This is a genomic window from Clostridium sp. MT-14, assembly GCF_042436595.1.
GTDB classification, from domain to species: domain Bacteria; phylum Bacillota; class Clostridia; order Clostridiales; family Clostridiaceae; genus Clostridium_B; species Clostridium_B aromativorans.
In genome coordinates this window covers 1-115,343 of sequence record NZ_JBHMIY010000006.1, presented here as the reverse complement: position 1 = coordinate 115,343, position 115,343 = coordinate 1, and the positions used below count along the sequence as shown (strand labels likewise).

The window sequence follows — 115,343 nt, the reverse complement described above, 5'->3', positions numbered from 1 at the left end:
ATGAGTTTTTCTTTCCTGCATAGGTTGTTTTTATGCAGTACTTGAGGGATAAACAGAGTGGAACCGTAGAAGTAAAACCTTCTGCCTCTGTAAGGGGCGGAAGGTTTTTTGTTTTTCATAATTCCGGAATTTGAAAAATATTAAACAACAGCTTCAACAGCAAAAATTTGTAATTTAAAGGAGATTGTTATATTATGGAAGTTTTTAATGATATTAAGGAAATGATAGGAAAAACACCTATACTGAAAATAAACAAATTTGATCTAAAAGATGGAGTTAATATATATGCCAAACTTGAAAATTTTAATCCAGGAGGCAGTGTAAAAGATAGAATTGGCGATTATATGATAAGAAAAGCAGAGGAAAGCGGTAGATTGAAGAAAGGCTACACTATAGTTGAAGCTACTGCAGGCAATACTGGTCTTGGAATTGCGCTGGGGGCTTTAAACAGGGGATACAGGGTTATATTTGCAGTGCCGGAGAAATTTTCCATAGAAAAACAGGTGTTGATGAGGGCGCTTGGAGCGGAGATAATTCATACTCCAGAGGAAGATGGAATGAGAGGTGCTATTGAAAAATCCAAGGAGATTTTAAATCAGATACCAAATTCCATAGCTTTGGGACAATTTGAAAACAATGATAATCCCGAGGCACATTATGCTACTACAGGTCCTGAAATATATGAACAGTTAGGCGGGAAAATAGATTATTTTGTGGCTGGAGCAGGTACCGGCGGAACTTTTACAGGTGTGGCAAAGTATTTAAAGGAAAAGGACAGCAGCATAAAGGCCATACTGGCGGATCCGGAAGGCTCTACCCTTGGCGGTGGCACTGAAGAGCACGGTTATGCTATTGAAGGCATAGGAAATGATTTCCTGCCGGACACTATGGATATAAAATTGGTTGATAAAGTTATAAAGGTAAATGATGATGAAGCTTTTAGATTGGTGAGAGAGCTGGCAAAAAAGGAAGGCTTGATAGTTGGATCATCCTCTGGTGCAGCTCTTGCAGCAGCGTTGAAATTGGCAGATACCATAGATGGAGGAAATATAGTAACTATATTTCCAGATAGGGGAGACAGATATTTCAGTAAAAATTTGTATGAATAAAAAGATTCCTATTGACAAAAAGAATAAAGAATTGTATATTGGATATAAATTAAATATAAGTGATTTGCAATATTTGTAGACTTTCTTATCGAGAGAGGCGGAGGGACTGGCCCTGTGATGCCCGGCAACCGATTGTAATTTTTACAGTAAATGGTGCCAATTCCAGCAGGTAAAACCTGAAAGATGAGAGATAATGGGATTTATGCTTCCTGTGGTTTCTCACAGGAAGTTTTTTAATGTAATTGTATAAAATCAAATATTATAATTCTTATCAAGAGTGGTTAAGGGACTGGCCCTATGATACCCGGCAACCAGATATACATTTAGTTCGTATATCTAGGTGCTAATTCCAGCAGGTATATCCTGAAAGATGAGAGACAATGGAATCTATCTATATGTCTTCTCACATATAGATTTTTTACTTGGAGGCATAAATAAGATGTACGATAATGCAGGTAATAAATTACTGAAAAAAGATCTTAAAAATAGGCATATTCAGATGATAGCTATTGGAGGTGCCATAGGTGTGGGATTGTTCTATGGCTCTGCAGATGCTATTAAGACAGGCGGACCTGCTATTATTCTGGCATATTTAATAGGAGGACTGTTCATTTTTTTCATTATGAGGGCCTTGGGTGAGCTGGCTGTAGATGAGCCAAATTCGGGTTCCTTCAGTGCTTATGCTACCCGTTACCTGGGAAATTTTGCAGGCTTTTTTTCAGGCTGGACATATTGGTTTCAGGCTACAGCTACTGTTATGGCAGAACTCACTGCCATGGGGGTATATGTTCAATTTTGGCTTCCACAGTTTCCAAAATGGATTACTGCACTTATATTTTTGATCATACTCATTGCAGTCAATTTAGTTGGAGTTAAAGCTTACGGTGAATTTGAATTTTGGTTTGCCCTTGTGAAAGTGGTTGCCATAGTATGCATGATTATTTTTGGAATGCTTATTATATTATTTGGATTTAATAATGGAGGGCATTCTATTGGATTTTCTAATATATGGAGTAATGGAGGATTTTTCGCCAATGGATTTAAAGGGTTTGTGCTTTCTTTTGTTTTTGTCAGTTTTGCATTTGGAGGGGTGGAACTTATTGGCATAACGGCGGGAGAGGCAAGGGATCCACAAAAATCTATTCCAAAAGCTATCAACGATGTATTTTGGCGTATACTTATCTTCTATGTGGGTTCTGTGCTGGTGATGCTGGCACTTTATCCCTGGAATAAAATTGGAGTTGCAGGAAGTCCCTTTGTATTGGTGTTCTCTAAAGTAGGTATTCCTGCAGCTGCTTCAGTCATAAATTTTGTAATTTTGACAGCTGCCCTTTCCGGCATGAACAGTGCCCTGTATATAAATGGCAGAATGCTTTACAGTCTGGCACTAAACGGTAATGCTCCCAGGGTATTTGGAAAGTTGAATAAATCCGGATCACCCTATGTAGGAACACTCTTCAGTACGGCTGTGGCATTGATTGCTGTAGTTTTAAATTATTTCATGCCGGAAAAATTTTTTACATATATTTCTTCAACAACAACTATAGCCATTCTGACTGCCTGGGGTACGATTCTTATAACACAATTGAAGTTCCGCAGAAAAAAAACTATGGAGGGGCAGAAAATTGCTTTTAAAATGCCTTTTTACCCTTTTTCCTCATACATTACAATAATTTATCTGCTGGCTATTGTTGTTACAATGGCATTTTTGCCAGCTACCCGCATTGCCCTTTATGTTGCGCCTGTATGGGTATTGGCCATGGTGGGAATATATAAATTACTTCATTATAGTGAACAATCAAAATTATCATATATAAATGGTAAATAGAAAAGTTAAATAAATTGGAGGGATAAAGATGAGTAGATTATTTACATCAGAATCAGTTACAGAGGGACATCCTGATAAAATTTGCGATCAAATATCGGATGCAGTCCTGGATGCTGTTATTGAACAGGACAAATATGGAAGAGTGGCTTGCGAAACAGTCGTAAATACGGGGCTTGTGCTTCTAGTTGGAGAGATATCCACTAAGGCCTATGTGGATATACCCAAGATAGTGAGAAAAACTATTGAAGAAATAGGGTATACAGGTTCAAAATTTGGATTCGATGCCAGCAATTGCGCGGTTATAACATCCATAGATGAGCAATCTTCAGATATTGCCCTGGGAGTAAATGAATCACTGGAGGCAAAACTGGGAGAAAAAGATGATATAGAGGCAATAGGTGCAGGGGATCAGGGGATGGTTTTTGGATTTGCCACAAATGAGACACCTGAATATATGCCTCTTCCAATAGCGTTGGCTCACAGACTTTCGAGAAGATTGGCCGATGTCAGGAAAAATGGCATTATTCCATATTTAGGACCAGATGGTAAAACCCAGGTTACAGTAGAATATGAAGGAGAAAAACCTGTGAGAGTAGATACAATTTTGATATCCTCACAACATGAAGAAAATGTGGGACATGACCAGATTGAAAAAGATATAATAGATAATGTCATAAAAACGGTAATACCTGAGAAATTTATAGATTCCAATACCAAATATATTGTGAATCCTACAGGAAGGTTTGTAAAAGGAGGTCCGGAGGCTGATTCAGGGCTTACTGGAAGAAAGATAATAGTTGATACCTACGGTGGATATGGAAGACATGGAGGAGGAGCTTTTTCGGGAAAAGACCCTACGAAAGTCGATAGATCCGGGGCTTATGCGGCAAGGTGGATAGCAAAGAATTTAGTGGCAGCAGGTGCTGCAGATAAAATAGAAGTGGAGGTTGCCTATGCTATAGGAGTGGCAAGACCTGTGTCCATAAGTGTGGATACTTTTGGAACGGGTAAAATATCTGATGAGAAAATAGTGGATATTGTAAAAAAGCTTTTTGACCTGAGGCCGGCAGCTATTATAAGGGATTTGGATCTTAGAAGGCCAATATACAAAAAGACAGCTGCTTATGGGCATTTCGGGAGAACCGACATAGATCTGCCCTGGGAAAGCCTTGATAAAGTGGATAAAATAAAAGAAGAATTAAATAAGGTGGTTGTATATTCTTAAGCCATAAATACTGTGAATTTTTATGAAAGGTTGACCAGAAATACTGGAGACCAGGCAAACTAAATTTTTAAGTTTGCCTGGCCTTTTTTATATTTTAATTATGCAAAAAAGGAGATAATAAGATATGCCTATAAATTTTGCAAGGGAGATTGAAAAAAAGACATTTCAACATCCCTGCTATAACTGTATTGCACATAAGTATGCTAGAATGCACATACCTGTAGCTCCAAAATGCAATGTAAGCTGTAATTTCTGCAATAGAAAATATGATTGTGTAAATGAATCCAGACCTGGAGTTACAAGTGGAATTCTATCCCCAGAAGAAGCAAGGGATAAATTCAAGGTAGTAAAAAATAAAATAAAAAATTTGACGGTGGTTGGGATAGCTGGCCCAGGAGATCCACTTGCAAATTTTGAAGAAACCAAAAAATCCATAGAACTTATAAAAGAAGAATGCCCGGATATTACATTTTGCCTTTCCACCAATGGATTGATGCTTCCTGCTTATGCGGAGGAACTGATAAAATTGGGAGTCACACACGTTACAATAACCATAAATGCTGTAGACCCTGAAATAGACGCACAGATCTATAAATATATAAACTATAGGGGAAGCACTTTTGTAGGGCCGCAGGCAGGAAAAATTCTACTTGACAATCAGCTTACAGGTCTTAGATATCTTACAGAAAAAGGTATTGTGTGCAAAGTAAATATTGTGATGATAAAGGGAATCAATGATGCTCACATTCCTGAAATAGTAAAAAAAGTTAAGGAATGTGGTGCCTATATGACAAATATAATGCCTCTTATACCTGTAAAGGGAAGTGTATTTGAAAACAGGGATACTGTAGATGAATCTGAATTGAAAAGCATGAGGAAAAAATGTGAGCCCTATTTAAAACAGATGTATCACTGCAGGCAGTGCAGGGCAGATGCCATAGGGAGTTTGAATGAGGATGTATCGGCTCAATTTAGGAATTATAAGAAAAATGTAATTTCTATTGACAAATCTGAGAAAATATATAAAGATGACAATAAAACAGGTAAGGTGAACAGAGGTTATAGATTTGCAGTGGCCAGCAGTTCCGGAGATTATGTAGATGAACATTTTGGGCATGTATCTCAGTTTTATATATATGATGTATTAGATGAGAATATTAAATTTTATGAGAAAAGGGATGTGGAGAGGTATTGTAATGGCCAACAAGAATGTACTGGACATGATGATAGGATATCGGGTATTATAAAGTGCATAGAGGACTGTAATGGAGTGCTTGTACTGCGTATTGGCTTCGAACCTGTAATTAGGCTTCATGAGAAGGGGATAAAGGTATTTCAGATGTACAGTACTATAGAAGAGGGCATAGAAAAGGCAGTAAAATTGATGAGTCAGGTTGATAAATCAAGCGATTCTTAGATTCAGATGGAGGTTATGATTTAATGAAGGGAAAAATTTTGGTGAGTGCGTGTTTACTTGGAGAGAAGGTACGTTATGACAATGGAGATGTAGCCTGTCATGATCCGCGATTTTTAAGGTGGGCTAAAGAGGGGCTGCTTATAGGAATTTGTCCAGAAGTATCTGGAGGACTTCCTGTGCCGAGGCCGGATTCCCAAAGAAAAGGAGATAGGGTAGTCACTGGCAAGGGTGTTGATGTGACTTATGAATATAAAAGTGGAGCACAGAAAGCTCTTTCTCTTGCAAAAGAAAATGATGTTTCCGTTGCTATTTTAAAACAAGACAGCCCTTCTTGCGGGAGCTTGTATATATTTGATGGTACATTTAAGGGTGTTAAAAAGTCAGGCCAAGGTGTTACTGCTGAATTGCTGAGAAGGAACGGTATTAAAGTGTTTGGCGAAGATCAGCTGGATGAAGCTGAAAGAGAAATTAAAAAAATTACCTCAAATTCTTGACAATATGTGTATTAGATTATATAATTAGCCTTATATAGAAAAATAAACAAAATTCTTATCAAGAGAGATTGAGGGACTGGCCCTATGACGTCCGGCAACCTAAATTTATTTAACGGTGCTAATTCCAGCAGATTATATGTCTGAAAGATGAGAGAACAAGTACTTTCTTGTATTTTATCTTTGCAGGAAAGTTTTTTATTTGCAGGAGAAATTAGTGTGTATGTATTTTGTAAAAATTGAGATTTGATAATAATATTGAAAAGAGTTGACTAGAAACACTAGAGACTTATTTCTTGTTAGATGTAAGCTTCTGGTGTTTTTTGTATTTTGAAATATTTAGATAAAAAGGAGGATGATAATGAATGGATATAGATAGTAAAACTTATCTGGAAAATAAAAGTCATGAAAAAAATGCAGGGAAAATACTGAGCAAAATTTTTAGAAAAAGTATAGCTGTAGTGCTGTTTCTGGTTTTCTGGCAGGTTGCACCTATACTCGGGATAGTTGATCATCAATTTATACCTACTTTTACAGAAACAGTGGGTACTATTGTGAGTCTTACGCTCAAAAATGAAATGCTTGTTCATGTAAAAGTAAGTCTTTTAAGAGCTGGAGTGGGATTTTTGTTGGCCGGAATTATAGCCGTGCCTCTGGGATTTTTACTTGCAGGAGGATTTAGAAAGCTGGAGGAAATACTGGATCCGTTGCTGCAGATTCTGGCGCAGGTAAATCCTTTCTCATTGTTCCCGGTTTTTATACTTCTTTTTGGAATAGGAGAAGTCGCCAAGATCTCTATAATATTCTGGGTGTCCATATGGCCTATATTATTTAGTACTATAACGGGAGTGAAAACTATAGATCCGCTGTTGGTTAAGGCAGCTCAGGCCATGGGCACATCGAAAATAAAACTTTTTTGGAAAGTAGTTTTGCCGGGAGCTGCTCCAAGTATATTTTCAGGACTCAGGATGAGTGCAGGTAATGCATTTTTGATGCTCATAGCTGCGGAAATGATAGGAGCAAGCGCAGGACTTGGATGGATGGTGCTCAATTCAGAAGTTAATTTCCAAATTAACAGGCTGTTTGCAGCAGCGCTTACAATTGCCCTGTTGGGTATATTTATAAATAAAGCCATAGGTTTTGCAGAAAAAAAGTTGTAGTGTGGAAACAGGATTCTTTTGTATCTTAAAAATTTAATTATTTTGGGGGGATTTTCAATTGAAAAGTAAAAGGTTAATTTCAACAGTGGTTTCAATAGTTTTGGCAGCATCGTTTTTTTCCGGCTGTGGAGGAGAGAAGCAGGCTTCAACGAAAAAAAGCGGAGAACTTCAAGTTCTTAAGACCTGGAGCAGGAAGGATTGTACAGCTGCACCTATTATAGTGGCAGATAAGCTGGGATATTTTAAAGAACAGGGATTAAAAATACAGTACACAGGAGATACTCAACCGGCACAGCGTCTTCCTTCAATATTAAATGGAAATAATGATTTTGGAGATGCTCATCCTAACAATCTGGCAATTGCAGCTGAAGGAGGTGCAAAGGTGAAAGGGGTGGCCAGATCTATTGTGGAACCTCCGGACAGCGTAACTGACACCCATCTTCAGCATATGTGGTGGATAAGTAATAAAAACGGGCCTATAAAAACATTGGCAGATATCAATAAGTATCCAGGGAAAGTAAAAGTAGGTGCCAATTCAAGAAATTCCTGCGTAGATTTCCTGTCAGATATATTATTTGCTAAAAACAACATCTCCCTGGATAAAATTGAGTGGATTCAGATGCCGGATATAGAACAGGTATTGTCTTTAAAAAAGGGACTTATTCAAATTGCAGTAGTTCATCCGCCTTTTTATAAATCCATCGAGGAAAGCGGCATAGGGAATATATTGACTACAAGCAGACCTATAGCTGGTGAAAACGGAGGAACTTATCTCTACTATTTTTCTGATAAATTTATAAAACAGCATCCAGATGAAGTTGCCAAATTTATAGTGGCGGTTAAAAAGGCAGAAAGGTATATAAACAAAAGCATACCTGTTCCAAAGGAACGTGCTAAAGTCAACCAATGGGTATCAGATGCCATAGGAGTACCTGTAAGTGCCAACCACTATTATGCAGATGACGGGGTTATAAAGGACAAGGATATACAGCAGTGGATAGATGGAAGTAAGACAAGCGGTGCACTTCCTAAAAATGCAAAGGTGAAAGTCAGTGATATAGTTACTCATGAGTTTGACAAGTATGGAAATTTAGGGTCACAGCCAAATTATGTAGTTAAAGAATAATGTAATCATACTCAAATTTATAGAAGGGGAGTTTTAAATGAGTAAGATAATTGAAAAGTCAAAACAGGAAAGTGTAAATCTGAAGGATAAGCAGTATAAAATTGTTGTAGATAATATAAGAAAAGTCTACGATGTAAGGTCACAAAATGGACAGGGCAATGAAAAGTTTATAGCAGTGGATAATTTTAATTTAAAGGTGAGAAAAGGCGAATTCATTACAGTGGTGGGACCCAGCGGCTGCGGGAAATCAACCTTTCTGGACATACTGGCAGGATTGTCAAAACCTACTTCTGGAAATGTATATATAGATGGAAAATTGATCACAGGACCTGCACTGGATAGAGGAATCATTTTGCAGGGGTATGCACTGTTTCCATGGAGGACTGTAGAAAAAAATATTGAATTTGGCCTTGAGATAAAAAAGATACCTAAAGAAGAGAGAAAAAAGATAAGTGAAAAATTCATAGATTTAGTGGGACTAAAGGGATTCGAAAACAGGTATCCACATGAACTTTCAGGAGGAATGAAGCAGAGAGTTGCTATTGCCAGAGCACTGGCCTATGATCCTGAAGTGCTGCTTATGGATGAGCCTTTTGCTGCGGTGGATGCACAGACAAGGGAATCACTTCAGGAAGAGTTGTTGAATATATGGGAGAAGACCAATAAAACCATTGTATTTATTACCCACAGTATAGAGGAGGCTGTTTTTCTTGCAGACAGGGTGGTTGTTATGGCAACTAATCCGGGAAGAATCAAGGAAATCATAAATGTAAAACTTCCTAGACCAAGAATCAATTCTCAAATCAGAACTTCCCAGGAATTCAATTCCAATAGGAATAGGATATGGGAACTGCTTCACGGAGATGCTGATAAAAGACAGGCAGAAGTTTCTGTATGATGATTTTAAATTGAGGGGAGTAATATAAGACCGTGCATGAGGAAATATATGAAATTAAAAATGGCCTTCATTATTATATTTTGAAATATTTTGGAGTAATAGTGATTTTGATTCTGTGGCAGGTTCTTCCTGAAATTGGCATACTAGACTCCCAATTTATTCCCTCATTGTCAGAAGTACTGGTTCAATTATACGAGATGTGTCTAGAAAGTGAATTGCTAGTACATGTTGCTGTAAGTCTTTGGAGGGTACTTATAGGACTTATTATAGCAGCTGTCATTGCAATACCTCTTGGATTTCTACTGGGAGGATGGCTGACTCGGGCAGCGGATATACTGGATCCACTTTTTAGAATATTTTCTCAGGTGAACCCATTTTCACTGATGCCTGTATTTATATTGTTTTTTGGCATAGGGGAAGCGGCAAAATTAGCAGTGGTGGCGTGGGTGTGTCTGTGGCCTGTTTTGTACAATACCATATCGGGAGTAAGGAGAGTGGATCCTATTCTCATTAAAACTGCATTGTCCATGAATGTGTCCAAATCCGAGATGCTTAAAAAGGTGATTGTGCCGGGAGCAGCGCCTTCCATATTTTTAGGACTTAGAATAGGAGTTGAAATGTCGTTTTTTATGCTTATAGCAGCGGAGATGATAGGTGCTACTGCAGGAGTGGGATGGCTTTTCCATAATTCTGCCATGAACAATCAAATACCAAGAATGTATGCAGCAGGTGTTTGCATTATAGTTCTGGGAATTATTTTAAATAGATTTTTGATATACATCCAGAATAAATTGTTTTTCTGGAAGGATTCAACACATGTCTTTAGTTTTGCCAGATGGAAGAAAAGCGTAACTAGATTTAACAAAATGCAGGTGGTATCCATAGTTTCAATTGTTGTTGTAGTTATAGGTATTGGAAGTTATGCCGCCCATATTTCCAAAGTTACGGACATTGACAGTGATACCCAGATGAATCATATGAAGATGGATGAGGATAAGCACATGAATATGAAAACAGATGACAATATGAAGATGGATGAGGATAAGCATACAGACATGAAGACAGATGATCATATGAATATGGACAAATAAGTTATATAGGTGGAGATTTAAGTGAAATATAACAGAGATATTTTTTATAAGCTGTTGGTGATATTTGCATTTATTGCAGTATGGGAAATTGCAAGTAGACTGGAAATAGTAAATCCTCTTTTTATTCCGCCATTTTCAAGTGTGATTTTAACTTTGAGGAATATGTTTATATCTGGAAATCTTGCTGCAAATATAGGCATAAGCGTGGAAAGGGCACTAGTGGGTTTTATTATATCCATTATAATTGGAATACCGCTTGGATGCCTGCTTGGAGGATGGTTCTCAAAAGTTGATTTGATGGCAGAGCCTGTTATAGAAATATTTTCACAGGTAAATCCGTTTATATTGTTTCATGTACTTATCTTGTTTTCAGGTATTGGTGAAATTCCCAAGATCGTCATAATTGCATGGACATGTACTTGGCCTATAATGTTCAACACAATATACGGAATCAGACATATGGATTTTTCCATAATAAAAACTGGAAGGGGATTTGGACTTGAAAGGTGGAAACTTTTTTGGAAAGTAGGTATGCCTTCAATTTTACCTTCAGTGTTTGTGGGAATCAGAATAAGCGGCGGGTATTCATTTTTTATGCTCATAGCAGCAGAAATGATGGGAGCAAGTTCAGGACTTGGATGGCTGATTTTAAACAATCAGGAGAATTATGCCATAAAAAACATATTTGCAATTGCCATTATAATAGCCTTCCTTGGGTTGCTTATGGATACTGTAATAAAATTTGTTGAAAATAAATTGTTGGGGTATAAAAGCGAAAAAATGTCCAATGGTATCAATTTGAATGGAGGGTATAATTTATGAAATTTGATTTAAATACTTCTGTAGTGAAAACAAGGGAAGAACGACTGGGCACTATTATAGGATGGAAAACTGGAAAAGCTTCAGAGCTTTCCAGGGATTCTGCATATACTTGTTCGAGATGTAGGGATAATGGAGGAAAGAGACTCTGTGAAAATATAGGACCTTTTACACAGGGATCCAGCTGTAGTGAAAGAATGGTGGAATGTCAGGCTGGCGAGGTAAGAAATGCAATTCTCATTCAGCATGCTCCTATAGGATGCGGCACAAGCCAGATTGCATGTAATTCCATATATAGAAATGGCCTCAGAAATAGAAAATTGCCTATACAGAATATGAAGGTCATAAATACCAATATAAAGGAAACAGATATGGTATTTGGAGCTTCCAAAAAATTGGAACAGTCCATAGAGGATGCCTGGGACAGACATCACCCTAAAGCAATTTTTATTGCCACATCCTGTGCCACTGGAATTATAGGAGAGGACATAGATAGTGTAGCTTCCAAAATGCAGGAGAAATTTAAAATACCTGTTATTCCAATGTACTGTGAAGGGTTCAGATCCAAGCACTGGAGTACGGGTTTTGATGCAGCACAGCATGGAATACTCAGACAACTGGTGCGAAAAAATCCTAAGAAGCAGGAGGATCTGGTGAATGTAATAAATCTGTGGGGCAGTGATGTCTTTACACCAATATTGTCTAGACTCGGGCTAAGAGTCAATTATGTAGTGGATATGGCTACAGTGGAGGATCTGGAGCAGATGTCAGAAGCTGCAGCTACGGTTTCATTTTGTAATACGCTGTCTTCTTATCTGGCAGCAGGCCTGGAACAGCAGTTTGGAGTTCCAGAAGTAAAGGCGCCTCAGCCCTATGGAATAGCTGGAACTGATGCATGGATAAGGGAAATCGGAAGGGTTACTCACAGAGAAAAGAGTGCAGAGATATATATAGAAGAAGAACACAGGAGAATAACCCCTAAAATTGAAGAGCTCAAAAAATCTTTAAAGGGCAAAAAAGGTTATGCAGCTACAGGTTCAGCCTATTCCCATGGACTTATTGCAGTGCTTAAGGAATTGGGAATTGAGGTTGATGGTTCATTGGTATTTCACCATGATCCATCTTATGATGACAATGATCCTAAAAAAGATTCTCTGAAATTTGTAGTAGATAATTATGGTGATGTACCAAATTTTAGTGTTAGCAATAGACAGCAGTATCAATTTTATGGACTGCTTAAGAATATAAATCCTGATTTTATTATAATAAGACACGGTGGACTTGCACCACTGGCTGCAAAGATGGGAATTCCAGCAGTCCCTCTGGGAGATGAACATTTTGCAGTAGGCTATCAGGGTATTATAAATTTGGGAGAAACTATATCGGATATACTTGCCCGTAAAAAATTCAATGAAGATCTTAGACTGCATGTGAAGCTGCCTTATACGAAATGGTGGCTTCAGCAGAAGGATCCTTATATACTTCAAAAACAACATTGATATTTGTAGAATAGGAGTGAATAAATTGCCAGATATAAAACTGAAATGCGAAGATAAAGGTTCTAATAGAGCTGTGAAAAAATCAAATTCCATTGAACAGATAAGATATGGCTGTGCTCTTGGAGCCATGCATACTGCTTTTGCAATTCCAAGGGTTATACCAATTGCCCATTGCGGTCCTGGCTGTGTTGACAAACAGACGGCCAATATAGCTTTTTATAATGGCTTCCAAGGCGGCGGCTACGGCGGGGCTTCTGTTGTACCCAGCAGCAATATCTATGAAAAGGAAGTGGTGTTCGGAGGAGAGGACAGACTTCGTGAGCTTATAGATGCCACTTTTAAGGTACTGGATGCAGATTTGTTTGTAGTGATGACAGGTTGTATACCAGACACTGTAGGAGATGATGTGGGGTCTGTGGTAGGAGAGTTTCAGGCAAAAGGTCTTCCTATAGTTTATGCGGAAACAGGAGGATTCAAGGGGAATAATTTTATAGGACATGAGTTGGTTACAGAAGCTATTATAGATCAATATGTTGGGGATTATAGTGGTCCTCTTGAAAAAGGGCTTGTAAATGTATGGTCTCTTCTGCCTTTTCACAATACTTTTTGGAGGGGTGATCTGGTGGAAATAAAGAGGATATTGGAAGGTGTTGGGCTTAAAGTAAATATTTTATTTGGCCACGAATCCCAGGGGGTATCGGAGTGGAAAAATATAAAAAAGGCCCAATTTAATCTGGTCTTATCTCCATGGCTGGGACTTAAAACTGCGGAACACTTAAAAGAGAAATATGGTCAGCCATATCTGCATATCCCCACGATTCCAATAGGAGCGAAGGAAACCAGCAGTTTTTTGAGAAAAGTAGTTGATTTTGCAGGTATTGATAAAAGCAAAGCAGAAAAATTCATAGAAAATGAGGAGAAAAAATACTATGAATATCTTGAAGATTTTTCTGATTTTTATGCTGAATACTGGTGGGGACTTCCGGCGAAATTTTCCGTTATAGGTGACAGTGCGTATAATCTGGCACTTACAAAATTTTTGGTAAATCAGCTTGGGCTCATACCTGCCAGGCAGATTATCACTGAAAATCCACCTGAGAAATACAGAGAAGCCATTAAAAATGAATACAAGCATATAGCAGATGATGTTTCTACAGATGTGGAATTTGATGAAGACAGCTATGTTATTCATGAAAAGATAAGAAACACTGATTTTGGACATAAGCCCCCTATTATTTTTGGAACCACCTGGGAAAGGGATCTGGCCAAAGAATTAAAAGGATTTATAGTGGAAGTCGGATTTCCTGCATCCTATGAAGTTGTACTATCTAAATCCTATATAGGATACAGGGGAGCACTTACTTTAATTGAAAAGATATATACAACCATAGTCAGTGCCAGTGCGTAATTTGTTATTTTGCAGTTTATTAAAAAATTTAAAATAAAAAAGATAGAGATATGGAGGAATAATATATGAGACAAATAGCTATTTATGGAAAGGGCGGCATAGGAAAATCTACAACTACACAAAATCTCACAGCAGGATTGTCTGAAATCGGCAAGAATGTCATGGTAGTGGGCTGCGATCCAAAGGCAGATTCCACGAGGCTGCTTTTAGGAGGAGGGCTGGCACAGAGAACAGTTTTGGATACTCTGAGAGAAGAGGGTGAAGATGTAGATTTAGATTATATAATGAAAAGAGGCTTCAATGGTATAAGGTGCGTTGAATCCGGAGGACCTGAGCCGGGAGTTGGCTGTGCAGGAAGGGGAATTATAACTTCTATAAATATGCTGGAAAGACTGGGTGCATATACGGAAGATCTTGATTATGTTTTCTATGATGTGCTGGGTGATGTGGTGTGCGGAGGTTTTGCTATGCCTATTCGTGAAGGAAAGGCCAAGGAAATATACATTGTGGCCAGCGGTGAGATGATGGCACTATATGCAGCCAACAATATATCGAAGGGTATAAAGAGATATGCCAACAAAGGCGGAGTGAGACTGGGAGGAATAATATGTAACAGCAGAAAGGTAGATAATGAAAAGGAACTGCTGAAGGCATTTGCTGAAGAACTTGGTACACAACTTATTTATTTTATTCCCAGGGACAACGTGGTGCAGAGAGCTGAAATTCATAAGCAGACTGTAATACAGTTCGATCCTGATTCGAATCAGGCGGAGGAGTACAGATCTCTTGCGAAAGCAATAGAGGGAAACAAGAAATTTGCGATACCGAAACCTATGTCGCAGCAGAGGCTGGAGGAAATATTTCTGGAACATGGACTTATAGACAAAAATCTAAGTGCTGTCTAATTTCCATATGAGATAGGTGATAATAGTATATTGATAGAGATGAGCTTGATTAACGTTAAAATTAAAAAATTATTTTGTCATCAAGTAATTATGACGCCTATGGTAATCTATTTTTTAGCACAACGAACTAAACTAAATATTTTATAAAGTTGACTAGAAATGCTAGAGACTGTTCTTATTTTAAATAATGAGGTCTCTAGCATTTTTATTAGGTGAGTTATTTACAAAGAATAATGATGATATATGGGTATAGATTCCGAGAAATTATGGTTCAGCTTTTGGACTACAAATTTTGAGGGAACTATTCCCTAATTTTTATGCATTATTAAAAAAGAAGGAATAATCCTTGGAAATAACTCCTGAATAGATATTCCTACTTCCTGAGAAGGAAGATTGCAGAATAAATAATTTATTTGCGGCAGCTCCTTTTTCTTTATGCCTGAAAAGTAGTTGGAATTTGAAGGATTAGTTACCAAAACTAGTTTGCCGGTTGCAAAATGATTGCACTGATACTCTATTTTTGTTAATGGAATAAATGAATAAACTATATCTAAAATTTCATCTTTCAACATCTGAAGTAAATCAAGAGAGTGAGCAATTGTTATTTTTATGGATATGTCATTGGTGCTTTTTAGAAAACAGCTAATTTAACAATTCTTTTTGCATTATACAGATGATCTCAAATATATATATAATATTGGAGTGAAATAAAGGAGTGATTCAAATTGGAATCAAATATTATTCTATTGGTAATATTGGCAGCTTCAATATTAGGAAAAGCTAATTCTGTGGCAATTGCAGCCTGTATACTATTAATTATTAAACTCTTAAATATAGATAAGTATACTTTCCCGTATATAGAGAATCATGGAATGTTTATAGGACTAGTATTGCTTATAGCTGCTATTTTAATTCCAATTGCAAATGGAAAGGTTACATCTACAAATATAAAAAATGTATTTACTTCCTGGGTTGGTATCGCAGCATTATTGGTTTCTCTATTTACTACCTATTTAAGTGGACTTGGACTACAGTATCTTACTGTTCAAGGTCATGGTGATGTAATGCCAGCCCTAATATTAGGTGCAGTAATAGCTGCTGCTTTTCTGGGTGGAGTACCAGTAGGACCTTTGATTACTTCTGGTATACTTGCATTGGGACTCAAGTTATTTCATAGATAATATGAACTCATGGAGGTTATAAAAAATTGTTTTGTTGGCAATCCAACACTTAAGGTGACATTATCACAAGTTAATAACACATATATTAATTAAATTAATCTGTTTTTTAAACAAATTTGACATAATTAAAAAGGCAAGAAATGCGCTATCACTGATAGAAGCCTTTCCTGCCTAAAATTTTACATTCCCTCCAGCTTGACAGCTGTTTCAGTATTAATTTCTGATATACTCAATCTTGCCGTCAATCATGGTCATATCAACATCTAGGTTGTAAATATCCATTGGATCAATGGATAGGATGTCCCTAGATAAAATAATCATATCTGCTAATTTACCTACTTCAATGCTGCCCTTAATTTTCTCCTCAAAAGAAGCATAAGCTGCATTATAAGTAGAGCATCTGATGGCCTCCGGAACGCTGACAGACTGTGTTCTGTCACACTGAACATTTTTATTTCTGTCATAACGGTTTACCGCACCGTCAATTGCCTTCAGTCCATAAGGACCTGAAGGTGCATCACTGTGTAAAGAGCACGTAATCCCCGCATCCAGCATACTCCTAAGGGCTCCGAAATATTTCATTCTTTTTTTCCCATAGAATTTTTCATAATTTGCACCAAATGCTGCCACTAATCCGGCATTTACACTGGGACAAATGTTCATTTTTGCCATACGGTCAATCAAATCTTGATCAGTTAATGTGCAGTGTTCTATTCTATGCCTTAAGTCAGGGCGTGGATTAGTTTTAAATGCTTTTTCATATCCTTCCACCATAAATTCTACGGCCATATCTCCGATGGCATGAGCAGAAGCTTGACATTCGGCATCATTTATTTTTTTGATATACTCTGCAACTTCTTCCCTCTCCCAGCCTCTTTCACCTTTTAATTCAGGATCATGGCTGTATGGTTCTCTGGTAGCACATGACGGTGCTCCGCTGCCTCCGTCAATCATGAATTTGCAGGTACCGATCTTAAAATGTTCATCTCCTAAACCCGACATAAGCCCCAGATCCATCCAGTGTGCATTTTGTTCAAGAGAATACGGCTTTCCGAAAATGCTGTGAAGCATCATGTATGAACGTACTCTAAAGATTTTATTCCGGCAGAGCTTCTGCATGGTGTGATAAGATGAGGGCCCGCATTCCCCACAATCATGAATTGAAGTGATACCGGCTTCTAAAAGCTGCTTGTGGGAAATCATTGCTGCCCTGATTTGTGCTTCTTCAGTATAATCCACCTGACCCCACAGCCAAAAATGTGTATGTCCACGAACCAGTCCGGTTAATTTTCCATCTGCAACTTCCACTTCACCATCAGGATACTTTTTTGCATCCTCCGGTTTGTATACGTTTAGATAAGCCAATGCCTTGCTATTATACATGCAAATATGTCCGCCAACATGCATGCAGTGAACAGGATTGTCCGGAGCCGCTGAATCCAATTCCTCTAAAGACGGAGGACGCTTCTCCTTCAAAAGCAGCGGTTCATATCCCATCATAGATATCCACTGTCCCGGCTTTTTCAGTTTCACAGCTTGACGAATTATATCCAGTATTTCTGAGACTGATCTGCGATTACGAGTATCGATCATTGCCGCATCTATTTTTGCTTCCAGCAAACCATTAAGGATAGGATGGTAATGAGAATCAATAATTCCAGGCATCAAGGTACGTCCTTTCAGGTCTATGACCTTTGTGCCTTGGTCTATTATTTTCTCCAATCCTTCGTCGGTTCCTGTATAAACTATCTTATTACCTTTCACTGCCACGGCCTCAACTATTTCATCTTTTTCATTAACTGTGATTACCTTTCCATTTTTGAAAGCGTAGTCAGCATAGGAATAATCAAATTTCATTTAGCTCCCTCCAATTTTAATGTGCTTTAGTAATTTCTACGTTGTTCAGTTCTATCTGTTTTTTGCCCTTTTTAAATGCTTTAGACGGGAATGCATACATCATGATGACCATTATTATAAGTGAAAGAATGATTCCAGTTGTCTGTGCATTCAATATCTTGAATAATTTAAATGCAGGAAATATATAAGTGATTATAAGTGTAAGGGCAACACCTGCTACTGCCGATACCGAAGCCGCAGCTGCAGTTGGCCTTGTTGAAAAAATACCGAAGAGCAGTGGTGCCGTTAGTGATACTGACATCAATGTATAAAATATTGTAAGTGCCGTTATTATATTAGGAAGAAATAGCGCAAGTATTACTCCGATAACTCCACTTGCAAATGTAACGCCTCTGCTCATTTTAAGTACTCCTTGATCCGACAGGTCTGGGTTTACAAAAGTCTTATAGATATCATTTGTAAATGAACCATTGAGCATATAAAGTACTGTATCTGCAGTACTGATTTCTGCAGCAAATACTGCTGCAAGAGCTATAGCTGATATTCCTGTAGGCAGCAGCTTCATCATGGCAGTAGGCAATGCTGAGTCCTGTGAAGCCAGATGAGGGAACATTGCAAATGAACACATACCTATTATTGCCGGTATGAATGCGAATAAAAACTGTACTACTGCATTGTACATCGTTCCTTTTCTTATAGTTGATTTGTCTTTTGCACCATAAACTATGCCTACCAGACCCGGGGATACAAAGAATGAAGGCGTCAGCATAAAGAAATATCCTAGTATCACAGTGGCTCCTAACCCGAAGAAACTGAAATATTTTGTGGTACTAACTGCGTTATTTAGATTAGCTGCAACTAAAGTCTCAAGTCCGCTAAAACCTCCCACGTGAGACAGCGCAAAGGGCACAGCAATGATAAATCCGGTTAATACTACTACTAATTTCAACACTCCAACATAAGCTGAAGATACAAGCCCTCCGAAGGCAAAGTATACGGTTACAACTATGGCACCTACGATAATTCCGGTTGTTTTAGGAATGCCGACGGTTACATTTAATATCCACGAAACACCCATTAATTGTGCTGCAAACAAAGCCAGGGTTCCTACAAACATCATAGTAGAAAATACACCTTTGAAATATTTTGAATATCTTTTATCCAGGAAGTCACCGCAAGTCATCAAATTATATTTGGTGGACAGCTCCCAGATTTTAGGCCCTACAAAATAAGCCAGAACCACACTGCCAATAGCAGAAGTTATCATCCACCATACGGCAGAAATACCTGATGTATAAGCAAGACCGGTGATACCAACTGTAGAACCGGCACCGATGTTCCCACCGATAAGCGTTGCAAACAGCAACCCGGGACCAAGCTTTCTTCCAGCTACCATAAAATCGTTTCCGCCCTTGACCCTTTTGGAAGCAACATAACTTATTAAAATAAGCGCCGCAATGTACAATACGATGGCTAAAACATAAATATTCATTAACTAATTTCCTCCTTTCAATTCATAATCCAGAATAAATATGAATTGAATATTAGTTTTTAAATTTAATATCCTTCTACCTTAGCATTAAAGCTGTATTCAGGTGAAGGAAAAGTTCCGTCCAAGGTTTCCTTATGAAACTGATTCAAACCCTCTACCATACTCTTCCTGATCTGCGCAAATCGTTTAACAAATTTTGGTTTGAAATCTCTATACATCCCCAGAAGATCCTGGGTAACCAGTACTTGGCAGTCAACATAAGGGCCAGCACCTATTCCAAGTACAGGAACTTTTATTGCTTTACTTAAAGCTTTTGTAACACAACTTGGAACACATTCAACCACCATAGAAAATGCACCGGCTTTTTCTATTACCTTTGCATCTTCAATCAGCTGTGCGGCACTCTCAGGAGTTCCTCCCTGAATTCTGAAGCCACCAAGCTGACTGGAAGTTTGGGGAGTGAGACCTATATGGCCCATAACAGGTATTCCCGCTTTTACAATAGCTCCAATTTTATCTGCCATTTCCACTCCGCCTTCAAGCTTTATACAGTCACAGCCTGTTTCTTTCATAAGCCTGTTTGCATTCATAATAGCCTGCTCACAGCTTACATTATATGACCCAAAAGGCATGTCACCTACAACAAAAGTATTCGGGGCACCTTTTACAACTGGTTTTATATGATGAACCATATCATCCATTGTAACACCTGCAGTTTCCGAATAACCAAGCATAACCATACCAAGAGAATCTCCTACAAGAATAACTTCAGACTCGCTATCGTTTACAATAGATGCTGTAGTGTAATCATATGCCGTAACATAAGTAAACTTTTTTCCCTCATCTTTATACTTTTGAAAATCCAATACAGTCATTTTTTTTTTCATTTTTTATCTCTCCTCATCTTATAATAATTTAGGCCTGACCTCATAATATAATTAAATTTACCGACAATAATTTAGTTATACATGAGGGACATTTTGGTTCTGTATAATAGAACTAAGTTCTATTTTATCTCATAATAGATTATATTCTACACAAAACTCATTATTCCTTCTTGAAAAATAAAAATTTTTTAAATATTTCAATACTTATTTTTAAGAATATTCATAAAATACTTGGTAAAATAAAAGAACCGACACCATTAAAATAGTGCCGGCTATTATGAACAATACTATTCTTTTATTATACCTATCTTGTACACTATTTCCTGAAGCAGTTTTATAAACTGTTTTTTCCTCTCATCGTTCATTCTTATGGTAGGCGTTGCAATACTAATTGCCGCAACTGATTGATTAAACTGATTTTTTATTGGAACTGCTATGCATATAAGACCCTCTATATATTCTTCATATTCAATCGCGTACCCATTTTGCTTGACAGCCTTTATTTGTTCCATTAATTTTTCGGGTGAGTTCACTGTATTATCAGTTATTTTTTCAAAGTTCAATTTTGTTATATCCACGTCCCCGGAAAAAGCAAGAATTGCCTTACCCAAAGCGCAGCAATAGACAGGAACCCTCTTTCCGATCTCCAGTTCAATTCTTAAAGGCTCTGCCGTTACTATTTTATCTATGAATACCACTTCATCTTTATCCAAAATAGCGAAATTTACTGTCTCATGGGATTTTCTATAAATTTCCTCCAAATAAGGCCTTATAATTTTCTTTAGTGGAATTCTGTTTGCTACCTTTGTTCCCAACTCAAATATTTTTAAAGTTGGATAATACTTGTTGTTATCCTTATTTTGATCTACATAGCCCATCGTCTTAAAGGTGCCCAGTATCCTGTGAACCGTGCTTTTTCCAAGCCCCAAGTTACTAGACAGCTCAATTATACTAATTTCACCATGCTCTATGAGATCTTCTAATACATTTAATGATTTTAGTAATGAATTAATGTTATAATCGTTTTTTCGAGCCATTATTTGCCTCCCTTGGATATATTAAGAATATTTTATTTGCTTTTCTCCAAAGCTTTAACAAGATTAGTCAATATTAAATTAACAGGGGTATCAATTGAAAATTTTTCTCCTTCATTGACAATAGCTCCATTAATTGTATCTATTTCAGTTTTTCTTCCATTTAGAATATCCTGCAGCATGGAAGATTTGTTTTCACTGGTAGCAAAGGCCACATCCATTACCTTTTTTACCATGTCGCTGCCATTGAATTCTGTCCCTTTGGCTTTAGCCACTTTTACAGCTTCATTTACGGACATTCTCATTAAATCCTTCGTTTCATTTCCAGCCAAAAGATCTCCATTTTTAAGCTTTAATATGGCTGTAAGAGCGTTGATTCCTACATTGATAATCAATTTTGACCATATAAGCTCCATAACATTATCCGAAACAACTGTTTTAAAACCTGCACTATTCAATACCTCTGATATTTCATATATTCTTTTATCATTTTTACTTTTGGCCCATCCAATATTAGTCTCGCCACAGCCTGCGTGCTTAATATGTGCCGGCTCTATCATAGTTGCTCCATGTGCAGTAGTGCCGGCTATTATATTATTGATATCTGCATACTTCGCTATTTTTTCAATGTTACCATATCCGTTCTGTAAGCTAAGTATTAAGGTATTTGGTCCAAAAATGACTGCATTCTTTTCCATAGCCGCTGGCGTATTGATGGATTTTACAAATATTATTGCCAAATCCACAGGACCAACAGACGCTGCATCATTCACAGCCTCAGGTTTAACGATTACAGCATGGTCTTTTTCATCAATTTTTAAGCCTTCTTCATTTATAGCATCTACATGCTGCTGCCACACATCTACCAGATAGACTTTCGAAGAAACCCTTGAAAGATATCCACCATAAAGACTCCCCATGGCACCTGCTCCTATTATTGCTATTTTCATTTAAATCCCTCCACATATTATTATGTATGCTCTCGAAAGCTCAGAGAGCTTGATTCTTATATATTACAAGGTTTAGCATTTCTGCTTCACCTATAATATTCTAATAAATATCCACCAACTTAGTTGGTGGTTTTTCCTAAGCCCTATAAGGGCATATTACTAGCATTATGCCTTAGGGCAAAAAATCCCGCTAGCCGCAAATTATATTACTTGATGTATTCTTTTATACTTAATTTCCAGCTACCTTTTGATTATCTTCTATTCTGCATAGAGAAACTATATTCTATTATATATAATATTCTGCATAACTCGAACAATTCCTTTAAGAATGGGAACTAAAATTTATATATGAGTAAAATAAATATCCCAGTCAAGCTCAACAGTATAAACTCAAGAAAATTTGATTAACATTTTTGTTTATTTTGGGTAAATTTAAAACAATCAACTCATTTATGACTCAATAATTCAATATTGGGTTATAGAAATAATTCAATATTGAATTATAGAATCAAGATGACAATGGCTTTTTAATAGCTCTTATTTTTGAAAATGGTTGCGATTGCTGGTTTCATGTATAAAAAGCTATATTTGAACTGATGAATATTATAATTGGTACGGAAGTTGCTCTTATTTGTCAATGAGCATAAAATAAAAAAATTTAGAAGGGAGTGCTTTTAATGAATTTTGAGTTAACTGATCAACAAAAGCAGATCGTTGATACAGCGAAGAGACTTACCGAAGATCGTTTACTTCCAGGTGTTTTAGAAAGAGATGAAAATAGCGAATATCCTATAGAAGTATATAGAGAAATGGGTAGAATTGGATTAATTGGTTTGCCATATGCTAAAGAATATGGCGGATCAGGAGCAGGATATATGGAATATGTGCTTGCTGTTGAGGAAATATCCAAAGTTGATGGATCAATGGGAATTTCTTACTCTGTAGCTACATCCCTATATGGTGGACCTATAAATAATTTTGGGTCGGAGGAACAAAAGAAAAAGTATTTACCGCCAGTTTTATCTGGAAGATCATTGGGAGCTTTTGGATTGACAGAACCAAATGCAGGTTCAGATGCGGCAGGGGTTATAACGAGAGCAAAAAAAGAAAATGACTACTACATTTTAAATGGATCAAAATGTTTCACCACAAATGGACCATTGGCAGATTACTATGTTGTGTTTGCTTCTACGAATCCGGAAGCTAAAACTAGGGGCTTATCTGCATTTATTGTTGAAATGGATACACCAGGAATAAGAATTGGAAGAATAGAAAATAAAATGGGTATACGTTCTGCACAAGTTTCGGAGGTTTTCTTTGAAAACGTAAAAGTACCTGAAGAAAATTTAATAGCAGAAGAAGGTAAAGGATTTAAAATTGCCATGAATACATTAGATGGAGGTAGAATGGGTGTTGCTGCCCAGGGAATAGGAATTGCAGAAGGAGCGTTTGAAATTGCAAGAAAATATTTAATGGAAAGAGAACAATTTGGCAGGCCTTTATATAAAAATCAATACCTGGCATTTAAAATGGCAGAATTAAAAATAAAGATTGAACAAGCAAGACTGATTTTATATAAAGCAGCTTATGAGAAAGATGCAGGAAGATCATATACTATTCCGGCTGCCATGGCAAAGTATGCTTGTACAAATACCGCAATGGAAGTTACAACTGAAGCGGTACAGATGCTTGGCGGAAATGGATATATGAAGGGTTACAACGTGGAGAGAATGATGAGGGATGCAAAAATAACTCAAATTTATGAAGGGACTAATGAAATTCAAAAACTTGTTGTAAGTGGAAGTATTTTTAAATAAAAATTAGATTAGAAGGAGAGGATTTAAAATGATAGGTAAAAAGGTAAGTTTAAAAGTGAGAATGTCTGCAGGAGAAGCGCATTATGCGGGTGAGCTAGTAAATGGATCGCACATAGTGGATTTCTGGGGGGATGTAGGAACAGAATTGATGATAAGAAGTGACGGAGATGAAAGTTTGTTTGCAGGGTACAAGGATATTAAATTTACAGCACCTGTGTATGCAGGCGATTTCATGGAATATGTAGGCTGGATAGAAAAGGAAGGGAAAACTTCAAGAACATGCAAATTTGAGGCATATAAATATATTGAGCTTACAAGAGATAAAAACGACGCTATTTCAGCAGCAAGGGTGCTGGAAAAACCACTTCTTTGTGGCAGGGCAACAGGGACCCTAGTGGTTAAGAAGGAATTCCAGAGAGGAGTTCAAGATGAGGCATTTAAAGTAGAAAAGTAATATTTAATGTGTGTAAAAGATTTGCCTTTGTTTAGGCAAATCTTGAATTTATAAAGTTTAAATTATTTTAAGAGGAAGGATAAAAATGACTAAGGCTTTAGATGGAGTTAAAGTGCTGGAGTTATGCCATGCCTATAATGGACCTTTCTGTGGAATGATACTGGCGGACCATGGGGCACAGGTTTTAAAAGTTGAATCTCCAAAGGGAGATCAATGTAGGACTTGGGGACCTTTTGATAAAAAAAGTGGTGAAAGTGGTTTTTTTGCTTTTTTAAATAGAAATAAAAAAGGAATAACTCTGAATTTGAAAAATGAAAAAGCTCTCGAAATGTTTTATGAATTGGTAAAAGATGCAGATGTGGTTATTGAAAATTATAGAACTGGAGTGGCAAAAAAATTGAAAGTGGATTATGCCGCGCTTAAAAAAATAAATCCAAGGATCATATATGGTTCCAGTTCAGGATTTGGGCAGACAGGACCACTCTCAAACAGACCCTGTTATGATATAGTGGCCCAATCCATGGGTGGAATGGTAAATATGACGGGATTTCCGGATGGACCCCCTACCAAAGTGGGGCCTTCAATTGCGGATAACGTTACAGGAGTGTTTCTGTGTGTAGGAGTTTTGATGGCACTTTATTCAAGAGAAAAGACAGGCGTGGGACAGCAAATTGACGTTGCTATGCTTGATACTATTTTCAGCTTGCTTGAAAATGGAATAGTGAACTATACCGTTGCAGGTAAAATATCTCAAAGACAGGGGAATATAGATCCTTCTATTGCACCTTTTGATATTTTTAAGGCCGAGGATGGATATATAGCTATTGGAGTGGGTAATGATAAGCTGTTTAAAATATTTTGTGAAACCATAGGACATGAGGAACTTTTAGAAAATCCAAAATTCAGAACCAATGATCTGAGATGCAAAAATTATGTGGGAAATTTGCAAAATATTATACAAGAATGGGTATCTGCTAAAAAGAGAAACTATATAGAAAAACTTTTTGATATTGTTGGACTTCCCTGTGGTCCTGTGCTGGATATAAAAGAGGCCATTGAGCAGTCTCAGATAAAAGCGAGGAATATGATGGTTGAGGTTGATCATCCAACTATGGGTAAAACAAAATTCCAAGGAGTAACTATTAAGCTGTCAGAAACTCCGGGAAGCGTGGATTTTGCAGCTCCTCTGCTGGGACAACACAATAGAGAGATATTTAATTTAAGTAAAAAGAAATATAAAAATATGAAGGAAAAGGGTATATTTTAGGTTTTTGAGATAATTTATGAAAAAAATAGATATTGGACAAGAAAAAACTTAATCGGAGTTTAAATATACATTAAGTTAAATGATATTTAGAATATATTATAATCTATTGTGCTCGTTGTTAGAAAGATGTAGTATGAATTTAAGATATTAAATTGATTTGAGAATCATGGATATTTATGAAGGAGTGGTATCTGTTGGTGTTAAATATTTATTCTTCAGGGCTAATTATAACAGATTTAAATGGAGTGATTCTAGACTTTAATCCTTTAGCTGAAAGCGTTTTTAAAAATTCACAGCTTCAGGGAAAAAACATTGAAGATTATCTTAAAAGCGTAGATAAGGAAAATTTATATATAACTGAATGTGTAAATTGTAAGATTTATGTTATCAAATCAGAGGAAAAAACAAATGGATTTCTTGAATATATACTGGAAAACTCCTTTGATGAAATATTTGTTACAGATGGAAAAGGAATTGCGATTTATTGCAACGCGGCTTTTGAGGAGCATTATGGTGTTAATAAAAAAGATATTCTGGGAAAAGATACAAGCTTTCTGGAAAAACAGGGATTAGTCGACAGGGTGCTTGTCCATAGAGTCATTGAATCGAAAGAAACTATAAGTTTTGAACAACATACTGCAACGGGAAAGACTATATTAAATACTCTTAAACCCATATTGGATGAAAACCATGATGTTATATATGTAGTTGAAAATTGCAGAGATATAAGTGAAGCAACCCAGCTTAAAAATACAATTCAATCGATAAATCGTAAGATCAGAAAGTATAAAAAGAAGGATAAATATTTTAATACCATGGATACTGGAGATTCTGTGAGATTTAAAAGTCAAAAAATGAAAAAAATATTAGTTTCTATAGAGAAACTCTCTATTAGGAACGTGAATTTACTGTTGGTTGGAGAATCAGGTACGGGAAAAACATTTTTGGCAAATAAGATACATGACTTGAGCTTAAGGAAAGAGAGACCTTTTGTGACTATAAATTGTACTACTATACCAGAGGAATTAATAGAATCAGAACTATTTGGATATGAAAGAGGAAGTTTTACAGGAGCGTCTTCAAGCGGGAAGGAAGGTCTTGTAGAGCAAGCTAATTCAGGTACACTTTTTTTGGATGAAATAGGTGAACTTCCTCTTACAGTACAGGTAAAATTGTTGCAGCTTGTTCAAGAAAAGACTTATATTCCCGTAGGAGCAGTCTACCCTAAAAAAATAGATGTTAGAATAATTGCAGCCACAAATCGAGATCTACTTCAGTTAGTAAGACAAGGCAAGTTCAGAGAGGATCTTTATTATAGATTGGCTTTGGGAGTAATAAGAATTCCACCTCTCAGAGAGAGAAAAGAGGATATAGATGTACTGTTGGGCTATTATTTAAATTTATTTAATAACAAATATGATACCAAGATTAAATTATCTGAATATTCGAGAATAGTACTTAATAATTATTACTGGCCTGGGAATATAAGAGAACTTGAGCATTTTTTAGAGATACTGGTAATAAGTTCACCTTTTCCCGATTATATAATTTCTAGAGAAGACTTAGAAGATTTACCGGGGAATATTATGGAGTCGTCAAAAATTAAGATGGAAAATACTAATTCACATATTATAAAACTAGCTAATTCTATACCAAATGAGATGTATGATTTGAGTGAAATTGTGGAGAATTATAAAGCGGAGATTGTAAGAAGAGCAAAAAAAATATATAAAAGTTCCTATAAAGTAGCCAAGTATTTAAATATTTCACAAAGTACCGCTTCCAGATTGATATCGAAGTACTGTAAGTGAATGTATAATTAAGTAATTTTTAAAGGAACTTATTTTTACAAAGTAATAGTATATACGTATCATTTTGTAAAATTAAGTGTACTGCCGAAAATTTGAAGTAAATTAATTCCCTATGAAACTGTAAAAGGAGGTGTCAAAAGGAGTAAAGATCTAGGCTCTGGCTGCTTCTTACACCATTTCACAGTAATACTAGAGTACATTTCAGGGAAAATAAGGCATATCTCATATATAAATGCTGCAAAGGCATTTTTTAAAAAATTCTTGCAAGAGAATTTTGGAAAGAGATGGGTTCATGCTTTTTCCGTGAGGTATGATCAAAAATGTATTGACAGTATTTAATATTATTGATATACTATGTAATATAATTTCAAATGATAAATGAACTTATTAAGAGAGACGGAGGGAAAGGCCCTATGAAGTCCGGCAACCAGTATTGATCAATACAATGGTGCTAATTCCTACAGCATGTAGCTGAAAAATGAGGGAATTCATTGAGAAAAACTCAGGAACTTTCCCTGGGTTTATTTTATTAGTTAAATTAAAATAATTTTTAAAAGTTGACCAGAAAAACTGGAGACTAAATTTTGTTTTATAGAATTTAGTCTCTTTTTTTGTCCTATATGTATTTGGCTGTTGAATTCTGAAAGAAAGGGGGAGAGTCAATTATATGATAAGTGTGAGGAATTTAAGCAAGACATTTAATACTCCAAAGGGAGATATTCAGGTGTTAACAGATATAAATCTGGAAGTTGAAAGGGGAGATATTTTTGGAATAATAGGGTTTAGTGGGGCCGGCAAATCTACCATGATACGCTGTCTCAACAGACTTGAAGAACCTACTTCGGGAACTGTTATAATTGGAGACAAAAATATAACTTCCATGAATAAGGATGAGCTCAGAGAAGCCAGAAAAAAAATAGGAATAATATTTCAGGACTTTAATTTGTTTGACTCAATGACTGTATATAAAAATGTAGCCTTTCCACTTAAAATATCAGGCTATCCTGAGGGAAAAATGAAGGAAAGGGTGCATGAAATACTGAATCTAGTGGATTTAAGTGACAAAGTTGATTATTATCCTGCTCAGTTGAGCGGTGGTCAAAAACAGAGGGTTGGAATAGCCCGGGCACTTGCCAATGAGCCAGATGTACTTTTAAGTGACGAGGCCACTTCTGCCCTTGATCCACAGACTACTTATTCTATATTAGAACTTTTAAGAGATATAAATAGAAAACTCAATTTAACCATTCTGCTTATAACACACGAGTTGGATGTTGTTAAATATATATGCAATAATATGGCAGTGATTGAAGAAGGAAGAATTGTAGAAGTGGGAAGTACAAATTCAATATTTTTAAATCCTAAAAGTGATACTGCTAAAAAGTTTGTAAAAATAATGAGAAATTTCAATATAAATTCTGATTGTCATGGAGGTGAAGTAATATGACTGATGATTTTAAGATGCTGATTTTAAAAGGACTGTCAGAAACTATAGAAATGGTGATTATAACAGGCTGTATAGCGCTTCTCATAGGTATGCCACTTGGAATTATATTGGTGGTTACTAAAAAAGGACATATTTTGGAACATGAAAAATTGAATAGGGTGCTGGCCACTATAGTAAATGCCATAAGATCCCTTCCATCTATAATACTGATTGTAGTTTTATTGCCGCTGGCCAGATTGATTGTTGGGACCACACTGGGAATGAAAGCAGCGATTGTCCCAATATCCATAGGAATAGCACCTTTTTTGGCAAGAATTATTGAGACATCCATAGAAGAAGTGGAATGGGGGAAGATTGAAGCGGCTCTTGCTGTGGGAGCAAAACCTTTTCAGATCATATTGAAAGTTCTAATACCAGAGGCACTGCCTTCCCTTATAAGAGGAATTACAATTTCCATGATATCCATTATTGAATTTACCGCTGTAGCTGGAGCTATAGGAGCAGGAGGGCTTGGAAGTCTGGCAATACGTTTTGGATACGAAAGATTTCGTAAAGATATTATGGTAGCTACTGTTGTACTGCTTATATGTCTTGTGCAGTTCATACAGTTTTCAGGAGACCATATTTCTAGATATGTAAATAAAAAAAGGTATAAATTTGATTGATTTTTTTAAGGGAGATGAATTAATATGAAAAAGAAAAGTGTAATATCATTAGTACTGGCAATAGCTGTAGGACTGCTTTCAGGCTGTGGTAATGGAGGTAGCTCAAATAGTACAGGCAGCGGGAGCAGCAAGGACAAAAGCGTTACAGTAAAGATAGGTGCAGCAGCAGTGCCCCATGCAGAAATATTGAATCATATAAAGCCGACACTTGCAAAAGAGGGAATTGACTTACAAGTAGTGGTACTGGATGATGAGGATCAGTTGAATCCAGCTCTGCAGGAAAATCAGATAGATACAAATTATTTTCAGCATTTGCCCTATCTAGAGTCTGTAGCCAAGGAAAAAGGGTATGATTTTGCTGTAGCTGGAAAAGTTCATGTGGAACCAATAGGTTTTTATTCTGATAAAATTAAATCCAAAAGCGAACTTAAAAATGGTGCTAAAATTGCCATACCTAATAATCCATCCAATGAGTACAGGGCACTGGAGCTTCTTCAGGAGCAGGGTCTGATTAAATTAAAATCAGGAATAGCTAACTATAGTGCTACGCCTTCAGATATTGTTGAAAATTCAAAGAACCTGCAGTTTGTTGAAGTGGATGCGGCGCAGCTTCCTAGAGTACTGCCTGATGTAGATGGTTCTATAATAAATACAAATTTAGTACTTGAAGCAAAATTGGATCCCAATAAGGCATTATTTAGGGAAGATAGTAAATCGCCTTATGCAAATTTAATCGTTGTGAGAAAGGGTGATGAAAATAAAAAGGAAATAAAAGCCATAGTAAAGGCACTTAATTCAGATGATGTAAGGAATTTTATAAAGAAAAAATATGGAGTTGCAGTAGTACCGGCTTTTTAAGATGGAGGTATGAGTATTGAGTGTTAATATAAAATCTCCAGAAGTGGAGATAAGAGAATCCAGATTGGGTTCAATTACAGGATTTGCTGGAAATGCTAAAGAATTATGCAGGGCTTCTAAAGGTGGCAAATTATGTGATAGAAGAAGAAGTTTTAGCCAGTGCCTTGGGTGCAGTTCAGGAAATGCACTGTGCCAGCTGGCTATGATACAGGATGCAGTGGTGATAAACCACGCACCTATAGGATGCTCTGCTGATTTTCAGGATTATAATTTTACAAACAGGGTAGGACAGGTAAAGAGGAATATGCCACTTAGAAATGCCAGATTGTTAAATACCAATTTACAGGAAAAAGATATGATTTATGGTGGTATTTTTAAATTGGAGAAAACTATACGGGAAGCTTGTAAAAGATTTAATCCCAGGGCAATTTTTGTAACTACATCCTGTGCTTCCGGAATCATCGGAGATGATGTAGAGGGAGTGACTGATAAATTACAGGAAGAACTGAAAATACCCGTGGTATATATATCCTGTGAAGGATTTAGATCAAAGATTTGGACAACAGGTTTTGATGCTGCATATCATGGTATTTTGAGGAAAATTGTCAAACCACCTGTTAAAAAAAGAAATGATGTTATAAATGTAATTAATTTTTGGGGAAGTGATATATTCACCGATTTATTTGGCCGCATAGGATTGAAACCAAATTACATTGTCCCTTTTTCAACTATAGATAAACTGGAAAGCATATCTGAAGCTGCAGCTACTGTTCAAATATGTCCCACACTTGGGACATATTTGGCTGCTGGCCTGGAGCAGGAATACGGTGTAACAGAGATCAAATCGCCGCCTCCTTATGGGATAGATGGTACGGATATATGGTTTAGAGAGCTTGGAAAAGCTACTGGAAGGGAAAGAAAAGTGGAGAAACTTATAAAGTCCGAGAAAGATAAAATTGCTCAAGACCTTGAAAGACTTAGGAATAAATTGGAGGGCAAAAGAGTGTATGTAACTGCAGGAGCAGCTCATGGACACAGTCTAATAGCCCTTTTGAAGGATCTTCACATGGATGTAGTGGGAGCAGCTGTATTTCATCATGATCCCTGTTATGACGATAGGAGTTCCAAAAGTGATAGTTTAGGTCATGTAGTGAAAAATTATGGAGATATTCCAAATTTTGATATCTGTAATAAACAGCCTTTTGAACTGGTGAATATACTTAACAGATTAAAACCAGATCTTTTGGTAGCAAGACACGGTGGAATGTCTTCATGGGGGCCAAAGCTTGGTATACCTACGTTTTTAATGGGTGATGAGCAGTTTGGACTGGGATATGAAGGGCTCATAAACTATGGCAATAAGATAATTGATGTACTTGCCACTAAAGAGTTTGTAAGCAGTATTGCCAGTCATTGTGAACTTCCATATACTGATTGGTGGATGAATCAGGATCCTTATAATTTTCTGGGAGGTGGTAATAATGGCAAAAACGGTTAATATAGTGGAACAGCCAAGACATTACTGTGCACTTGGAGCAGAGCAGTCCGTACTGGCTATCAAGAAAGCTATTCCTATAATACACTCTGGTCCAGGTTGTGGAATTAAACTTCACGATGGACTGAGTGTTGCATCTGGGTATCAGGGCATAGGCTATTCCGGAGGAAGTTCCGTCCCATGTACCAATACCACAGAAAGAGAAGTTGTGTTTGGAGGAGAAAATAGGTTGAGGCAAGTAATAGATGGGTCTTTAAAAGTTTTAAAGGGCGATCTATTTGTGGTTTTAACAGGATGTACTTCCGATATAATAGGAGATGATGTAGGTCAGGTGGTAAGCGAATATAAAGATAGGGGAATTCCAATAGTTTATGCTGAAACGGGTGGATTTAAGGGAAGTAATTTTAAAGGACATGAAATAGTGATTAAGGCTATTATTGATCAATTTGTAGGTGAAAAAAAAGCACAGGTAAAAAAAGGACTTGTAAATGTTTGGTCTGTATTGCCCTATCAGGACTCATTCTGGACAGGTAATTTAATGGAAATAAAAAAATTACTTCAGGGAATAGGTCTTGAAGTAAATATACTTTTTGGCACAGAGTCGAATGGAGTGGATGAATGGAAGACAATTCCCGATGCTCAATTTAATCTGGTTCTTTCACCCTGGGTGGGGCTGAATATTGCAAAACACCTAGAGGAAAAATACGGTACCCCTTATCTGCATTATCCTGTGCTTCCAATAGGAGCAAGAGAAACCAGCAAATTTTTGAGAACTGTTGCAGAATTTGCTCAGCTGGATAAAAAGAAGGTTGAGGAATTTATAAGTGGAGAGGAAAAGAGATTTTATTATTATATTGAAAGATCACTGGACTTTTTTATAGAATTTAGATATGATATGGCAGATAGATTTTTTAATATAACGGATTCTTTTTATACGCTGGGAATAAGCAAGTTTCTAGTAAATGAGCTTGGAATTGTCCCGGGAGAGCAGTATATTACAGATGATACTCCGGAAGAATATAGAGGTGAAATAGAAAATGAATTTGAGCACTTGTCTGAATCTGTTTCATCCAAGGTTGTATTTGAAATAGACGGAGGTAAAATACATGAGAGATTGAGAAAATACCCCCATGGCAATTATAAGCCTCTGATTTTGGGAAGTTCCTGGGATAAAGACATAGCTTCAGAGTTAAATGGATTCTGGATAAATATATCTCTTCCGGTTATGCATAGGTTGGTATTAAACAGAGGCTATATTGGGTACGATGGAGGATTGACCTTGGCGGAGGATATATACAGCAACATACTCGCAACTTATAAGTAATAGAAGGAAGTCTATTATGATGAAAGAAAAAGTAAAAATGTTGGGTATAAAAGAAAAAAACTTGAAACTGATAGGAAAATTGGCTGGTGAAGATGGCTTTTATTCCTTCAACTCTGAAGGGGATCTGGATAAAGAGGAAAAGATCATTCCTACCTCCAGTTCTCATAATTGTGGTGGAAGGTGTATTATAAAAGTCCATGTAAAAAAGAATAGAATTGCCAGGATATCCACCGAAGACGATATTCCGGATACTGAAAAGACTCCACAGCTGAGAGGGTGTTTGAGATGCCGAGCTTATCGCAACCACATGTACAATTGTGATAGATTGAAATATCCTATGAAACGCAGGGGAAAACGTGGAGAAGGCAGGTTTGAGCCCATAAGCTGGGATGAAGCATTGGATTATATTGCAGATAATTTAAAAAGAATTATGCATGAGTATGGACCTGACTCAATATATGTCCAATATGCCACCGGAAATGAAGGCAGGCTTTCGGAGAATGTGTGGATGAAGCGGCTCCTTGGAATGTATGGAGGGTATCTGTCCTATTATGGAACCTATAGTACGGCTTGTACTCAGGCAGCTACTCCCTATACTTTTGGCACAATATATACGGGAAACAGCAGGGAAGACTGGGTGAATTCGAAGCTTATAATCCTCCTTGGATTTAATCCGGCAGATACCATACATGGTACAAATACCGCCTATTATCTTAAGATGGCAAAAAATGCAGGAGTCAGGATAATAAGTATTGACCCGATTTATTCAAATACAGCAATTGCCCTTGCAGATGAATGGATTCCAATTAGACCTACTACGGATAATGCACTGCTTGATGCAATGGCCTATGTTATGATTACTGAAAATTTGCAGGATCAGCATTTCCTGGATAAGTACTGTATTGGCTTTGATGAAAATCATATGCCGCCGGGCATTCCCTATGGAAATTCCTATAAAAGCTATGTCCTTGGGGAATGCAGTGATAGGATACCTAAAACTCCTGTCTGGGCAGAGGCTATTACAGGGATACCAAAAGAAACTATAGTCAGACTGGCAAAAGAGTATGCCTTGGATAAACCCGGAGCACTGATACAGGGATTCGGACCTCAAAGACATGCTTACGGAGAACAGGTGGTTAGAGGGGGAACTGTTTTAGCTGCCATGACAGGCAATATAGGTATTAGTGGAGGCTGGGCGTCTGGAACAGGATATCCGGTGAGAGAAGCATATGTGGCGTCAATTCCTCACTACAATCCCAATAAAAGTAAAATTTCCATGTTCAGCTGGCCTGATGCCATAGTGAGAGGGAAGGGAATGGGAGCCAATTTAAGCGTCAAGGGAACAGAGAAGTTGTCCTCAAGTATAAAATTCATATTCAATTTAGGTGGAAACTGTCTTGTAAATCAACATACGGATTCAAATGCTGCCGCAGCGCTTCTGAAAAACAAAGATCTGGTAAAATTTATTGTGACAAGTGATCATTTCCTGACTGCAAGTGCCAGGCTTTCAGATATAATACTGCCTTCAGACGATATGCTGGAAAGAGAAGACATAGTCACACCCTGGGGATTTGGTGATTATGTGCTGTTTATGAACAAGGCCGTGGATACTGTTTTTCAATGCAGAAATGGATATGACTGGATAAGTGATTTATCTAAAAGGTTTGGACTTTTAGATAAATTTACGGAAGGAAAGTCACTTGATGAATGGATAGAATATCTTGTTGAAAAAACAGCCGAGAAAAACCCTGGCTTTCCCAGTTGTGAAGAATTCAAGAAAAAAGGGGTATACCGGTGGATTTATGAAAAGCCCAGCATTGCTTTTAAAAAGCAAATTGAGGAGCCTGCAGCTAATCCCTTTCCAACGCCCTCCGGCAAAATAGAGATATTTTCACCTAGATTGTGGGAAATGGACAATCACAGAGAAATTCCGGCAGTTCCCAAATATATTTCTGCCTGGGAGGGACCGGAAGATTTTCTCATAGGAAAGTATCCTATACAGTGTATAGGCCATCATTCTAAAAGAAGGGTTCATTCCACCTTTGACAATGACAGCTGGATGGAGGAGGTGGATCCACAAAAGATTTTTGTAAATTGTGAAGATGCCAAATCAAGGGGCATTGAGGATGGGGATATGGTCAAAGTATACAATGACAGAGGTGTTATGATTTTACCTGTAAAAATTACCAGCAGAATTATGCCGGGAGTTGCTTCCATACCCCAGGGAGGCTGGTGGACTCCGGATGAAAAGGGAATTGACAGGAGAGGGTGTATAAATGTTTTAACCAAGTATAAGCCAACGCCTCTGGCTTTTGGGAACCCATCCCATACAAGCCTGGTTGAAATAGAAAAAGTGGATTGAGGGAAGGAGATTTAACAAGATGTGCACACAGCTGGCATTTTATTTTGAACAAAAAAATTGTACAGGATGTAATACCTGCAAAATAGCCTGCAAAGATAAAAACAATCTGGAAGCAGGTCAGAATTTCAGAAATGTGTATGAGGTGTCTGGCGGCAGTTACATAAAAAGGGGAAGAGCAGTTATACCAAAGGTATATGCTTTCTGGATTTCAATAAGCTGCAATCACTGTATTGATCCTGCCTGTGTAAAGGCATGTCCTGTGAAGGCGATTAAAAAGAGAAAAAAAGATGGAATTGTATATATTTGTGAAGATCTGTGCATAGGGTGCCGCAGTTGTATTAAGGCATGTCCATATAAAGCACCTCAATATGACTCCAGCACTAAAAAAGTTAAAAAATGTGATTTCTGCATGGATTTGATAGACAAAGGTAAACCCCCTGTCTGTGTAGCTGCCTGCCCCATGCGGGTTTTGAATTATGGAGATCTGAATTTTCTTAAAGCAAGATATGGGAATATATGTAAAGTACGGGGAATGCCTGAAGGAAATGCTACAAAGCCCGCTTTAGTAATCACTCCCCATAGAGATGCTTTAAAAAAATAAGGAGAATTTTTTATAATGGACAGTATAAAATTGTGGTTTATGGAAAGAGAAGCTGTATATTCTACGCTGGCTCTTTTTTATAGAGATAATTTGAGCAGAGGTTTGAAAATTTTAAAAGAAACTGATTTACTGGAAAAGCTTTCCGAATATGAAGATGATATTGACTTATCTGATAAAGCCAAGGTAATATCAGGCGAGATGGGTGGTAATAAATTTAATCCTGGATATGAAAAAGAGTTATGGGAAGATTACCAGAGATTGTTTGTTGGGCCGGGACGTATTTTGGCACCTCCCTGGGAATCCGTATATGAGAGCAGGGATAGGCTTATTTTTGGAAAATCGGAGCTTTCCGTAAGGGAGTTCTATCATCAATTTGGTTTAGAGGTAAATCCCAGGGAGGCGGCAGATCATCTTGCCTTTGAACTGTCTTTTATGGCAAGGCTCTGCAGTATTAAAACATATGATGATTTTCAGAAGGTATTAAAAATTTTGGCATCAATGGAAAAGTTCCTAAAAGAACATTTGTGCAAATGGGTTCCGGCCTGGAGAAATTGCGTCAATTCCAATGCTAAAATTGGATTCTGGATTGAACTTTCAAATATCACAGAAGCCTGGGTAATGAAAGATTTGAAAGAAATAGAAAAAATTATTAAAAATAAGTAAAAGTAGGATATGTTTTTATTGAAAATATATCTTTTAGGATGTATTATTAATGTATAATGAAAATTTATATTATATATAAGAAAAAATTATCTTGGATGATTATAGCGTGAGATAACATCTGTTAACCGACGGGGCAATGATATATTTTCACAGTTATATCAAAAACTTTCAGGTAAAAATAGCGCTGTAGGACAAAACTCTGGAAAATCTGTATTTAAAACAGTACCGAAGGTGAAAGATGTTCTGCTCGAAACTCTCAGGTAAGTAAACAGAGGGATATGTGGACAAATTGTTCTTCATGTCCTTTTTTGTTGTATAAAAATATAATAGGAGGTTTTGTCGTGGAAGGATTGAAAAAAACTGCACTGTTTAATTCCTATGGAAAATATGGAGCAAAAATGATAGACTTTGCGGGATGGTCTATGCCGGTACAATTTGAAGGTATAATACCTGAGCACAGGGCAGTGAGAGAAAAGGCGGGGTTGTTTGATGTTTCACATATGGGTGAAGCCGATATAAGGGGGAAAGATGCACTGAACTTTGTCCAGAATTTAATTACCAATGACGCAGCTGTACTTGAAGACAATCAGATACTGTACACTCCTATGTGTTATCCAGATGGCGGTGTTGTGGATGATATTATAGTTTACAAGTTTGATGATGAACATTTTTTCCTGGTCATAAATGCTGCAAATATCGAAAAAGACATCAGCTGGATGCTTGACAACAAGGGTGGCTTTGACGTTGATATCGAGAATATATCTTCTTCTGTTATACAGTTGGCCATTCAGGGACCTGAAGCTCAAAACATACTTCAAAAGCTTACAGATGTGAATCTGGGGGAAATTAAATTTTTCTTTTGCAGAAGAGATATGCCTGTTTGTGGGAAAAAATGTATGATATCCAGAACTGGATATACGGGAGAAGATGGTTTTGAAATTTATTCTTCTGTTGAAAATGCAGAATATTTGTGGAACAGAATACTTGAAGCCGGAAGGAAAGAGGGTATAAAACCAATAGGCCTTGGTGCAAGAGATACACTGAGATTTGAGGTAAATCTTCCTCTTTATGGGAATGAACTTTCGGATTCCATCACCCCTCTTGAAGCTGGACTGGGATTTTTTGTGAAACTGGATAAAAAAAATTTTATAGGAAAAGAAGCTCTTTTAAAGCAGAAAAAAGAAGGCCCTGCCAGAAAGATAATTGGATTTGAAATGAAAGACAGAGGTATTCCGAGGCATGGATATGAAGTTCTTGCAGGATACAAAAAAATAGGCGAAGTGACCACGGGATACAGATCTCCCTCCTTGGGAAAAAATATAGGGCTTGCCCTTATAAACTCCAAGTATTCCAAACTTGGAACTGAAATTTTTGTCAAAGTGAGAGGAAAGCTTCTTAAAGCGGAGGTTGTGGACAAAAAATTTTATAAAAAAAATTATAAAAAATAATAGGGAGGAACTTTAAATGAAGATTTTAAAGGAAGCGCTTTATACTAAGGATCATGAATGGATAAAGGCAGACGGAAACAAGGCCTATGTGGGAATCACTGATTTTGCCCAGGACTCCCTGGGAGACATTGTGTTTGTGGATTTGCCGGAAGTGGGCTCTGAATTTGAAAAAGGTGAAGTTTTTGGAGCGGTGGAATCTGTAAAAGCAGCATCGGATCTTTATATACCTGTGTCAGGTAAAGTGTTGGAAGTAAATGAAGAACTTGCAGACAATCCTGAATATATAAACCAGGACTCTTATAAAAACTGGATAATTTCCGTTGAATTATCAGATAATTCGCAACTCAAGGAACTTTTAGATGCTGAAAACTATGAAAAATTATGTGACGGGGAGTGATACCATGCATCCTTATTTGCCGTTAACAGATGAAGATAAGCAGGCTATGTTAAAGAAAATAGGGGTAAGTAAAATAGACGACCTGTTTTCTGATATACCGGAATGTATACGTCTAAATAGAAAATTGAATATAAATGACGGAATGTCTGAGCTTCAGGTTAAATCCTATATAGAAGGTATTGCAGGGTTAAATAAAAGCTGTGAGGAGCTGACTTGTTTTTTAGGTGCAGGTGCCTATGATCACTATGTGCCTTCTATAATAAAGCATATAATATCCAGATCAGAATTTTATACTGCATATACTCCTTATCAGGCTGAAATAAGCCAGGGTACACTGCAGGCCATATTTGAATATCAGACAGTTATGGCTGATTTAACGGGTATGGATGTTTCCAATGCCTCAATGTATGATGGGGCCACTGCCTGTGTTGAAGCCGCACAGATGGCTGCAAACGCTGCAAGGCGTAAAAAGATAGTCGTATCCAAAACTCTCCACCCTGAGGTCAGGAGGGTGCTTGAAACCTATTTAAGATTTAAGGATTTAGAATTGGTGGAAATAGATGAAGCAGAGGGAGTTACAGATGTGGAGAAACTTAAGTCTGTATTGGACAGGGATACTGCAGCGGTAATAATTCAGACGCCGAATTTTTTGGGGATAATAGAGGAACTTGAGGACATAGAAAAATATGTTCATAAAAACAGATCTCTTCTGATAGTATACTGTAATCCAATATCCCTTGGAATTTTAAAAAGTCCTGGAGAATGTGGTGCAGATATAGCCGTAGGAGAAGGGCAGTCTCTTGGAAACAGAATGAATTACGGAGGACCTTATTTCGGATTTCTGACTACCAGGAAAAAATATCTTAGAAAAATTCCGGGAAGAATTGTAGGTGAAACTACAGACAAGGAAGGAAAAAGAGGTTTTGTACTTACACTTCAGGCAAGGGAACAGCATATAAGAAGAGAAAAAGCTTCTTCAAATATTTGTTCCAATGAAGCACTCAATGCCCTGACTGCACTCATCTATTTGACTACTCTTGGTAAAAAGGGGATAAGGGAAGTGGCACTCCAAAATGTGCAAAAATCTCACTATGCTTTTAGCGAGCTTGTTGAAAGTGGAAAGTATAAGTCGTTGTTTGATAGACCATTTTTTAATGAGTTTGTGGTTCAATCCAAGAATTCAGTGGAAAAAGTAAATAAAACGCTGCTGCAGAACAATATTCTGGGTGGATATGATGTGGAGAGAGCATATCCATCTTATAAAAACTCCATGCTCTTATGCGTCACTGAGAAAAGAACAAAACCTGAAATTGACGAATTAGTTTCTGTATTGGAGGGGATATAAGATGATAAGTGAATACAACAAGCTTATTTTTGAACTTTCTAAAAAGGGCAGAAGGGCCTATTCTCTTCCACAGTGCGATGTACCGGAGGAGGATATCTGTAAATTGCTGCCGGAAAAATTTATAAGCAGAGAGGAGCCGGAGCTTCCTGAAGTAAGTGAGGTGGATGTGGTAAGGCATTTTACGCTGATTTCCAATAAAAATTTTGGCGTGGATACAGGATTTTATCCTCTTGGCTCCTGCACCATGAAATACAACCCCAAGATCAATGAAGATATGGCAGGTTTAACAGGATTTACTGAGCTTCACCCCTATCAGCCGGAGGAAACAGCCCAGGGAGCTTTAAAGCTCATGTATGAGTTAAGTGAAAAGCTTGCTGAAATAACAGGCTTTGATACAGTGTCACTGCAGCCTGCAGCAGGAGCCCATGGTGAAATTTCGGGGCTTATGATCATAAAGGCCTACCATGAAAAAAGAGAAGATTTTAAAAGAAAGAAGATAATCGTGCCTGATTCTGCCCATGGAACAAATCCAGCCTCAGCTGCCTGTGCCGGATTTGAAGTGGTAGAAGTGAAGTCTGCTGAAGATGGAACTGTGGATATTGAGTCCTTAAAATCCCTACTGGATGATGAAGTGGCCGGGCTTATGTTAACCAACCCAAATACTCTGGGGATATTTGAAAAAAATATACTTAAAATAGCAGAGCTTGTGCATGCTGCAGGAGGGTTGCTTTACTATGATGGTGCCAACATGAATGCCAATATGGGAAAGACAAGACCCGGAGACATGGGATTTGACGTGTGCCATATGAATCTTCACAAGACATTTTCAACACCCCATGGAGGCGGAGGACCTGGAAGCGGTCCTATAGGAACTAAAAAAGAACTGTCACAGTTTTTGCCTGTGCCCATAGTTGCCAGGAAAAATGACAGGTATTATCTTGACTATGACAGACCTTGCTCCATAGGAAAAGTCAGAAGTTTTTACGGAAATTTCGGGGTGATGGTAAGAGCTTTTTCCTATATACTGAGCATGGGTGCGGAGGGACTTAGAGAGGTCAGTGAAGATGCAGTGCTCAATGCAAATTATATAAAGGAAAGCCTTAAAGAACACTACAATGTTCCAATGGAAGGTGTCTGCAAGCATGAATGTGTACTTGGAGGACTGAAAAATGATGAAAATGGCGTCACCACTCTCGATGTGGCAAAAAGACTTTTAGACTACGGATATCATCCGCCTACTATATATTTTCCCCTTATTGTAAAAGAGGCCATGATGATAGAGCCCACGGAAAATGAGAAAAAGGAGACTCTGGATGGATTTATAGAGGATATGATAAAAATTGCAGAGGAAGCGGAGAAAAATCGGGATATAGTTAAATCTGCGCCTAATACCACCGATATTAAGAGGCTGGACGAGGTTAAAGCAGCCCGGAAACCTGTGGTAAAATGGAGTAGGTAAAAGGGGTGTAATTATGATTGAAGCTGGTGACCGTGATTTTAATAAATTGTCCATGTTTAGAAATATAGATAAAGTTACATTGAAACTGCTCAGGGAGAAAGCTTTCAAAAAAAAGCTGCCCAAGGGCAAAGTATTATTTTATGAAAAAGACAAAGTGGATAAAATTTACCTTATTTTGAAAGGCAAGGTAACCATGTACAGGATATCGGAGGAAGGACAGAAAAGAATTATCTATATTTTAAATGATGGGGACTTTATAAATGAGGTCGCCTTTGAAAATCTGCCTGCATCCATAAGCTGTCAGGCCTTTGAAGATAGCTGCATCCTGTATTTCTTAAAATCGGATCTGATGGAGCTCATGGCAGGTGATTTTGCTCTTACCTGTATTATAATGAATTCCATGGCTAAAAAAATAAGGAGACTTTACAGGCAGCTGAAAAATACGGTGCCCTTGAGAATGGATAAAAAGTTGGCAGCCAAACTGTGGAAATTATCCAGGGATTATGGTGTGAAAACTGGAGAAGGTACGCTTATTGACTTGAATATAAGTATAACCTATCTGGCAGATATGCTTGGCAGTACCAGGGAGACTGTCTCAAGATGTATGAATGGTTTTAAGAAAAAGGGAATGATCAAATTTCAAAATAAAAGGATAGTAGTTGTAGATCCGGAAGCCCTGTCTGTATATTTTAGGGGAATTTAGCCTGCTGATGAGATTTCACAATATAAAATAAGGAGAAACCAAAACTGTGTTTGTAACGTTTAATGCAAACACAGTTTTTTACTGAAGCGTGATTTATATCACGCTTTATTTTTTGTATTTATGCTATGTTAAATATATGGCAATCTTTGTATCAATATTTTAAGGAGGAAAATGAGAAATGGGTTTTGTAACTGATACCGAAGGATTTAACTGTTTCTTGAGGAAATTACGAGAAAACTGCAGAGTATATGCTCCAGTGAAACTGAAGGGCAGGGGAAGGTTTTCTGATACGGATTCAGTAAGATACGGGCAGGTGAATACCATTGAAGAAATAGAATTTAATGCCAAGTCTGACTTTTCGCCTAAGGAAGTACTGCTCCCGATTACCCAGACATTATTTTATTTCACTGAAGATTCTGTAAAAGAGCCCGGTACAGATGACAAGAAAATACTGATTTTTTTAAGGAGCTGTGACATTCATGCCATAAAGAGGATTGATGAAATTTATTTGAGAAATGGTTCCGAGGATGTCTATTATAAAAAGCTGCGGGATAAAGTTAAATTTGTGCTTATGGAATGTGAACACAGCTTTGAGAATTGTTTTTGCTGCAGCATGGGGTGCAATACCACCCGGGAATATGATCTATTTGTGAGATGTAGAGATGACAAAGTCTTTATAGAATGCAGAGACAAGAGTTTTGAAGGCTATTTTAAGGACGTAAAGCAGTGTGATGTAAACCCCTGTTTTGTAAAATCCAATGAGGTAAAAGTGAATATTCCTGAAAATATAGATGAAAGTATTTTCAACAATTCTATGTGGAAGGAATATTCTAGGAGATGCATTGCCTGTGGAAGGTGCAACCTGGTGTGCGGAACCTGTACGTGTTTTTCCATGCAGGATATTTTTTACAGGGATAATAAAAACACGGGTGAAAGAAGGAGAGTATGGGCATCCTGTCAGGTAGACGGATATACGGATATAGCCGGAGGGCACAGCTTCAGGCAGGACAAGGGTGATAGAATGAGGTTCAAGGTAATGCACAAGGTCTATGATTTTAAAAAGAGATTTGGATATAACATGTGTGTAGGGTGCGGAAGATGTGATGATGTATGTCCCGAATATATATCTTTTTCAAATTGTGTGAATAAATTAAATGATGCAGTGAGGTGATATAAATGGAAAATATGTATTTGCCAGAGGCAAGCAGAATAATTGATATAAAAAAGCACACTGATATTGACTACACCTTTAGAATGGAGTTTTCAGGGGAAGTAAGGCCTGGACAGTTCTTTGAAGTTTCAATTCCCAAATATGGGGAGGCACCTATATCCGTATGTGAAATAGGAAAGGACTATGTAGATCTCACCATAAGGCGTGTGGGCAGAGTTACAGACATAATTCACAGTTTCTTCAAAGGAGACAGGCTTTTCATGAGAGGCCCCTATGGAAATGGCTTTGATGTGAATTTGTATAAGCACAGAGAACTGGTGGTAGCTGCAGGAGGGACGGGTACAGCCTCTGTAAAAGGCATAATAGATTATTTTGCCTATAATAGGGATGAAGTCACAAACCTCAATGTGATTGTGGGTTTCAAGTCTCCGGAGGACATTTTGTTCAGAGACAATATAGAAAAGTGGAGTAAAAATGCCAATGTGATTTTAACTGTGGACAGAGCAGGTGAAGATTACCATGGAAATGTAGGGCTTGTTACAAAATATATAGAGGATCTTCCCGTTGAAAATTTAAAGCAGGCGCAGGTTATTGTAGTCGGTCCCCCGATGATGATGAAATTTACCATAGAGGAATTTTTAAAGAAGGGAATCAGTGAAGAAAATATTTGGGTTTCCTATGAGAGAAAAATGTGCTGCGGTTTGGGAAAGTGCGGTCACTGCAGGATGAATGACACCTATATATGTCTGGAAGGTCCGGTATTTAACTATGTGAAGGCCAAACACCTGGTGGATTAGAAAAGGAGGGTAAGTTATGGACATCAATACAAAAGTCTTGAAAAAAAATGCATTCAGGGTAACCAAGGAAAGAGGTAAAACTGCCATAAGGATAAGAGTGCCGGGAGGACATATTAAGGCGGAGTATTTTACCATGCTCCAAAAAATTTCAGAGGAATATGGAAATGGTACAATTCATATTACAACCAGGCAGGGGTTTGAAATACCCGGAATTGACATGAAGAACATAGCCCTGATAAATAAACTCATACAGCCTGTTATTGAAGGGCTTGGAATAAATCAGAGTAATGTGAATGGAGGGTATCAGGCTTCAGGTACGAGAAATGTCTGCGCCTGTATAGGCAGCAGGGTGTGTCCTTTTGCAAATTACGATACCACCTCTTTTGCAAAAAAAATAGAAAAGGCCATATTTCCCAATGACTATCATGTGAAGATTGCCCTTACAGGGTGTCCTAATGACTGTATAAAGGCCAGGATGCATGATTTTGGGATCATAGGCATGACGGAGCCGCAGTATGACAGCTACAGGTGTATAGGCTGCAAGTCCTGTGTCAGCAACTGCAGGCTCAGGTCTGCAGATGCCCTCAGCTTTGAAAATTTCAAAGTGGTGAGAGATGACAGCAAGTGTATAGGCTGCGGGGAATGTGTGGGCAAATGTCCGGCAGGTGCATGGACAAGAAGTGGTAAAAAATATTACAAGCTGGTTATAATGGGAAGAACCGGCAAAAAGGATCCCAGAATCGGCCGTGAATTCATCAAATGGATAGATGATGAAAACAGTATAGTAAGGATAATTTTAAATACCTATGACTATATAGAAAACTATATTGATAAAAATGCTCCCGGTGGGAAAGAACATGTGGGATATATTGTGGACAGAACCGGATATCAGGAATTTAAAAAGTGGGCCTTAAAAGATGTAAGACTCAATCCCGAAGCCGAAGTCAAGGAGCATATATAAAGGAGCATATATAGATGAAAGTAGGACAAAGAATACAACAAGAGAGCTGGATGGGAGAGGACTGTGAAAAAAGTCTGTAAATTAAAAAAACATTATTTCAGCTTATACATACATAAAAATAACGTACCTGGATTTGATTTACACAAATCTAGGTACAGCCTATTACTAATTAATTTAATACATCTTCCAATACTCTCATTATGTTTTTATAAGCTATCTTTTCTATATCTTCAGATTTATAACCTCTTTTAATTAAAATGTTTATTAAGTTAGGTATTTTAGATGCATCTTCTAGACCAGGTGTTGCACCATTACCGTTTTTACTGAATGACATTGCATCTGAATTTAGAAAATCACAAAAATCGAATCCGAAGCTAATATAATCGATGCCGACTAAATCTGTAATGTAGTCTATATGATCTGCTAATTTTTCAACACAGGGTTTTTGTTTGTCAATAAAACCTGCCCATGAATTCATCCCAATCACGCCTTTTCTCTCTGCAATTGCTTTAATTTGATCATCCTTTAAATTACGTTCTGTATTACAAATATTATAAACGTTAGAATGGGAAGCGATAAAAGGTTTTGTCGTTTTTTCATATATGTCCCAAAAAGTTTTTTCATTTGCATGAGATGTATCTATTAATATGCCTAAATTTTCCATCTTTGTAAGCGCTTCAAATCCGATTTTAGTAACTCCACGTTCTTTATTAGGACTTTTAACACCTGTAGCAAATTCATTTTCTTCATTCCAAGTCAGCATAGCATGTCTTATTCCTAAACGGTAAAGCATGCTTAAAACATCAACATTTCCTTTTAATCCGCTGAGTCCTTCCATTCCTAAAACAATAGCAAGTTTCCCCGAGGCCTGTATATTTCTAATATCCTGAGCATTTTCTGCAACAGCTGCACAATCTTTCATATCCCCTATTTCTTCACAGGTTGCTGCTAAAATGTCCATCATTCTTTTAGTAGGATTGTTAACATATGGAGGATCAATCCAAACTGCCAATAATATGCCATTTACATTGCCCTTTTGCAATCTACCAATATGATAGTTCCGCAATATGTTTTTTTTGCCTTTCATTCTTTTATCAGTAACATCAGCTAGTATGTCAGAATGAGCATCAAATACCTTAAATGTTTTCACTTAAATTTTCCTCCTGTTAAATATATTTTACATTATGCTTTTGTATCTTCTTTATTATATAGGTAAATTTCCTTTTCCTTTCATTATATTTTCATATCTTCCGTACATCAATAATGCAACTACTGCAAATATTGCAGGCCCGGCTATCATCCATAATGATGATGCAAAGTCTCCTTTTGTTAATGCAGGTTTAATTATTACTGCTACATTAGCTATTAAAACTGTAGCTGTTACTATTATTGTCCATATCAGTGAACTCTTATAATTTTTGTACACTACAAATGGCTTCTCAATTTCTTCATTCTTCTTAAATTTAGCAAATGCACCTGCGATGAATATATATGGCAATGTAGTAGCAACATTAGTCATCAGTACCAGTTTGTCAAAGAAAGCAGATGCTCCTTGTCCTCCTAAACTTACAAATAATATGAAAAGGATAATAATAATGCATTGGATCCACATGGCATTTTTAGGAAGACCATCTTTAATCTGTGACAGGTTTCCAGGCCATAATTCCTTTGGAGTTCCTTCCACCAACTGCTTTATAGGTGAATATGAGTATGAAACTAAAGCACCAAGATAAGTTAGAAATAATGATAATCCAACAAATCGCCCTAACCAGTTACCGAGTGATATTGAAGCAGCCGTACTTAATGATAATCCTTTACCTATTTCAACGCCTAAGTTATTCATAATAATAATTGTTACGTTGACCATATTTACATCTTTTCCACCTAATACACCAGTCCAGCTGGTAAATATGCCAACTGCAAATATGCCCAGAGCATAGCAGACTGCAATAAAGGCAGCACCGATTAAAACACCTTTTGGGAAGTTCTTTTCAGCATTCTCCGTTTGGTCTGTAACGCCTGCAACTACTTCAATACCAGCATAAGCAAGTATTGCAAAAGATATAAAAGATATTATTGATACAACTGATTGATAACCAGGGTTAGGTGAATGAACAAGTGCCTGCGCATTAATAGCCTGAGCTAAATGCCCATGATTTAGTATAAATACTATTATCGCACCAATATAAGCAACTATATTGATAAACGCTACTGAAATACCTCCTAGGGAAGTTATTTTTATTATTTTGTCTAAACCTTTAGTTGCCGTAAAAGTTAATGCAAAAACAAATACTATAGTTAATAGTCCCAAAGTATGAGTTGCATTTAATCCCAAGAAAGACCAATTTGAAGTTGTGTCTTTACCCAAAAGCATAGTTGAAAAATGAACCCATATTGAATTAGAAGTCAGCGTTATCCACACTAGCCAGCCAACATACCACATAAATATGGAAATAAATGCATATTTGGCGCCAACAACTTTTTCAAGCCATGAATAAATACCACCTTTTTCTTTTTTAAATGCGGCACCATATTCTGCAACCATAAATGCAAATGGAACCAGAAATGTTATTGCAGCTAATATATACCATGGGATTGCTGCATAGCCCATAAGCAGAAATGCTCTAGGAATATTCGGAAACATAAATACTGATGTAACGCACATTAATGCCAATGGTATTACAGTTAGTTTTTTATTAGCTTCTTTAGCTTTTTCTGACATTTTTTTCACTCCTCTAATATTTTATTTAAGATATTAAAAAGCTTTTCTCTCCCTTCTTTTTATAAGTTATTATTTCAATATATTGAAATAATAACTTTCAGTATATTGAAATAAATATACTGTTTTATAACATATTCTTCATTAATATAAAAAAATCCTTCTTTATTTTTCAAAAATATTTCATTTTTTTGAATTATTTTTTCTTTTGCAAAAAATTAAATTGGAAATATAAAAATATTAAAATAAAGTTAAATAGCCTCAGCTTAATGGAGTATTAAGCCGAGGCTATTTAACTTTATTTGATTTTAATAACTTGCGGGTGTCATCGACCAAATAGAAATTGCAGTTTCATTGCCGATATTAACAAATCTATGTGGTGTTGTACTATCATAGTAAATGCTATCACCTTCAGATATAACAAATTCCTTAGAGCCCCATTTTACTTTCATGATACCTTTAATCATGTAGCCACATTCCTCGCCTTCGTGAGAAATTTGTTCATAAGAACTGCACATACCTGGCTCGATATTTACCATTAATACTTCTAGTTTTTGTCTTGTATTTGGACTTAAAAGCTCATAAGTAATATTTGAATTGGGCAAAATTATTTTTTTCCTCTCATCTCTTTTAATAATAAAATTATCATTATTATATTCATCGAAAAAGTAATTTATATGTACATTTAATGCCTTTGCTACCTCCCAAAGTGATCCTACAGAAGGTACTGTTAGATCTCTTTCCATCTGACTAATTAACCCAGTGCTTAATTTTGACATTTCAGCAAGCTGTGCAATACTGATTTTTTTTTCTTTACGCAATTTCCTAATTTTTTCACCTAACTTCATGAAATAATTCACCACACTAACATTTTAACTTATATTTCGCAGATTAATTTATACTTTTTATATATATTTTCATGATTGAGTTCATATACTTTATACATCACCGTCTATAAAAATATCTTCACTTAATCCTAAATACTGCATTATTTTTAACCAAATTATACTGTAAGTATATTCCTTATCGTCTTCTAATTGATTTTTAACAGGTCTTCCGACTTTTCTTTTTTCTTTGTCTTCAATAGTAAATTTCCCTGTTTAACCTTAAGTAAATTACACCATAATTTTATTAATTGTGCAAGTATAATTTTGGATTTTTTAGATAAAATTTATAGTATAATTATTAACAGTATATAAAATAAGGGAAGTTGATGATTATGACTAAGAACTATTTTACTAATGCAGTTGATCTTGCCAAAAATATATGTATGAAAAAATTAGACGAGGGAGATATTGCAGTGGATGCCACCATGGGAAAGGGCATTGATACTGTGCTTTTGGCGAAACTTGTAGGTACTTCGGGGAAAGTGTATGCCTTTGATATACAGAGAGAGGCAGTTGACATTACGAGAAAGAATATAGATGAGAGAAATTTGTCGAAGCAGGTGAAGCTTATAGATGACGGACATGAAAACATGGACAGATATATACATGAAAAAGTAAAACTCATTATCTTTAACTTGGGATATCTTCCCGGCGGGAATCACGATATTACCACCAGGGCGGAAACTACACTGGCTGCTGTTGAAAAATCGCTTGAATTGCTTCAGCAAAATGGAGTTGTAATTTTAGTAGTGTACTATGGGCACGAGCAGGGGAAGATTGAAAAGGGTGCACTGGAAAGTTATGTGAAAACCCTGGATCAAAAAAAATATAATGTAGTCAAAATATCCTTTGAAAATCAGATCAATTGTCCGCCGATACTTGTGGCGATTGAAAAGAGATAAGTATTGAAAACATAAACATCAGATTGCATAACATTCTTAAAAATTTGTGTCATTGAAGTATTTGACAAAATAATTTCCAAAATTTAAAATAGTAATAGGGAATATTGGATAACCCTATAGCCCTTATTTTAGGGGGTATAGGGTTTAAATTTATTTTATTAATGAAGTTGATATTTAAAATTGTGTTTTTAGAGGGAGATAAATATGAAGAAAGCATTGATAGTTGATGATGAGGTTAATATTACAGAACTTATAAAAGTCAATTTGGAAGACAGATTTCAAGTTAAATGTTGTTATAATGGTTTGGATGCAGTTAAAATTGCAGAGGAAGAACTTCCAAATATAATAATTCTGGATATAATGCTTCCAGGAATTGATGGATTTGAAGTATGTAGACGCATAAGAAAGAATCCGGTTACCAGTAAGATCCCCATAATAATGTTAACTGTAAGAAAAGAAGAAAACGATAAGATTGTAGGATTGAAACTTGGTGGTGACGACTATATAACAAAACCTTTCAGTGTAAATGAGCTTCTGGCCAGGATAGATGCTGTACTCAGAAGAGTACCGGAAAATGATATAAAAAATAGAAATATAATAAAAATTGGGAACATTATTATAGACAATGACAAATATGAAGTGACCAAAAACGGCAGGAAAATAGAATTTACCCTGAGAGAATTTAAACTGCTGCAGATGCTTGCCAAAAACAGGGGAAATATTGTTTCGAGAGATATGATAATAAAAGAAGTATGGGGATGCTCAAAATTGAATGATTCAAGAACTTTGGACGTCCATATTAGAAAATTGAGGAAAAAGCTGGAAGATAATGACAAATTTCCTGAATATATAGAGACCGTTAGAGGACTGGGTTATATGATCAAGTAGGTGAATTTATGAAAAGAAAATTATTTGGTACATATATAATTCTGCTTTTGGTTGGCTCAATAATAACTGGAGCTCTGGCATTGAGTTCTCTAAGAACTTATTATATGAAAAACATGAGAGAAAGACTTATTGTGAATGAAAAGTTAATTACAAGTGCTCTGATGAGTTATGCTGACACTGCGGAAAGCATAGATTATTACTTAATAGCAAAAAAATTTTCTTCTCAGATAGGAAACGAAGTTACGTTTTTAGATGGAAAAGGCAATATAATTGCAGATTCGGCAGGTGTCAATCTGGTTGGGAAAAATCAAATGGATAAACTTGAAATACAAAATTGTTTTAATGATGATATTGCAGTGAATGAAAGAATTGATGAAAACACAAAACAAAAAAGTTTTTTTCTGGCAGTGAGGCCCTTGAAAATACAGGGTAAAAATATAATTATAAGGCTTTCTGTACCTCTAAAGGAATTTGATAATCTAAACAGAGCCTTTTTAAGCTGTATTTTGATATCAATACTTATGGGCACTATAATTGCGATTGTAATTGGATTTTTTTTCTTGAACAATTTGATGGAGCCTATAAATATACTGAATATGGCTACCAAAAAGATATCCAGGGGAAACTTTAAATTCAGAGTCAAGATAAATACTAATGATGAGCTTCAGGAACTTGCGGAAAGTTTTAATAATATGTCCTTGAGTGTAAATAGTGCAATAGTTGAATTGAATAACAAGAATATAGAATTGAATTCTATATTAAACAGTATAGTTCACGGTATAATGGTAATGAATGAAAAATTGAATGTAATGCTTTTAAATCCAACTGTAGAGAGTATGTTTAATATAAAGGAATCAAACGTGGGAAAAATAAATTTAAAAGATATTATAAACTCAAAAGAACTTTTGAAAATGATAAAATGTACTTTTGATACAGGGAAATATAATCAGAGAGAAATTTCACTGATTAAGGGAAAAATCTTTAAAGTAACTACTAATTTGATAAAGTATGATTTGAATTGTAATAGAAATGGTAAAAATATAATTATAGTATTTGAAGATGTTACAGAGATAAAAAGACTTGAGGAGCTTAGAAGCGAGTTTTTTGTAAATGCTTCCCATGAGCTTAAAACTCCCCTTACTACCATAATGGGCTTTACTCAGACACTGTCTAAAAATGTTAATTCGAATGATAGATGTAATAATAAAAATCAAGTCCGTTTTTTAGATATAATAAATGGTGAACTGCACAGATTAAAGAGGTTGATAGATGATATACTTCTTTTATCAAAGCTTGAAAGCAAAAAATATTATACCAGTATGGATAAGGTAAATATCTACAGGGAATTGGATGAAATAGTGTATATGTTTAAAAATAGATCAATGAATAAAAACATCAGTATAGATATTTTAACCGTTAAAAATTTTTCAATTAATTTATGCAGCAGGGATTGGTTCAGACAGATGATAATAAATATTTTGGATAATGCTCTTAAATATACGCAATGTGGAGGGAACATAAAGATAATGGCAGAGCCTAGGGAGAAATTTGCATATATAAGCATAAAGGATAATGGAGTGGGAATTCCAGAAAAAGATATACCGAGAATATTTGAGAGGTTTTACAGAGTTGAGAAGTCAAGAAGCCGGTCTGAAGGCGGCACAGGACTTGGACTTGCTATAGTGAAGCATATAGTCGATGAATTTAATGGGAAAATATATTTAAAGAGTCAGTTGAACAAAGGCAGTGAATTCATAATTAAATTGCCTTTGAATGCATAAATATATTGACTATAAGGAAAAACTATCCTATAATGTTAATTGTGTTAACAATGTTAATAATGTTAATATTGTTAAGACTTATTGTATACAATAATATATTATTCAATTGGAGAAAAATTATGATAAGCATGCTTAAGAAATTAAATCGTAAATCTTCTTTTAAAACACAGGAAAGTACATTCTGTAAATATGAAAAACTTAGAAAACAACTTATGATAAGCATATTTATAGGTTATGCAGGATATTACTTTGTGAGGAAAAATTTCCCTCTGGCAGCACCTTATTTATTACAGGAAGGGTTTGATACGGCACAAGTGGGGATTTTAATGTCTGTTCTCTCTGCAAGTTACGGCATAAGTAAATTTTTAATGGGGATTGTATCGGACAAAAGCAGCCCCAGAGTTTTTTTATCTGTGGGTATAATACTATCTGCAGTGGTCAATATGTTACTTCCCCTTGCTGATAGTTTCAAATTTATGCTGTTTCTTATATTTTTAAATGGATATTTCCAGGGCATGGGATGGCCGGCCTGCGGAAAAACTCTTTCCCACTGGTTTTCAGATGGGGAGAGGGGTACAAAAATGTGTACGTGGAATATCTCACATAATCTGGCTAATGGAATTATTGCTCCTTTGACCGTAGTTGGAATAGCTATATTTGGCAGCTGGAAGGGTATATTCTATTTTCCAGCAGTAACTGCTATATTGATAGGAATATTTTGTTTTATATTTATGAGGGAGGATCCTGTTTCATGTGGATTGCCTCCTATAGAAGAATATAAAAACGACTATTACTGCTGTGCCAAAGTTGATAATAGGGAAAGGGAGCTTTCAGTAAAGGAAATACTTTTTAAATATATTCTCAATAATAAATATCTATGGTGTCTTGCTTTTGCAAATATATTTGTATATATAGTGAGATACAGTATACTTGATTGGTGTGCTGTATACCTTACTACAGTAAAGGGGCTGTCACAGAATCTTACAAATTGGTTTTATTTTTTCTATGAATATGCAGGAATACCTGGAGTCATTTTTGCAGGAAAATTAAGTGATATAACATTTAAAGGAAGACGGGGACCTGTTTCCACAATGTCGATGCTTCTTGTAATGCTGGCTGTAATGGTTTACTGGATGAATCCTGCTGGAAACTATGTAGTTGATATAATGGCACTTTTTATTACGGGACTTTTGATTTATATTCCAGTGACTCTCATAGGAGTTGCGGCTATAGACTTGGTACCCAAAAAGGCAGCAGGGGCTGCAGGAGGATTTACAGGATTATTTGGATATTTATTTGGAACTACCTTTGGAGGAATTGTGATTGGCAAAAGCATACAGTATTATGGATGGACAGCATTTTTTATGATAATTATAAGCTCTTGTGTACTTGGAACACTTTTTTTGTCTCTTACATGGAATATTCATAATAGAGACAGATATATGGAGAATAGGTATTTAGAGGAAATTTGATATTTGATATATGTAAGGAGGAATGTTTAAAATGTTTGATGTACTTAAACCGGCACCCCATATACAAAGGCTCCCGGAAGATCAGATAGATAGACAGTATAAAAGGTACAGGATCCAGGTTTTTATAAGTATATATGTAGGGTATATGATCTATTATTTTGTGAGAAGTAATTTTGCATTGGCAAAGACTTATTTGATACAAGAGGGATTTACAAAGACTGAGTTGGGATTTGTGGCTTCAGCTCTTGGGCTTGCCTATGGAATAAGCAAATTTGTAATGGGAAATGTTTCAGACAGAGCAAATCCCAGATATTTTCTAGCTTTAGGACTTATAACCTCAGGAGTTGTAAATCTCTTTTTCCCTATTACGTCCAGTATAACCTTGATGTTTATATTGATGTTATTAAATGGATGGTTTCAGGGAATGGGATGGCCTCCCTGCGGAAGGACTATGACCCATTGGTTCTCAGATAGAGAACGTGGAGTGAAAATGTCCATTTGGAACACTGCACACAATGTAGGAGGAGGTACTATAGCAGTTATAGCTATGGTAGGAGTTTCTATTTTTGGAAATTGGAAGGGCGTCTTTTACCTGCCTGCAATTATTGCGATAGTTGGGGGAATATTATTTATTGTATTTGCCAGGGACATGCCTCAGTCCGTTGGCCTTCCACCTATAGAAGAGTATAAAAATGATTACCCTGATGTAAATGTAGATGACAGGGAGAGACAGATGACAGGTAAGGAGATACTGTTTAAATATGTTCTGAATAATAAATTTCTCTGGTATATTGCCATAGCAAATATATTTGTATACCTTGTAAGGTATGGAGTTATAAATTGGGTTCCCACTTATTTGAAGGAAGTGAGAAATTTTGATACTAGAAGCTCTTCCATTGCCTTTGCGCTTTTTGAATATGCGGCCATACCTGGAACAATAATAGTGGGCTGGATAAGTGATAAAGTATTTCATGGGAGACGTGCACCTATAGGAATAATATGCATGATAGGTGTAACTATAGCAGTATTTGTATATTGGAAGAGTAGTAACCCAATAGCAATTAACTGTGCTTTGGCATCTATTGGAGCGCTTATATATGGTCCTGTTATGCTTATAGGAGTAAGTGCACTGGATTTGGTACCTAAAAACGCATCGGGAACTGCGGCTGGATTTACAGGTTTATTTGGATATATGGGAGGCGAGGTCCTGGCTGAGGTAGCTATGGGAAGTATAGTGGATAAATTCAGCTGGAATGGAGGATTTATTCTTCTTATGGTATCCTGCATTTTGTCTATAATATTCTTGAGCTTTACCTGGAATGTGCATGACAGGTCAACAGATGATAAACAAACGGCAGCTTCCTAGGTGACATTATTACAAATTAATAACACAAAAATAAAAATTAGTATTGACAAAATACTTTGATAATTGTAATATATAATTGTAATAATTAAATATTGATTCTTATCAAGAGAGGTGGAGGGACTGGCCCTATGATACCCGGCAACCTGAATTTATATTATTCAATGGTGCCAATTCCAGCAGGTTAACCTGAGAGATGAGAAATGAAAGGATATAACTTCCTGTGGTTTCTCCATAGGAAGTTTTTTGACTCTATGAGTAAATTTAATATTTTAGTTGACTAACTAGAAAACTAGAGGTTAAGTTGAACTTATCCGTAAGGATTGAATTCTGCGAATAAGTAAGATTTAATCTTTTTTTAATAGCATAAAGATAAAATCAATATTATAAATATTGCGGCAAATATTAGTGGGAAAGGGGTATGAAAATGAGTGCAATATTAAATGATGCGATGAAATATATAGATCAGTCCCAGAAGGCATATTTTATCACATTGGATAAAACTGATAAAAAATATATTATAAATATAGCTGAATTTATAAATGATTGTACAGATATATATTTTATTGTAGATAAGGATATCGGGAATGTTGAAAATGATTCTATAGTCAATGTTTACTTTCAAAGTAAAATTGAGAAGTATAAGATGTTTAAGAGAATATGTGTTTCTGGAAAATTGACTAAAATAATATATTCTACTGAAATTTATAGAGTATTCAAGGCCTTAGGCGGTAAAAATAAGGGGAAATATATTCGAAATGGAAACTTAAAGAACTATACTGTGTATAAATTGAAAGTAAAATATATGAATTTGTGTGATTATGTCAAATCATCGGAAAAACTGAGAAAAATAATCTAGAACTAAAAATTTCTTATATCTTGTGTTTTAAAAAAAGCAGTGATAAGAGTCAAATTTTGTATGCAATTGTTGAAGTGAAAAAATACTATCCGTTTATAGATGGGTAGTATTTTTTTATTAGTAGTAACGGACGGGTTGCAGCCTTTTAGCTTGTAAATAACCATTATAAATATTATAATAAAATAGATAGAATAAGGGATAGTTTGGAAATGCTATCTCTAATTTTTTGAAGTTTAATCTATGATGAAAGGAAATAAGTATGAGCAAAATATTGGTATTGGCTGAAAAGCCTTCTGTAGGAAGGGATTTGGCTAGGGTACTTAGGTGTAATAGAAAAAACTCGGGCTATCTGGAGGGAGACAGATATGTAGTGACCTGGGCACTCGGGCATTTGGTAACATTGGCGGATCCGGAAGTCTACAGTGAAAAATATAAGAATTGGAACCTGGAAGACCTGCCGATGCTTCCAGAAAAATTAAAGCTGGTAGTTATAAAGCAAAGCGGAAAACAGTTTAATATAGTTAAGGCTCAGATGAATAGAAAGGATATAGGGGAAATAGTAATTGCCACGGATTCTGGAAGGGAAGGAGAACTGGTAGCCAGGTGGATAATAGAAAAGGCCAGAATAAAAAAACCTCTTAAAAGGTTATGGATATCCTCACAGACGGATAAATCCATAATAAATGGATTTAAAAATTTAAAACCTTCTTCTAAATATGATAATCTGTATAGAGCTGCACAGTGCAGGGCAGAAGCGGACTGGGTGGTAGGACTTAACATAACCCGGGCCCTCACTTGCAAATATAATGCACAGCTTACTGCAGGGAGAGTACAGTCTGCAACTCTGGCCATGATAGTTAACAGAGAAAAAGAAATAAATGATTTTAAACCTAAGGATTATTATGAAATCACTGCTAAATCCGATAAGTTTAAATTGAAATGGGTTGATAGAAAAAGCGGCAGGGCAAATATCTTTAATAAAGACAAGGCAGATGGCATTGTAAAGAAAATCAATGGTAAGATTTGTACTGTAGTTGATGTAGTGGAAAATGACAAAAGAAAATTTTCACCGGCCCTGTATGATCTAACTGAACTTCAGAGAGATGCCAACAGGATATTCAACTATTCAGCTAAAGAGACACTTTCAATAATGCAGAGACTTTATGAAAACTATAAGATATTGACTTATCCAAGAACTGATTCCAGGTATATTTCTACAGATGTGTTTGAAACTATACCTGAAAGATTGAAAGCTATTTCATTGGGAAGTTATAAAAAATTTGCAGATCGGATAATGAGTAAAAAAATAAATGCCCATAAAGGGTTTGTGGATAATGGCAAAATTGGAGATCACCATGCCATAATTCCCACGGAAGAAAGAGTGCAGCTGTCTAGATTGAGTACTGAAGAAATGAATATATACGATCTGGTTGTAAAAAGATTTTTAGCAGTTATGCTTCCTCCTTATGAGTATGTTCAAACTTCTGTAAAAGCAGATATTGCTGGAGAATTGTTTACAGCCGTGGGGAATGTAGTAAAATCCAAAGGGTGGAAAATGGTATATGAGAGGGGAGCCGGAATGGAGGCAGAAGGTGAAAAAGACAGCCAGTTGCTTCCAAAAGTAAAAAAGGGTGATATCGTAAATATAAGGGCTGTGGAATTGAACAAACTTCAAACCAAACCGCCTGCCAGGTTTAATGAGGCCACTCTTTTATCGGCCATGGAAAATCCCCAAAAATATGTGAAATTGGACAGTGAAAGTGCCAAAACTCTTGGAGAAACTGGAGGTATAGGAACTGTGGCCACTAGGGCAGACATAATAGAGAAACTATTTAATATGTTTTATGTGGAAAAAAGAGGTAGGGAAATTGTTCCGACATCCAAGGGAAAACAGCTTGTGGATTTAGTTCCAGAAGGACTTAAATCACCTCTTATGACAGCTAAATGGGAAAAAGAACTTGAAGATATAAGTACAGGTAATGAAAAACCAGATATATTTTCAAAGAAGATGAGAAAGTATGCAGTGAGATTGGTGGAAGATGTAAAGAAAAGTAAAGATAAATTTGTGTATGACAATGTTACAGGCAAGAAATGCCCTCACTGCGGCAAATACATGCTTCAGGTAAAGGGAAAGAGTGGAATGATGTATATCTGTCAGGATAGAGAGTGCGGCTATAGGGAAAATATAAGCAGATTTACCAATGTAAGATGCCCTGAATGTCATAAAAAACTTGAACTCAGAGGAGAAGGCCAGGGGAAAATATATGTATGTCCTAATTGTAGTTTTAGAGAAAAAGCTGACTTATTTAATAAAAGATTTAAAGAATCTGAGAATAAATTAAATAGAAAAGATGTTTCAAAATATATGAAGAAAATAAAAAAAGAAAACGAGAAACCTATAAACTCATCATTAGCGGAGGCGCTTTCTAAATTAAAATTAAAATAAGCTGCTGCTTTTAAGTTTATATCTATAATTATTTAGAAGTAAGTGTTAAAATGTTAATGGATGTATTTAGAAAAATTTGACGAGGAGGATGTTGTATGGAGAATTTTATTTTTAAGAATGCTACAGAAATTATTTTCGGCAGAAATACTGAAAGATTTGTTGGAAGCAAAGTAAAAGAGTATTCTAAATCTAAAAAAATTCTTTTTTGCTATGGCGGAGGGAGTATAAAAAGATCTGGACTCTATGACAGAGTAGTAAAATCCTTGAAGAAAAATGGAATTGAATTTATAGAACTTCCGGGGATAAAACCTAATCCTAGATTGGGGCCCGTTAAAGAGGGTATAAAAATCTGCAGGGAAAATGATATAAAATTTATATTGTCAGTAGGTGGAGGAAGTGCCGCAGACACTGCCAAGGCAATTGGAGTAGGAGTACCATATGATGGAGATGTATGGGATTTCTACTGCGGGAAAGCCCAGGTAAAGGAATCACTGCCTGTAGGTGTTGTAATAACACTGCCTGCTACAGGAACTGAAGCCAGCAATAGTTCTGTAATAATGAATGAAGATGGATGGTATAAAAAAGGATTGAATACGGTGCTTATAAGGCCTGTATTTTCAATCATGAATCCAGAGCTTACGTTTACACTTCCAGCATATCAGACTGCCTGTGGTGCTGCTGACATTATGGCACATATAATGGAAAGATACTTTACAAATGTGAAACATGTGGATCTTACCGATAGACTTTGTGAAGCTGCTCTCAGAACTGTTATAAATAATGCACCTATAGTTTTGAAGGAACCAGAAAATTATGATGCCAGGGCAGAGATAATGTGGAGCGGTACTATAGCTCACAATGATATATTGAGTACAGGAAGAATTGGAGATTGGGCATCTCATAAAATTGAACATGAACTGAGTGGGGAAACTGATATCGCCCATGGGGCAGGACTTGCAATTGTTTTTCCTGGATGGATGAAATATGTCTATAAACATGATATGAACAGGTTTGTACAATTTGCAGTGAGAGTCTGGGATGTGGATCTTTCCTATAATTCTCCTGGAGATATCGCACTGGAAGGTATAAGAAGACTTACTGCATTCTTTAAATCCATGGGTCTTCCTACGAGTTTGAAAGAGGGAAATATACCTGAGGATAAAATAGAAGAAATGGCAAGTAAATGTACGGATAATGGTGCAAATACAGTAGGCCAATTTGTAAAAATAGGGAAAGAGGATATAATAAAAATACTTAATCTGTGTAAGTAGCATGATGGTATCATGAAAATTGATCCATTAAGATGCAGCGGCAAAATTAGGTTATATTTTATGAGAACACAGTTTGGAGATATATCAAAAATATTTTTGGTATATCTCTTTTTAAGTTATGTTATAAAAATACAGTTGAAGGTAATTTATGTGTTTGTTTAAAATATATTCAAATTATTTGGTATTTTTTTATTATGAAATTGCATTTATAAGATAAGAATGTAATAAATATTTCAATATAATTATTCTTAGAATAAATTTTATTATAGAAGTTTAACTTAAAATTTTTTTCATATAAGATAAGTTTGACTTATTCATTTTAAATATAGGGTAAAATTATTGAAATGGATATTTAAAAGTTCAATTTATGATAAAAATTAAATAGATAAGATATTTCTTAATTTTATAAATATTTTTATAAATATTTATTCTATATATAATAATCCATAAAAAAATATATATGCAATAATAAATTTTTGTGAGGTTTAATGATTCTTAGTATATTGACATAATAGATTCTGTAAATTTGAATAGAATTTATGAATAAATCCAAAAATATCATTTCATTAAACGTATACATAATTAAATGATTATAAATACAATACGAAAAAAATGATAAAACAATAAAAAAATAATAAAAGAAATTATAAAATGATATTGATTTGTATAATAAATGGTGGTATTATAATAAAAACATTCATTTATTATAAAAATGGTGTTGATTTGCAATTGCAAATTAAAACGATGCATTGTTTAAGTTTTCAAGTTAGTATTAATAATTATTAAAACCTATAGGAATATTAAAAAATTTTTTTGATTCTGAGTTGCAATAAAATATATGAGGGGGCAATAACTTTATGAAAGATATATTTAGGAGAAAATCTATAGATAATCTCATAGCAGAAACTAAAGGTAAAGAATCTTTAGAGAAGGTATTGGGATCTTTTGAACTTACCATGCTTGGCATTGGAGCAATTATAGGTACAGGTATATTTGTACTGACAGGGATAGCGGCAGCAAATTATTCTGGACCAGCTCTTATAATATCATTCATCATAGCAGGTTTAGCCTGTGGTTTTGCTGCGCTGTGCTATTCAGAAATTGCGGCTATGGTTCCAGTAGCCGGAAGCGCATATACCTATGGATATGCAGCACTGGGAGAATTTTGGGCATGGATTATAGGCTGGGATTTAATTCTGGAGTATGCGTTTGCAATTGGCACGGTGGCCATAGGATGGAGCGGATATTTTAACAGCATATTGGGAAGCTTGGGAATTACACTTCCGGCTGCTATTACGAAAGCACCTTTTGAAGGCGGAGTAATAAATTTACCTGCAGTACTTATACTTGTGCTTATAACTGGTATTTTGATAGCAGGTGTAAAACAGAGTACTACTACAAATAATATAATAGTTGGAATAAAATTAGCGGTAGTATTATTATTCATAGTGCTGGGAGTAGGACATGTAAAGCCGGCTAATTGGCATCCGTTTATGCCTTATGGTTGGAATGGGGTTTTTGCTGGTGCTTCAGTGATATTCTTTGCTTATATAGGATTTGATGCAGTTTCTACTGCAGCGGAAGAAGTTAAAGATCCTCAGAAAGATTTGCCGAAAGGTATTATAAGTTCATTGATTATTTGCACTGTATTGTATATTGTAGTATCAGCTATATTAACAGGTATGGTTCCATATTTGAAATTTAAGGAGACAGCAGCTCCTGTGGCCTTTGCTCTTCAGCAGGTAGGTATAAATTGGGGTTCGGCACTGGTTTCGGTGGGTGCAATTTGTGGTTTAACTTCAGTTTTGATTGTTATGATGTTTGGACAGACTCGTATATTATTTGCCATGTCTAGAGATGGACTACTTCCAAAGGTATTTGGACACGTTAATCTAAAATTTCATACACCTGTAAAGAGTACATTGCTGGTAGGTATTATAACCATGGTTGTAGCTGGATTTACTCCAATAGGAATTGTTTCAGAACTGACCAACATAGGTACGTTGGCAGCGTTTATAATAGTATCTGCATCTGTTATAGTTTTAAGGAAGACAGAACCTAATAGAGAGAGAAGTTTTAAGGTTCCATTTTCACCTGTTATTCCTATGCTCGCTGTAATATCCTGTGCATTCTTAATAGCACATCTTCAAAAAGTAACTTTGATGAGATTTGTAGTATGGCTTGCTTTTGGATTAATTCTTTATTTTATATATGGATACAAACACAGTACTATTACCGAAGACAATAATCAGGAAAAAGTAATTTAATATTTCAGCCATAATAAAATAAATTATGTATGAAAAAATAGATACAGGAAAAATCTGTATCTATTTTACTCATGTAGATAATAGAATATTAAAAAAAGTATGAACAAAAAATAAAAAATTAAAAAAACTATTGACATTTAGAGCATAAGGTATTATTATCGTCACATATAATAAATTAATTTGTGAATGTAATTTAAAAATATATAAAACCGTGATAGGGAAGAGTAGGTAGTAAAAGATTTTAAAGAGAGTGAGATAAGGTGAAAGCTCATAGATTATAAACTATTGAAAATCACCCTGGAGTTGTAGGCTGAAATAGAAGTAAGCTGTACCGGCAAAGCCGTTATTGTAGTTGAGAAAAAAATTGGGTGGTACCGCGAACCAAACTCTCGCCCCAGGGTGAGTGGTTTGGTTTTTTTATATTCTAGTTTTAAAATATATTGAGAAAATATATGCAATTTACAGAATTATCACAAAAATTCATTCTGGTCTAAGAAGAAAAAATATAAAATTAAAATAAAGTATGTTAAAAAATTAACAATTAGGGGGCTTTGTATATGAAATTAAAGGGTGCAGAAGTGTTATTAAAATGTATGTCAGAACAAGGGGTGGATACTGTTTTTGGCTATCCTGGAGGTACTGTCCTTCCCATATATGATGCTTTGTACAATTCAAAGGATATAAATCATATAATGACTGCTCATGAGCAAGGGGCTACTCATGCTGCAGATGGATATGCTAGATCTACTGGAAAAACTGGAGTAGTAATTGTAACTTCGGGTCCGGGTGCAACTAATACAGTGACTGGAATCGCAACAGCTTATAGAGATTCCGTTCCCATTGTGGTGTTTACGGGACAGGTGTCTTTAAAGTTACTTGGAAAAGATTCTTTTCAAGAGGTAGACATCAGGGATATTACCTCATCTATAACTAAGAAAAATTACATGGTTGAAGATGTAAAAAATTTAGCAGGTATTGTAAGAGAAGCCTTCAGGGTAGCTGTCAGTGGAAGACCGGGCCCTGTGGTCGTAGACATACCTAAGGATATACAGGAATCAGAAGTTGAGTATAAGCCAGAAGTAGATGATTTAGCTGTATCTAAAAATAAGATAGGCTTTAATCAGAGAGAATTTAAAGACAGGCTAGATGAAGCAGTTGATATGATAGATGATAGTGAAAGACCAGTTATATATTCAGGAGGCGGTGCAGTTATATCTGGAGCTCAAAGAGAACTTATGGAATTGGTTAAAAAAATAGATTCTCCGATTACCTGTTCTCTTATGGGAATTGGAGCTTTTCCAGGAAATAATAAAAGCTATATGGGAATGGTGGGCATGCATGGCAATCCCTGTTCAAATTATGCTGTGAATAATTGTGATTTGCTTATAGCCATAGGAGCGAGATTCAGCGATAGAGTTATAAGCAAAGTGGAGGATTTTGCTCCTAAAGCTAAAATAATTCATATAGATATAGATTCAAGGGAGTTTGACAAAAATATTAGTGAGGATATTTCCATAAAAGGAGATGTGAGAGAGGTACTCAAAAGGATAAATAAGAAGGTGAAAAATGCCAGTCATGAAAAGTGGATGTATAGAATAAAGCAGTGGAAAAGTGAAGAAAAGGATCCCTTTGAAAAAAATTGTAGATTAAGTCCTAAATATATAATGAACTGTCTTTATAAAATTACTAAAGGGGATTGTATAATAACTACTGAAGTAGGACAAAATCAAATCTGGACTGCTCAATATTTTAAATTTTTAAAGCCCCGTACATTCATATCTTCCGGGGGACTTGGAACTATGGGATATGGATTGGGAGCGTCTATAGGTGCATCTATAGGAAACCCCGGCAAAAGGGTAATAAACGTAGCAGGAGATGGAAGTTTTAAAATGAATTCAGTTGAACTTGCTACTGTGGCAAAATATAAACTGCCCATTGTACAATTACTTTTAAATAACCATGCTTTAGGTATGGTATATCAATGGCAGGATATGTTTTACAATAAGAGATTTTCAAGCACAGAGCTTGGACAGGACGTGAATTTCATGGAATTGGGAAAAGCTTATGGTATAGAAGCTTTTAAAATAGAGTCCAATGATCAGGTGGAAGAAGTTTTAGTAAAGGCTTTAAATTTAAATAAACCTGTTATAGTAGAATGTAATATAAACAGACAGGAGAGGGTTCATCCCATTGTTCCACCAGGTGCTGCTATAACGGAAATTATAGCGTAGAAAAAGAAATTGTCTCAAACTTTGCCATGAGACAATTTCCTTTTGTTTTAAGCTTTTTTTACTATTCTACCCTCAAATAATTCATAGGAATACAAAAGTATACATATGATGTAGGAATTTACTATAGTCATGAGCAGAGTTTGTACTATCCGTGGTATCCACATAATCATAAATCCTTTTGTCATAAGAGCTGGAGTGAATATCAGCAAAATACAAGTATTTGCAGTGGAAACAATAATTCCGGAAATTCCAAGGGAGATGGCCAGTTTAAAATAGTTGCTGTTTATGAAATCACGGGCTTTTCCAGTTCCCTTTTTAATGAACATATTTATAATAAACAGTACTATTCCTATAACGCCTATAAGCATGAAGCCGGCGACCATATACTGAGACTTTGTACCCAGTGATATTAATAATTTGCCCAAATAGGACTGGGCTGCAAGTTTTGTTACCATAAAATTGAATAAACCTATTAGAAATAAGAGTATAAAAAATGCATTGTAATAATTTATTATTTTATGCTCTTCAGTGTTCTTAATACGTTTCCATATAACAGCAGGTAAAAAGCCGGCAATTACATTGGTGATGGTAAGCAGGGGAATATATGCCCCCATGGGAGTTATTATGTATCCCAATATATCTACCAGTCCTCCTGCAATTCCGCCATAAAGCGGGCCGAACAGAAGTCCCGGCATTACATAGAATATGGCACTAAAACTTATTCTCATAGTGAGTATACCACCTGCAGCTATTAATATGGAAAAAGATCTTAAGACAAGTGCAATGGCAATAAATACGGCAGTAGTAACGAGAAATTTTGTATTCATTCTATTTTTCATATTTTTTACCTCCAGTGTTTATTTGATCTAACTTTACAAGGAGTTAATTGATTTTCAATAGAAACACCTCTTTTCTCTTTAATGTGGTCACATTAAAGAGAAAAGAGGTAAATACAAGATCCCTTTAATGTAACAGCGGAAGCAATATTATATCATAAGCTTTAAATCAATAATGTAATGCATTTAAGCTTTTTGTTTAGAGACAACCTCCCATTCTCTAACACTTTATGCATAATATTTACTCTGCTACCTATATTTTAATTATATAAAATGGCATGCATATTGTCTATATATTTTGCATGATATGAAGAAATTTCGACTTTGATATTTAATTTAGAAGTTCTTTTACATCTCTGTAAACAAGTATATTGGAAATTCCACCGTAATATCTTATTATGCCGTCTATTACTGTTATAGGTGGGGTAAATCCTTGTTCTATAACTTTTTTTACCTTAGCATCATCAGTTGAAAAATTGAGATTACTTAATTCTATAAATTTTATATCTATATTTTGTGCTACATCACTTATTTCTAGAAAATTTTTTAAATTGCCATATAGATCGTAAGTTCTTCTAAAGATCAATTTGTCTGATGAACTCTCATTTTTGCCGGATTTGCAATTTGAGCAGTTTGAACATTTAAAACAACTTGAGTCTTTGCAGCTGCAGTAGTTGATACCAGATAAAATGGAATCTTTATTTCCATATACTGCTATTTTTATTTTCATATGATAAAATCCTTTCCTATCCTAAATTAGATATTTTATAATAATTTGAATTTCGCTTATGTTGACAAAAACTCTATTTAAAAATAGAATTATTATATTGCAGTAACTTACTACATTTATGCATAAACTGTATAAAAATTTTATTATATGGGAGGGACAATCGATGAAGAGAGAAATATATATGGATTATGCAGCTACCACCTTTGTTAAGCCAGAGGTTTTGGCGGAGATGAATCCATATTTTACTGAGAATTTTGGCAACCCTTCTTCGGTTTATTATATATCAAGAAAAACTAAAATGGCAATAGCTAAAGCCAGAGAGGGTATATCAAAGATTATAAATGCAAATAAAGATGAAATATTTTTTACAAGTGGAGGTTCTGAAGCCGACAATTGGGCTATAAAGGGAGTAGCACTGGCTAATAAAAATAGGGGAAGACATATAATAACTACAAAAATAGAACATCATGCCGTATTGAATACATGTAGATATCTAGAAAATCATGGCTTTAAAGTAAGCTATCTCTCTGTGGATAAATTTGGAAAAATTGATTTACAGGAGCTTGAAAATTTAATTACGAAGGATACTATACTTGTGTCTGTTATGTTTGCAAATAATGAAATAGGCACTATAGAGCCAATAAGTGATATAGGTAAAATCTGCAGGAAAAAGGGAGTTCTATTTCACACTGATGCAGTTCAAGCTGTGGGAAATGTTCCCATCGATGTGCAGTCTATGAATATAGATTTGCTCTCGATGGCATCACATAAATTTTATGGCCCAAAGGGTATGGGAGCTCTTTATATAAAAAGGGGAACTAAGATAGACAGTCTAATTCATGGGGGTTCTCAAGAGAGAGGGAGAAGGGCCGGTACAGAAAATATTGCAGGTATAGTTGGTATGTCGAAAGCATTGGAGATTGCAGCTTCAAATATGGATGAAGAGAGAAAGAGACTAATATATTTACGAGATAAGCTAATAGATGGGCTTTTGAAAATACCGTATGCTAGTTTAAATGGAGATAGAACCTGCAGACTGCCAGGTAACGTGAATATAAGTTTTGAATTTGTAGATGGTGAAATCATGGTCATGTCTCTGGACCGTGAAGGTATATATGTTTCCACGGGGAGTGCATGTTCCGCAGGAGCAGTAGAACCTTCCCATGTACTCACTGCAATTGGGCTTTCTGAGAAAGAAGCCAAAAGCTCTCTAAGGCTTACTTTAGGGGCAAAAACTACAGAGGATGACGTGGACTATGTGATAAAGGTCCTAAGCCGCAGGGTTTCTGACTTTAGAAAAAGTAATAAAAGATGGAATGAAAGATCACATTAGATAATTTCTTCTAAGTGGAACAGGTGATAAATATGGTAAAAAAAGTAGTAGTGGGTATGAGCGGAGGTGTGGACAGTTCTGTGGCAGCATATCTTTTGAAAAAACAGGGATATGACGTTATAGGAGCTACCATGCAGGTATGGCAGGATGACGATTATTATCAAGGTATGGAGGGAGGGTGCTGTTCCCTGAGTGCGGTAGATGATGCCAGAGCTGTAGCATACCATTTGAAAATTCCTTACTATGTTATGAATTTTAGAGATGTATTTAAACGGAATGTAATAGATTATTTTATAGATGAATATGTGAAAGGCAGAACTCCCAATCCCTGCGTAGCTTGTAATAAGTATATAAAATTTGAGGAGCTTTTAAAAAGAGCGGTGGAGCTGGGTGCAGATTATGTGGCTACAGGTCACTATGCTACGGTGGAAAAAGTAAATGGAAGGTATGTCCTGAAAAAATCAAAAGACGTTAAAAAGGATCAAACCTATGCTCTTTACAATTTGAGTCAATTTCAACTGGCGCATACACTCATGCCCTGTGGTGTATATAATAAGGAAGAAATAAGAAAAATAGCAAAAGATATAGGCCTTGGGGTTCATAATAAAAAGGACAGCGAGGAGATATGTTTTATACCTGATAATGATCATGGTTCTTATATAAAAAGATGTGTACCCGGTAAGATTAAGGAAGGTAATTTTGTAGACAAAAATGGAAATGTACTTGGGAAACATAAAGGAGTAGTCTATTATACTATAGGACAGAGAAAGGGTCTTGGAATAGCTTTGGGAACGCCTATGTATGTTGTAGATATAAATCCGGCTGCAAATGAAGTTGTGCTTGGGAAACAGGAGGATATATTTAAAAAAAATTTAATTGCAGTGGATGTAAATTTTATGGCTTTTGAAAAATTGGAAAAACCCATGAAAGTTCAGGCCAAAATAAGATATTCTGCTGTACCTGCAGAAGCAACTATAAGTATGGAGGATGAAAAAAGGGTAAGGGTTGAGTTCTCAGAAAAACAGAGAGCCATTACAAGAGGTCAATCTGTAGTATTTTACAGTGGAGATATTTTAATTGGAGGCGGAATAATTGAAAGTGTGCAGTGATTCATGTTAAAATTATAGAATAAATACAATGGTAAAGGAGATTTTAATATGAATGATCTGCCGAAAGTGTTTGATGATTTTAGCGATTCTAGAAAAAAGGGATTTATAAGAATAAAAAACCTCAAAGATGAGGGCAAAAAAGTCGTAGGTACTTTTTGCACGTTTACCCCCTGGGAGATTATAAATGCTTCTGGTGCAGTATCTGTGTCCCTTTGTGCTAAAAGTGATGAAACCATAGAAGATGCTGAAAAATATCTTCCTAGAAATTTATGTCCTCTCATAAAATCCAGCTATGGATTTGCAATAACTGACAAGTGCCCTTATTTTTATTTTTCTGATCTTATAGTAGGAGAGACTACCTGTGATGGAAAAAAGAAAATGTATGAATATTTATCCAAAGTGAAGAATGTACATGTTATGCAGCTTCCCCAAACCAGTGCAGGTGAGGATTCCTTTAAGTTATGGAAGAATGAAATATTAAAGCTTAAAAGCCACTTGGAGAAGGAGTTTGGCGTCAGCATAACGGAACAAGAAATTCGGGAATCTATAAAAGTAAGAAATAAGGAAAGAAAAGCTTTAATGGCATTTTCCGCATTGGGAAAGATGGATCCACCGCCTATAACTGGACTTGAAATGCTTAGAGTTTTAAGTGGTGCTTCTTTTAAATGGGACAAGGATGCAGAGATAGAGGAAATATATAATTTGATAGATGATGTTGTAAAAGAACAGAAAAATGGGGCAGAAAAGGTTTCACAAGATGCTAAAAGAATACTTGTGACAGGATGTCCTTTAGGAGAGTCAACTGAAAAGATAATAAATGCCATAGAGGGAAATGGCGGGGTAGTGGTTTGCTATGAAAATTGTACAGGTATAAAGGAAACCAGTAGACTGGTAGATGAGGATAGAGAGCCGATAGATGCACTTACTGAAAAATATTTAAATATAGGCTGCTCCTGCATGACTCCCAATGACAATAGGACAAAGCTTATATCAGAGCTTATTGATGAATACAAGGTTGACGGTGTAGTAGATGTAATTCTCCAAGCATGTCATACTTACAGTGTGGAGTCCTATGGGATGAAAAAATTTGTTACGGAAAAAAAGAATATACCTTATATGAACATTGAAACGGATTACTCCCAGGCAGATATAGGCCAGATAAAAACCAGGATATCCGCATTTATAGAAATGTTGTAATAAAATAGGGCTTGAGTTTTTCAGTGTTTATAAAAATAATGGTAAAACTTGAGTCCTTTTAGTCAGCACCAAAATTACTGAAAATTTTTGCAATATGATATATCGTGTAAAACAATGCTTTATATATGGGAGGAAAGATGATGAAGATGCTTATAGTCTGTTCCGAAAAAAGCAGTAAATTACCTGAAAATGAATTTTATATAAAAACGGACAGCAGGTTTGCAAATTCAAAATTCATACCTAATATGATTGATTCTAAAGAGGTATGTACAGTATGCGGCAGGAGATGTATGTGGTGTAGGGGAAGGTACAAATTAAATTTTAAAGATAGTATAAGTGAAATAGTAAAGCTTCCTGACTTATATAGAAAATTTGAGGATTTTCCATTGAAATATCTTCCAAGTAAATTTAAGGAACATGATATAGCTGTGTTGTTGGGAATACATGAGGATATAATAGTTGAGATTCCAAAATTGCTGCATAATAGTGGCGGAAAAGCATTAATAGCAGCTTGTGAGAGTGGAAAGTGGGTATCTAAATGGACAAGGGAAAAGTTAGTGGATGAATGCAAAAAAAACCGTCTGCAGTATGCATTTCCCAAACCATTTTGTACATTGAATTATGGAAAATTTCCTCTTATAAATGAATTTATAGATACTTTTAAAATAGGAAAACCGAATTTCAGATTGTTTGTAGACAACAGAAATATAATAAGGAAAGCAGAAGTTATCATATCTGCGCCCTGTGGAAATGGTTACAATATAGCCAGGCATCTGGAGGGGAAAAAACTAGGAGAAGAAGCGAGAAGAGCCCTGGCCAAATATTGGCATAGTTATCCTTGCCTTGGAGATATGCATATAGATGGTGAACTTGGTGACACACCTCTTCATATAGCAGGATATACTCATTACAGTGCGTTGGAAAGGGCTGAAATAATAAGAATTTGAGAAATTTTTTACATAGTGTATTGCTTTTTATATGGGTATATTATAGAGTGAAATTAAAAGTGAACAGAGGATGGAGAGTGGGATTGTATATGAATATACTAGTGACGGGACCTAGGGGGAAAATGGGAAGACTTATTGTAAAAATGGCTGAGAATACTGATGGATTGAAAGTAGTCTCAGCTGTGGCTCCAAAGGGAAGAGATTATATAGGAAAGGATGTGGGATTGGTATCTGGGTTGGGCAAATCTATAGGGGCTGAAGTGACAGATGATTTGGAATCCGTTATAGAAAGATGTGATGCTGTAATTGACTATACTACACCGAAATTTTCCATGGAGGTTATGAGAAAAGCATTGGAGTATAAGAAAGGAGTTGTTTGCGGTACCACTGGATTTTCGGAAAATCAATACGATGAGATAAAGAAGCTTTCAAAGCATATACCACTTATAATTGCCGCTAATACTTCCATGGTGGTAAATCTCATGTATGAACTTTTGAAAATTTCAGCACAAGCTATAGGAAACATGTCGGATATAGAAATAATAGAAATGCATGACAGATATAAAAAAGACGCCCCCAGCGGAACTTCAAGGGAAATGGGAGAGATTATGGCTAAAGTTCTTGGAAAAAATCTAAAAGAGGTGGCCGTTTATGGAAGAGAGGGCGAAGAGCCAAGAAAAGAGGGAACCATAGGATTTCACTCGGTAAGGGCCGGGGACATATCAAGCAGCCACACTGTTATATTTGGTCTTATGGGAGAGAGACTTGAAATTACTCACCATGCATACAATTGGGAATGTTTTGCCAGAGGAGCATGCAGGGCAGCACTTTTTTTAGAAGCGAAAGAATCTGGAATTTATGGTATGGAAGACGTGCTCAGGATATAGGGGAGAAAAGGATTTGGCAGTTGCTAAATCCTTTTTTATGGATACATAATATATTTTCTCATGAAAATAATATACAGTAGCATATATTTTTAAATGAACCAATCGATGTATGGTAGATGTAAAGTGAGGAAATATTAAAATAATAGATTGTAGGAGAGAAAATCATGGGTAATTATAACATTCAACGTAGAGAAATAGAAGCTATATATGGAAAAGTAAGTCCCTTTGAACTTAAAAATAGGTTGATAAGCTTGGCCGAAGAATCTAAGGAGGCAGGAATACATTCCCTTTTAGATGCAGGAAGAGGAAATCCAAATTGGATTTCAGCTGCACCCAGAGAGGCCTTTTTTACCTTTGGGCATTTTGCTGTAGAAGAGAGTAGGAGGGTATGGAATGACAATGATCTGGCAGGTATGCCGAAAAGGGATGGAATTGCAGCTAGATTTTTAAATTTCATGAGAAAAAACAAAAGTGAACCGGGGATGGAAACACTTGAGAAGATGATAAATTACGGAATTACCATAAAGGGATTTGATGAGGACGAATGGATATATGAGCTGACAGATGGAATTATTGGGGACAATTATCCACAGCCAGGAAGGATACTCAGGCATGTAGAAAGCGTTGTCCACGATTATCTTATTCAAGAATTGTGTTATAATGAACCACTTGAAAGGAAATTCAATCTTTTTGCGGTAGAGGGGGCCACTGCAGGTATGTGCTATATTTTTGACAGCCTTATAGCCAATAACATGCTGTCTAAAGGGGATAAAATAGCAATTATGGTTCCCATTTTTACTCCATATCTGGAAATTCCGCACTTGCCAAGATATGATTTTGAAGTTGTGGAACTGATGGCCAATGAAGTTACAGGACAATATTCCTATGAAGAATTAAAAAAGATTTCAGATCCTGGTATAAAAGCATTATTTATAGTGAATCCAAGTAATCCGCCTTCTATAGCTATGAGGCCTGTTATAGTAAAAGGATTGAAGGAGATTGTAGAAAAGAGTAATCCTGATTTGATGATTATATCAGATGATGTGTATGGAACTTTTGTAGAGAATTTTCATTCTCTGATGGCAGATCTGCCATATAATACCATAGGAGTGTATTCATTTTCCAAGTACTTTGGAGTAACGGGATGGAGACTTGGAACTATTGCACTGTATGAAGACAATGTATTTGATAAATTATTGGGCCAGCAGGATGAGGACAAAAAAGAAAGGGCAAAGAGGAGGTATGCGGCACTTTCAACGGAATCTGAAAAAATTCCTTTTATAGACAGGATAGTGGCGGACAGCAGACAGGTAGCCCTTAATCATACAGCAGGATTGTCTACGCCGCAGCAGGTTCAAATGGCTTTTTTCGCGCTGTTTGCTTTGGTGGATAAAAGAAATAGATATAAGGATCTGGTCAATTCCATATGTCACAGGCGGAAAAAGTTGTTATTTAATGGGCTGGGGCTTGAATTAGATGAAAATTCCTTTGATGCTTCATATTATGCCCAGTTTGATCTCCTGGAATGGGCAGAACAAAACTATGGAGGAGAGTTTGCAGATTACTTGAAAGATAATTATAAACCTATAGATGTTCTCTTGAAGCTGGCAGAGGAATCTTCAATAGTACTTCTGGGGGGAAGCGGGTTTCATGGTCCTAAGTGGTCCATAAGGATATCTCTTGCAAATTTAGATGATGAATCCTATTCACAAATAGGAGAAGTTATTCACAGCATACTAGAAGAATATGTTGCAAATTGGGAGAATACAAGAGAATAAAGAGTCAAGTATCTCCTCACCAAAAATAAAGTTTTTTACATTAATTTTGTGTTTATTTTTTAACGACAGCTTTTTCCAACTCAACAGTTTGAATAATTTCTTCTCTATTTATGTGTTTCATTTCCAGGTAGATAACACCTGCAGTTATGAGAGCAGATGAAATATCAGCTATAGGCGGAGTCCTCCATACACCTTCAATGCCCCAAAAATGCGGCAATATCAGCAATAGAGGAATCAATAACAACAACTGCCTGGATAATCCTAAAATTGTGGATTGAATTGGCTTGTTAACTGCCTGAAAGTATTGGGAACAGACAATTTGAAAGCCGGCCACAGGAAACATTAAAAAAAAGATTGACATTGCATGGGCAGCGAGTCGGGTTAGCTCTATATTATTGTTATTAAACATATTGGCAATTTGAGTAGGCCATATATGCACTACTGCAGTGCTGACTACTGCTATGATTGTACCCACAATTACTGCCTTTTTCAAGGCTTCTTTTACTCTATCGAATTGCTGAGCGCCATAGTTAAAACCGATTATAGGCTGGGCGCCTTGGCTGATACCGAGAATAGGCATAAACATTAGGGTGGATATACTTCCAACAATGCCCATGGCTGAAAGTGCTATATCGCCACCATAGGTTGTTAATGCTCTATTCAAGATAAGATTTTGAAGACTATTGGCCAATTGCATTGAAAATGGGGCAAAGCCAATAGATACGATACTAATGACTATATTTTTCTGCAATTTGAGATTCTTAAGTCGTATTTTAAGTAAACTATGACCCCAAAGGAAATAACTTAACACCCAAATCGATGAAAATATCTGACCGCAGATAGTCGCCAATGCTGATCCTTTAATTCCAATGCCTAATCTTATTACAAAAATATAATTTAAGACTATATTGATTACAGTTCCAATCACCTGGGTATACATGGCCATTTTAGGATTACCCTCAGCTCTGATAAAATTGACCATTCCCATGCTTATAGAGCCCAAAGCCGAAGCTAGCATTATAATATGGGTAAAATCTTTGGCATAAGGTAAAGTTTTAGCACTGGCTCCAAAAAAACTTAAAATAGGATTAGTAAAAAGAAAATAAATAATGCTTATACATATTGGCAGCAATATTAACAACAACAGAGCATTTCCAGCGATTTTTTCAGCTTCTTCCGGCTTTTTTTCTCCCAGGCGGATGGAGATAAGCGATGTAGCTCCAACACCAATTAGAACAGATACCGCCATGAGAATAAGCATAATTGGAAAGGCTACGGTTATAGCTGCAATAGCAATTGAACCTACCCCACGGCCTACAAACATACGGTCGATAATGTTATATATAGAGTTTACTAGCATGGCGATAACAGCTGGCCAGGAAAATTTCCACAGCAGTCTACTAATTTTTGCATCTCTAAGTTCCATTGTACTATCCATTTTTCAATTCACCTTCTTAATTTTTTGCATGAATTCTACAGCATATTTAAGACTATCAACAAACTTCATTAGCTCACTGGGTTCTGTATTACCTAAGATTTTTCCCATACACTGAATGGAGTTTTTCATTATATCTTCTATTTCTAATTTTCCGTCATTTGTAAGGGATATCAAGGTTTTTCGGCGGTCGTTAGCGTCATCACAGCGAATAACCAGACCAGACTTCTCTAATTGATCGATTAAGGTGGTTAAGCTACCTTTCTCCATATTGAGCATCTTTGCAATTTGGGTTGCAGTGAGAACATGATTCTGATAGAGGAAGCCTATGATCATGATGTGATTTTTTTTAATTCCTTGATACTTACGACTTTCTTTTGGAAATTGGCGGAGAAATTTTTCGTGGAACAAACCCATGGTTTTAAACAACAGTTCATGTAACTCTTGTAGTTCTTCGTATGTCATACACATCGCCCTTCATATAGTTAGAATTCTAATCTTAAGAATACTAACTTATTGTATACCTCCATTTTTTAGTTGTCAAGTTAGCAACAAAATTAAAATTTTATATTGACAATCCTGAAAAAGTGGTATAGTATATAAAATAATTTAACTGCTAAAACTTATGAGAAGAAAGAGTAGGTAGAGGAATTTAGTTCAAGCGAGTTCGGGGCAGTGTGAGCCGAATGCTGTAGCCTGTATTGAATGGGTCTTCGAGGTGCCCTGCGAAATGATAGTAGCAGGAGACGGTAGTCTACCGTTAAAAGGACAGGGTATCGAGTAAAATCCGTACCTGAATGAGATAGTTTGTAGATAGGTGGTACAGCGAAATTTTGCATTTCGTCCTTTTGGATGGAATGCTTTTTTATTTCTCAAAATCTGTTTTACAAATTAATAATGGGTGGCACCGCGGTCATTTCGTCCCAGTTTGTGGATGAAATGGCTTTTTTGTATTTAATTTACTAATTGATATGGAGAAGGTGGTAAAATGTTAAATTTATCTGAAGAGGAGTTTTACAGATATAAAAACTTGAAGAAAAATTTTTCCCTGTTCATAAAGAGCAGCGGGGATGAGACAACTCCTATAAGTATTTATTACAACTTAGACGGAAAAAATAAATTTCTGCTGGAGAGCATATATTCTGAAAATGAAATAGGAAGATACTCTTTCATAGGTATGGATCCCTATATGAAAATGAAAAGCTGTGGAAGTAACATATGCGTGGAGAAAAAAGGATTATTTAAAAATATAAAAGGGAAAATACTTGATTACATTAAAAAATATTTAAATGTTCCCTATGAAGCTCCGGGACTTTCCATTCCATTTACAGGGGGGGCAGTAGGGTATGTAGGCTACGACGTTGTAAGGCAGTATGAGAAATTACCTGATGAAAATAAAGATGATATTGAAACACCGGAATCCTACATGATGTTTTATAAAAAATTTATCTGTTATGATCACTTCAAGCATGAGATCTATTTAATTTACAATTTTATGGAAGGTGACAGTATAACTTACCAGGAAGTAGAGCTTCAGCTGGAGCAGCTAAAGGATATGGTGGGCAGAGGAAATTCATTTCACAGACTGGAGGAAAAAGGCACTGAAAAGCAGGTTACTTCCAATGTCACTGAGAAGAAATACTGCAAAATGGTGGAAAAAGCCAGAGAGTATATAAAATCCGGTGACATATTCCAGGTGGTTTTATCCCAGAGGCTGAAATCAAAGAGCACTTCCCATCCCTTTGATGTGTACAGAAGACTCAGATCGGAGAATCCATCCCCTTATCTATTCTATATTGATTTTGGGGAATTTGAAATAGCCGGGTCGTCACCTGAAAGTCTTGTATCTGTGAAAAACGGCACAGTGATCACCAACCCCATAGCAGGCACCAGGCCCAGAGGCAAAAGTGCAGAGGAGGATATAAAGCTTAAGCAGGAACTTTTAAATGATGGAAAAGAGAGAGCAGAGCATGTGATGCTGGTGGATCTGGGAAGAAATGATATAGGAAAGATAAGTGAATTCGGAAGTGTAAATCTGGATAAATTTATGGATGTGGGCCTTTATTCCCACGTAATGCACATAGTTTCAAAGGTATCAGGCAGACTGGAGAAGAATCTAGGAGATGTAGACGCCCTGATATCCTGCCTTCCAGTGGGAACTGTATCCGGAGCTCCAAAGATAAGGGCCATGGAAATAATTGACGAACTGGAAAACAGCAAAAGGGGAATTTATTCAGGGGCTGTAGGATATTTTTCCTTTAATGGAAATATGGATACCTGTATTGCAATAAGGACCATACTTTTTAAGGACGGATATGCTTATGTTCAATCCGGGGCAGGTATCGTCTATGATTCCGTTGCCGAAAATGAATATAGGGAAACGTTAAACAAGGCCAGAGCCATGATAGAGGTGATATGATGATACTTTTGATAGATAATTATGATTCTTTTACCTACAATCTCTACCAGTATGTTGGAGAGATCTATGAAGATATAAAAGTTGTGAGAAACGACAGGATATCTTTGAAAGAAATAGATGTGCTTAATCCGGAGGGGATAATACTGTCCCCGGGACCTGGAATACCTGAAAATGCAGGTATATGCATAGATGTTGTCAGGAAATTTGGACCTCAGGTACCGATTCTGGGCATATGCCTTGGACATCAGGCTATAGGCTGTGCCTATGGAGGCAGTGTGGTGAGAGCAGGGCATATAATGCACGGGAAGACATCAAAAGTAGCTTTAAAGCAGAGCAAAATATTTGAACATTTGAAAAATTCCATAGATGTGATGAGGTATCATTCTCTGGTGTTAGAGAGAAAAAGTCTTCCCGGGGAACTTGACATAATTGGTGAAAGCCTTGATGACAGGGAAATAATGGCTGTAAGACATAAAAAATATAGAGTCTATGGACTTCAATTTCACCCTGAGTCCATTCTTACGGAAAGTGGAAAGACAATTATTAAAAATTTTGTGGAGGGGATTTGTAATGCTGCAGGAAATAATTAGAGATGTTATAAGTGGAAATGATCTGGGAGAAAAAGAAGCCTATGATTCCATGAATGAGATAATGCAGGGAAAGGCAACTGACTCTCAAATAGGAGGATTTTTGATAGCTCTCAGGATAAAGGGGGAAACCGTTCAGGAGATAACGGGCTTTGCCAGAGCAATGAGAGATAATGCCCTGCCTTTAAAGCTTGACTCTGAGTATGTCATCGATACCTGTGGAACCGGCGGAGATGGCGGAAGAACTTTTAATATATCAACTGCTGCTGCAATAGTTGCTGCTGCAGCAGGAGTGAAGGTGGCAAAGCACGGCAACAGAGCGGTGTCCAGTAAAAGCGGGAGTGCAGATGTACTTGAAAAGCTGGGATTTGATATAAATTTAAATCCGGAGGATGCCCGGAAAAGCATAGATGAAAATGGTATGGCATTTCTTTTTGCCCAGAGATATCACAGTGCCATGAAAAATGTGGCAGGTCCCAGAAGAGAATTGGGAACAAGGACCGTGTTCAACATGCTGGGACCTCTTACGAATCCTGCATTTGTAAAAGGTCAGGTACTTGGAGTATACGATAAAAACTTGACCCATGTGGCAGCTGAAGTGCTTGTGAATCTGGGCTGTGAAAGAGCTCTGGTGGTTTGCGGAGAGGACGGCCTGGACGAGATAAGTACTACATCGAAGACCTATGCAAGTGAGCTTAAAAATGGTGAGATAAGAGATTATACCTTAAATCCTGAAGACTTTGACATCAGGATATCCAGTATGGATGACATAGCAGGCGGCACAGCCGTTGAAAATGCACAGTTCATACTTGAAATTCTCAAGGGCAGCAAAGGCCCCAAAAGGGATATTGTGCTTTTGAACAGTGGAGCGGCCCTTTATGTGGGAAAAGTTTCCGGGAGCATAGCAGAGGGAATAGATATGGCAAGAGAAGTTGTAGATTCAAAAAGGGCCTATGAAAAGCTGCAGGAGCTTGTGAATTGCAGCAGGGCTGTCGGTTAGAGATACCTATATTATGAGGAGATGATAAATAAGGTGATACTTGAAGATATAGTTGCAGAAAAAATACCTCAGATTGAAGTGGAAAAACAGATTGTGCCTGCGACAAAACTTGCCAAAAGCTCAGGAAATTCAAGTAGAAGAAATTTTAAAAGATCACTGGACAAAAGTGGGATATCCATTATTGCTGAAATAAAAAAGGCCTCTCCATCTAGGGGGGTAATACTGGAAGATTTTGATGTGGTGAAGATAGCGAGGATATATGAAGATTTGGATGTAGATGCGGTTTCCGTACTTACGGAAAAGAATTTTTTCCAGGGAAATGACAGGTATATAGATGAGGTTAAAAAAGTAAATTCAAAACCTGTGCTGAGAAAGGATTTTATAGTTGATCCATACCAGATATATCAGTCAAAGGCCCTTGGAGCAGATGCCCTGCTGCTTATAACTGCAATTTTAAAAGATAAGCTGGAAGAGTATTACAAGCTGGCAGAAAAAATCGGACTTCAATGTCTGGTGGAGGTGCATGACGAGAGAGAACTTGAAACTGCACTGCAGGCAGAATGTAATATCATAGGTATAAACAACAGAAATCTGAAGGACTTTTCGGAGAATTTAAAAAATACGGAGAGGCTTATAAAAAGAATGCCCACAGGCATTACCATTGTATCGGAAAGTGGAATAAAAAATGAGAAAGATATAAAATATCTGAAAAGTGTTGGAGCAGATGCAGTGCTTATAGGTGAGACTTTTATGAGAAATATAGATAATGTATCCAGGATTCGTGAGCTTGTAAAAAATGCAAGGATGTGAACAGGATGGAAAGGGGTGCAGCCTGTGACTCTGGTAAAAATATGCGGGATAAGGAGGAGCGCTGATATAGAAATTTTAAATGAACTGCTGCCGGATTATGCAGGATTTATATTCTGTGACAGTAAAAGAAAGGTAACTTTAAGTGAGGCAGAAGATCTTGTAAAAAAATTGGACAACAACATCAAAAGAGTGGGAGTTTTTAAAGACAATGATGTGAATGAAGTAGTTGATACAGCCAGGGCTTTGAAGCTGGATGCAGTTCAGCTTCATGGAGCTGAAGGTGGAAAATATTTGAGCAGTTTGACCCCTTTTAATATCTGGAAAACAGTTCATGTAAATGTGAACTATGTGTCCAAAAATGATATTTGGCAGAAAATACACAGTACATGCAAGTTGGATATTGAAGCCGTGCTGCTGGACAGCAGTGTAAGAGGCAAAAACGGCGGTACCGGCGTGAGTTTTAACTGGAATGTACTGGAAGGTATTCATATAGACAAAAAATTGGTACTGGCGGGAGGACTGAATTCAGAAAATATTGTTCAGGCCATAAAAGTTGTGAGGCCGGAGGTGGTAGATGTGTCCGGTGGTGTGGAGGAAAATGGTATGAAAAGTTTTAAGAAAATAAAAGATTTTATAGGGAAAGTGAGGAGTATATAATGGAAGGAAGATTTGGAAAATTCGGCGGTCAATACGTTCCTGAAACCATAATGAATGCAATTACAGAATTGGAAAGGGAATTTAGTGAGGCCATAGAGGATGAAAAATTCATGGAGGAATACAGATATTACCTTAAAGAATATGTGGGAAGGGAAAATCCTCTGTATTTTGCCGAGAATATGACAAAAAAACTGGGAGGAGCCAGGATATACCTTAAAAGAGAGGATTTAAACCATACGGGGGCACATAAGATAAACAATGCCCTGGGACAGGTACTCCTTGCCAGAAGAATGGGTAAAAAGAAAGTTATAGCTGAGACAGGTGCAGGACAGCACGGGGTGGCAACTGCAACCGCGGCGGCTCTGTTCGGAATGAAATGTGAGATATTCATGGGTGAAAAGGATATAAGAAGGCAGGCTCTTAATGTATTCAAGATGAAAATACTTGGGGCAGATGTGACCTCTGTGACTGCGGGAACTGGAACACTGAAGGATGCGGTAAATGAGGCCATGAGAAACTGGGTTTCTAATATAGAGGATACTTTTTATGTAATAGGATCCGTAATGGGACCTCATCCATATCCCACCATGGTGAGGGATTTCCAGAGAGTCATAGGAGATGAGGCCAGAAGACAGATCCTGGAGAAAGAAGGAAGACTGCCTGATTACATTATAGCCTGTGTAGGCGGTGGAAGTAACTCCATGGGTATTTTTTATCCTTTTGTAGAAGATGAATCAGTAAAACTCATAGGAGTGGAAGCAGCAGGAAAAGGACTTGATACGGATCAGCATGCAGCAACTATAGAAAAGGGCTCTGTAGGCGTAATCCACGGAATGATGACCTATGTACTCCAGGATGAAGATGGGCAGATACTTCCGGCCTATTCCATATCTGCAGGTCTTGATTACCCTGGAGTGGGGCCGGAACACGCCTATTACAATGATGTAAAGAGGGCAGTTTATGAATCCGCCACGGACAGTGAGGCAGTAGAAGCATTTACCTATCTTTCAAGGGTGGAGGGAATAATTCCTGCCCTTGAAAGTGCACATGCAGTGGCTTATGCCATGAAACTGGCTCCAGAACTCGACAAGGACAAGATAATCATCATAAATTTATCAGGAAGAGGAGACAAGGACATGAATACCATGGCAGCTATAATGGGGGTGGAATTATAATGAACAGGATAGATTTGAAATTCAGTCAGTTAAAGGAAAAAGGTGAAAAGGCACTTATACCTTTTATAACGGCAGGTGATCCGGATTTGGAAACTACCGTAGAAATCGTACTTGCTATGGAGAGTTCAGGAGCGGATATAATAGAACTGGGCATACCTTATTCGGATCCTCTGGCAGATGGAGTTACAATACAGGCATCTTCAAACAGGGCACTTAAAAATGGAGTGAAGATATTCAAAATAATGGACACAGTGAAAAACATAAGGAAAAGAACACAGGTGCCCCTCGTATATCTGGTTTATTACAGTTCCATATTCAAGTATGGGATGGAGAAGTTCATAAAAGAATGCAGCAGCTGCGGCATAGATGGCCTCATAATACCGGATCTTCCAATAGAGGAGAGAAAAGATATTATAGCAATGGGAGAAAAATATGGAGTATACCTTATTCCTCTTGTGGCACCAACATCCAAGGAGAGAATAGAAAAAATAGTGAGGGGTGCCAGAGGGTTTGTATACTGCGTTTCCGTAAATGGAGTCACAGGTGCGAGAAACTCCATAAACACTGACATAAAAGAATACATGAAAATTGTTTCAAGCTATACTGATATACCTAGGGCACTTGGGTTCGGAATATCCTCGGCAGCCATGGCCGAAAAATTCAAACCCTACTGCCAGGGTATAATTGTAGGAAGTGCACTGATTGACAGGATAGCAGAAGGAAAAAGCAAAGGAGATATACTGGATAGTGTGAAAGAATTTATTGGAGAATTGAAAAACGGCTTGAGACAGTGATTTAATTCTGCGTTTTTAAAAATATACATTGTAAAAGCATGTATGTCAAGAACGCCTCCTTGTGCAGGCGTTCTTTTGAGGGCTCTGAATGTTGACCAATCTCATCCATCTTTACGTATAAAGAGAATACAAGGAAGTAAAGATATTTTTGAGATGACAATTAAAATGAGTATTAGAGTAACATGGCAGTATACAGATAATAGAATATTACTCAGAAATAAATGAAGTTATAGAATTTTATTTTATAGAATAATATGCAGAATAAATATCCCTGGCTACAGAAGCTGCTCCCACTCCTCCCTGGCCACCGTCAAACAGCACTACACATACGGCTATTTGGGGTTTGTCAAGAGGAGCAAAACCGATGTATTCGGCATAGTCGGTTCTTCCCACCTGCTCCTGATTGCCAAGACTCTGGGCGGTACCTGTTTTACCTGCAGTAGCTATGGGGAATCCGCTGAATACCTGGGCAGCCGTACCGCTTTGATTAACGGCACTCATTCCCTGTTTAACTGATGATATTGTCTCGGCTTTAACACCTGCTTTCTCTATTATTTCAGGTTTCACCTTTTCGATGACTTTGCCGTCTACATTCAGATATTGATTCACCAGGTGAAGTTTATATCTGGTGCCGCCGTTGGCAATAGTGGCAGCATAGTTTGCTATCTGAAGAGGGGTAAACTGGTTCAGTCCCTGACCTATGGCGGAATTTTCTATATTTGCCGGCACCTTCAGCTGGGCATTGGCATCTGATATGGTTATACTGTACAATACATCAAGCATGCTATCCATCTGGCTGCCGCTTATGTCCTTTTTGTTGTTCGGATCTGCTTTTACAAGCTCTAAAAACAACTCTCTGTACTTTGACCTGTTGAAAGCACTTTTACCTTCCTTTATGGAATTCTTCACTAGATCCTTGATAAAGTATCTTTCACGATCATGAATCTTCTCTGCTGCTCCAGGGAATAGGCACTGCTTATATTGTACTGTTTCACAAGTTTTTTAAAAGTATCTTCCGGAGATATCTTCAGAAGTTCTTTGTTGACTAAAACTTTTAGCTCATCATCAGAAATATTTTTATTCTTGCTTTTGATGCTTTTCTCGATATCCTCATTTAATCCCCTGTCCCTTTTAAATTTAATTTCAAGATTTTTCCTGGTTTCCTCATCGTCACTTCTGAATTCAAATCTAAAGGGATTTATCTTGAGCTCAAAATCGTCCTGCTGATTTTCGCCGCTTTCGTCCAATATCTTAAATACCTCGCTCATTGTAGTGAAAAAAACCTTATCACTATCATCTGTCTGATTGTACACCAGCATATATCCCTGGGTACTGGTAGCCAGAACACTGCCTTTCACATCCAGAATCTTTCCCCTGGGGGCTGCATCGGGAATTTGTCTTATGGATTTATTGTTGGAACGCTCTTTATATTCCTGACCTTCTACCACCTGCAGAAAAAAAAGTCTTCCTGCGATAGTAGAAAAAATAATCAGCATAATTGTTATAAGCATAGTGTATCTCGTAATATTGAATTCCTTTTTTTTAATCAAATATATCATCCCCCAAATTATTATTAAATTACTGGAAAAAATAAATTATAAAGCCTTAAGAAATTAGGCAAGCCTGCTGGACTTGATAATATTATCAAACGGATTAGAAATCAAGATTATATCAGGATTTACTATGTGTCCGAAGAAAATTTATAAATAAACATAATCTTAGAAAATATTATATCTGAGGTAGCTAATGCAACAGATAATAAATATAGTCGAAAAACAATTTTAAGTGATATACTTAAAGCTTTTAAGGGAGCCTGGATTAATATTATAGGGGAAATCTATAGTATCAGTAAGTTGACACAGCAATTTTAGTGAGAGCTCTAGTAAATGTAATTGAATTAATGTTGAGGTAAAGGTACAAGTATTTCATCTGAGGGGGAAACTTTACCACTTACAGCTCTAACATCAGCTTCATATTGTGCTTTTACATCTGCAGGAGCATTTTCATAAGTATATACACTAAATTGTACTGGTTTAGTACTATAAGATTTGACTTTTATACTATCTTCAACAGGCTGATCTAAAATTTTCAAAACTTTTTCTTCATTTAAAACAGAGTTATTTTTATGCTTAACTTTAGTTGGTTTCCCATCTTCATCAACTGATATTATAGTAATACCCTGTATAGTTTCTCCTGCATGAAATTTTTTGGTGCTTATTTCATTAGTATTGGCTTTATCAGCATTGATTTCATTTATATTACTTTGTGCCAAAGTATTTAAACTTACTGATGAACATACAGTTATAATAGCAGCCAAAGCGCCTATAATTATACCTTTTTTTCTTATTTTTAAATTCAACATATTTTCTAGTCTCCTTTTTAACATATTCTTATTATTGAAACTTGTAATTAAATTCTGTTTTGCTATATTATTTTTATTAAGTCTTAAAGAATTAACAAGGGTTGATGCATATAATTTTCTTTCTTTCACATTTGATTTTTTAAGTACAGCTTTATCGCAAGATAATTCACAGTCATTGTTTATTGCCTTAAACATTATGTAAATTAAAGGATTAAACCAATGTACTGCTAAAGTTATTAATATTACAACCTTATATATTATGTCATGCCTTTTATAATGCATAAGCTCATGCTTTAAAATATATTTTAAAGCATGAGCATCATATGAGACGTTGGGGATTACTATGCGGGCATTGAATATTCCTATACCTAACGGTGTTGAAATTGCTGTACAATACTTTAATGAAATTTTTTTCTTAATATGCATTTCTTTTAATAACTTTAAATATATATTTTTAGTATTATTGTCAGATACATCGTAAATAAAATGTTTGATTTTGTTATTGAAAGCAAAATAAGAAATAATATGATAAACTAGAAATATTATTGAAACGGTCAACCATAAATAAAATAGTATTATAAAATAATTTACTACATTATCATTTAGACAAATTATATTATTCATCATAGTTTTGACATTATTAGGCGAATATCCAAAGAATTTATATATTTCTTGTGATACGTAAATTGGAATTTTAAAAGGTAAAATCATTTTGATTATTACAGCTAACCATATATAATAACAAAATCCACATGTATATCTTTTAGACAGAGTTTTTTCGAAAATTATAATAACAACAATTTCTATGCTCCCGAATAAAGATATCTGTAATAGATTTTTCATGAACATTTCCATCATAACTGTCACCTGCTTTTAATCCACTTATCCAGTTCATCCAGATCATCATCGGTAATATCATTATCTTCGTGCAGGGTAGTAATGAAACTTTTTAAAGAACTTCTGTGAACTTTTTTAAAAAATTCCCTGGTTTCAAATCTGCGGTATTCATCTTCTAGTACAACCGGTGTATAATAAGTGATCTTCTTTCCCTTTGCTACAGTTATAAACTTTTTCTTTGCCAAACGTGAAAGAAGCGTTAATATGGTTGTATTTTTCCAACCTTTTTTTTCTTCCATAATTTTAACTATTTCTTTTGAAGATACAGGAATCTTGCTAGACCAGATGACTTTCATAACTTCTAATTCCGATTCCGGAATTTTTTTAATTGACAACATAAGTCACCTCCTTTATATATATTCTACATATGTAGAATATATATGTCAATTGTTTTTTATTATAAAAGACCTTCCAGTCAGGTAATTGCTGGAGGCCTTTCCTTATTTTCTGCCTAAAAATATTTTACTTACTCAATCTAATTAAATTATATTCCAAGTTATCTAAAAATTTGGTATAATACAAGTAGGTGAAATATAAATGAGCAAAAACGAAGAAGTGAAACTGGATGGAATTTTAAAGGCACTGTTTTCAACATCACAGCAGGTACTTATAAATTTTATAAACAGGATGTTTGGTACAGATTATTGCTATGGTGATGTGGCTGTTACATACGGGAAGACGGAATTTCCACTGGAAGATTTCAATTATGATTTTATAAAGGCTGATTTGATCCTGAACTTTTTGGAGGAAGAGAAAAAAACAGTATATCATATAGAGTTCCAGACAAAAAATGATACTTCAATGGCGATAAGGATGTTTCAATATGGGTTTCACATAGGTAAAAACAACAGTATATTGGAAAATAATATTAAAGTAGTATATTTTCCCAAACAGCTGGTTATCTTTATAGAGGAAAATTCAAAAATAAAGGATGAATTGAGACTTAAGATTATATTTCCAGGTGGAGAGAAGGTCGATTATAGTGTCCCTGTTATGAAATATTGGGAATATACTGATATAAATCTGATTGAAGAAAAGCTATATATATTGCTGCCGCTCCAGGTATTTAAATTCAGAAAAATATTTGAGCACCTGAAACGTAAGAAAGATACCGGCAGGTCCGAATTTGACGATGTACTTAAGGAAGCCAAGAACTTGTCGTATAAACTTGCCAAAGAAATATCCAGGCTTAACAGCAGGAAAGAAATTATGGATAATGATTTTAATAGTATGCTTATAGCTATTCAGAATTTAATGGCATATCTGAATCGAAACTATTGTAATAATAAAAATGTAGAAGAAGAGGTGAGTAAGATGCTAAAGTCTTTTTACGATCCAGCAGTAGAGAAGAAAGGAATTGAAAAAGGGCGCAGAGAAACTCTGATAAGTAATTTACAGACGCTTCTTAATATTAAATTTTCAGATACGTCTTATATGTCCAGAATAAAGAAAATAGAAGATGAAGATACTTTGAATTCCGTATTTGAAGATGCAGTGAAAAGCAATTCCATTGAAGAACTCAAGGAAAAATTGAAACAGAGAAAATTAAACTAGAAAATAAGATCTGTCTGTAATGGCAGATCTTATTTTCTTAAATAATTATCCAAAGTTTTATTGGTTACTGGGCAATCAGATCCATCACATCCCGCCGCATGCTCTGTGGAACTTCTTCTGTCGGCTTACCCATTGAACTTTATAATAAAGTGGTGGGGTTCGGATAGATAGAATTTTTTAAATTTTATAAAAAAGTATTGACTTATATGAACATATGTAGTAAAATTACATACAAATTAAAAACAAAGATAGGGATATGTAAATATGAATTATATTTTGAAGAGAGTGAGGAATGGTGGAAACTCATAAATATTTCATATTGAAAATCACCCTTGAGTTGTAGGCTGAAACAAGAGTAAGCTGTGCCGGTGCAAGCCGTTATGTAATTGAGTAAAAAATTGGGTGGTACCGCGAAACAGACTTCTCGCCCCAGGCAGAAGGACTGTTTTTTTTATAGTTTAAAATGGATGTAAAATTTTATATTTTAACAGCGAGGAAAGGGACATGTAAATGCGAAAAATATTTTAAAGAGAGTGAGGAATGGTGAAAACTCATAAATGCTTCGCATTGAAGATCACCCTTAAGCTGCAGGCTGAAACAAGAGTAAGCTGTGCCGGTGCAAGCCGTTATGTAATTGAGTAAAAAATTGGGTGGTACCGCGAACAGACTTCTCGCCCCAGGCAGAAGGACTGTTTTTTTTTATTACCCTTGAGTTTTATATAAGATAGATATATTTTCATCTGGCCAGTGAAAATTTATATATTACCTATCAAAATATGTTAAAGGAGGATTTAAAATGTTTGATTCTAAAAAGTTTACTAAAGCTGATTTGCAAAAAAATGCTCAGGATAATTCTGTAATATACGAAAATACAAATTTCTACTATGAATATTTGAGAGATATGAAATCAGATGGTTTAAATGATAGCTGTGACTATTCTACAGTTTTTATGACATTCTAAATTACTTGATAATGACTTTAAATAATGGAGCTATAGCTCCATTATTTTTTGCTTGAAAATAGCGTATTTATAAATGTGATAGTATGTATATGAAAAATAAGGTTTATTTATCTTTATTGTTTATACTTAAGTTTATAATTAAAATATAATGTGAATTATAATAAAGGGTGTGGGGTGAAATTAATGGAAAATTTACTTTATAAAGATGAAATGACACCAAAAGAAAGAGAAACAGCCATAAGTTCTGGAAAGATGGCAGATCGTATTCAATGCTGCCCTTTTGTAGGTGAAGTGGGGGCAAAGTTTATCGGGGTTAAGATATCTGAATTATGCCATGATTATAAATTACTGGCCAAAAATGAAATAAATCTCTATAGAACTTTTGGATTTGACTCTGCAGGAGGAGGTCCCAATCTGTTTGGCATTGCGGAGGCCATGGGTACGGTACTGGCCTATCCTGATGATGACATGCCTTATGTAGATATACCCGTAGTGAAAGAGTATGACGATATAGATAAACTTAAACCGGCAGATCCACATAAGGATGGGAGACTTCCGCTGTTTTTAGAGGCTGCAAAAATAATAAATCAGGAAATAGGTAGAGAAGTTGATATCTCAAGCGACTTCGGAGGACCTTTTACTACGGCGGCATCTTTGAGGGGGGTTGATGTTTTTTTAAGAGACACGCTGAGAAATCCCGAATGGGTACATAAGCTCTTGAATATAGCTACAGAGAGCATTTTCAACTATATAGATGCAGTTTGTGATATAGGTGTAAAACCATGTATTTCTGAACCAGTAGCTTCTCTCACGGTGATCAGTCCCAGACAATTCAGGACTTTTGTCAAACCTTATCTGAAAAGATGTGTTGATAGAATAGTAGAAAAGTTTGGAAGTGCACCGACAATTCACATATGCGGAAATACAAAGGGAGTATGGCAAGATATAGCGGATACCGGAATACAGATGTTTAGTGTGGACAATGTGGTGGATCTGGAGGAAGTTAAGAGGTCCATTGGTGACCGAGTGGGATTAATGGGGAATGTGGAACCCATAGAGATAGTATGCAACGGAACTAAAGATGAAATTTTTCAGGAGGCTAGAAAATGTATTAGAAAAGCTTACGACAATCCCAAGGGATTTGTATTAAGTACTGGATGCAAGGTGCCTATGGCAACTTCCAGAGAAAATATTGAATTTCTCATGGATGCTGCCAGGACTTATGGGAAATATCCTATAGAAGATAATATTTAATATATTCAGCCTTTTTTAAACTTATTTTACTTTCAGTGTATATAATATTTTTTAAATAAATATGGTAAATATGATATAATAATATAAATAAAGTTGGATATTATATACAGTGTGTATTTGGATAAAATAAAGTTAAAAGGGGTAAGCATAAAATGTTCCAGTATATCAAGAGAAATAGAAGAAATGATGAGGGAATTCTGTTAAAAAAAGCTAATATTGTGGGAAACCTATGTGCCGGATATGGAGAGATTGTAGTAAACCAGTTATATCAAAATTGCAGTAATGAAGATATAGAGGGAGTTTACATATTCCCACTGCCAACTACAGCGGTTATTTCAGGATTTGAAGCAGAAATAGGAGGCAGAACCTTAAAGGCGGTAGTGGAAGAAAAAGATAAGGCCTTTCAAATCTATGAAAATGCCCGAATTCATGGAGATAGCATTTTTTCTCTGGAGGAGTTCAGTCCTCATTATTTTAAGATAGGCATAGGCAAGATAATATCTGGCGAAACTGTGAAAATAAGATTATCCTATGTGGAGGAATTAGATTATAAGGACAGCACTTTTAAACTTACAATTCCAGCAGTTTCAGAACCTAAGATAATAAAAAGCAGATCTAGAATTGAAACTTTAAAAGATAGCTTTGCAAATAGGTTTGGGATAAAAAGGCTGGGGGATGACTTTGAATTCAAGGTCAATATAATAGTTGAATCTCTGAGCAAAGTTGATTTCAGATGTCCTTATCATACCATAGATGTGGAAAGAGAGGGAGATACAGTAGCCAAGATAAGTCTGGATGAAAACTATCATTTTATTGATAAGGATTTTATACTTTTCATAGATGAAAGGGAAACTCTTGAGGCAGATGGGATGATATATGAGTACAAGGAAAATGATGAGGAAAAGGGTATAGTCTATATAAGGATGATGCCAAAACTAGATCCCTATGAGGACGAAGTAAAGGAAAATTATGTATTTTTAATTGACATTTCCGATACTATGAAAGGTGAGAAACTGGAACAGGCTAAAAATGCACTTCAGCTTTGCATAAGAAATTTATCAAAAGGAGATACTTTTGACATAATAGCCATGGGTGTAAAATTAATTAGTTTTTCTAAAAATGGATTAATAGAATTTAATGAGAATTCTCTAAGAGAGGCCTCCAGCTGGATAGACAATCTGGAGACGGAAGAAGATGCAGATATATTTGGAGGCATAAGATATAGTTTGGAAAAAGAGGGTTCTCAAAATACCATATTGATTTTTACAGATGATCAGGTAGATGAAGAGGAGGATATACTTTCTTATGTAAGAGAAAATATAGGAGACAACAGAATATTTACTTTTGGAATAGATTCCTCAACCAATAATTATTTTCTCAATAAACTGGCTCATGAAAGTTATGGGAAGGCTGAATTTATTGACATAGGAGAGAGAATTGAAGATATAGTACTTAGACAATTTAATAGGATCCAAAATCCACAAGTAGATAATATAAAGATTGACTGGGGAAAGCTGCAGGTGAAATCCTCTTATCCGAGAACTATTGACTATATGTACGATAGAGAACCATTTTCTATATTTGCCGATGTTTCTGGAGGAGTTGAAGGAAGAATAACTCTAATTGGAGAAGTTGATGGAAAAGAATATGTGAGAAAAATAGACATAGACAATTTCAATACAGAGGAAAATGCCAGTCTGTTAAAAAAAGTATGGGCGAGAAAAAAGATAAGGTCTTTAAAGATAAATATGAAATTTCAGCGTGGAGAAAAAAGAGAAGAAATGAGAAGAGAACTTATAGAGCTTTCTAAACAGAATGGGTTTATAAGTCCGGAAACCACTTTTATATTTATGGAACTTAGAGAGGAGCCAGTGCTTGGGATTCAACTTAAAAACATAATACCCATAAAGGTAAATGAAACTACATTGGGAGAGAAGATAGATGAAGATGTTGAGTCTGGATTCTGGTATAGGAGTTTTAATACTGAAGAAAATGAAAAAGAGTATTCAAGTGATAATAGATATTTGGATAAAAAGTATGCGAGAGAAAAGCTTCTTCGGGTAATTGCCAAAAATCAGTTTGCAGATGGTGCCTTTGTGGATTATGAAGACAGCAGTATAGAAGATAAGATAGAGACTACATCCATGGTCATGCTTGCTTTTATTACTGGAGATGAAAAAATAGATATATATGCGAATCAGTTGAACAAAGCTGCAGCTTTTATATGCAAAAGTTATTTTGAAGTGAATTTTGAAGTGAGATATGATATCATAAAGATGTCTATATTGGCATTGAATAAGATGAAAAGGAAAAAATTATTGAAGGATAAATATATAACACAAATAGACAAAACCATTGAAAAACTGTGTGAAGTACTTCATTTTAATGAGGAAACAAAACCTATGCTTAGAAATTTAATGAATAATTCTTTTAAAAGAAATTTGGCTTCACTATTTATGTTAAGTGAAGACGGTAGATGTATAGAAGAAAAGATCACCATAGTAGAAGAAAGAAATTCCATATTTGATATGGCAAAATTAGCCGTTCTAAAAACTTTCAATAAATAGGTTATAAAAGTAAATTACCAATATCAACTAATTAAAAAGCCTTTCTATAATCAAATTTAGAACGTCATTTGATCGATATTAATCGAACAGATGGCGTTTTTAGGTTGTAATAGAAAGAAGTTTTACTATGAGTAGATTGCCATTATATTTTAATCAGAATAAAAGGTAAAAAGCAAAAAACTATTCTCTTCCTTTTTTTAAGGTAATAATTATTAATTGCTATAATTTAAAATTAAAAGATTAAAAAAAATGATAAACGTATACCGGATACCATAATTGAATTTGTTTTTCATTTAATGTAAGATGAAAAGTAGTTGAAGATATTTTGTAGAATGGAGAGATTAACATGGAGGACAGGGTGAAAAAAGTATATACTAAAAAAAAACTTAGCAGCATAGATTACCGGATACTAAAACCTATTATGGATTGCATTTATGAAGCCGTCTGTGTAATAGACGAAACCGGAATTGTAGTTATCTGGAACAAGGCTGCAGAAAAATTATATGATATTAGTCAGGATCAGATTATAGGGAAAAGTATTGAGAAATTCTTTCCTGATGCAATTGTGAATAATGTCAGAAAAACCGAAGCCCCAATCGAAAATAAATATCATTCACCCAGAAAAGGCTCTCACATACTTGCAAGTTCAATGCCATTGTATATAGAAGGTGTTTTTAAAGGGGCAGTGTCAACAGACAGGGATTATGCAGAGGTAAAGAAATTATATGCGGAGCTTGAAAATGCAAATTCAAAGCTTATTTTTCTTGAAAATCAAGTGAAGAAGATTTCAGGAATTTTTGGTGATATTATAGGGAAAAGCCCTAATATAGTGAAAAAAATCGAAATGGCCAGACAAATTGCACCAACTCATGCAAGTGTCATGATTACAGGAGAAAGCGGAACAGGAAAAGAAGTTTTTGCCAGGGGAATTCATGAGTTAAGCGGAAGGACAGGCCTTTTTGTTCCAGTGAACTGTAATGCAATTCCTTCAGAACTTTTTGAAAGCGAGTTTTTTGGATATTGCTCAGGAGCTTTTACTGGTGCCAGTAAAAAAGGGAAAATGGGTATATTTGAGATAGCAAATGGAGGTACTGTTTTTCTAGATGAAATAGGAGATATGCCTTTGCACATGCAGGCAAAGCTGCTTAGAGTACTCCAGGAAAGGGAAATTGTGAGAGTTGGAGGAGAAAAGAATATTAAGCTTGATTTAAGAGTAATATCAGCAACTAATAAGGATTTAAGAAAAATGGTAGAGCAAAACAACTTCAGAGAAGATTTATTTTACAGGCTAAATGTTGTGGAAATTAACCTTCCTCCCCTTAGAGAGAGAAAAGGAGATATTCCGATTTTCATAGAACATTTTATTAAAGAGTTTTCATCAGCAAATTCGAAGCCTATAGTGAAAATTCAAAAAGAAGCTTTGAGTATTCTTAATGAATACAGGTGGCCGGGCAATATAAGGGAACTTATGAATGTTATTGAACGTATTATTGTTACAACAAAAAATGGGGTTATACAAAAAAGTTCTATTCCAGAGTATATTGTCTCGGAATTAAAGAAAAATGGCCGCCGCAAAGAATATCCACTGGATTTAACCAAAGCTATAGAGGAACTTGAAACAGATAGTATAATAAAAGCTTTGAAATTAACAAAAAATAATAAATCAAAGGCGGCAAGCCTGCTGAATATACCAAGAACTACCTTATATCATAAATTGCAAGAGTATAAAATAAAGTGTTGAAAAAATCCCGCAAGGAAGGACTTTCTTATATAGAAAAATCCCCAATGCTATATCCGGTAGTATAGAATTCCATGGCTTCACCATCTTCCTGCAAAAAGAACAAATGGCAAAGAAAAAGACCACTCTAAATGAATGGTCTTTTTTGTATACACATACCAGATAATTTATCACTTACTGTTAATGAGTCCACTTTTTTGTATTTTGTTTATGGTGGAGTTAATTATAAACAGCGTCAAATTTTCGAACTATGTGTATTAATATTGACACTTTGTTTTTATTTCGTTGAAAGCAGCAGCAGCAATATGTTCAAGAAAATAATCGGAATATGCTAAAAAAATATTGTATGGATTTGGACAAATTTTTAACGAGCAAGAGTTTTTTCCTGTATATAAAAAATATAGTGGGAAGGTGAAAAATTGTTGATTTTGCAATGGTTTACATATAAAAGTATCTTTTTAGATGGATTTTTATGTGGGTTGGCACGCGAATTGCTGTTAAATAATAATGTAAAAGGTAAGTGCTCTAATTCAGAGTTAATTTTTTATCAAGTATATTATGTATGGAATGAGTAAATGTAAGTGTAAAAAAATCAAAAAAACAGAGAAATGTATGACAATTTATACAATTATCTGCTTTTTTCAGAAAGTAGGTGAATAGTCGTGGATTTTGTTTTTCCACTCAAGCAGCACGTTGGAGCTCCATCCGAAGCGCTGGTTCAGGAAAATGATTTTGTAAAAAGGGGTCAGATTATAGCAAAAAAACCACAGGGAGCATTGGGAACCAATATTTTCTCCAGTATAGATGGCAGAGTGAAAGCTGTTGATACAGATGGGATTGTGATTGAAGAATTGGAGACAGATTTTACAAAATACATACCTTTGCAAGGTGCAACACCAAGAGAGCTTATTGAAGAATCGGGAATTGTAGGATTAGGTGGTGCTGGATTTCCGACTTCTGTGAAACTGAATCTCCATTTTGAAGGAAAAGGAACTGTCATCGTTAATGCAGCTGAATGTGAACCAATTTTGTCACACAATATAACACGAATCCAAAAGGAACCGGAAAAGCTTTTGGATGGACTGTCCATTGTCATGAAGCTTGTCAATGCCGAAAAAGGGATTGTGGCTGTGAAAGGAATCCATAAAGAAGCCATTGAAAAACTGGAGAAGGCAAATACAGACGGCAGGGTTTCCATTCATGTACTGGATAATATTTATCCCATGGGTGAAGAGCGTGCAATTGTAAGAGAGACGCTTGGAATCCTTCTGGAGCCGGAACAGCTTCCCATGGCAGCGGATGCAGTAGTCATTAATTCAGAAACTACATTTCGTATTCGGGAAGCGGTAGAAGACAAAAAGCCGCTCATCGACAAGGATGTGACCGTAGGTGGAAAGCTAAGGGAAAATGCATCTATTCATGTATTACTGGATGTTCCGCTTGGAATAAGTGTAGCAGGGGCCTTGGAAAGGGCAGGAGGACTTGGCGACGAATACGGTGAGCTTATTATGGGAGGTCCGTTTACCGGCAAGAGGACTTCTTTGAAGGCACCGATTATCAAGACAACTGGAGGAATTATTGCAGCTGAGAATTTTATGCCGGGACCGCCAAAGATAGGGCTTTTGGTCTGTGCCTGCGGTGCAAACAAAGAACGTCTTGAAGAACAGGCATCACAGTATGGGCTCCAAGGTAGTGGGAGTTGAGTACTGCAAGCAGGCAAAACAAGTTAAAAATACCCGAAAATGTGAGAATCCGGGGAAATGTCCGGGACAGGTACAAAAGGTGCTGGCATTGAAGAAGTCAGGAGCACAGGCTGTGCTCATCAGCAACTGTACAGACTGCACCAATACTGTAATGTCCTGTGCGCCACAGCTGAAATTACCGGTTTATCATTGTACTGACGGTGCGCTGCGGGCTGTTAATTACAGGATGATAAGAAGATTCAGAAGAGAAGAAGAATAAGGAGGAATTAAAAATGCCTATAGTTAAAATCATTTGCTTATCATTGTACTGACGGTGTGATTGTGCGCTGTTAATTGCAAGATGATAAGAAGATTTAGAAAATAAGAGCAGGGAGGAATCAAAAAATGTCTATTACAAAAGAAACATTGCAGAAGCACTTGAAAGATCCTGCAATATTTTGCTGCAGAAGAGAAAAAGGCTTGGTCATAAGTGCAGCAGATCTGGAAGATCCAGAATTATTTGACGATATGCAGGATGCGGGTCTCCTAAAATTGAGTCCGAATGGTCTGCGTATTGAGCAGGTAATCGGAAGTACACTGACGGAGGATGTTGAGGCCCTTACACCGATTACAAAAGATGTACTTGATAAGATCAATGAGGTAGAAGAAGTAAAAGAAGTAGATGAATCTGAAGCACCACAGAAAATCGAAAAGGTTTCGGAAATCCAGTCAGTAGGAGGTAATGGAATGATTCACATTGAAATTGGAAAGGCAGAAAAATTTGAAGGTTTAAAGCTGGATGTACCAGTATTTGCCGGAGCAGCACCTGCAGTACCTGTTGAAGAGGCAGAGAAAATTGGAGAGAAAAAGGTCATTCATAAGCTTGTGAAAAAGCACATTAAAATTTCAGATGTAAAGCTTGGTAGCAAAACTTTCATTAAAGATGGTGTTATTACTATTGATGAAGACATTGTTAAGAGAGCAGTAAAAGAAGATGTGCTGTGCAAGAGGCTTAAGTTGGACGTTATTCATCCAGATGAAAGGCATATCTATACAGATACAATCATGGATGTTTGCCCAATTGCTACAAAAGTTGAAGGGGAGCTTGGCGAAGGTATCACAAAGGTTGCTGATGGTGTTGTATTCATGCTTACCGGTGTAGATGAAGACGGCGTGCAGATTCATGAGTTTGGTTCCTCCGAAGGATATCTGGATGAGAAGATGTATTTCGGACATCCGGGATGCGCAGATGAAAATGATATTATTATCCGTTGCCATGCAGTTGTTCAAAGACTGTCAGGCATGACAAGACCAGGTCCATTTGCTGCACATAAATGCCAGGACCACATTATTCAGGCAGTTCGTGATGAGCTCAAAAATTATGAAGGTGAAGTTGTTCGTGAAGAAATCTGTGAAGACGTGCGTAGAGAAGGAAATCCCCGTGTAGTATTAGTAAAAGAAATTATGGGACAGGGAGCTATGCATGATAATATTATCTGCCCGAGAGAGCCTTCCGGAGTTCTTGGTGGACAGAAGAATGTAGACTGCGGTAATGTTCCAATTATATTAACGCCAAATCAGGTAAGAGACGGATCCATACATGCATTGACTTGCATTGGACCTGCAACAAAAGAAATGACGCGTCATTACATCAGAGAACCTCTGGTAGAAGGTCTGGCAAAAGATGATGAGCTGGATCTGGTAGGTGTTATCTTTGTTGGATCACCACAGGTTAACGATGAAAAACTCTGGGTATCCGAAAGACTTGGTTCTATGCTTGAATCACTGGATCTTGATGGAGCCATCATCACAACAGAAGGTTTTGGAAATAACCATATTGATTTCATTCAGCACATTGGCCAGGCAGGAAAGAGAGGTATCCCGGTAGTTGGTGTATCCTTCTGTGCATATCAGGGTCAATTGGTAGTTGGTAATAAATATGCTACAGCAATGGTTGAAGAAAACATGGATAAGGGCGGATTTGAAAATGATATTGCAGGCTGCTCATGTGTAACTCCAGAAGTAGCTGCACGTGCAATCCAGATGCTGAAGAATAAAATGGAGGGCGTGGAAATCAAACCTGCTGAAAAGAAATGGAACAATGATGTTATTAATGCAAACAACAAGATTTTAGGGCTCCCAGAAACAAAACTTGTTGAAAGTGGAACATTGCATTAATGGATTATGATTATATAATTAATCCCGTGAAAATGGGAGGACTTGTGAAAGAGTTGTCTGAAGATCAGGTAAAGGTTCATCTTCATGGCCGTTTGGGAGTTATTACGGTTCCAAAGCGTCTGATTATGAGCGATGAAGCTCTGGTCATCGGTCATGAGCTTGAATTTTATTTCAGCTATATTCAGGTGGTGGAAGAACCATATGATTATGACTGCTCGGATATGAAAACGGATCATGAGATAACTCCATGCTTACTGGGAGGGAAAATAACACAGGTAAATGATACTGCCATAGAGGTGGCAATAATGAATAATCTGGGAACCATAGGAGTGCCGCGACGTTGGGCATTTACACCAGTTACAATGGAAGAGGGACAGAATGTGGAGTTTTATTTCAGTTGTTTGAAAGTGATTGGCAAACGGGATATCCCAGCAAAATCAATTTAAGGAGGAAAAACAATGAGTTTAACAACAAAAAAAGGAATGCAATCCGAGATCTTTGTACCGGTTACACCGAAACCAGTATTTACAGAATTGAAAAAACCATTAAATGAGTGCAAGGTTGCTTTTATTACAGCAGGTGGAATTCATAAAAAAGACCAGACACCATATAATACATCTGGTGATTTCTCTTATCGTGTAATTCCATTTGATACGCCGTCTGATCAGTTGATGGTAACGCATGGCGGATTTGATAACTCCGATATCAATAAAGACGTTAATGCTATGTTTCCAATAGATCGTCTTCATGAACTAGTAGACGAAGGATTTATTGGCTCTCTGCCCAAGGAGACTTATACATTCATGGGCGGCGGTGGAAATGTTGAAAAATTCAGAAATGAGACAGGTCCGGAAATTGCCCGAAAGTTAAGGGAACAGGGTGTAGATATCGTTCTTTGCACAGGTGGATGCGGAACCTGCCATCGTTCAGCAACAATTGTTACCAGATGCTGCGAAGAAGCAGGCATGAGCTGTTGCGTAATTGCTGCACTGCCTCCTATTGCAAGACAGCAGGGAGCACCTAGAATTACAGCTCCTCATGTGCCAATAGGATCAAATGCCGGCGAACCAAACAATGTGGAAATGCAGACAGCAATCGTAAAAGAATCTCTGGAATGGGTTCGTGATTGTCCAAGTTTTAATCAGACAAAAGTATTGCCTTACGAATACCGTCATAACGTATAAATCTGTTTTATTAAAATACTACAAAGAGGCTTGCCATATTATGGCGAGCCTCCTTGTGTAAATTTCGTTATAGATACAGAATAAGGAATTATGTAGAATGGAGGTATATTATGGGGCTGGGGCCAAGTATTAAAATGACAACACTGCATCACTTCCGGTGTCCGGTAACGGAGGCACTTTCAAAGGAAAAAGATATTGAATTCACAGGTATTATTGTAGATGGTGTATCCGAAGTCTGCGATGACAAAATTTATACGGCAAAACGGGTGGCTGATATAGCACAGGTTATGCGTGCAGATGCTGCAATTGTTGCAATTGATGGATGGGGAAATCATCATGTGGATTTTGTCAATGTAATTGAGCAGCTCGGTATACGGGGAATTCCCAGTGTTGGACTCAGCTATATCGCCCAGCAGGGACGGCTTGTCTGCACCAACAGCTACGTGGACTGTATCATAGATTTTAATAAAAGTGAATCCGGATATGAATCCTGCGTTGTGGGAGAGAACAATCTGACGGATTATGACGCAATGAAGGCTGTTGCACTGGTGAAAAATAAGCTCCGGAAAGCCGCAAAACCGCTGGATACGGCACCGGATGAACAGGAACAGAATCTCCGCAGGCTGACCCGCAAAGTATTTCACATTAATGAAGTCCATTTGGGTGATAAGACAGAGATTGACCATAGTGTGCTGACTATACGAAAGGGAATTGAAAAGAGTCTTATTCAATCGGAACCCAGGATCAAGGATATCAAGGTCAGCATTATTGAGCCGGGAAATTATGATATATTTGTCAATTCAAATTTGGACTACTCTCCCATTGCCTGCAAGGTGCGGGGAGAACTGGGGGAGGGCGTTACGCATTTGCTTTCAGGAATAACCGTCATGATAACTGGTGTTGAGGATAAGAGCGGATTTCAGCCCTGCAATATTGGTTCTTCAGAAGGAATACTGAAAAATCAGGTTGTATTGGACCGTGCCGGCACGCCAAAGTCAACTGATTATATCCTTCATGTTGATGTGCTGTTTGAAGAGGGTGAAGGAAGAACGGCAGAAGGTGTTATGGCGGGACATCGGGCAGCAGACCGGATTGTCCAGGAAATCCGGAAGGCACTTGTGAATCTGGATAATATGCCCTATACAAGAGAAGAGTTCAACGATGTTATGCGGCCGGGCAAGCGTAAAGTTATCCTTGTAAAGATTGTATCCGCTCTGGGAAATATGTATGATACTGCCATGTTCCCGTATGAGCCGGGGGGGTTCCTTGGGGCTCACAATATGAGGGATTCCAAAAGCATACCATATGTGATTACACCAAATCAATGCAGAGATGGAGTTATTCATTCACTACTGTAAGGGGTCTGACCCCCTTACATTTTTTGTAAGGGGGTCAGACCCCTTACATTTTTTTAAACATTGCTGCGAAGAAGAGCAGCAATTTTATCAATAGGTATATCTGCTATGGTACTACTGTTTGTATCTTCGGGGCATGGGTTGGATTCTGAATTACAATTGTCAGCTGAAGAATAGGGATCGCTGGAGATATCTAAATTATCATTGAAATTAGTTCTTGTTTGATAAACTGGAGATGGGCATGACTTAATTGCAAGTCTTATAAAATAATTATTTACTCCTAATAATGTTCCAGTAAAATTATACCTGCAGGAATCCCCACCAGTTGTATATACAGTTACTGTCTTTCCTATATATTTTTTTAAGTTATCTATAAAACTAATGGATCTTATACTAGTGCGGCTATTAGAATGATGTTTTTCATGGTTGCTGTAAGATGAATTGTTAACTCCAACAATAGAAGTATTTTCAGATAGGTTATTTAAGGTGTTTTCATCATTTGAATTTGTAGTATTACTTTCTTCTTGATTTTCATCTATGTCTGTGGGATCATAATTTTTAATTGATCTTTCATCGTCAATATAATAGCTTTCATCATTAATGTCTTTGATATTTGAACGCTGTCTTCTAGAATGACTTCTGTGGTGTCTGCTCAATATACTTCAACTCCTTTCCATAAATAATAGGAAATTACCATATTTTATATGGTGAACCACATTGCTAACATTTTAATTTCTTTTAAAGTTAGGAGTAAGCAATGTTTTACTTTTGAATGATTTACTTTAAGATTCAGATGGAGAAATACTCACTCCACCTGAACTTAAAGAGAACTTGATATTTAGGCATCACCTTTTTAATGGTGCCATTTTTGAATGTAAGGTACAGGATTCTAGTCTTAATTTATAATATGATTTAGAGTTAATTTGTGACATTAATTTTAAAATTTAAGAAAATATAATAAAAGACATGAACCATTTTAGCTGGTTCATGTCTTTTAAATCTGTTTATAATTTTAAGTTAATTTAAAACTTTAACCTTGTCACCATCATTGAGGAAAGTCAATCCACCCAATACTATGTTGTCTTCTGGATTTATTTTTGAAGATACTATTTCAGTGTTTTTATCATCTGAAAGTCCCGTATTTACAGATACTTTCTTTATTTTGCTATTTTTTACTGTATATAGATAAGAAACTCCATTTTCAACTTTTATGGCCTCGTTGGGCACTACAAGTATATTATCCTTCCTTTTATCGGCAAATGATATTTTAGAAAACATACCTGGTTTTAAACTGCCATCAGAATTGTTTATTTTTATTTTAACCAGATATTTTTGAGTTTTGCTGTCTATGTTGGAAGATATATTGTCTATAGTGCCGGAGACCTTCTTGTTTTTGGCAGAGGGAATAGTTATATCTATGGATTGTCCTACCTTAATTTTGGAAAGCATGCTGTCAGGTAAGCTGACCTTTGCAATAGTTGAACTTAAGTCCAGTATGGTTATGGATGGTTCTGCCGTGGGAGAAATTTCTCCTTCATGGATATTTACAGCTGATACAATTCCAGAAAGAGGGGATTTGATTATAGTATCGTCAATTTGGGACTGAATTGATTTAACACCGGCTTCTGCTTGATCTACTTGAGCTTGGGCAACTGCAACTGATTCAGGACCAACTTTTTGTTTTAATAAATTTAAATTCTGCTGTGCAGCAGATAATGCAGCAGATGCAGTGTTTAATTTTGTACTGGCATTGTCTAAATCTTGCTTTGCCACGGCACCGGCAGAATACAGACTTTTGGTTCTATCGTAGTTGGTCTTTGCATCATTGTAATTTATCTGTGCTGTTTTTAAAGATTGTTGGGCTTGTACTACAGGCTGTTCAACTCCGGAACTCTGAGTTTTATTTAAATTGGCGTTGGCGGAATCTACACCTGCCTGTTGCTGTTCCAGCTGAGCCTGCAGCGAACTTGAATCAAGGGTAAACAGTATGTCACCGTTTTTTACTGAACTGCCCACTTTTACATTTAAATTTTGGATTTTGCCAGGTGTTTTAGGAGATATAGAAACTTGCTTATCTACATCCAATTCTCCAGGATAATCTACAGTCGTAGATATGGAACCGAGTTTTGCCTGAATTACTTTTACGTTTTTAATTTGATTCTGAGATTCTGTTTTTTTATTTTTAATTATATTGTGAACTATGGCAAATACCATTAAAGCTATTAATACAAGCAATACTATTTTCCATATAATTTTTTTGGATTTAAAAATATTAGGCTTCATAATTATACCTCCTCAATTTCTACATGTTTTTTCTTTTTGAATATGTGGTTCTTTAAATCATCCATCAATGTATAAACTATAGGCAATATTATAGGGGTAAAAATAGTGGAAGCAATCATACCTCCAATAACTATAACGGACATACTTGATTTCATTTCACTGCCTTCTCCTATGGAAAAAGCGGAAGGAAGCATACCCACAATCATAGTTGCAGAAGTCATTATGATAGGTCTTAATCTTCTTTCACCGGATTCTATTAGAGCTTCTCTTAAATTCTTTCCACGTTTCATGAGTGTATTTGTATAGTCAATTAGGAGAGTGCCGTTTTTAGATGCCAGACCATCTAACATTATAAGTCCTATCATGGACATTATATTTAAAGTTTTTCCTGTGATGGCCAATATACCAAAGGCTCCAATTAGGGCGCAGGGCAGAGATATCATTCTTATAAAAGGGGTGAGGAATGATTCGTAGAGCACAACAAGTATCATATAAATTAAAACTAATGAAATAATCAATGCTTCTATAAGAGATGTAAAGCTGTCTGCCATATCCTCCTGATTTCCGCCAAATTTGATCTCGTATCCGTTCGGCATGGAAAATGACTTCAATTTTTTAGATAGAATTTTATTTACCTCTCCAAGAGTTTTTCCCTGGATATTTGCAGATATGGTAACTACGTCTTGTCTGTCCTCTCTTGATATGGACTGTGGACTATCTGCTTTTACTACAGTGGCAATTTCATTTAGTGGTATAGATGTACCTGATTGATTGAGTACATTTATAGATCCTATATCTGACGGAGTTTTTATGTCTCCATCCTGAAATTTTACTGTTATATCATAGTCATTTCCATTTGTTCTGTATATACCGCCGGAGGAACCCTGAATTGCCATTCTGAGTACTGATGATATGTCCGATGTGGATATTCCATACTGGGAAGCAGCCAATTTGTCTATTTGCACTCTCAATTCACTTTCACTGACTTTAGAGGAATTGCTTACATCTGTAATTCCTGGAGTGTTTTTAACTATGTCTTCAACTTTGCTGGATATTTCATTTATTGTATCAGTATCCTTACCTAATATTTGGATTGATATGGGTTTGGAACTTCCGGTTCCCGTATCGGATTCAGTTACAGAAAAATCTGTTCCGGATAGAGAAGAAGCACCCCAGTTTCTAACCTCTTTTGCTACCTCCGATTGAGATTTTTTTCTTTCGCTTTTGGGTTTAAGTTCTACATATATGCTTGCGGAGTTTGTATTGCCTCCTCCTGTTATACTGCTTATATCAGAGCCTATAGAAGAATAATACATGGATACTTCGGGAACTTTATGAAGGCGATCCTCAACTTGTTTAACAGCTTTATCCATTTGATTTAAGGTAGAGCCTGAATCAAAAGTCATATTTATGGTAAACATACTCTGATCCGTAACTGGCATGAGTTCAGTACCAATGGCACCCGCTGGTATCAGCAAAATGCTGCCTACTAGGCCTGCTATGCTGAGTAAAAGCACTCTTTTTCTGTGATCCAGACACCATATAAGGGCCTTCTTATATACCACAGTTATGTTATCTATGGAAGAGGAAATTGCATTGAAAATCTTGTATAACCTGCCCTTCTTGAATCTTTCCAGCCTTTCAGAGGATAACTTGCGTCTGTCATCTACTTTGCCAAAGAATCTGGATGCCAGCATAGGAGTTATTGTGAAGGATACAAACAGGGAAAACAATGACGCAACAGCTATAGTAAGACCAAATTCCTTGAAAAATTGACCTACCATACCAGATATAAACGCCACAGGAGTATATACAACTACATCGCAGAGGGTTATTGCAATGGCTGCAAGTCCTATTTCCATACGTCCATCTATGGCAGCGGATTTTGGATCCTTTTTCATGGCCAGATGCCGCTGTATGTTATCCAGTACAACAATAGAATCGTCCACAAGGATACCTATGCAGAGAGATAGTGCCATTAGAGACATCATATTCATGGTAAATTTAAGAACGTACATCATGAAGAAAGTGGATACAAGGGAGGTTGGTATTGCCACTAGAACTATGAGTGAAGATTTCCAGCTCCTTAAAAATATCAATAGTACTATAGCTGTTGTAAATATACCTTCTAGTAAAGTATGTTTTATCTGGGAAAGAGAAGACTTTATAAATGTAGTGCTGTCATAGGCAGTTTCAAGCTTAATGCCACTTGGCAGCTGCTTTTTAATTTTCTCAAGTTCCGCCTTTATATTGTCTACGGCCTCTACTACATTTGCATCACTTTGTTTTTGAACACTTATTCCTATAGTGTTTTTACCGTTGATCCTCATATGCTGATTTTCTTCAGGATATTCCAGGTTGATATCTGCTATGTCAGAAAGACGAACTGTACCTCCGGCGGAAGTGGGTATCAATAAGTTCCTGACTTCATCTATATTTTGAAATTCACTCATAACTCTTACGGATTGATTTAAATTTTCCTGTTTTATCTGTCCGGCAGGAATATTTATATTGTCAGCCTGCAATTTTGAAATCAGTGTATTTGCATTTACACCGTTGAATTCCATGGCAGATTTGTTCAACTTTATTATAAGCTGTTTTTTTTGTATTCCCTGTAGAGTTACATTTCCAACACCCTGCACTTTTTGAAGAGATTCAACTATATTATTTGCCTCATTGTAGAGTTCATCCTGGGATACATTCCCTGATATGGACAGCATCAATACGGACATGGAATTTGTATCTATTTTAAATAATACAGGCTTGTCCGCATTTTTGGGAAGTTGAGATTGGGCATTGTCTATGGCCTTTTGTACGTCTAAAAAGGCTGTGTTCATATTTGCGCTGCTTTTAAAGGTTATAATAGTTTGTCCGATTCCTTCTCTGGATGTAGATTGAATTTTATCAATGCCGCTTATACCTGAAACGGCATTTTCAATGGGTTTTACTACATCACTTTTGATGTCCTCAGCACTGGCACCGGCATATGTAGTGGATATAGAGATTATAGGCACATCGATAGATGGCAGAAGATCCGCCCCAATGTGGGTGTAGCCAAATATACCAAGACCTAATAGGAAAAGTATTAACATCGTTATTGCAGCTGGCCTCTTTACGGATAATTCTGTTAGATTCATTTTAGCCTCCTTTGTGAAGTTATTTGATTTCGGTAATTGTATTTTTAAGGATATAATTACTATATTTTAAAGATACAATTACTATATTATATAGGTTAAATTATAAATGTATGTATATAAAAATTCAAGAAATGATAACAAAATTTATACAATATTAATGTGGACTTAAAATGTATAGAACTTATCAATTTTAATTTTGAAAAATGAAAGAACATCCAGCGCGTTTAATACAGTATAAGTAAATTTTGACGCTAAACTTGTATTTTTCAGTAAAAATGCTCTTATTGATACTGATAATGAAGTTGAAAATTCAAAAAGAGTGTGATATACTAAACATAATTTAGTGGAAGCTATTTTCATATGGTGGAAATAAAATAAAACTTGCAATTGTATGCGGTTTTATAAAATTCAAAAAATTTATTTTAAAAAGTAATTTAGCCAATAAGGGCAATATAAGAATTTATGTTTTTGAAAAGAGGTAATGTTTAAATTGATTAGCGTAGAAGATGATGTGCATCTGAAGCTTGAAAAAAATTGGTGCAAGGGCTGTGGAATATGCGTGGAATTCTGCCCTAAAAGTGTACTGATTTTAAAAAATGGGAAGGTTTCAATTGCAGATGAGGATAAATGTATAAAATGCGGCCTATGCGAACTGCGCTGTCCTGATTATGCAATTTTTTTGGGAGGTAAATAAAGATGGGAAACAATATTAAACTGCTGCAGGGAAATGAAGCTTGTGTAGAAGGAGCAATTGCAGCAGGAATGCGGTTTTACTCAGGATATCCGATAACACCTTCTACTGAAATAGCAGAACTTTCAGCTAAAAGATTACCTATGGTGGGAGGAAAATTTATTCAGACAGAGGATGAAATAGCAGGGATGGCTGCGGCTGTAGGTGCTTCACTTACAGGAGTAAAATCAATGACAGCTACAAGCGGGCCTGGGTTTTCGCTAAAGCAGGAAAATATAGGCTATGCAGCAATGGCCGAAATACCCTGTGTAATTGTAGATGTACAGAGGCACGGCCCTAGCACGGGGCTCCCAACGTCACCATCCCAGGGGGATGTAATGCAGGCAAGGTGGGGCACTCATGGAGATCATCCAATAATAGTGATAACACCCTCTTCAGTCAAAGAAACTTTTGATTTAACAGTCAGGGCTTTTAATCTTTCAGAAAAATATAGAACACCCGTCATATTATTAATGGATGAAATTGTGGCCCATATGAGAGAGGGAATCGAAATTCCTGAACCGGAAAATTTAGAGATTATCAACCGCAAAAAGCCTCAAAAAGGTGATGAGGATTATTTGCCTTACCATGTTAAAGAAGGGGAGCTTGTTCCTCCTATGGCAGTTTTTGGAGAAGGATTCAGGTTTAATGTTACAGGACTTGTTCATACTGAATCAGGGTTCACAACTAACAGCACTGAAGTAGCTGATGTTCTCTGTAATAGGCTTTTAAAGAAGATTGAAGACAATATAGATGATATTGTAACCTATGATGAACTCTATATGAAAGATGCCGAAACTGTAGTGATTTCCTATGGAGGGACAGCAAGAAGCGCCAGAAGTGCAGTAAAACAGGCAAGAAAAAGCGGCCTAAAAGTTGGATTGTTCAGGCCCATAACTATCTGGCCTTTTCCGGAAAAGGCAGTTAAAGAACTTAGTAAACAGGCTAAGAATATAATTGTAGCAGAACTTAACCACGGACAGTTAGCTCTGGAAGTCGAGAGAATTGTGAAGAACAAATCGAGTATTTTTAAAATAGGAAAGATCAACGGTGAAGTTATTACCCCCCAGGAAATACTATCTAAAATCAGGGAGGTAATTTAAAATGGCTAGTACACTGGTTGAAAATTATTTAAGAATGGAAAATTTACCGCATATATGGTGCCCGGGATGCGGACATGGGATATTGATGAGAGCTATTATACAGGCCATAGATAATTTAAAACTGGACAAAAATAAAGTATGTATTGTATCTGGAATAGGCTGTTCTTCAAGAGCTGTAGGATATATGGATTTTAACACACTCCATACTACTCACGGCAGGGCATTGGCTTTTGCCACGGGAGTGAAACTGGCAAATCCAGAGCTTGAGGTTATTGTAATTTCAGGAGACGGTGATGCTGCAGCTATTGGAGGGAATCATCTGATTCATGCGGCCAGGAGAAATATTGACATTACAACGGTTATTTTTAACAACAATATCTATGGAATGACCGGCGGACAGTATTCACCAACTACACCGAGGGGTGATAAGGGAACTACTGCACCTTATGGTACAGTTGACAAACCTTTTGATATTCCGCAGCTCGCTGTAGGTGCAGGAGCAACTTATGCAGCCAGAGGTACTGTTTATCATACGAAGCAGTTGATTTCTCTTATAGAGAAAGGTATCCGGAATAAGGGGTTTTCATTAATAGAGGGTGTGAGCATATGCCCTACATACTATGGAAGAAAAAATAAAAAGGGTTCTGCTGTAAACATGATGAAATGGCAAAGAGATAATGCTGTAAGCATTGATGCAGCAAAAAATCTTTCACCAGAAAAACTTGAAGGGAAGTTTTTAATCGGTGAGTTTAAAAACACTACAGAACCTGAGTATACTGAAGAATATCAGAAAATAATAGATAGATTTGTAAAATAAGTAATTTATAAAGGGGAAATGAATTATGAGCAATAAATTGGAATTGAGGTTGACGGGTTCAGGAGGGCAGGGACTTATCCTGGGCGGAGTTATTTTGGCAGAAGCCGCAATAATGGAGGGTAAAAAAGCTGTTCAATCCCAGTCTTATGGACCAGAAGCCAGAGGAGGTTCCAGCAAGGCTGAAGTTATAATAAGTGATGAGGAAATTGATTTTCCAAAGGTTCTGAAAACGAATTTGCTTTTGACTTTAACACAAAAATCCTGTAATAAATATATTGGATCACTTGATAGTGAAGGGATACTGCTTGTAGATTCATCTGTGATAGTTCCAGGTACTAATAGAGCCGAGAGAGTTGTGCAAATTCCTATATTGGAAACTGCCAATAAAGTAATAGGTAAATCGATGGTAGCCAATATAATTTCGATTGGAGCTATTAATGGCATTTTACACATTGCTTCAAAAAAATCTCTGGAAGCTGCTGTGTTAAACAGGGTTCCGAAGGGAACAGAAGATTTAAATAAACGTGCTTTGGAAACAGGTTATAAGTTGGTTGAAAATTTCAATTCCTTAAAGAAGAATTGCCAGTTGGTAGGATAAATTTTAGTTTGGGAATCCATAGTTTTTAATATTAAGATATTTGCAGTCATTATAAATATTTATAATGACTGCATTTTTTTGGCCTTATATGTGAACAGGACGGTAAAATTATTGTCTGTGTATTAAAAATAGGTTTAATATCTCGTGGAGATAATGCAATATTTTTTATTGTTTAAGTCAAATTTAAGACGTTTTAGAGACATTATATTTGCACTAAAATTAAAAGTAGTTAAATTGTTTTGCTATTTAATTTTAAATTTATAACGGACTGAAAGTTTTGACAGCGGTTAACGCCTAATGAAAAGGGGGATTTTAAACTTGGCAAATATTGATGAATTTGTTTCAAACAATTTTGACTTTTTTCGAAGAAGTCTTGAAGAATTGATTACTAAGAAAGGGGTGAGTTCAACCGGTGAAGGTATACAAGATACCGTAGACTATGTTCAATCACTTTTTATGAATTTGTTGAACACTGAAACTAAAATATTAAAGACAAATGGAAATCCAGCAATATATGCAAGTATGCCGGGAGAAAGCTCATTTACTGTACTATTCTATGGGCATTATGATGTAATGTCTCCAGAACCAGTAGATAAGTGGAATTCAGATCCATTTAAACTTACAGAAAAAGACAGCAAGTTTTATGTCCGTGGTATTGGGGATAATAAGGGACAGTTAATTGCACAAATTTTAGGTATGTATAGCTATTTAAAGTTACATAAAAAATTTCCTTTTAATATAAAATTTCTTGTTGAAGGTGAAGAAGAACAGGGAAGTGTACATTTGCCTAATGTTGTAAAAGAATATGGAGATACTCTCTTAGATACAGATCTTGTTGTGGTTGTTGATGGATCTATACATGAATCTGGACGACCCGTTTTGAGACTGGGAAATAGAGGACTAATTTGTTTTGAAATTAAAGTAAAGGTATCTGATTTTGATAACCATTCTGGAAATGCTGGAAATATTATTAAAAATCCAGTTATATTGCTGAACAAGATTATCAATAAATTATATTCATTTGATAAGGACTGTATTACTATTCCACATTTTTATGATGGTGTTATTAAGCCAACTGAGCTGCAGAAAAAATGGATAGATGCAATACCCTATGACAAGTCGAGTGTGGAAAAGAGATTTGGTGTTTCCAGAATTAAATTTAATAAACGGCAATATTATGATTTACTTATGTTTAATCCAACCTTTAATATTTCTGGAATTTATTCAGGATACTCTGGAGAAGGGACTAAAAATATTATACCTAGTGAGGCTGTTGCAAAATTTGACATACGTTTAGTTAGAAAGCAGAATCCTGTTGAAATCATGTCTAATATTAAGAAAGTAGTACAAGAATTTTCACCATTTGCAACTATACGAGAATTTGTATCATATCCACCAACTATGACTGATTCAAATTCACCTTATATTCAAACAGCTATTAAAGCGCTGGAAGCTGCTTCAGATAAAAAAGCCATTGTGGAGCCAGTTATGGCTGGAACAGTGCCCAATTATGTATGGACGGATATTTTAAAGAAACCAACGTTAACTATACCTTATGCAAATTCAGATCAAAATAATCACGCACCTAATGAAAATATGAATAAATGTGTATTCATTAATGGTATTAAGTCAAGTTATTATTTGATAAAAGAATTCGGAAAAGATTTTTAATATAAATTGGAAAACACTGAACTTTAATAGTTCTATGGCTTTGTAAATAGCTGATTTGATATAAATGAGGGGGAAATTTAATTAGAATGACAAAAAAGAATTCGAAATATTTAATATTTGCATTGCTTTATATAGCCTATTGTATACTGTATGTCGATAGAGCAGCAATGAATATTGCACTTACATCTATAGGTAAAGATTTTGGATTAAATGCATCACAATCAGGGCTGGTTTTAAGTGCTTTTTATATAAGCTACGCCTTTATACAAGTCCCAGGGGGGTGGCTGTCAGATAAATTTGGTTCTAAAGTGGTAATTATCATTTCTATCCTAATGTGGTCAGTATTCACTATGTTTACTGGGTTTTCTTGGTCATTCACATCGTTACTTATAATTCGTTTTATGTTTGGAATAGGTGAAGGGCCTTATACAGCTGCAAGTTTGTCGGAAACATCTGAAGTTTTTGATTATAGGGATCGTTCAAAGGCAACGTCCAGTATGTTATCTTCCAACTATGTGGGCAGTGCAATAGCTCCTATAATTGTGGCGCCGCTTATTATTGCCTTGGGTTGGAGAGCGACTTTCCACATAATTGGAATTTTAGGCATTGCGTTTGTAGCTATTTATTATCTTACAGTTCGTCCAATTAGAAAAAGCAAGGTTATAAGTGATGATAAAAAGATAAATAAGAAAGTTGATTGGAAGGGTATACTCACAAGTAAAATGGTATGGCAATTTATTATTATTGCACTTGGAATTAGTATGGTAAATAAAGGTTTGGATTCATGGATGCCAACTTATTTATTAAAAGTGCTTGACATTAACATAAAGAGTATCTCTTACTTGGTACCACTTCCATTTATTGGTGCAGGTATAGGCGCTTTTAGCAGTGGTTGGATTATGGACAGGTTTTTCAAGAATAAAGAAAAACTTATTATTGCTCTTTCAAGTTTATTAACTATGATTTTTGTTTTCGAAATGTATAATGCCGAATCGCTTGCTTCGGTTATTATTTTTGAAGTAATTACCTATTTCTTCAAGTCAATTACATTTGCATCTACGTACGCATTGTTTAGCAAAATAATAACACAAGATAATTATGGTTCATCAATTGGATTGCTGAATTTTGGAAGCCAAATGGCGGGTTTTATTTCTCCGCTTGCAATGGGTTTCTTGGTTGATATGTTTAATGGATCCTATAATGCAGCTTTTCTATTTTTAGTGTTTTCAGTAGGGGTTGCATTTGTTGTTTCACTTACGTTAAACAGTAATGAAATTAGAAAAAAATCTAAAAATGCTGAGAAATTTGAGATAGAAACAATATAATTTTTAAAAAGGAGTAAGGGTATTATGAAAATTAACAAAATAGTAATGAGACAAGTTCAAATGCCATTTAAAAAAGCATTTGAAACAAGCTTTGATTCAATGAAATTTAAAAATTGCTTAATTGTGGAAATCCATGATGAGGATGGCAATGTTGGATATGGCGAGTGTTCAACTTTTACAAAACCATATTACAATGAAGAATTTATTGATGGTGCTTGGGCACTATTAGAAAATTCATTAATTCCGCAAACGTTAGCAGTTAAAATGGAACATCCAGATGAAACATCTAAATTGTTTTCAAGATACCGTTGTAATGAAATGGCAAAATCATCAATTAACTGTGCACTTTGGGATTTATATGCAAAAGAAAATAAATTGCCATTAGCTAAAGCTTTAGGAGGTACTAAGGACAAGGTCGAAACAGGGGTTAGTATTGGAATTCAAAAAGATGTTCAAAGCTTATTAGATGCAGTTAAAGGATATATTGAAGATGGCTATCACAGGGTTAAAATCAAAATCAAACCTGGAAAAGATGTAGAGTATATGACAGCTGTTAGAAAGAAATTTGGAGATATAATGTTAATGGCTGATGCTAACTCAGCGTATACATTAGATGATGTTGATACATTTAAAAAATTGGATGAACTTGGATTGATAATGATTGAACAACCTTTAGCTCATGATGATATAGTCGATCATGCTGAATTACAGTCCCAAATAAAAACAAAGATTTGTTTGGATGAGAGTATTGTAACACTGGAAGATGCTAGAAAGGCTATTAAGCTTAAAAGCTGCGGAATCATTAATATTAAAGTGGCTAGAGTTGGAGGACTAACTGAAGCTAAAAAGATTCAAAAGTTAGGTTATGATAATGGCATTGGCATTTGGTGTGGTGGAATGTTGGATTCTGGAATAGCTAGAGCTCATAATATTGCGGCAGCAACACTATGGGGATATACTTTACCGAATGATATTGCAGCATCAGAGCGTTATTATGCACATGATATCATTAATCCGATGATTAAGCTTGATGGCACATTTATTGATGTTCCCAAAGGAAGTGGTATTGGCTTTGATCCAGATATTTATTATATGGATAAGTTTACAGTGAAAAAAGCTGTTTACAGCAAAAAAGTTAAATAAAATATTAAAATATTCATAATAGCTGAAGACAAGGAGAGGAGCAAAGATGATAGAGAAAATTAGTAAAAAGGTTGACGAATACAATAATGATATGGCTTTATTACTAGAAAAATTGGTTAATATTGATTCAGGTCGTGATAATCCGGAAGGGATAGACAAGGTTGCACATGCTGTAGGAGATATATTAAATAGTATTGGATTTAAAGTTGAATATTTAGAACATCCAGGAATATGTACTCATGTTTTAGCTCACAAAGAAGGTACTGGAAAGAAAAATGTTATGGTGATAGGTCATATAGATACTGTCTTTTCAAAAGGAACAGCAGCAAAAAGACCTTTTACTATTAAAGAAGACAAGGCTTATGGTCCTGGCGTTTTAGATATGAAAGGCGGTGTAGTTATAGCACTTTCAGCTCTTAAGGCGCTTCACGACTTAAATTGGAATGAAAAAAATATTACTGTACTTTTTTGTGGTGATGAAGAATCAGGTCATCCAGTATTAGATACACCAGAATTATTTACCAAAGAGGCAGAGGGGAAAGATGCTGTATTCAATATGGAAACTGGTTCAGACGATGGAGCTGTAGTTATAGCTAGAAAAGGTGTAATGTATCCTGACATGACAGTAAAGGGAATAGATGTACATGCTGGTAAGGATCCTCAAAAAGGAGCTTCTGCAGTTTTAGAGTTAGCTCATAAAATTATAGCTTTACATAATCTAACAGATTATGAATCAGGCATAACATATAATGTAGGTGTTATTGAAGGTGGTACGGTAGCTAATGCTGTTGCTGGGGAGGCACATGCTAAGATTGATATAAGATTTAAAACCTGTGAACAAGGAGAAAAAGCTCTTGATGATTTAAGAAAGGTTGTAAAAAAGACATATGTACCAGGAACTCATACAACTATTTCTCACGAAAAAGTTTCATTTATGCCTATGGAACAAACAGAAGAAGGAATGAAGCTTTTTAAAGTAGTTCAAGAACAAGGACGTAAGCTTGGAATAGAACCAGAGATAAAACCGATCTTTGTAGGAGGAGGCTCTGATGCTTGTTGGACTACTATGGCGGGAGTCCCATCAGTTTGTGCTATGGGGGCTCGCGGCGAATTAAATCATGGAGAAAGAGAATATATTCAAGTTTATAGCCTTAATGAGCGTGCAAAACTTCTTGCTTGTAGCATAGTTGCTTTTTAAAATAAATAACTAATGCATAATAAGAGCTAAATGAGAAAGTTGGAGTTATAATTTTAAATTTATAATTATATAGATATAACTCCACTTTCTATATATGTAATTAAAATAGGATAAAATGTTTTGAAAATTTTAATTGATAATTGATATAGGAGGAGCATTTATGAATTTAAAATATATAATGGATAGCCCAGGTTTGTGAATAGCATCGTGCTTTACTGTTATTGCAGTTGCTGTTCAAAGTGTAATATTTTTAAAAGCAGCTTTAAAGGAAGCAAAGAGAATAAAAATTCCAAAGGATAAATATGTAAGTGGTATTCGTTCAGCAATTATCACTTCAATTGGACCATCTCTCTCTCCTGCCATTATTCTGATATCTTTAATTACAGTTATTGGAGCCCCTACTACTTGGATGAGATTAAGTGATGTTGGAGCAGCTCGTACAGAATTATCAATGGTCACATTGGCGTCTGGATTACTTGGTGTATCTCCATCATCTGTAGGGTTTGGGATGAAAGCATTTTCTTATTCTGTTTGGGGCATGGCGTTAAATGATTTAGGATGGTTGTTGGTTGCTTTATTTCTTACACATAGAATGAGTAAAGGTGTTAAAATTTTATATTCAAAATATGATCCAAAATGGATAAAACTTTTAATGTTTGGAGCATCTATAGGTTTATTTGCATTTTTACTATCAAGTCAGTTAGTTACTAATACAGGTTTCAAAGTAGATTTCCTAGTGGCTGCTTTTATTTCAGGTATTACTATGTTAATTATGTTGAAATTATTTAAAAGACATCAGAGGCTTAAGGAGTTGTCTTTGGGTATCGCTATGTTAGTAGGAATGTTAGTTACACATGCTATATATTAGGCTTTTATGTTTTATCTAGAGGAGGAAATTATAATGAGTAAGATTGATCAAGAAACTGATTTTAATGGAAAATTAATAAAGATAGGTATAATTAGTTTATGTTTTGCAATAATAGCTAACTTTATTCCTGCGTTATATTTATGGATAGCTTATGGAGTAATACCTTCAGGAAAGGATATTTTAAAGATATGGGGACTGGCTGCAGGAACATTTGGTATATCTTGGATTGTACAGCCAATTGCATACTATAGTATTCTAGGAACGAGTGGAACATACATTGCCTGGTTATCAGGTAGTGTTGCAGATATTAGGCTTCCTGCGGTTACAATGGCTCAAGAGGTATCAGGCGTGGAATCAGGAACTCAAAGGGGAGATGTTATGTCAACAATAGGAATAGCTAGCTCAGTTTTAGTTTCTATTACTTTTATTACTATTTTTACGTTTATTGGTTCCGAAATATTATATGTTTTACCTAAATTTGTTATAGATTCATTTAACAAAAAGGGCGTAATTCTCCTATCTTCTATAAGTGGGAG

98 protein-coding genes, 7 riboswitches and 4 other annotated features are annotated in these 115,343 nt (G+C 36.1%); of the genes, 78 read left to right on the top strand and 20 right to left on the bottom strand.

Going from position 1 to position 115,343, the window contains the following annotated elements:
* The first annotated feature begins 194 nt into the window (after positions 1 to 194).
* The 13 genes from cysK to nifH all read left to right on the top strand — a co-directional run bounded on the left by cysK (position 195) and on the right by nifH (position 14,976).
* Entirely contained in the window at positions 195 to 1,109 is a 915-nt protein-coding gene (gene cysK, locus ACFHWD_RS06840) for a cysteine synthase A (protein ID WP_378061130.1), read from the top strand.
* Between the two features lie 82 nt (positions 1,110 to 1,191).
* Positions 1,192 to 1,299: riboswitch (SAM riboswitch) on the top strand.
* A 75-nt stretch (positions 1,300 to 1,374) separates the two neighbouring features.
* Positions 1,375 to 1,486, top strand: a riboswitch (SAM riboswitch).
* Between the two features lie 62 nt (positions 1,487 to 1,548).
* Complete coding sequence (locus ACFHWD_RS06835) at positions 1,549 to 2,937, top strand: amino acid permease (RefSeq protein WP_378061128.1); 1,389 nt, start codon at positions 1,549 to 1,551, stop codon at positions 2,935 to 2,937.
* A gap of 28 nt (positions 2,938 to 2,965) precedes the next feature.
* Positions 2,966 to 4,162 (top strand): methionine adenosyltransferase, encoded by a 1,197-nt coding sequence (metK, locus tag ACFHWD_RS06830; RefSeq protein ID WP_378061126.1) that lies wholly within the window; start codon positions 2,966 to 2,968, stop codon positions 4,160 to 4,162.
* Between the two features lie 124 nt (positions 4,163 to 4,286).
* Positions 4,287 to 5,579 carry a nitrogenase cofactor biosynthesis protein NifB gene (nifB, locus tag ACFHWD_RS06825; RefSeq protein WP_378061124.1) on the top strand — a complete coding sequence of 431 codons (1,293 nt, stop codon included), beginning with the start codon at positions 4,287 to 4,289 and terminating at the stop codon, positions 5,577 to 5,579.
* A gap of 23 nt (positions 5,580 to 5,602) precedes the next feature.
* Positions 5,603 to 6,073 carry a DUF523 domain-containing protein gene (locus tag ACFHWD_RS06820; RefSeq protein WP_150355605.1) on the top strand — a complete coding sequence of 157 codons (471 nt, stop codon included), beginning with the start codon at positions 5,603 to 5,605 and terminating at the stop codon, positions 6,071 to 6,073.
* Between the two features lie 52 nt (positions 6,074 to 6,125).
* Positions 6,126 to 6,227: riboswitch (SAM riboswitch) on the top strand.
* 208 nt (positions 6,228 to 6,435) lie between these two features.
* On the top strand, positions 6,436 to 7,230 hold the full coding sequence (locus ACFHWD_RS06815; protein ID WP_378061122.1) for an ABC transporter permease: 795 nt from the start codon (positions 6,436 to 6,438) through the stop codon (positions 7,228 to 7,230).
* A gap of 58 nt (positions 7,231 to 7,288) precedes the next feature.
* Complete coding sequence (locus tag ACFHWD_RS06810) at positions 7,289 to 8,356, top strand: ABC transporter substrate-binding protein (RefSeq protein ID WP_150355607.1); 1,068 nt, start codon at positions 7,289 to 7,291, stop codon at positions 8,354 to 8,356.
* A 37-nt stretch (positions 8,357 to 8,393) separates the two neighbouring features.
* Complete coding sequence (locus tag ACFHWD_RS06805) at positions 8,394 to 9,254, top strand: ABC transporter ATP-binding protein (protein ID WP_150355608.1); 861 nt, start codon at positions 8,394 to 8,396, stop codon at positions 9,252 to 9,254.
* A 32-nt stretch (positions 9,255 to 9,286) separates the two neighbouring features.
* Positions 9,287 to 10,345 (top strand): ABC transporter permease, encoded by a 1,059-nt coding sequence (locus ACFHWD_RS06800; RefSeq protein WP_150355609.1) that lies wholly within the window; start codon positions 9,287 to 9,289, stop codon positions 10,343 to 10,345.
* Between the two features lie 21 nt (positions 10,346 to 10,366).
* The gene (locus ACFHWD_RS06795; RefSeq protein ID WP_150355610.1) at positions 10,367 to 11,167 is read left to right on the top strand and encodes an ABC transporter permease; all 801 of its coding nucleotides are present in this window, start codon (positions 10,367 to 10,369) and stop codon (positions 11,165 to 11,167) included.
* Entirely contained in the window at positions 11,164 to 12,663 is a 1,500-nt protein-coding gene (locus ACFHWD_RS06790; protein WP_378061119.1) for a nitrogenase component 1, read from the top strand. Before ACFHWD_RS06795 ends, ACFHWD_RS06790 begins: the two co-directional genes overlap by 4 nt.
* 25 nt (positions 12,664 to 12,688) lie before the next feature.
* Positions 12,689 to 14,071, top strand: a complete 1,383-nt coding sequence (locus ACFHWD_RS06785) for a nitrogenase component 1 (protein WP_229981503.1) — start codon at positions 12,689 to 12,691, stop codon at positions 14,069 to 14,071.
* A gap of 65 nt (positions 14,072 to 14,136) precedes the next feature.
* On the top strand, positions 14,137 to 14,976 hold the full coding sequence (nifH, locus tag ACFHWD_RS06780) for a nitrogenase iron protein (protein ID WP_150355613.1): 840 nt from the start codon (positions 14,137 to 14,139) through the stop codon (positions 14,974 to 14,976).
* 308 nt (positions 14,977 to 15,284) lie between these two features.
* Here the strand turns inward: nifH and ACFHWD_RS06775 are convergent, their stop codons facing one another.
* On the bottom strand, positions 15,285 to 15,548 hold the full coding sequence (locus ACFHWD_RS06775; RefSeq protein ID WP_179977570.1) for a hypothetical protein: 264 nt from the start codon (positions 15,546 to 15,548) through the stop codon (positions 15,285 to 15,287).
* A 153-nt stretch (positions 15,549 to 15,701) separates the two neighbouring features.
* Between ACFHWD_RS06775 and ACFHWD_RS06770 the strand changes: the two genes are divergently transcribed.
* On the top strand, positions 15,702 to 16,157 hold the full coding sequence (locus tag ACFHWD_RS06770) for a DUF441 domain-containing protein (RefSeq protein ID WP_179977569.1): 456 nt from the start codon (positions 15,702 to 15,704) through the stop codon (positions 16,155 to 16,157).
* Positions 16,158 to 16,370: 213 nt separating this feature from the next.
* On the opposite strand, the gene ACFHWD_RS06765 is transcribed toward ACFHWD_RS06770, so the two are convergent.
* From ACFHWD_RS06765 to ACFHWD_RS06745, 5 genes are all read right to left on the bottom strand, one after another.
* Entirely contained in the window at positions 16,371 to 18,014 is a 1,644-nt protein-coding gene (locus ACFHWD_RS06765) for an amidohydrolase (RefSeq protein ID WP_229981504.1), read from the bottom strand.
* A 16-nt stretch (positions 18,015 to 18,030) separates the two neighbouring features.
* A complete protein-coding gene (locus tag ACFHWD_RS06760; RefSeq protein ID WP_229981505.1) occupies positions 18,031 to 19,506 on the bottom strand; it encodes a sodium:solute symporter in 1,476 nt (491 codons plus the stop codon).
* A 65-nt stretch (positions 19,507 to 19,571) separates the two neighbouring features.
* Positions 19,572 to 20,393 carry a 3-methyl-2-oxobutanoate hydroxymethyltransferase gene (panB, locus tag ACFHWD_RS06755; protein WP_229981506.1) on the bottom strand — a complete coding sequence of 274 codons (822 nt, stop codon included), beginning with the start codon at positions 20,391 to 20,393 and terminating at the stop codon, positions 19,572 to 19,574.
* 287 nt (positions 20,394 to 20,680) lie between these two features.
* Positions 20,681 to 21,430, bottom strand: coding sequence for an IclR family transcriptional regulator (locus ACFHWD_RS06750; protein WP_229981507.1), 750 nt, complete (start codon positions 21,428 to 21,430; stop codon positions 20,681 to 20,683).
* A 32-nt stretch (positions 21,431 to 21,462) separates the two neighbouring features.
* A complete protein-coding gene (locus tag ACFHWD_RS06745; protein WP_229981508.1) occupies positions 21,463 to 22,377 on the bottom strand; it encodes a ketopantoate reductase family protein in 915 nt (304 codons plus the stop codon).
* A 677-nt stretch (positions 22,378 to 23,054) separates the two neighbouring features.
* On the opposite strand from ACFHWD_RS06745, the gene ACFHWD_RS06740 reads away from it, so the two are divergent.
* The 20 genes from ACFHWD_RS06740 to asrC all read left to right on the top strand — a co-directional run bounded on the left by ACFHWD_RS06740 (position 23,055) and on the right by asrC (position 45,422).
* A complete protein-coding gene (locus tag ACFHWD_RS06740; protein WP_179977563.1) occupies positions 23,055 to 24,194 on the top strand; it encodes an acyl-CoA dehydrogenase family protein in 1,140 nt (379 codons plus the stop codon).
* Positions 24,195 to 24,222: 28 nt separating this feature from the next.
* A complete protein-coding gene (locus ACFHWD_RS06735) occupies positions 24,223 to 24,648 on the top strand; it encodes a hotdog fold domain-containing protein (protein WP_378061113.1) in 426 nt (141 codons plus the stop codon).
* Positions 24,649 to 24,733: 85 nt separating this feature from the next.
* Complete coding sequence (locus ACFHWD_RS06730; protein ID WP_179977561.1) at positions 24,734 to 25,915, top strand: CaiB/BaiF CoA-transferase family protein; 1,182 nt, start codon at positions 24,734 to 24,736, stop codon at positions 25,913 to 25,915.
* Between the two features lie 197 nt (positions 25,916 to 26,112).
* On the top strand, positions 26,113 to 27,726 hold the full coding sequence (locus tag ACFHWD_RS06725) for a sigma 54-interacting transcriptional regulator (RefSeq protein WP_378061172.1): 1,614 nt from the start codon (positions 26,113 to 26,115) through the stop codon (positions 27,724 to 27,726).
* A gap of 381 nt (positions 27,727 to 28,107) precedes the next feature.
* Positions 28,108 to 28,211: riboswitch (SAM riboswitch) on the top strand.
* A gap of 182 nt (positions 28,212 to 28,393) precedes the next feature.
* Positions 28,394 to 29,173 carry a methionine ABC transporter ATP-binding protein gene (locus ACFHWD_RS06720; RefSeq protein ID WP_179977559.1) on the top strand — a complete coding sequence of 260 codons (780 nt, stop codon included), beginning with the start codon at positions 28,394 to 28,396 and terminating at the stop codon, positions 29,171 to 29,173.
* The gene (locus ACFHWD_RS06715) at positions 29,170 to 29,838 is read left to right on the top strand and encodes a methionine ABC transporter permease (protein WP_150355634.1); all 669 of its coding nucleotides are present in this window, start codon (positions 29,170 to 29,172) and stop codon (positions 29,836 to 29,838) included. Before ACFHWD_RS06720 ends, ACFHWD_RS06715 begins: the two co-directional genes overlap by 4 nt.
* 24 nt (positions 29,839 to 29,862) lie before the next feature.
* Complete coding sequence (locus tag ACFHWD_RS06710; RefSeq protein ID WP_378061110.1) at positions 29,863 to 30,696, top strand: MetQ/NlpA family ABC transporter substrate-binding protein; 834 nt, start codon at positions 29,863 to 29,865, stop codon at positions 30,694 to 30,696.
* A gap of 16 nt (positions 30,697 to 30,712) precedes the next feature.
* Positions 30,713 to 32,194, top strand: coding sequence for a nitrogenase component 1 (locus ACFHWD_RS06705; RefSeq protein ID WP_179977557.1), 1,482 nt, complete (start codon positions 30,713 to 30,715; stop codon positions 32,192 to 32,194).
* Positions 32,178 to 33,515: a nitrogenase component 1 gene (locus ACFHWD_RS06700; protein WP_179977556.1), complete on the top strand. Its 1,338-nt coding sequence runs from the start codon at positions 32,178 to 32,180 to the stop codon at positions 33,513 to 33,515. The genes ACFHWD_RS06705 and ACFHWD_RS06700 overlap by 17 nt, the downstream gene beginning before the upstream one ends.
* Positions 33,516 to 33,531: 16 nt before the next feature.
* Complete coding sequence (locus ACFHWD_RS06695) at positions 33,532 to 35,877, top strand: DMSO/selenate family reductase complex A subunit (protein WP_229981525.1); 2,346 nt, start codon at positions 33,532 to 33,534, stop codon at positions 35,875 to 35,877.
* Positions 35,878 to 35,896: 19 nt separating this feature from the next.
* Positions 35,897 to 36,478, top strand: a complete 582-nt coding sequence (locus ACFHWD_RS06690) for a DMSO/selenate family reductase complex B subunit (RefSeq protein ID WP_179977555.1) — start codon at positions 35,897 to 35,899, stop codon at positions 36,476 to 36,478.
* Between the two features lie 15 nt (positions 36,479 to 36,493).
* A complete protein-coding gene (locus tag ACFHWD_RS06685; protein ID WP_179977554.1) occupies positions 36,494 to 37,141 on the top strand; it encodes a molecular chaperone in 648 nt (215 codons plus the stop codon).
* Between the two features lie 189 nt (positions 37,142 to 37,330).
* Positions 37,331 to 37,423: riboswitch (glycine riboswitch) on the top strand.
* Positions 37,424 to 37,482: 59 nt separating this feature from the next.
* Positions 37,483 to 38,589 carry a glycine cleavage system aminomethyltransferase GcvT gene (gene gcvT / locus ACFHWD_RS06680; RefSeq protein WP_229981526.1) on the top strand — a complete coding sequence of 369 codons (1,107 nt, stop codon included), beginning with the start codon at positions 37,483 to 37,485 and terminating at the stop codon, positions 38,587 to 38,589.
* 16 nt (positions 38,590 to 38,605) lie between these two features.
* The gene (gene gcvH, locus ACFHWD_RS06675) at positions 38,606 to 38,986 is read left to right on the top strand and encodes a glycine cleavage system protein GcvH (protein ID WP_150355642.1); all 381 of its coding nucleotides are present in this window, start codon (positions 38,606 to 38,608) and stop codon (positions 38,984 to 38,986) included.
* A gap of 4 nt (positions 38,987 to 38,990) precedes the next feature.
* Positions 38,991 to 40,331, top strand: coding sequence for an aminomethyl-transferring glycine dehydrogenase subunit GcvPA (gene gcvPA, locus ACFHWD_RS06670; RefSeq protein ID WP_179978298.1), 1,341 nt, complete (start codon positions 38,991 to 38,993; stop codon positions 40,329 to 40,331).
* 4 nt (positions 40,332 to 40,335) lie between these two features.
* Entirely contained in the window at positions 40,336 to 41,790 is a 1,455-nt protein-coding gene (gene gcvPB / locus ACFHWD_RS06665; protein WP_150355653.1) for an aminomethyl-transferring glycine dehydrogenase subunit GcvPB, read from the top strand.
* Positions 41,791 to 41,803: 13 nt separating this feature from the next.
* Positions 41,804 to 42,493, top strand: coding sequence for a Crp/Fnr family transcriptional regulator (locus ACFHWD_RS06660; protein ID WP_150355643.1), 690 nt, complete (start codon positions 41,804 to 41,806; stop codon positions 42,491 to 42,493).
* Between the two features lie 178 nt (positions 42,494 to 42,671).
* The gene (asrA, locus tag ACFHWD_RS06655) at positions 42,672 to 43,664 is read left to right on the top strand and encodes an anaerobic sulfite reductase subunit AsrA (RefSeq protein ID WP_150355644.1); all 993 of its coding nucleotides are present in this window, start codon (positions 42,672 to 42,674) and stop codon (positions 43,662 to 43,664) included.
* A 5-nt stretch (positions 43,665 to 43,669) separates the two neighbouring features.
* A complete protein-coding gene (asrB, locus tag ACFHWD_RS06650; protein ID WP_150355645.1) occupies positions 43,670 to 44,461 on the top strand; it encodes an anaerobic sulfite reductase subunit AsrB in 792 nt (263 codons plus the stop codon).
* A 16-nt stretch (positions 44,462 to 44,477) separates the two neighbouring features.
* Positions 44,478 to 45,422 (top strand): sulfite reductase subunit C, encoded by a 945-nt coding sequence (gene asrC, locus ACFHWD_RS06645; protein ID WP_229981535.1) that lies wholly within the window; start codon positions 44,478 to 44,480, stop codon positions 45,420 to 45,422.
* A gap of 169 nt (positions 45,423 to 45,591) precedes the next feature.
* Here asrC and ACFHWD_RS06640 read toward each other — a convergent pair whose 3' ends face one another.
* From ACFHWD_RS06640 to ACFHWD_RS06630, 3 genes are all read right to left on the bottom strand, one after another.
* A complete protein-coding gene (locus ACFHWD_RS06640; protein WP_179977550.1) occupies positions 45,592 to 46,572 on the bottom strand; it encodes a dipeptidase in 981 nt (326 codons plus the stop codon).
* Between the two features lie 54 nt (positions 46,573 to 46,626).
* Complete coding sequence (yjeM, locus tag ACFHWD_RS06635; RefSeq protein ID WP_150355648.1) at positions 46,627 to 48,144, bottom strand: glutamate/gamma-aminobutyrate family transporter YjeM; 1,518 nt, start codon at positions 48,142 to 48,144, stop codon at positions 46,627 to 46,629.
* A 305-nt stretch (positions 48,145 to 48,449) separates the two neighbouring features.
* Positions 48,450 to 48,989, bottom strand: coding sequence for a helix-turn-helix domain-containing protein (locus ACFHWD_RS06630; protein ID WP_150358477.1), 540 nt, complete (start codon positions 48,987 to 48,989; stop codon positions 48,450 to 48,452).
* Positions 48,990 to 49,360: 371 nt separating this feature from the next.
* Between ACFHWD_RS06630 and ACFHWD_RS06625 the strand changes: the two genes are divergently transcribed.
* The 10 genes from ACFHWD_RS06625 to ilvB all read left to right on the top strand — a co-directional run bounded on the left by ACFHWD_RS06625 (position 49,361) and on the right by ilvB (position 64,508).
* Positions 49,361 to 49,930 carry a class I SAM-dependent methyltransferase gene (locus ACFHWD_RS06625; RefSeq protein ID WP_150358485.1) on the top strand — a complete coding sequence of 190 codons (570 nt, stop codon included), beginning with the start codon at positions 49,361 to 49,363 and terminating at the stop codon, positions 49,928 to 49,930.
* A 204-nt stretch (positions 49,931 to 50,134) separates the two neighbouring features.
* Positions 50,135 to 50,818 (top strand): response regulator transcription factor, encoded by a 684-nt coding sequence (locus ACFHWD_RS06620; protein ID WP_150358478.1) that lies wholly within the window; start codon positions 50,135 to 50,137, stop codon positions 50,816 to 50,818.
* Positions 50,819 to 50,826: 8 nt separating this feature from the next.
* Complete coding sequence (locus ACFHWD_RS06615) at positions 50,827 to 52,599, top strand: ATP-binding protein (protein WP_150358479.1); 1,773 nt, start codon at positions 50,827 to 50,829, stop codon at positions 52,597 to 52,599.
* Positions 52,600 to 52,727: 128 nt separating this feature from the next.
* On the top strand, positions 52,728 to 54,071 hold the full coding sequence (pgtP, locus tag ACFHWD_RS06610) for a phosphoglycerate transporter protein PgtP (protein ID WP_378061169.1): 1,344 nt from the start codon (positions 52,728 to 52,730) through the stop codon (positions 54,069 to 54,071).
* Between the two features lie 31 nt (positions 54,072 to 54,102).
* Positions 54,103 to 55,437, top strand: a complete 1,335-nt coding sequence (gene glpT / locus ACFHWD_RS06605) for a glycerol-3-phosphate transporter (protein ID WP_150358481.1) — start codon at positions 54,103 to 54,105, stop codon at positions 55,435 to 55,437.
* Between the two features lie 96 nt (positions 55,438 to 55,533).
* Positions 55,534 to 55,637, top strand: a riboswitch (SAM riboswitch).
* A gap of 224 nt (positions 55,638 to 55,861) precedes the next feature.
* Entirely contained in the window at positions 55,862 to 56,293 is a 432-nt protein-coding gene (locus ACFHWD_RS06600) for a hypothetical protein (protein ID WP_179977546.1), read from the top strand.
* Between the two features lie 259 nt (positions 56,294 to 56,552).
* Positions 56,553 to 58,739, top strand: coding sequence for a DNA topoisomerase III (locus ACFHWD_RS06595; RefSeq protein ID WP_229981539.1), 2,187 nt, complete (start codon positions 56,553 to 56,555; stop codon positions 58,737 to 58,739).
* A gap of 95 nt (positions 58,740 to 58,834) precedes the next feature.
* A complete protein-coding gene (locus ACFHWD_RS06590) occupies positions 58,835 to 60,010 on the top strand; it encodes an iron-containing alcohol dehydrogenase (protein WP_229981540.1) in 1,176 nt (391 codons plus the stop codon).
* An 857-nt stretch (positions 60,011 to 60,867) separates the two neighbouring features.
* Complete coding sequence (locus ACFHWD_RS06585) at positions 60,868 to 62,277, top strand: amino acid permease (protein ID WP_150356132.1); 1,410 nt, start codon at positions 60,868 to 60,870, stop codon at positions 62,275 to 62,277.
* A gap of 202 nt (positions 62,278 to 62,479) precedes the next feature.
* Positions 62,480 to 62,677, top strand: a binding site (T-box leader).
* A 157-nt stretch (positions 62,678 to 62,834) separates the two neighbouring features.
* Entirely contained in the window at positions 62,835 to 64,508 is a 1,674-nt protein-coding gene (gene ilvB / locus ACFHWD_RS06580) for a biosynthetic-type acetolactate synthase large subunit (protein WP_229981541.1), read from the top strand.
* 47 nt (positions 64,509 to 64,555) lie between these two features.
* Here the strand turns inward: ilvB and ACFHWD_RS06575 are convergent, their stop codons facing one another.
* Both ACFHWD_RS06575 and ACFHWD_RS06570 read right to left on the bottom strand, forming a co-directional pair.
* Positions 64,556 to 65,347 (bottom strand): folate family ECF transporter S component, encoded by a 792-nt coding sequence (locus ACFHWD_RS06575; protein WP_150356130.1) that lies wholly within the window; start codon positions 65,345 to 65,347, stop codon positions 64,556 to 64,558.
* A gap of 131 nt (positions 65,348 to 65,478) precedes the next feature.
* Positions 65,479 to 65,595: riboswitch (THF riboswitch) on the bottom strand.
* 80 nt (positions 65,596 to 65,675) lie between these two features.
* Positions 65,676 to 66,074, bottom strand: coding sequence for a hypothetical protein (locus ACFHWD_RS06570; protein WP_150356129.1), 399 nt, complete (start codon positions 66,072 to 66,074; stop codon positions 65,676 to 65,678).
* A 163-nt stretch (positions 66,075 to 66,237) separates the two neighbouring features.
* Here ACFHWD_RS06570 and nifS point away from each other — a divergent pair, with 163 nt between their 5' ends.
* The 6 genes from nifS (at position 66,238) to aspD (ending at position 73,325) form a co-directional block, all read left to right on the top strand.
* Positions 66,238 to 67,407: a cysteine desulfurase NifS gene (gene nifS / locus ACFHWD_RS06565; RefSeq protein ID WP_229981542.1), complete on the top strand. Its 1,170-nt coding sequence runs from the start codon at positions 66,238 to 66,240 to the stop codon at positions 67,405 to 67,407.
* 32 nt (positions 67,408 to 67,439) lie between these two features.
* The gene (gene mnmA / locus ACFHWD_RS06560; RefSeq protein WP_150356127.1) at positions 67,440 to 68,516 is read left to right on the top strand and encodes a tRNA 2-thiouridine(34) synthase MnmA; all 1,077 of its coding nucleotides are present in this window, start codon (positions 67,440 to 67,442) and stop codon (positions 68,514 to 68,516) included.
* Between the two features lie 48 nt (positions 68,517 to 68,564).
* The gene (locus ACFHWD_RS06555) at positions 68,565 to 69,713 is read left to right on the top strand and encodes a double-cubane-cluster-containing anaerobic reductase (protein WP_150356126.1); all 1,149 of its coding nucleotides are present in this window, start codon (positions 68,565 to 68,567) and stop codon (positions 69,711 to 69,713) included.
* A 140-nt stretch (positions 69,714 to 69,853) separates the two neighbouring features.
* Positions 69,854 to 70,660 carry a DUF166 domain-containing protein gene (locus ACFHWD_RS06550; RefSeq protein WP_150356125.1) on the top strand — a complete coding sequence of 269 codons (807 nt, stop codon included), beginning with the start codon at positions 69,854 to 69,856 and terminating at the stop codon, positions 70,658 to 70,660.
* An 89-nt stretch (positions 70,661 to 70,749) separates the two neighbouring features.
* Positions 70,750 to 71,547: a 4-hydroxy-tetrahydrodipicolinate reductase gene (dapB, locus tag ACFHWD_RS06545; RefSeq protein ID WP_229981543.1), complete on the top strand. Its 798-nt coding sequence runs from the start codon at positions 70,750 to 70,752 to the stop codon at positions 71,545 to 71,547.
* A 164-nt stretch (positions 71,548 to 71,711) separates the two neighbouring features.
* Entirely contained in the window at positions 71,712 to 73,325 is a 1,614-nt protein-coding gene (gene aspD / locus ACFHWD_RS06540; RefSeq protein ID WP_378061098.1) for an aspartate 4-decarboxylase, read from the top strand.
* Between the two features lie 52 nt (positions 73,326 to 73,377).
* Here the strand turns inward: aspD and ACFHWD_RS06535 are convergent, their stop codons facing one another.
* Both ACFHWD_RS06535 and ACFHWD_RS06530 read right to left on the bottom strand, forming a co-directional pair.
* Complete coding sequence (locus ACFHWD_RS06535) at positions 73,378 to 74,763, bottom strand: MATE family efflux transporter (protein WP_150356122.1); 1,386 nt, start codon at positions 74,761 to 74,763, stop codon at positions 73,378 to 73,380.
* Between the two features lie 3 nt (positions 74,764 to 74,766).
* On the bottom strand, positions 74,767 to 75,225 hold the full coding sequence (locus ACFHWD_RS06530; RefSeq protein ID WP_150356121.1) for a MarR family winged helix-turn-helix transcriptional regulator: 459 nt from the start codon (positions 75,223 to 75,225) through the stop codon (positions 74,767 to 74,769).
* Between the two features lie 151 nt (positions 75,226 to 75,376).
* Positions 75,377 to 75,689 (top strand) — a binding site (T-box leader).
* A 59-nt stretch (positions 75,690 to 75,748) separates the two neighbouring features.
* Between ACFHWD_RS06530 and trpE the strand changes: the two genes are divergently transcribed.
* The 7 genes from trpE to trpA are packed head-to-tail and all read left to right on the top strand — an operon-like array spanning position 75,749 to position 82,202.
* Complete coding sequence (gene trpE / locus ACFHWD_RS06525) at positions 75,749 to 77,179, top strand: anthranilate synthase component I (RefSeq protein WP_378061095.1); 1,431 nt, start codon at positions 75,749 to 75,751, stop codon at positions 77,177 to 77,179.
* Complete coding sequence (locus ACFHWD_RS06520) at positions 77,179 to 77,769, top strand: aminodeoxychorismate/anthranilate synthase component II (RefSeq protein ID WP_150356119.1); 591 nt, start codon at positions 77,179 to 77,181, stop codon at positions 77,767 to 77,769. Before trpE ends, ACFHWD_RS06520 begins: the two co-directional genes overlap by 1 nt.
* Positions 77,750 to 78,766 carry an anthranilate phosphoribosyltransferase gene (gene trpD / locus ACFHWD_RS06515; RefSeq protein ID WP_150356118.1) on the top strand — a complete coding sequence of 339 codons (1,017 nt, stop codon included), beginning with the start codon at positions 77,750 to 77,752 and terminating at the stop codon, positions 78,764 to 78,766. Before ACFHWD_RS06520 ends, trpD begins: the two co-directional genes overlap by 20 nt.
* A gap of 33 nt (positions 78,767 to 78,799) precedes the next feature.
* Positions 78,800 to 79,576, top strand: coding sequence for an indole-3-glycerol phosphate synthase TrpC (gene trpC, locus ACFHWD_RS06510; protein ID WP_150356117.1), 777 nt, complete (start codon positions 78,800 to 78,802; stop codon positions 79,574 to 79,576).
* A gap of 24 nt (positions 79,577 to 79,600) precedes the next feature.
* Positions 79,601 to 80,233, top strand: coding sequence for a phosphoribosylanthranilate isomerase (locus ACFHWD_RS06505; protein WP_229981545.1), 633 nt, complete (start codon positions 79,601 to 79,603; stop codon positions 80,231 to 80,233).
* Positions 80,233 to 81,408: a tryptophan synthase subunit beta gene (gene trpB, locus ACFHWD_RS06500; RefSeq protein ID WP_150356115.1), complete on the top strand. Its 1,176-nt coding sequence runs from the start codon at positions 80,233 to 80,235 to the stop codon at positions 81,406 to 81,408. The genes ACFHWD_RS06505 and trpB overlap by 1 nt, the downstream gene beginning before the upstream one ends.
* Positions 81,408 to 82,202, top strand: coding sequence for a tryptophan synthase subunit alpha (trpA, locus tag ACFHWD_RS06495; RefSeq protein ID WP_150356114.1), 795 nt, complete (start codon positions 81,408 to 81,410; stop codon positions 82,200 to 82,202). The genes trpB and trpA overlap by 1 nt, the downstream gene beginning before the upstream one ends.
* 237 nt (positions 82,203 to 82,439) lie before the next feature.
* On the opposite strand, the gene ACFHWD_RS06490 is transcribed toward trpA, so the two are convergent.
* The 4 genes from ACFHWD_RS06490 to ACFHWD_RS06475 all read right to left on the bottom strand — a co-directional run bounded on the left by ACFHWD_RS06490 (position 82,440) and on the right by ACFHWD_RS06475 (position 85,796).
* Positions 82,440 to 83,111 carry a penicillin-binding transpeptidase domain-containing protein gene (locus ACFHWD_RS06490; RefSeq protein WP_378061091.1) on the bottom strand — a complete coding sequence of 224 codons (672 nt, stop codon included), beginning with the start codon at positions 83,109 to 83,111 and terminating at the stop codon, positions 82,440 to 82,442.
* On the bottom strand, positions 83,111 to 83,752 hold the full coding sequence (locus ACFHWD_RS06485) for a hypothetical protein (RefSeq protein ID WP_378061089.1): 642 nt from the start codon (positions 83,750 to 83,752) through the stop codon (positions 83,111 to 83,113). Before ACFHWD_RS06485 ends, ACFHWD_RS06490 begins: the two co-directional genes overlap by 1 nt.
* A 347-nt stretch (positions 83,753 to 84,099) precedes the next feature.
* On the bottom strand, positions 84,100 to 85,407 hold the full coding sequence (locus ACFHWD_RS06480; protein ID WP_378061087.1) for a M56 family metallopeptidase: 1,308 nt from the start codon (positions 85,405 to 85,407) through the stop codon (positions 84,100 to 84,102).
* Positions 85,408 to 85,427: 20 nt separating this feature from the next.
* The gene (locus ACFHWD_RS06475) at positions 85,428 to 85,796 is read right to left on the bottom strand and encodes a BlaI/MecI/CopY family transcriptional regulator (RefSeq protein WP_150356133.1); all 369 of its coding nucleotides are present in this window, start codon (positions 85,794 to 85,796) and stop codon (positions 85,428 to 85,430) included.
* A gap of 202 nt (positions 85,797 to 85,998) precedes the next feature.
* Here ACFHWD_RS06475 and ACFHWD_RS06470 point away from each other — a divergent pair, with 202 nt between their 5' ends.
* The 11 genes from ACFHWD_RS06470 to ACFHWD_RS06420 all read left to right on the top strand — a co-directional run bounded on the left by ACFHWD_RS06470 (position 85,999) and on the right by ACFHWD_RS06420 (position 99,937).
* Positions 85,999 to 87,015 (top strand): hypothetical protein, encoded by a 1,017-nt coding sequence (locus ACFHWD_RS06470; protein ID WP_150356112.1) that lies wholly within the window; start codon positions 85,999 to 86,001, stop codon positions 87,013 to 87,015.
* Positions 87,016 to 87,251: 236 nt separating this feature from the next.
* Positions 87,252 to 87,450, top strand: a binding site (T-box leader).
* A gap of 49 nt (positions 87,451 to 87,499) precedes the next feature.
* Positions 87,500 to 87,697 (top strand) — a binding site (T-box leader).
* 114 nt (positions 87,698 to 87,811) lie between these two features.
* Positions 87,812 to 87,976 (top strand): hypothetical protein, encoded by a 165-nt coding sequence (locus ACFHWD_RS06465; protein ID WP_179977541.1) that lies wholly within the window; start codon positions 87,812 to 87,814, stop codon positions 87,974 to 87,976.
* A gap of 183 nt (positions 87,977 to 88,159) precedes the next feature.
* Positions 88,160 to 89,230 carry a uroporphyrinogen decarboxylase family protein gene (locus ACFHWD_RS06460; RefSeq protein WP_150356111.1) on the top strand — a complete coding sequence of 357 codons (1,071 nt, stop codon included), beginning with the start codon at positions 88,160 to 88,162 and terminating at the stop codon, positions 89,228 to 89,230.
* Positions 89,231 to 89,382: 152 nt separating this feature from the next.
* The gene (locus ACFHWD_RS06455) at positions 89,383 to 91,797 is read left to right on the top strand and encodes a VIT and VWA domain-containing protein (protein WP_378061084.1); all 2,415 of its coding nucleotides are present in this window, start codon (positions 89,383 to 89,385) and stop codon (positions 91,795 to 91,797) included.
* Positions 91,798 to 92,155: 358 nt separating this feature from the next.
* Entirely contained in the window at positions 92,156 to 93,538 is a 1,383-nt protein-coding gene (locus ACFHWD_RS06450; protein WP_179977534.1) for a sigma 54-interacting transcriptional regulator, read from the top strand.
* 659 nt (positions 93,539 to 94,197) lie between these two features.
* Entirely contained in the window at positions 94,198 to 95,238 is a 1,041-nt protein-coding gene (locus ACFHWD_RS06445) for a proline reductase-associated electron transfer protein PrdC (RefSeq protein ID WP_378061082.1), read from the top strand.
* Positions 95,213 to 95,497, top strand: coding sequence for a hypothetical protein (locus ACFHWD_RS06440; RefSeq protein ID WP_378061080.1), 285 nt, complete (start codon positions 95,213 to 95,215; stop codon positions 95,495 to 95,497). Before ACFHWD_RS06445 ends, ACFHWD_RS06440 begins: the two co-directional genes overlap by 26 nt.
* A gap of 125 nt (positions 95,498 to 95,622) precedes the next feature.
* Positions 95,623 to 97,395 (top strand): D-proline reductase (dithiol) proprotein PrdA, encoded by a 1,773-nt coding sequence (prdA, locus tag ACFHWD_RS06435; protein ID WP_378061078.1) that lies wholly within the window; start codon positions 95,623 to 95,625, stop codon positions 97,393 to 97,395.
* Positions 97,395 to 97,841 carry a CBO2463/CBO2479 domain-containing protein gene (locus ACFHWD_RS06430; protein ID WP_150356106.1) on the top strand — a complete coding sequence of 149 codons (447 nt, stop codon included), beginning with the start codon at positions 97,395 to 97,397 and terminating at the stop codon, positions 97,839 to 97,841. Before prdA ends, ACFHWD_RS06430 begins: the two co-directional genes overlap by 1 nt.
* 12 nt (positions 97,842 to 97,853) lie before the next feature.
* Positions 97,854 to 98,579, top strand: a complete 726-nt coding sequence (gene prdB / locus ACFHWD_RS06425; protein WP_150356105.1) for a D-proline reductase (dithiol) protein PrdB — start codon at positions 97,854 to 97,856, stop codon at positions 98,577 to 98,579.
* A gap of 110 nt (positions 98,580 to 98,689) precedes the next feature.
* Entirely contained in the window at positions 98,690 to 99,937 is a 1,248-nt protein-coding gene (locus ACFHWD_RS06420; protein ID WP_378061075.1) for a glycine/sarcosine/betaine reductase component B subunit, read from the top strand.
* A 53-nt stretch (positions 99,938 to 99,990) separates the two neighbouring features.
* Here the strand turns inward: ACFHWD_RS06420 and ACFHWD_RS06415 are convergent, their stop codons facing one another.
* The 3 genes from ACFHWD_RS06415 to ACFHWD_RS06405 form a co-directional block, all read right to left on the bottom strand.
* Positions 99,991 to 100,590, bottom strand: coding sequence for a hypothetical protein (locus tag ACFHWD_RS06415; protein WP_378061073.1), 600 nt, complete (start codon positions 100,588 to 100,590; stop codon positions 99,991 to 99,993).
* Between the two features lie 361 nt (positions 100,591 to 100,951).
* Positions 100,952 to 102,217 carry an efflux RND transporter periplasmic adaptor subunit gene (locus ACFHWD_RS06410; protein ID WP_150356102.1) on the bottom strand — a complete coding sequence of 422 codons (1,266 nt, stop codon included), beginning with the start codon at positions 102,215 to 102,217 and terminating at the stop codon, positions 100,952 to 100,954.
* A gap of 2 nt (positions 102,218 to 102,219) precedes the next feature.
* Positions 102,220 to 105,354, bottom strand: a complete 3,135-nt coding sequence (locus ACFHWD_RS06405; RefSeq protein WP_378061071.1) for an efflux RND transporter permease subunit — start codon at positions 105,352 to 105,354, stop codon at positions 102,220 to 102,222.
* A gap of 481 nt (positions 105,355 to 105,835) precedes the next feature.
* Here ACFHWD_RS06405 and ACFHWD_RS06400 point away from each other — a divergent pair, with 481 nt between their 5' ends.
* From ACFHWD_RS06400 to ACFHWD_RS06355, 10 genes are all read left to right on the top strand, one after another.
* Complete coding sequence (locus ACFHWD_RS06400; protein WP_150356100.1) at positions 105,836 to 106,048, top strand: 4Fe-4S binding protein; 213 nt, start codon at positions 105,836 to 105,838, stop codon at positions 106,046 to 106,048.
* 2 nt (positions 106,049 to 106,050) lie between these two features.
* Positions 106,051 to 107,187: a 2-oxoacid:acceptor oxidoreductase subunit alpha gene (locus ACFHWD_RS06395; RefSeq protein WP_150356099.1), complete on the top strand. Its 1,137-nt coding sequence runs from the start codon at positions 106,051 to 106,053 to the stop codon at positions 107,185 to 107,187.
* A gap of 1 nt (position 107,188) precedes the next feature.
* The gene (locus ACFHWD_RS06390) at positions 107,189 to 108,004 is read left to right on the top strand and encodes a 2-oxoacid:ferredoxin oxidoreductase subunit beta (RefSeq protein ID WP_150356098.1); all 816 of its coding nucleotides are present in this window, start codon (positions 107,189 to 107,191) and stop codon (positions 108,002 to 108,004) included.
* Positions 108,005 to 108,029: 25 nt separating this feature from the next.
* A complete protein-coding gene (locus tag ACFHWD_RS06385; RefSeq protein WP_150356097.1) occupies positions 108,030 to 108,602 on the top strand; it encodes a 2-oxoacid:acceptor oxidoreductase family protein in 573 nt (190 codons plus the stop codon).
* Positions 108,603 to 108,920: 318 nt separating this feature from the next.
* Positions 108,921 to 110,273, top strand: coding sequence for a M20/M25/M40 family metallo-hydrolase (locus ACFHWD_RS06380; RefSeq protein WP_378061067.1), 1,353 nt, complete (start codon positions 108,921 to 108,923; stop codon positions 110,271 to 110,273).
* 86 nt (positions 110,274 to 110,359) lie between these two features.
* A complete protein-coding gene (locus ACFHWD_RS06375) occupies positions 110,360 to 111,598 on the top strand; it encodes an MFS transporter (protein WP_378061065.1) in 1,239 nt (412 codons plus the stop codon).
* A gap of 24 nt (positions 111,599 to 111,622) precedes the next feature.
* Positions 111,623 to 112,741 (top strand): o-succinylbenzoate synthase, encoded by a 1,119-nt coding sequence (gene menC, locus ACFHWD_RS06370; protein ID WP_179977529.1) that lies wholly within the window; start codon positions 111,623 to 111,625, stop codon positions 112,739 to 112,741.
* Positions 112,742 to 112,787: 46 nt separating this feature from the next.
* Positions 112,788 to 113,939 (top strand): M20 family metallopeptidase, encoded by a 1,152-nt coding sequence (locus tag ACFHWD_RS06365; RefSeq protein WP_378061063.1) that lies wholly within the window; start codon positions 112,788 to 112,790, stop codon positions 113,937 to 113,939.
* A gap of 199 nt (positions 113,940 to 114,138) precedes the next feature.
* Entirely contained in the window at positions 114,139 to 114,807 is a 669-nt protein-coding gene (locus ACFHWD_RS06360) for a DUF5058 family protein (protein WP_378061167.1), read from the top strand.
* Positions 114,808 to 114,840: 33 nt separating this feature from the next.
* On the top strand, positions 114,841 to 115,343 hold a 503-nt coding region (locus tag ACFHWD_RS06355; RefSeq protein ID WP_378061061.1), incomplete at its 3' end, for a hypothetical protein.

What these genes read in the sequence shown, in the direction of transcription:
- cysK (WP_378061130.1), top strand. Translation starts at nt 195, where the DNA reads ATGGAAGTTTTTAATGATATTAAGGAAATGATAGGAAAAACACCTATA.
- ACFHWD_RS06835 (WP_378061128.1), top strand. Translation starts at nt 1,549, where the DNA reads ATGTACGATAATGCAGGTAATAAATTACTGAAAAAAGATCTTAAAAAT.
- metK (WP_378061126.1), top strand. Translation starts at nt 2,966, where the DNA reads ATGAGTAGATTATTTACATCAGAATCAGTTACAGAGGGACATCCTGAT.
- nifB (WP_378061124.1), top strand. Translation starts at nt 4,287, where the DNA reads ATGCCTATAAATTTTGCAAGGGAGATTGAAAAAAAGACATTTCAACAT.
- ACFHWD_RS06820 (WP_150355605.1), top strand. Translation starts at nt 5,603, where the DNA reads ATGAAGGGAAAAATTTTGGTGAGTGCGTGTTTACTTGGAGAGAAGGTA.
- ACFHWD_RS06815 (WP_378061122.1), top strand. Translation starts at nt 6,436, where the DNA reads ATGGATATAGATAGTAAAACTTATCTGGAAAATAAAAGTCATGAAAAA.
- ACFHWD_RS06805 (WP_150355608.1), top strand. Translation starts at nt 8,394, where the DNA reads ATGAGTAAGATAATTGAAAAGTCAAAACAGGAAAGTGTAAATCTGAAG.
- ACFHWD_RS06790 (WP_378061119.1), top strand. Translation starts at nt 11,164, where the DNA reads ATGAAATTTGATTTAAATACTTCTGTAGTGAAAACAAGGGAAGAACGA.
- nifH (WP_150355613.1), top strand. Translation starts at nt 14,137, where the DNA reads ATGAGACAAATAGCTATTTATGGAAAGGGCGGCATAGGAAAATCTACA.
- ACFHWD_RS06775 (WP_179977570.1), bottom strand. Translation starts at nt 15,548, where the DNA reads ATGTTGAAAGATGAAATTTTAGATATAGTTTATTCATTTATTCCATTA.
- ACFHWD_RS06765 (WP_229981504.1), bottom strand. Translation starts at nt 18,014, where the DNA reads ATGAAATTTGATTATTCCTATGCTGACTACGCTTTCAAAAATGGAAAG.
- ACFHWD_RS06760 (WP_229981505.1), bottom strand. Translation starts at nt 19,506, where the DNA reads ATGAATATTTATGTTTTAGCCATCGTATTGTACATTGCGGCGCTTATT.
- panB (WP_229981506.1), bottom strand. Translation starts at nt 20,393, where the DNA reads ATGAAAAAAAAAATGACTGTATTGGATTTTCAAAAGTATAAAGATGAG.
- ACFHWD_RS06750 (WP_229981507.1), bottom strand. Translation starts at nt 21,430, where the DNA reads ATGGCTCGAAAAAACGATTATAACATTAATTCATTACTAAAATCATTA.
- ACFHWD_RS06745 (WP_229981508.1), bottom strand. Translation starts at nt 22,377, where the DNA reads ATGAAAATAGCAATAATAGGAGCAGGTGCCATGGGGAGTCTTTATGGT.
- ACFHWD_RS06740 (WP_179977563.1), top strand. Translation starts at nt 23,055, where the DNA reads ATGAATTTTGAGTTAACTGATCAACAAAAGCAGATCGTTGATACAGCG.
- ACFHWD_RS06735 (WP_378061113.1), top strand. Translation starts at nt 24,223, where the DNA reads ATGATAGGTAAAAAGGTAAGTTTAAAAGTGAGAATGTCTGCAGGAGAA.
- ACFHWD_RS06730 (WP_179977561.1), top strand. Translation starts at nt 24,734, where the DNA reads ATGACTAAGGCTTTAGATGGAGTTAAAGTGCTGGAGTTATGCCATGCC.
- ACFHWD_RS06720 (WP_179977559.1), top strand. Translation starts at nt 28,394, where the DNA reads ATGATAAGTGTGAGGAATTTAAGCAAGACATTTAATACTCCAAAGGGA.
- ACFHWD_RS06715 (WP_150355634.1), top strand. Translation starts at nt 29,170, where the DNA reads ATGACTGATGATTTTAAGATGCTGATTTTAAAAGGACTGTCAGAAACT.
- ACFHWD_RS06710 (WP_378061110.1), top strand. Translation starts at nt 29,863, where the DNA reads ATGAAAAAGAAAAGTGTAATATCATTAGTACTGGCAATAGCTGTAGGA.
- ACFHWD_RS06700 (WP_179977556.1), top strand. Translation starts at nt 32,178, where the DNA reads ATGGCAAAAACGGTTAATATAGTGGAACAGCCAAGACATTACTGTGCA.
- ACFHWD_RS06695 (WP_229981525.1), top strand. Translation starts at nt 33,532, where the DNA reads ATGATGAAAGAAAAAGTAAAAATGTTGGGTATAAAAGAAAAAAACTTG.
- ACFHWD_RS06690 (WP_179977555.1), top strand. Translation starts at nt 35,897, where the DNA reads ATGTGCACACAGCTGGCATTTTATTTTGAACAAAAAAATTGTACAGGA.
- ACFHWD_RS06685 (WP_179977554.1), top strand. Translation starts at nt 36,494, where the DNA reads ATGGACAGTATAAAATTGTGGTTTATGGAAAGAGAAGCTGTATATTCT.
- gcvH (WP_150355642.1), top strand. Translation starts at nt 38,606, where the DNA reads ATGAAGATTTTAAAGGAAGCGCTTTATACTAAGGATCATGAATGGATA.
- gcvPA (WP_179978298.1), top strand. Translation starts at nt 38,991, where the DNA reads ATGCATCCTTATTTGCCGTTAACAGATGAAGATAAGCAGGCTATGTTA.
- ACFHWD_RS06660 (WP_150355643.1), top strand. Translation starts at nt 41,804, where the DNA reads ATGATTGAAGCTGGTGACCGTGATTTTAATAAATTGTCCATGTTTAGA.
- asrA (WP_150355644.1), top strand. Translation starts at nt 42,672, where the DNA reads ATGGGTTTTGTAACTGATACCGAAGGATTTAACTGTTTCTTGAGGAAA.
- asrB (WP_150355645.1), top strand. Translation starts at nt 43,670, where the DNA reads ATGGAAAATATGTATTTGCCAGAGGCAAGCAGAATAATTGATATAAAA.
- asrC (WP_229981535.1), top strand. Translation starts at nt 44,478, where the DNA reads ATGGACATCAATACAAAAGTCTTGAAAAAAAATGCATTCAGGGTAACC.
- yjeM (WP_150355648.1), bottom strand. Translation starts at nt 48,144, where the DNA reads ATGTCAGAAAAAGCTAAAGAAGCTAATAAAAAACTAACTGTAATACCA.
- ACFHWD_RS06630 (WP_150358477.1), bottom strand. Translation starts at nt 48,989, where the DNA reads ATGAAGTTAGGTGAAAAAATTAGGAAATTGCGTAAAGAAAAAAAAATC.
- ACFHWD_RS06625 (WP_150358485.1), top strand. Translation starts at nt 49,361, where the DNA reads ATGACTAAGAACTATTTTACTAATGCAGTTGATCTTGCCAAAAATATA.
- ACFHWD_RS06620 (WP_150358478.1), top strand. Translation starts at nt 50,135, where the DNA reads ATGAAGAAAGCATTGATAGTTGATGATGAGGTTAATATTACAGAACTT.
- ACFHWD_RS06615 (WP_150358479.1), top strand. Translation starts at nt 50,827, where the DNA reads ATGAAAAGAAAATTATTTGGTACATATATAATTCTGCTTTTGGTTGGC.
- pgtP (WP_378061169.1), top strand. Translation starts at nt 52,728, where the DNA reads ATGCTTAAGAAATTAAATCGTAAATCTTCTTTTAAAACACAGGAAAGT.
- glpT (WP_150358481.1), top strand. Translation starts at nt 54,103, where the DNA reads ATGTTTGATGTACTTAAACCGGCACCCCATATACAAAGGCTCCCGGAA.
- ACFHWD_RS06600 (WP_179977546.1), top strand. Translation starts at nt 55,862, where the DNA reads ATGAGTGCAATATTAAATGATGCGATGAAATATATAGATCAGTCCCAG.
- ACFHWD_RS06595 (WP_229981539.1), top strand. Translation starts at nt 56,553, where the DNA reads ATGAGCAAAATATTGGTATTGGCTGAAAAGCCTTCTGTAGGAAGGGAT.
- ACFHWD_RS06590 (WP_229981540.1), top strand. Translation starts at nt 58,835, where the DNA reads ATGGAGAATTTTATTTTTAAGAATGCTACAGAAATTATTTTCGGCAGA.
- ACFHWD_RS06585 (WP_150356132.1), top strand. Translation starts at nt 60,868, where the DNA reads ATGAAAGATATATTTAGGAGAAAATCTATAGATAATCTCATAGCAGAA.
- ilvB (WP_229981541.1), top strand. Translation starts at nt 62,835, where the DNA reads ATGAAATTAAAGGGTGCAGAAGTGTTATTAAAATGTATGTCAGAACAA.
- ACFHWD_RS06575 (WP_150356130.1), bottom strand. Translation starts at nt 65,347, where the DNA reads ATGAAAAATAGAATGAATACAAAATTTCTCGTTACTACTGCCGTATTT.
- ACFHWD_RS06570 (WP_150356129.1), bottom strand. Translation starts at nt 66,074, where the DNA reads ATGAAAATAAAAATAGCAGTATATGGAAATAAAGATTCCATTTTATCT.
- nifS (WP_229981542.1), top strand. Translation starts at nt 66,238, where the DNA reads ATGAAGAGAGAAATATATATGGATTATGCAGCTACCACCTTTGTTAAG.
- mnmA (WP_150356127.1), top strand. Translation starts at nt 67,440, where the DNA reads ATGGTAAAAAAAGTAGTAGTGGGTATGAGCGGAGGTGTGGACAGTTCT.
- ACFHWD_RS06555 (WP_150356126.1), top strand. Translation starts at nt 68,565, where the DNA reads ATGAATGATCTGCCGAAAGTGTTTGATGATTTTAGCGATTCTAGAAAA.
- ACFHWD_RS06550 (WP_150356125.1), top strand. Translation starts at nt 69,854, where the DNA reads ATGAAGATGCTTATAGTCTGTTCCGAAAAAAGCAGTAAATTACCTGAA.
- dapB (WP_229981543.1), top strand. Translation starts at nt 70,750, where the DNA reads ATGAATATACTAGTGACGGGACCTAGGGGGAAAATGGGAAGACTTATT.
- aspD (WP_378061098.1), top strand. Translation starts at nt 71,712, where the DNA reads ATGGGTAATTATAACATTCAACGTAGAGAAATAGAAGCTATATATGGA.
- ACFHWD_RS06535 (WP_150356122.1), bottom strand. Translation starts at nt 74,763, where the DNA reads ATGGATAGTACAATGGAACTTAGAGATGCAAAAATTAGTAGACTGCTG.
- ACFHWD_RS06530 (WP_150356121.1), bottom strand. Translation starts at nt 75,225, where the DNA reads ATGACATACGAAGAACTACAAGAGTTACATGAACTGTTGTTTAAAACC.
- trpE (WP_378061095.1), top strand. Translation starts at nt 75,749, where the DNA reads ATGTTAAATTTATCTGAAGAGGAGTTTTACAGATATAAAAACTTGAAG.
- ACFHWD_RS06520 (WP_150356119.1), top strand. Translation starts at nt 77,179, where the DNA reads ATGATACTTTTGATAGATAATTATGATTCTTTTACCTACAATCTCTAC.
- trpD (WP_150356118.1), top strand. Translation starts at nt 77,750, where the DNA reads ATGCTGCAGGAAATAATTAGAGATGTTATAAGTGGAAATGATCTGGGA.
- trpB (WP_150356115.1), top strand. Translation starts at nt 80,233, where the DNA reads ATGGAAGGAAGATTTGGAAAATTCGGCGGTCAATACGTTCCTGAAACC.
- trpA (WP_150356114.1), top strand. Translation starts at nt 81,408, where the DNA reads ATGAACAGGATAGATTTGAAATTCAGTCAGTTAAAGGAAAAAGGTGAA.
- ACFHWD_RS06480 (WP_378061087.1), bottom strand. Translation starts at nt 85,407, where the DNA reads ATGAAAAATCTATTACAGATATCTTTATTCGGGAGCATAGAAATTGTT.
- ACFHWD_RS06470 (WP_150356112.1), top strand. Translation starts at nt 85,999, where the DNA reads ATGAGCAAAAACGAAGAAGTGAAACTGGATGGAATTTTAAAGGCACTG.
- ACFHWD_RS06465 (WP_179977541.1), top strand. Translation starts at nt 87,812, where the DNA reads ATGTTTGATTCTAAAAAGTTTACTAAAGCTGATTTGCAAAAAAATGCT.
- ACFHWD_RS06460 (WP_150356111.1), top strand. Translation starts at nt 88,160, where the DNA reads ATGGAAAATTTACTTTATAAAGATGAAATGACACCAAAAGAAAGAGAA.
- ACFHWD_RS06455 (WP_378061084.1), top strand. Translation starts at nt 89,383, where the DNA reads ATGTTCCAGTATATCAAGAGAAATAGAAGAAATGATGAGGGAATTCTG.
- ACFHWD_RS06440 (WP_378061080.1), top strand. Translation starts at nt 95,213, where the DNA reads ATGGGCTCCAAGGTAGTGGGAGTTGAGTACTGCAAGCAGGCAAAACAA.
- prdA (WP_378061078.1), top strand. Translation starts at nt 95,623, where the DNA reads ATGTCTATTACAAAAGAAACATTGCAGAAGCACTTGAAAGATCCTGCA.
- ACFHWD_RS06430 (WP_150356106.1), top strand. Translation starts at nt 97,395, where the DNA reads ATGGATTATGATTATATAATTAATCCCGTGAAAATGGGAGGACTTGTG.
- prdB (WP_150356105.1), top strand. Translation starts at nt 97,854, where the DNA reads ATGAGTTTAACAACAAAAAAAGGAATGCAATCCGAGATCTTTGTACCG.
- ACFHWD_RS06420 (WP_378061075.1), top strand. Translation starts at nt 98,690, where the DNA reads ATGGGGCTGGGGCCAAGTATTAAAATGACAACACTGCATCACTTCCGG.
- ACFHWD_RS06410 (WP_150356102.1), bottom strand. Translation starts at nt 102,217, where the DNA reads ATGAAGCCTAATATTTTTAAATCCAAAAAAATTATATGGAAAATAGTA.
- ACFHWD_RS06405 (WP_378061071.1), bottom strand. Translation starts at nt 105,354, where the DNA reads ATGAATCTAACAGAATTATCCGTAAAGAGGCCAGCTGCAATAACGATG.
- ACFHWD_RS06400 (WP_150356100.1), top strand. Translation starts at nt 105,836, where the DNA reads ATGTTTAAATTGATTAGCGTAGAAGATGATGTGCATCTGAAGCTTGAA.
- ACFHWD_RS06395 (WP_150356099.1), top strand. Translation starts at nt 106,051, where the DNA reads ATGGGAAACAATATTAAACTGCTGCAGGGAAATGAAGCTTGTGTAGAA.
- ACFHWD_RS06390 (WP_150356098.1), top strand. Translation starts at nt 107,189, where the DNA reads ATGGCTAGTACACTGGTTGAAAATTATTTAAGAATGGAAAATTTACCG.
- ACFHWD_RS06385 (WP_150356097.1), top strand. Translation starts at nt 108,030, where the DNA reads ATGAGCAATAAATTGGAATTGAGGTTGACGGGTTCAGGAGGGCAGGGA.
- ACFHWD_RS06375 (WP_378061065.1), top strand. Translation starts at nt 110,360, where the DNA reads ATGACAAAAAAGAATTCGAAATATTTAATATTTGCATTGCTTTATATA.
- menC (WP_179977529.1), top strand. Translation starts at nt 111,623, where the DNA reads ATGAAAATTAACAAAATAGTAATGAGACAAGTTCAAATGCCATTTAAA.
- ACFHWD_RS06365 (WP_378061063.1), top strand. Translation starts at nt 112,788, where the DNA reads ATGATAGAGAAAATTAGTAAAAAGGTTGACGAATACAATAATGATATG.